Origin of the sequence: Pigmentiphaga sp. YJ18, from assembly GCF_038066655.1 — a bacterium.
Taxonomy (GTDB): Bacteria; Pseudomonadota; Gammaproteobacteria; order Burkholderiales; family Burkholderiaceae_B; genus Pigmentiphaga.
Genome location: NZ_JBBUKU010000001.1, coordinates 2,602,886 through 2,715,959 on the forward strand (window position 1 = coordinate 2,602,886; position 113,074 = coordinate 2,715,959).

99 protein-coding genes and 1 tRNA gene (1 of these 100 only partly in view) are annotated in these 113,074 nt (G+C 67.4%); 54 read left to right on the plus strand and 46 right to left on the minus strand.

The features are described 5' to 3' along the window. Positions 1-177: 177 nt before the first annotated feature. From WKR98_RS12490 to WKR98_RS12520, 7 genes are read left to right on the plus strand one after another with little or no spacing between them, the layout of a single operon-like run. On the plus strand, positions 178-1,209 hold the full coding sequence (locus tag WKR98_RS12490) for a hypothetical protein (RefSeq protein WP_341433362.1): 1,032 nt from the start codon (positions 178-180) through the stop codon (positions 1,207-1,209). After that, positions 1,196-1,708, plus strand: coding sequence for a hypothetical protein (locus tag WKR98_RS12495; RefSeq protein WP_341433364.1), 513 nt, complete (start codon positions 1,196-1,198; stop codon positions 1,706-1,708). Before WKR98_RS12490 ends, WKR98_RS12495 begins: the two co-directional genes overlap by 14 nt. Further along, complete coding sequence (locus WKR98_RS12500; RefSeq protein WP_341433366.1) at positions 1,705-3,603, plus strand: GspE/PulE family protein; 1,899 nt, start codon at positions 1,705-1,707, stop codon at positions 3,601-3,603. Before WKR98_RS12495 ends, WKR98_RS12500 begins: the two co-directional genes overlap by 4 nt. Then, positions 3,600-4,703: a hypothetical protein gene (locus tag WKR98_RS12505; RefSeq protein WP_341433368.1), complete on the plus strand. Its 1,104-nt coding sequence runs from the start codon at positions 3,600-3,602 to the stop codon at positions 4,701-4,703. Before WKR98_RS12500 ends, WKR98_RS12505 begins: the two co-directional genes overlap by 4 nt. Positions 4,704-4,713: 10 nt before the next feature. Next, on the plus strand, positions 4,714-5,298 hold the full coding sequence (locus WKR98_RS12510; RefSeq protein WP_341433369.1) for a prepilin-type N-terminal cleavage/methylation domain-containing protein: 585 nt from the start codon (positions 4,714-4,716) through the stop codon (positions 5,296-5,298). A gap of 8 nt (positions 5,299-5,306) precedes the next feature. After that, positions 5,307-6,875 carry a type II secretion system protein gene (locus WKR98_RS12515; protein WP_341433371.1) on the plus strand — a complete coding sequence of 523 codons (1,569 nt, stop codon included), beginning with the start codon at positions 5,307-5,309 and terminating at the stop codon, positions 6,873-6,875. A gap of 9 nt (positions 6,876-6,884) precedes the next feature. Beyond that, positions 6,885-7,544 carry a hypothetical protein gene (locus WKR98_RS12520; protein ID WP_341433373.1) on the plus strand — a complete coding sequence of 220 codons (660 nt, stop codon included), beginning with the start codon at positions 6,885-6,887 and terminating at the stop codon, positions 7,542-7,544. Between the two features lie 30 nt (positions 7,545-7,574). On the opposite strand, the gene WKR98_RS12525 is transcribed toward WKR98_RS12520, so the two are convergent. After that, positions 7,575-8,435, minus strand: a complete 861-nt coding sequence (locus WKR98_RS12525) for a CAP domain-containing protein (RefSeq protein ID WP_341433375.1) — start codon at positions 8,433-8,435, stop codon at positions 7,575-7,577. A 341-nt stretch (positions 8,436-8,776) separates the two neighbouring features. On the opposite strand from WKR98_RS12525, the gene WKR98_RS12530 reads away from it, so the two are divergent. From WKR98_RS12530 to WKR98_RS12545, 4 genes are all read left to right on the plus strand, one after another. Next, positions 8,777-8,968 carry a YqaE/Pmp3 family membrane protein gene (locus WKR98_RS12530; RefSeq protein WP_124688403.1) on the plus strand — a complete coding sequence of 64 codons (192 nt, stop codon included), beginning with the start codon at positions 8,777-8,779 and terminating at the stop codon, positions 8,966-8,968. Positions 8,969-9,133: 165 nt separating this feature from the next. Next, a complete protein-coding gene (gene alaS, locus WKR98_RS12535; RefSeq protein WP_124688404.1) occupies positions 9,134-11,749 on the plus strand; it encodes an alanine--tRNA ligase in 2,616 nt (871 codons plus the stop codon). 23 nt (positions 11,750-11,772) lie between these two features. Then, complete coding sequence (locus WKR98_RS12540; protein ID WP_370282847.1) at positions 11,773-12,015, plus strand: sulfurtransferase TusA family protein; 243 nt, start codon at positions 11,773-11,775, stop codon at positions 12,013-12,015. Between the two features lie 109 nt (positions 12,016-12,124). Beyond that, the gene (locus tag WKR98_RS12545) at positions 12,125-13,249 is read left to right on the plus strand and encodes an SGNH/GDSL hydrolase family protein (protein WP_124688405.1); all 1,125 of its coding nucleotides are present in this window, start codon (positions 12,125-12,127) and stop codon (positions 13,247-13,249) included. Between the two features lie 49 nt (positions 13,250-13,298). Here WKR98_RS12545 and WKR98_RS12550 read toward each other — a convergent pair whose 3' ends face one another. From WKR98_RS12550 to WKR98_RS12575, 6 genes are all read right to left on the minus strand, one after another. Then, positions 13,299-13,568, minus strand: coding sequence for a BrnA antitoxin family protein (locus WKR98_RS12550; RefSeq protein ID WP_124688406.1), 270 nt, complete (start codon positions 13,566-13,568; stop codon positions 13,299-13,301). Next, positions 13,519-13,800, minus strand: coding sequence for a BrnT family toxin (locus tag WKR98_RS12555; protein WP_341433380.1), 282 nt, complete (start codon positions 13,798-13,800; stop codon positions 13,519-13,521). The genes WKR98_RS12550 and WKR98_RS12555 overlap by 50 nt, the downstream gene beginning before the upstream one ends. Before the next feature lie 191 nt (positions 13,801-13,991). After that, positions 13,992-16,841 (minus strand): valine--tRNA ligase, encoded by a 2,850-nt coding sequence (locus tag WKR98_RS12560; protein WP_341433381.1) that lies wholly within the window; start codon positions 16,839-16,841, stop codon positions 13,992-13,994. Between the two features lie 105 nt (positions 16,842-16,946). Continuing rightward, positions 16,947-17,342: a hypothetical protein gene (locus WKR98_RS12565; protein ID WP_341433383.1), complete on the minus strand. Its 396-nt coding sequence runs from the start codon at positions 17,340-17,342 to the stop codon at positions 16,947-16,949. A gap of 6 nt (positions 17,343-17,348) precedes the next feature. Beyond that, complete coding sequence (locus tag WKR98_RS12570) at positions 17,349-17,780, minus strand: DNA polymerase III subunit chi (protein WP_124688410.1); 432 nt, start codon at positions 17,778-17,780, stop codon at positions 17,349-17,351. Positions 17,781-17,793: 13 nt separating this feature from the next. Further along, on the minus strand, positions 17,794-19,302 hold the full coding sequence (locus tag WKR98_RS12575) for a leucyl aminopeptidase (protein ID WP_124688411.1): 1,509 nt from the start codon (positions 19,300-19,302) through the stop codon (positions 17,794-17,796). A 76-nt stretch (positions 19,303-19,378) separates the two neighbouring features. On the opposite strand from WKR98_RS12575, the gene lptF reads away from it, so the two are divergent. From lptF to WKR98_RS12590, 3 genes are all read left to right on the plus strand, one after another. Then, positions 19,379-20,458 carry an LPS export ABC transporter permease LptF gene (gene lptF / locus WKR98_RS12580; protein ID WP_124688412.1) on the plus strand — a complete coding sequence of 360 codons (1,080 nt, stop codon included), beginning with the start codon at positions 19,379-19,381 and terminating at the stop codon, positions 20,456-20,458. 160 nt (positions 20,459-20,618) lie between these two features. Then, entirely contained in the window at positions 20,619-21,566 is a 948-nt protein-coding gene (locus WKR98_RS12585) for a CysB family HTH-type transcriptional regulator (RefSeq protein ID WP_124688413.1), read from the plus strand. A 127-nt stretch (positions 21,567-21,693) separates the two neighbouring features. Next, positions 21,694-22,080 (plus strand): DUF2325 domain-containing protein, encoded by a 387-nt coding sequence (locus WKR98_RS12590; protein ID WP_370282850.1) that lies wholly within the window; start codon positions 21,694-21,696, stop codon positions 22,078-22,080. On the opposite strand, the gene WKR98_RS12595 is transcribed toward WKR98_RS12590, so the two are convergent. Next, positions 22,034-22,762, minus strand: coding sequence for a C40 family peptidase (locus tag WKR98_RS12595; RefSeq protein WP_445936082.1), 729 nt, complete (start codon positions 22,760-22,762; stop codon positions 22,034-22,036). The genes WKR98_RS12590 and WKR98_RS12595 overlap by 47 nt on opposite strands. A 157-nt stretch (positions 22,763-22,919) precedes the next feature. Between WKR98_RS12595 and WKR98_RS12600 the strand changes: the two genes are divergently transcribed. Both WKR98_RS12600 and WKR98_RS12605 read left to right on the plus strand, forming a co-directional pair. After that, the gene (locus WKR98_RS12600; protein ID WP_124688415.1) at positions 22,920-23,327 is read left to right on the plus strand and encodes a GlcG/HbpS family heme-binding protein; all 408 of its coding nucleotides are present in this window, start codon (positions 22,920-22,922) and stop codon (positions 23,325-23,327) included. 38 nt (positions 23,328-23,365) lie between these two features. After that, positions 23,366-24,676, plus strand: a complete 1,311-nt coding sequence (locus WKR98_RS12605; RefSeq protein WP_341433388.1) for an MFS transporter — start codon at positions 23,366-23,368, stop codon at positions 24,674-24,676. On the opposite strand, the gene WKR98_RS12610 is transcribed toward WKR98_RS12605, so the two are convergent. The 3 genes from WKR98_RS12610 to WKR98_RS12620 form a co-directional block, all read right to left on the minus strand. Next, entirely contained in the window at positions 24,657-24,914 is a 258-nt protein-coding gene (locus tag WKR98_RS12610; protein WP_124688416.1) for a hypothetical protein, read from the minus strand. The two genes, WKR98_RS12605 and WKR98_RS12610, sit on opposite strands and share 20 nt — an antisense overlap. A 353-nt stretch (positions 24,915-25,267) precedes the next feature. After that, complete coding sequence (locus WKR98_RS12615) at positions 25,268-26,779, minus strand: fumarate hydratase (protein WP_341433390.1); 1,512 nt, start codon at positions 26,777-26,779, stop codon at positions 25,268-25,270. A 67-nt stretch (positions 26,780-26,846) separates the two neighbouring features. Next, on the minus strand, positions 26,847-27,485 hold the full coding sequence (locus tag WKR98_RS12620; RefSeq protein WP_238160320.1) for a YqhA family protein: 639 nt from the start codon (positions 27,483-27,485) through the stop codon (positions 26,847-26,849). A gap of 317 nt (positions 27,486-27,802) precedes the next feature. On the opposite strand from WKR98_RS12620, the gene acs reads away from it, so the two are divergent. Both acs and WKR98_RS12630 read left to right on the plus strand, forming a co-directional pair. Next, entirely contained in the window at positions 27,803-29,782 is a 1,980-nt protein-coding gene (gene acs, locus WKR98_RS12625; RefSeq protein ID WP_124688418.1) for an acetate--CoA ligase, read from the plus strand. A gap of 425 nt (positions 29,783-30,207) precedes the next feature. Continuing rightward, positions 30,208-30,297: transfer RNA gene (locus tag WKR98_RS12630), tRNA-Ser, on the plus strand. A 79-nt stretch (positions 30,298-30,376) separates the two neighbouring features. Here the strand turns inward: WKR98_RS12630 and arsB are convergent. The 3 genes from arsB to WKR98_RS12645 are packed head-to-tail and all read right to left on the minus strand — an operon-like array spanning position 30,377 to position 32,304. Further along, positions 30,377-31,444, minus strand: coding sequence for an ACR3 family arsenite efflux transporter (arsB, locus tag WKR98_RS12635; protein WP_341433394.1), 1,068 nt, complete (start codon positions 31,442-31,444; stop codon positions 30,377-30,379). A 10-nt stretch (positions 31,445-31,454) separates the two neighbouring features. After that, a complete protein-coding gene (locus WKR98_RS12640) occupies positions 31,455-31,946 on the minus strand; it encodes an arsenate reductase ArsC (protein ID WP_341433396.1) in 492 nt (163 codons plus the stop codon). Between the two features lie 31 nt (positions 31,947-31,977). Beyond that, positions 31,978-32,304, minus strand: coding sequence for an ArsR/SmtB family transcription factor (locus WKR98_RS12645; RefSeq protein WP_341433398.1), 327 nt, complete (start codon positions 32,302-32,304; stop codon positions 31,978-31,980). A 174-nt stretch (positions 32,305-32,478) separates the two neighbouring features. Here WKR98_RS12645 and chrA point away from each other — a divergent pair, with 174 nt between their 5' ends. Beyond that, the gene (gene chrA, locus WKR98_RS12650) at positions 32,479-33,840 is read left to right on the plus strand and encodes a chromate efflux transporter (RefSeq protein ID WP_445936083.1); all 1,362 of its coding nucleotides are present in this window, start codon (positions 32,479-32,481) and stop codon (positions 33,838-33,840) included. Between the two features lie 29 nt (positions 33,841-33,869). Here chrA and WKR98_RS12655 read toward each other — a convergent pair whose 3' ends face one another. Together WKR98_RS12655 and WKR98_RS12665 are read right to left on the minus strand one after the other, a co-directional pair. Continuing rightward, entirely contained in the window at positions 33,870-34,433 is a 564-nt protein-coding gene (locus tag WKR98_RS12655; protein WP_341433400.1) for a MarR family winged helix-turn-helix transcriptional regulator, read from the minus strand. Between the two features lie 459 nt (positions 34,434-34,892). Next, entirely contained in the window at positions 34,893-35,849 is a 957-nt protein-coding gene (locus tag WKR98_RS12665; RefSeq protein WP_341433402.1) for a LysR family transcriptional regulator, read from the minus strand. Positions 35,850-36,022: 173 nt separating this feature from the next. Here WKR98_RS12665 and WKR98_RS12670 point away from each other — a divergent pair, with 173 nt between their 5' ends. Together WKR98_RS12670 and WKR98_RS12675 are read left to right on the plus strand one after the other, a co-directional pair. Next, a complete protein-coding gene (locus WKR98_RS12670) occupies positions 36,023-36,946 on the plus strand; it encodes a Bug family tripartite tricarboxylate transporter substrate binding protein (RefSeq protein ID WP_341433404.1) in 924 nt (307 codons plus the stop codon). A gap of 50 nt (positions 36,947-36,996) precedes the next feature. Beyond that, a complete protein-coding gene (locus WKR98_RS12675) occupies positions 36,997-37,818 on the plus strand; it encodes an alpha/beta fold hydrolase (protein ID WP_341433406.1) in 822 nt (273 codons plus the stop codon). A gap of 47 nt (positions 37,819-37,865) precedes the next feature. Here the strand turns inward: WKR98_RS12675 and WKR98_RS12680 are convergent, their stop codons facing one another. After that, positions 37,866-38,477 (minus strand): TetR/AcrR family transcriptional regulator, encoded by a 612-nt coding sequence (locus tag WKR98_RS12680; protein ID WP_341433408.1) that lies wholly within the window; start codon positions 38,475-38,477, stop codon positions 37,866-37,868. Between the two features lie 172 nt (positions 38,478-38,649). On the opposite strand from WKR98_RS12680, the gene soxC reads away from it, so the two are divergent. Together soxC and WKR98_RS12690 are read left to right on the plus strand one after the other, a co-directional pair. Continuing rightward, complete coding sequence (gene soxC, locus WKR98_RS12685) at positions 38,650-39,972, plus strand: sulfite dehydrogenase (protein WP_341433409.1); 1,323 nt, start codon at positions 38,650-38,652, stop codon at positions 39,970-39,972. Next, positions 39,959-40,534: a c-type cytochrome gene (locus WKR98_RS12690; RefSeq protein ID WP_341433411.1), complete on the plus strand. Its 576-nt coding sequence runs from the start codon at positions 39,959-39,961 to the stop codon at positions 40,532-40,534. The genes soxC and WKR98_RS12690 overlap by 14 nt, the downstream gene beginning before the upstream one ends. Before the next feature lie 28 nt (positions 40,535-40,562). On the opposite strand, the gene WKR98_RS12695 is transcribed toward WKR98_RS12690, so the two are convergent. From WKR98_RS12695 to WKR98_RS12715, 5 genes are all read right to left on the minus strand, one after another. Continuing rightward, complete coding sequence (locus WKR98_RS12695) at positions 40,563-41,723, minus strand: PepSY-associated TM helix domain-containing protein (protein ID WP_124688423.1); 1,161 nt, start codon at positions 41,721-41,723, stop codon at positions 40,563-40,565. 4 nt (positions 41,724-41,727) lie between these two features. Further along, complete coding sequence (locus WKR98_RS12700) at positions 41,728-44,208, minus strand: TonB-dependent siderophore receptor (protein WP_370282855.1); 2,481 nt, start codon at positions 44,206-44,208, stop codon at positions 41,728-41,730. An 85-nt stretch (positions 44,209-44,293) separates the two neighbouring features. Continuing rightward, on the minus strand, positions 44,294-45,247 hold the full coding sequence (locus WKR98_RS12705; RefSeq protein WP_124688424.1) for a FecR domain-containing protein: 954 nt from the start codon (positions 45,245-45,247) through the stop codon (positions 44,294-44,296). Continuing rightward, on the minus strand, positions 45,244-45,774 hold the full coding sequence (locus WKR98_RS12710; RefSeq protein WP_124688425.1) for a sigma-70 family RNA polymerase sigma factor: 531 nt from the start codon (positions 45,772-45,774) through the stop codon (positions 45,244-45,246). Before WKR98_RS12710 ends, WKR98_RS12705 begins: the two co-directional genes overlap by 4 nt. Before the next feature lie 61 nt (positions 45,775-45,835). Then, entirely contained in the window at positions 45,836-46,546 is a 711-nt protein-coding gene (locus WKR98_RS12715) for a GntR family transcriptional regulator (RefSeq protein WP_124688426.1), read from the minus strand. Positions 46,547-46,713: 167 nt separating this feature from the next. On the opposite strand from WKR98_RS12715, the gene WKR98_RS12720 reads away from it, so the two are divergent. The 3 genes from WKR98_RS12720 to WKR98_RS12730 are packed head-to-tail and all read left to right on the plus strand — an operon-like array spanning position 46,714 to position 49,287. After that, positions 46,714-47,805, plus strand: a complete 1,092-nt coding sequence (locus tag WKR98_RS12720; RefSeq protein ID WP_124688427.1) for an NAD(P)-dependent oxidoreductase — start codon at positions 46,714-46,716, stop codon at positions 47,803-47,805. Continuing rightward, complete coding sequence (locus WKR98_RS12725; protein WP_161567728.1) at positions 47,805-48,767, plus strand: Bug family tripartite tricarboxylate transporter substrate binding protein; 963 nt, start codon at positions 47,805-47,807, stop codon at positions 48,765-48,767. Before WKR98_RS12720 ends, WKR98_RS12725 begins: the two co-directional genes overlap by 1 nt. A 10-nt stretch (positions 48,768-48,777) precedes the next feature. After that, positions 48,778-49,287 (plus strand): cupin domain-containing protein, encoded by a 510-nt coding sequence (locus WKR98_RS12730; RefSeq protein WP_238160321.1) that lies wholly within the window; start codon positions 48,778-48,780, stop codon positions 49,285-49,287. Here the strand turns inward: WKR98_RS12730 and WKR98_RS12735 are convergent. Continuing rightward, entirely contained in the window at positions 49,284-49,967 is a 684-nt protein-coding gene (locus WKR98_RS12735; protein ID WP_124688429.1) for a GntR family transcriptional regulator, read from the minus strand. The genes WKR98_RS12730 and WKR98_RS12735 overlap by 4 nt on opposite strands. Before the next feature lie 30 nt (positions 49,968-49,997). Continuing rightward, the gene (locus WKR98_RS12740) at positions 49,998-50,960 is read right to left on the minus strand and encodes a VOC family protein (protein WP_341433414.1); all 963 of its coding nucleotides are present in this window, start codon (positions 50,958-50,960) and stop codon (positions 49,998-50,000) included. A gap of 202 nt (positions 50,961-51,162) precedes the next feature. Between WKR98_RS12740 and WKR98_RS12745 the strand changes: the two genes are divergently transcribed. From WKR98_RS12745 to WKR98_RS12775, 7 genes are all read left to right on the plus strand, one after another. After that, entirely contained in the window at positions 51,163-52,059 is an 897-nt protein-coding gene (locus WKR98_RS12745; RefSeq protein ID WP_341433416.1) for an alpha/beta fold hydrolase, read from the plus strand. Continuing rightward, entirely contained in the window at positions 52,056-53,018 is a 963-nt protein-coding gene (locus tag WKR98_RS12750; RefSeq protein WP_341433418.1) for a tripartite tricarboxylate transporter substrate binding protein, read from the plus strand. The genes WKR98_RS12745 and WKR98_RS12750 overlap by 4 nt, the downstream gene beginning before the upstream one ends. 32 nt (positions 53,019-53,050) lie before the next feature. After that, positions 53,051-54,400, plus strand: a complete 1,350-nt coding sequence (locus WKR98_RS12755; protein ID WP_341433420.1) for an aromatic ring-hydroxylating oxygenase subunit alpha — start codon at positions 53,051-53,053, stop codon at positions 54,398-54,400. A 2-nt stretch (positions 54,401-54,402) separates the two neighbouring features. After that, positions 54,403-54,927, plus strand: coding sequence for an aromatic-ring-hydroxylating dioxygenase subunit beta (locus tag WKR98_RS12760; protein ID WP_341433422.1), 525 nt, complete (start codon positions 54,403-54,405; stop codon positions 54,925-54,927). 176 nt (positions 54,928-55,103) lie between these two features. Next, positions 55,104-55,565, plus strand: coding sequence for a nuclear transport factor 2 family protein (locus WKR98_RS12765; protein WP_124692260.1), 462 nt, complete (start codon positions 55,104-55,106; stop codon positions 55,563-55,565). Between the two features lie 146 nt (positions 55,566-55,711). Next, positions 55,712-56,245 (plus strand): class I SAM-dependent methyltransferase, encoded by a 534-nt coding sequence (locus WKR98_RS12770; RefSeq protein ID WP_341433424.1) that lies wholly within the window; start codon positions 55,712-55,714, stop codon positions 56,243-56,245. A 130-nt stretch (positions 56,246-56,375) separates the two neighbouring features. Beyond that, positions 56,376-56,861 (plus strand): hypothetical protein, encoded by a 486-nt coding sequence (locus WKR98_RS12775; protein WP_124688436.1) that lies wholly within the window; start codon positions 56,376-56,378, stop codon positions 56,859-56,861. 48 nt (positions 56,862-56,909) lie between these two features. Here WKR98_RS12775 and WKR98_RS12780 read toward each other — a convergent pair whose 3' ends face one another. The 5 genes from WKR98_RS12780 to WKR98_RS12800 form a co-directional block, all read right to left on the minus strand. Beyond that, positions 56,910-57,263 (minus strand): hypothetical protein, encoded by a 354-nt coding sequence (locus WKR98_RS12780; RefSeq protein ID WP_341433427.1) that lies wholly within the window; start codon positions 57,261-57,263, stop codon positions 56,910-56,912. Positions 57,264-57,274: 11 nt separating this feature from the next. Next, entirely contained in the window at positions 57,275-58,666 is a 1,392-nt protein-coding gene (locus WKR98_RS12785; RefSeq protein ID WP_341433429.1) for a dihydroorotase, read from the minus strand. A 41-nt stretch (positions 58,667-58,707) separates the two neighbouring features. After that, positions 58,708-59,460: an IclR family transcriptional regulator gene (locus WKR98_RS12790; RefSeq protein ID WP_124688439.1), complete on the minus strand. Its 753-nt coding sequence runs from the start codon at positions 59,458-59,460 to the stop codon at positions 58,708-58,710. A gap of 65 nt (positions 59,461-59,525) precedes the next feature. Next, entirely contained in the window at positions 59,526-60,503 is a 978-nt protein-coding gene (locus WKR98_RS12795) for a tripartite tricarboxylate transporter substrate binding protein (protein ID WP_341433431.1), read from the minus strand. A gap of 149 nt (positions 60,504-60,652) precedes the next feature. Continuing rightward, on the minus strand, positions 60,653-62,776 hold the full coding sequence (locus tag WKR98_RS12800; protein ID WP_341433433.1) for a putative bifunctional diguanylate cyclase/phosphodiesterase: 2,124 nt from the start codon (positions 62,774-62,776) through the stop codon (positions 60,653-60,655). 254 nt (positions 62,777-63,030) lie between these two features. Here WKR98_RS12800 and WKR98_RS12805 point away from each other — a divergent pair, with 254 nt between their 5' ends. Further along, a complete protein-coding gene (locus tag WKR98_RS12805) occupies positions 63,031-63,774 on the plus strand; it encodes a sulfite exporter TauE/SafE family protein (protein WP_124688442.1) in 744 nt (247 codons plus the stop codon). A 9-nt stretch (positions 63,775-63,783) separates the two neighbouring features. Here WKR98_RS12805 and WKR98_RS12810 read toward each other — a convergent pair whose 3' ends face one another. The 4 genes from WKR98_RS12810 to WKR98_RS12825 form a co-directional block, all read right to left on the minus strand. Beyond that, positions 63,784-65,727, minus strand: coding sequence for an FAD-binding monooxygenase (locus tag WKR98_RS12810; RefSeq protein WP_341433437.1), 1,944 nt, complete (start codon positions 65,725-65,727; stop codon positions 63,784-63,786). Positions 65,728-65,750: 23 nt separating this feature from the next. Next, positions 65,751-66,230, minus strand: coding sequence for a bacteriohemerythrin (locus WKR98_RS12815; RefSeq protein WP_124688444.1), 480 nt, complete (start codon positions 66,228-66,230; stop codon positions 65,751-65,753). A 96-nt stretch (positions 66,231-66,326) separates the two neighbouring features. Next, positions 66,327-66,803 carry a hemerythrin domain-containing protein gene (locus WKR98_RS12820; RefSeq protein WP_341433441.1) on the minus strand — a complete coding sequence of 159 codons (477 nt, stop codon included), beginning with the start codon at positions 66,801-66,803 and terminating at the stop codon, positions 66,327-66,329. A 62-nt stretch (positions 66,804-66,865) separates the two neighbouring features. Next, positions 66,866-67,759: a LysR family transcriptional regulator gene (locus tag WKR98_RS12825; RefSeq protein ID WP_341433443.1), complete on the minus strand. Its 894-nt coding sequence runs from the start codon at positions 67,757-67,759 to the stop codon at positions 66,866-66,868. A gap of 121 nt (positions 67,760-67,880) precedes the next feature. Between WKR98_RS12825 and WKR98_RS12830 the strand changes: the two genes are divergently transcribed. Genes WKR98_RS12830 through gtdA form a run of 3 tightly spaced genes read left to right on the plus strand, consistent with a single transcriptional unit; the run spans position 67,881 to position 70,971 of the window. Then, on the plus strand, positions 67,881-68,756 hold the full coding sequence (locus WKR98_RS12830) for a fumarylacetoacetate hydrolase family protein (RefSeq protein ID WP_341433445.1): 876 nt from the start codon (positions 67,881-67,883) through the stop codon (positions 68,754-68,756). After that, positions 68,753-69,943 carry a 3-hydroxybenzoate 6-monooxygenase gene (locus tag WKR98_RS12835; RefSeq protein WP_341433446.1) on the plus strand — a complete coding sequence of 397 codons (1,191 nt, stop codon included), beginning with the start codon at positions 68,753-68,755 and terminating at the stop codon, positions 69,941-69,943. The genes WKR98_RS12830 and WKR98_RS12835 overlap by 4 nt, the downstream gene beginning before the upstream one ends. Further along, entirely contained in the window at positions 69,940-70,971 is a 1,032-nt protein-coding gene (gene gtdA, locus WKR98_RS12840; RefSeq protein WP_341433448.1) for a gentisate 1,2-dioxygenase, read from the plus strand. Before WKR98_RS12835 ends, gtdA begins: the two co-directional genes overlap by 4 nt. 9 nt (positions 70,972-70,980) lie before the next feature. On the opposite strand, the gene WKR98_RS12845 is transcribed toward gtdA, so the two are convergent. Continuing rightward, on the minus strand, positions 70,981-71,874 hold the full coding sequence (locus WKR98_RS12845; protein ID WP_124688450.1) for a LysR substrate-binding domain-containing protein: 894 nt from the start codon (positions 71,872-71,874) through the stop codon (positions 70,981-70,983). Between the two features lie 110 nt (positions 71,875-71,984). On the opposite strand from WKR98_RS12845, the gene WKR98_RS12850 reads away from it, so the two are divergent. The 4 genes from WKR98_RS12850 (at position 71,985) to WKR98_RS12865 (ending at position 77,128) form a co-directional block, all read left to right on the plus strand. Beyond that, complete coding sequence (locus WKR98_RS12850) at positions 71,985-72,968, plus strand: Bug family tripartite tricarboxylate transporter substrate binding protein (RefSeq protein WP_124688451.1); 984 nt, start codon at positions 71,985-71,987, stop codon at positions 72,966-72,968. 22 nt (positions 72,969-72,990) lie between these two features. Continuing rightward, a complete protein-coding gene (locus tag WKR98_RS12855; protein ID WP_341433450.1) occupies positions 72,991-74,682 on the plus strand; it encodes an FAD-dependent monooxygenase in 1,692 nt (563 codons plus the stop codon). Positions 74,683-74,763: 81 nt separating this feature from the next. Further along, the gene (locus tag WKR98_RS12860) at positions 74,764-75,759 is read left to right on the plus strand and encodes a Bug family tripartite tricarboxylate transporter substrate binding protein (protein ID WP_341433452.1); all 996 of its coding nucleotides are present in this window, start codon (positions 74,764-74,766) and stop codon (positions 75,757-75,759) included. A 25-nt stretch (positions 75,760-75,784) separates the two neighbouring features. Beyond that, on the plus strand, positions 75,785-77,128 hold the full coding sequence (locus WKR98_RS12865; protein ID WP_341433454.1) for an MmgE/PrpD family protein: 1,344 nt from the start codon (positions 75,785-75,787) through the stop codon (positions 77,126-77,128). Here the strand turns inward: WKR98_RS12865 and WKR98_RS12870 are convergent. Continuing rightward, positions 77,097-78,008: a LysR substrate-binding domain-containing protein gene (locus WKR98_RS12870; protein ID WP_341433455.1), complete on the minus strand. Its 912-nt coding sequence runs from the start codon at positions 78,006-78,008 to the stop codon at positions 77,097-77,099. The genes WKR98_RS12865 and WKR98_RS12870 overlap by 32 nt on opposite strands. 88 nt (positions 78,009-78,096) lie before the next feature. Between WKR98_RS12870 and WKR98_RS12875 the strand changes: the two genes are divergently transcribed. Further along, on the plus strand, positions 78,097-78,984 hold the full coding sequence (locus tag WKR98_RS12875) for an alpha/beta fold hydrolase (protein ID WP_341433456.1): 888 nt from the start codon (positions 78,097-78,099) through the stop codon (positions 78,982-78,984). Positions 78,985-78,999: 15 nt separating this feature from the next. Here WKR98_RS12875 and WKR98_RS12880 read toward each other — a convergent pair whose 3' ends face one another. Next, positions 79,000-79,782: an IclR family transcriptional regulator gene (locus tag WKR98_RS12880; protein ID WP_341433458.1), complete on the minus strand. Its 783-nt coding sequence runs from the start codon at positions 79,780-79,782 to the stop codon at positions 79,000-79,002. Positions 79,783-79,955: 173 nt separating this feature from the next. Here WKR98_RS12880 and WKR98_RS12885 point away from each other — a divergent pair, with 173 nt between their 5' ends. Genes WKR98_RS12885 through WKR98_RS12895 form a run of 3 tightly spaced genes read left to right on the plus strand, consistent with a single transcriptional unit; the run spans position 79,956 to position 83,861 of the window. After that, positions 79,956-80,939 carry a tripartite tricarboxylate transporter substrate binding protein gene (locus tag WKR98_RS12885; protein WP_370282864.1) on the plus strand — a complete coding sequence of 328 codons (984 nt, stop codon included), beginning with the start codon at positions 79,956-79,958 and terminating at the stop codon, positions 80,937-80,939. A 37-nt stretch (positions 80,940-80,976) separates the two neighbouring features. Further along, entirely contained in the window at positions 80,977-81,780 is an 804-nt protein-coding gene (locus tag WKR98_RS12890) for an enoyl-CoA hydratase/isomerase family protein (RefSeq protein WP_341433459.1), read from the plus strand. Further along, positions 81,780-83,861, plus strand: a complete 2,082-nt coding sequence (locus WKR98_RS12895) for an acetate--CoA ligase family protein (RefSeq protein WP_341433461.1) — start codon at positions 81,780-81,782, stop codon at positions 83,859-83,861. The genes WKR98_RS12890 and WKR98_RS12895 overlap by 1 nt, the downstream gene beginning before the upstream one ends. Positions 83,862-83,904: 43 nt before the next feature. Here the strand turns inward: WKR98_RS12895 and WKR98_RS12900 are convergent, their stop codons facing one another. The 5 genes from WKR98_RS12900 to WKR98_RS12920 form a co-directional block, all read right to left on the minus strand. After that, positions 83,905-84,846, minus strand: a complete 942-nt coding sequence (locus WKR98_RS12900) for a VOC family protein (RefSeq protein ID WP_341433463.1) — start codon at positions 84,844-84,846, stop codon at positions 83,905-83,907. 34 nt (positions 84,847-84,880) lie between these two features. Continuing rightward, complete coding sequence (locus WKR98_RS12905; RefSeq protein WP_124688456.1) at positions 84,881-85,717, minus strand: fumarylacetoacetate hydrolase family protein; 837 nt, start codon at positions 85,715-85,717, stop codon at positions 84,881-84,883. A 208-nt stretch (positions 85,718-85,925) separates the two neighbouring features. Next, entirely contained in the window at positions 85,926-86,258 is a 333-nt protein-coding gene (locus tag WKR98_RS12910; RefSeq protein WP_124688457.1) for a helix-turn-helix domain-containing protein, read from the minus strand. Between the two features lie 328 nt (positions 86,259-86,586). Further along, positions 86,587-87,609, minus strand: coding sequence for an amidohydrolase family protein (locus tag WKR98_RS12915; protein WP_341433466.1), 1,023 nt, complete (start codon positions 87,607-87,609; stop codon positions 86,587-86,589). A 189-nt stretch (positions 87,610-87,798) separates the two neighbouring features. Beyond that, positions 87,799-92,136, minus strand: a complete 4,338-nt coding sequence (locus WKR98_RS12920; protein WP_341433467.1) for a DEAD/DEAH box helicase — start codon at positions 92,134-92,136, stop codon at positions 87,799-87,801. Between the two features lie 204 nt (positions 92,137-92,340). Here WKR98_RS12920 and WKR98_RS12925 point away from each other — a divergent pair, with 204 nt between their 5' ends. Further along, entirely contained in the window at positions 92,341-93,330 is a 990-nt protein-coding gene (locus WKR98_RS12925; protein ID WP_341433469.1) for a tripartite tricarboxylate transporter substrate binding protein, read from the plus strand. Between the two features lie 4 nt (positions 93,331-93,334). Here the strand turns inward: WKR98_RS12925 and WKR98_RS12930 are convergent, their stop codons facing one another. Then, positions 93,335-93,979: a TetR/AcrR family transcriptional regulator gene (locus WKR98_RS12930; protein WP_238160325.1), complete on the minus strand. Its 645-nt coding sequence runs from the start codon at positions 93,977-93,979 to the stop codon at positions 93,335-93,337. 150 nt (positions 93,980-94,129) lie between these two features. Between WKR98_RS12930 and WKR98_RS12935 the strand changes: the two genes are divergently transcribed. The 8 genes from WKR98_RS12935 (at position 94,130) to WKR98_RS12970 (ending at position 110,130) form a co-directional block, all read left to right on the plus strand. Further along, positions 94,130-95,146, plus strand: a complete 1,017-nt coding sequence (locus tag WKR98_RS12935; protein ID WP_341433472.1) for an HlyD family efflux transporter periplasmic adaptor subunit — start codon at positions 94,130-94,132, stop codon at positions 95,144-95,146. After that, a complete protein-coding gene (locus WKR98_RS12940; RefSeq protein ID WP_341433474.1) occupies positions 95,143-96,906 on the plus strand; it encodes an ATP-binding cassette domain-containing protein in 1,764 nt (587 codons plus the stop codon). The genes WKR98_RS12935 and WKR98_RS12940 overlap by 4 nt, the downstream gene beginning before the upstream one ends. Then, entirely contained in the window at positions 96,903-98,042 is a 1,140-nt protein-coding gene (locus WKR98_RS12945) for an ABC transporter permease (protein ID WP_341433476.1), read from the plus strand. The genes WKR98_RS12940 and WKR98_RS12945 overlap by 4 nt, the downstream gene beginning before the upstream one ends. A gap of 1 nt (position 98,043) precedes the next feature. Beyond that, positions 98,044-99,159: an ABC transporter permease gene (locus WKR98_RS12950; protein WP_341433477.1), complete on the plus strand. Its 1,116-nt coding sequence runs from the start codon at positions 98,044-98,046 to the stop codon at positions 99,157-99,159. Positions 99,160-99,171: 12 nt separating this feature from the next. After that, positions 99,172-100,653: an efflux transporter outer membrane subunit gene (locus tag WKR98_RS12955; protein ID WP_341433478.1), complete on the plus strand. Its 1,482-nt coding sequence runs from the start codon at positions 99,172-99,174 to the stop codon at positions 100,651-100,653. A gap of 175 nt (positions 100,654-100,828) precedes the next feature. Continuing rightward, entirely contained in the window at positions 100,829-101,233 is a 405-nt protein-coding gene (locus WKR98_RS12960; protein ID WP_124688466.1) for an Hsp20/alpha crystallin family protein, read from the plus strand. A 44-nt stretch (positions 101,234-101,277) separates the two neighbouring features. Beyond that, positions 101,278-103,707: an endopeptidase La gene (lon, locus tag WKR98_RS12965; protein ID WP_341433479.1), complete on the plus strand. Its 2,430-nt coding sequence runs from the start codon at positions 101,278-101,280 to the stop codon at positions 103,705-103,707. Between the two features lie 147 nt (positions 103,708-103,854). Next, complete coding sequence (locus tag WKR98_RS12970) at positions 103,855-110,130, plus strand: autotransporter outer membrane beta-barrel domain-containing protein (RefSeq protein ID WP_341433480.1); 6,276 nt, start codon at positions 103,855-103,857, stop codon at positions 110,128-110,130. Here WKR98_RS12970 and WKR98_RS12975 read toward each other — a convergent pair. The 4 genes in view from WKR98_RS12975 to WKR98_RS12990 are tightly spaced (at most 25 nt apart) and all read right to left on the minus strand, a layout consistent with a single transcriptional unit that may run on beyond the window. Then, entirely contained in the window at positions 110,127-110,900 is a 774-nt protein-coding gene (locus WKR98_RS12975; RefSeq protein ID WP_341433481.1) for an SDR family NAD(P)-dependent oxidoreductase, read from the minus strand. The genes WKR98_RS12970 and WKR98_RS12975 overlap by 4 nt on opposite strands. Positions 110,901-110,909: 9 nt before the next feature. Then, a complete protein-coding gene (locus WKR98_RS12980) occupies positions 110,910-111,878 on the minus strand; it encodes a Bug family tripartite tricarboxylate transporter substrate binding protein (RefSeq protein WP_124688469.1) in 969 nt (322 codons plus the stop codon). Between the two features lie 25 nt (positions 111,879-111,903). Continuing rightward, the gene (locus WKR98_RS12985; RefSeq protein WP_124688470.1) at positions 111,904-112,380 is read right to left on the minus strand and encodes a RidA family protein; all 477 of its coding nucleotides are present in this window, start codon (positions 112,378-112,380) and stop codon (positions 111,904-111,906) included. A 16-nt stretch (positions 112,381-112,396) separates the two neighbouring features. Next, positions 112,397-113,074, minus strand: the 3' portion of a protein-coding gene (locus tag WKR98_RS12990) for a Bug family tripartite tricarboxylate transporter substrate binding protein (RefSeq protein ID WP_341433485.1). 315 nt of this gene lie beyond the right edge of the window; only the last 678 of its 993 coding nucleotides appear in the window; its start codon lies beyond the right edge, outside the window — the gene reads right to left on this strand; the stop codon is at positions 112,397-112,399.

Below are 113,074 nucleotides of genomic sequence, written 5' to 3' on the forward strand. Positions count from 1 at the left end.
AAAAGGCCAGGGAGGTGAAAGCGTCGCACCATGCCCATGCGCCGGGTTCGGAGGCCGTTGGCGTGATCCGGCTGAACCGGGCTGACCGCGGCCTGGCGGAACTGCTTCATAGCGGGGCGCTGGCTTTCGCGTCGGACCACCGGCAGGGAGTCGTCGCCTTGCGGGCGGAACTGCCCGATGGGCGGTATCTGGGTGGTGGCCGCCCAGGGCGGCAAGGTTCTCACGCACTCCGACCGGGTCTACGACAGCGCCGCCGATGCCCAGGTCGCCCTGGACGGCCTGACGGCGCATCACGGCGACGAACTCGTCATCCTGGACGCCGCTGCCGGCCACTCTGGGGAGGCCGCCTTGCCGGCCTTGCTGGGCGACGTGGCGACCGCGTACCGGCTCCAACCCTGCGGCTGGAGCATGCCGACGATTCCCCGGCCGCTGGTCGTCGCGGCACTGGGATGCGCCGCGGCATTCCTGCTGCGCAGCGGCTGGGACTGGTATCGCCATCTGGATGGCGCCAGGGCGCCCGCGCCGGTCAGCATCGATCCCGAGGCGGCCTGGGCCCAGGTGTACGAAACCTTGCGCCAACGGATACGCCTGCATGCCGAGAACGACGGGCTGGCCGTGCTGGACGCGTTGGCCGAACTGCCCGCCGAGCTTGGCGGGTGGGGGCTGTCTTCCGCGCAGTGCACGCGCGGTACGGAGCCGGGGTGGGCCTGCCGGGCTCGATATGACCGGGTCCATCGGTTGGCTACCAATGCCAGCTTTCTCGCGGCGCGCCCTTCGGGCTGGAGCGAGACATGGCAGCCCTTGGATACCGTGGTGGCCCGGTTCGCCGTCGCCGGCGGCGGGCAAGCGCTGGAGCCATCGCGGCTCCGGAGCCGGTCCGAGCACGATGACAAGACCATCACCGCGCTGCAACAGGTCCTGCCGTTGATGTCGGGCGCGACGCTGGGGGAAACGGTGCCCGTGCGGCTGGAGCCTCCACGCGACGAGTACGGCGTCGCCCTGGCTGCGCCACCGTCGATGCCGGCCATCTCCGAGCGGCCGCTGGCCCTGGAAGGACCGCTGCGGTCGATGTTCCTGATACCGGGGCTGCTGGCGAACCAGATCGAATGGCGCGCGGTATCGCTCAACGTCGATGCCGCGGCCGAACTTTCCTTGAACCGGAGCCGGCTCATGGCCGGCATGTCTGGAGTCCTCTATGCGCGCGACTGAGCGAAACGGGCGGTTCGCCATGGCCATGGCGGCCGTCCTGTCCCTGTTCTGTGTCCCGGTGAACGCCGCAGAAGGCGAGCTGGACAAGGTGCGCGAGATGCTGCGCATCGATACGGCGCGCGCCCTGGCCGCGGAACGTGCCCGGCAGGCACCCGTTACCAAGGCCGCCCCCGCCCAGGCCCGCCGTGGCGACCGCGTGGTGCTGACGTCCCTGTACGGGCTGAAGGGCGCCTTGCACGCGATCGTGCAGGTCAATGGCGAACCCCGGCTCTATCGCCAGGGCGACGAGCTGCCTCGCGGTGCCACCGATGCGGCCCGGGAGTATCGGCTGCAGCGCATCGACGATGGCTGCGTCTACCTGCGCAAGGGGACCGCGGTACGGTCGGCCTGCATCCTGCCGTCCGCGCCGGGGAGCAGGATGGCGGCGGAGCCGCCCCGTGCCGCCCCCATGCCAGCGATGCCGCCGATGTTCGTGCCTCCCTTGGGAGGACGACCATGAGCCCGCTCATCTGGGGACGGTCGGTCGTGACGTCGCTGGCAGGCAACCGTCTGAGCGCGTCGGGCGCGGCCGCGGCGTCCCGCCAGGAAGCAGGGGACGAAGTGGATGGGGCGGAAGGCGAGGCGTTTGCTGCGTTGGTCGCGCGTATGGACGGCCGCGATCAGCTCGCCCGGATGACGCCCGCCTTCAAGCGTGTGCTTCGTTCCGGATTCGACGTCGGCAGCCTGCTGGACAAGCTCTGCCCCGTCGAGCTGGAGGATGGCCGGGTAGCCTTGTTCACCGTCGACGACTATGCGCGCAGCGAGCAGATCGAGGAGTTCGAGCGCATGGTCCGGGCGCGGGGCCGGACCCTGGCCAGACCCGCGCGCGTCGTGGTACCGGCGACGCTGCTGCTGTCCATCGTACGCGGACAGATCACGGGGGACACTTTACGTTCGCGTCGCCGGGTGCTGCTCGATCCGGTCAAGAGCGCCATGGCGTCGGCGTTCCATGACATCGTCGCCTGGGGCGCGCGCCATGGCGCCAGCGACATCCACGTCAACCTGCGGGCGGCCCACCCCGAATCCGAGATCCGCTACACCCTGGGCGGCCGCTACGTGATGCCGGAACGATTCCGAGGCATGCAGACCAGCACGCTGCGAGAGGTGCTGGCCGTCGCCTACATGGACATACAGGGCGGAAACGGCGCCGTCTTCGATCCCATGATCGAACAGCAGGGCAGCATCCTGCACGATGTCGAAGGCGTGTCCTTCATGCTGCGCTGGGCATCGCTGGCCACCGACGCGGGCGCCTCGGTCACCATGCGGCTGCTAAGGATGGACATGCGCCAGCAGCCGCCGGATTTCGCCCGGCTCGGGTATCTGCCTTCGCAGATCCGGGTCCTGGAGCGCGCGCTGGTCGCCGAGGGCGGGGCGATCGTGCTCGCGGGGGTAGTCGGGTCCGGCAAATCGACCACCATCGCTTCGATGATGTCCCGCATCCCGCCTACCCGCAAGGTCATCACGCTCGAAGACCCGGTCGAATATCTCATCCCCAACGCGCTTCAGAACAGCGTCAGCAGATCGCTCGACGGCATGGTGTCCAACGAATTCGACGCCAAGCTCAAGACCATCAAGCGGTCCGCCATGAACGACCTGCTCATCGGCGAGATACGCGACCGCTCCACGGGCAGGGCCTTCATGGACCTCGCCAGTTCAGGCAGCAACCTGTACACCACGACGCACGCGGGCGGCGCCGCGCTGATCCCGGACCGCCTGGCCTCGGATTTCATCGGCGTCTCCCGCAGGCTGCTGGCGACGCCCGGGATCCTGAAGCTTCTCGTCTACCAGACTCTGCTGCCGGTGCTGTGCCGGCACTGTGCCTTGCCGCTGACCGCGTTGTTCGAGCGCGATGGCGCGGCCGCGGGCTCCGACCCGGGAAACGCCCACTGGCGACGCTACGCCGATCGGCTGCATGCCCTGTATGCGCTGGACATCCCGGCGCTGAGGGTGCGCAACCCCGATGGTTGCCCCGCTTGCCGGCAGAGCAACCTGGTGGAACTGTACGGCTATGCAGGTCGCACCGTCGCCGCCGAGATGATCGACCCTTCCGTCGACGACGGCTTCCTGCGGCTGGTGCGCGATGCGGATACGCTGGCGCTGCGCGATTACTTCCGCTTTCAGCGCCGCAGTGCGTTCGACCATGCCGACATGACGGGCAAGACGGCCATGGAGTGCGCGGTCTACAAGTCATCGCAAGGCTTGGTCGATCCGCGCGACATCGAGCCCCGGTTCGTCAGTTTCGAGACGGTTGAACTGCGCAGCAGCCGGACCTCGCGGGTGGCGCCTGGACGCCGGCGGCCGCGCAGGCTGGCATCCGGCCGCGTCCCGGCGCCCATCGGACGCCGCTACGCATGACCACGCATCGCGAACGCGCGCGCGTCGCCTGGTGCGCGGCGCGGTTCAGGCCCGGGCGCGCCGACTACTACGACTATCTGGCCGATGTCATGGAGGCCAGCAGCGGCCGCAAGACGCTGCGCGACATCTTCCTGGACGATGCCCGGCGCTACGCGGGCCATGCGCGGGGCGTGCTGTCGGCCTATTGGGCAACGCGCTACCAGAACGTTGGCGGAGATCTGCACGAGACCCTGCGCTCGACGCTGCCGGACGACGACCTGGGCCTGCTCCGGATGGCCCAGCGGGGAGGGGCTGGCGCGCTCGAACAGACCTTGCGCGATGTGGCGGCGGTGACGCGGCTGGCGGATGAAGCCCGGCGCACGCTGTCCGCCACCCTGTCGGCAGCGCTTGCCGCCGTGCTCGTCTCGTTCGGGATGGTCGTCGCCGTGCCGCTGTTCACGGTGCCGCGCCTGAAGCGTGCGTTCGGCGCCGTTCCCGATGAATTCCTGGGCAGCCTGACCCGGCGGCTCTATGCCTTTGCCGAGTTCATCCACGGCAACCTGTTCGTATCGGCGTTGGCATTGGGCCTGGTCGTCTATTTCGTGGGCTGGTCCCTGCCCAATCTCACCGGCCGCGTTCGCCGGGTGCTGGACCGGCATTTCATCTGGCGCCTTTATCGGGACCTGCAGGGCATACGCTTCCTGGCGTCGCTGGCGACCATGGTCAAGCGCCGGGGCAACGTCAGCACGGCGCTACGCGAGGCGCTGGAGTTGCAGGTGGAGGGCGCCAATCCATGGCGGCGCTGGCACCTGGAAAAGATGATCGCCAACATCGACGATGGCCGCGTGGGCAGCGCCACGTTCGACACCGGCATCGTCGAGCCCGAAACCCTGTGGTTCCTGGCCGACCTGATCGCGGCGCGCGGCATGGACAGCGCCTTGCAGCAGACGCGCGTGCGCCTGGAAGAGCGCTCGCTGCGGCAGGTGGCCAGGAGGGCGATGGCGGCCCGCTGGGTGCTGCTGCTGGCTGCCGTCGGCGTCGCATTGTCGCTGGTCTTCTGGCATGTCGGCGTCGTCAACGAAATGCGTTCCGCTTTGACCAACTACTACTCCAGCCGATGAGGTATTACGCATGTCTCACTTTCTCCACGCTCGTCCCGCCCGCCAGCAGGGCTTCACCCTGGTCGAGGTCGCCATCGTCGCCGCCATCGTCCTGATCGCGGCCATCATCGGCATCCCTGCCATCAACGGCTACATCATCGAGAACAAGGTCCCGGCGGTGGGGCAGGAACTGCACCGCTTCATCGCGCGAGCCAAGGTCTCCAGCCAGGGGTTGGGCAATACGCCCTATACGGGCATGGGCATCGCCCAACTCGCCAATTCACTGCGCAGCAGCAGCGTCATCACCGTCGCGGGAACGGGCTCCACGGCCACGGTCCGCCACGGCCTGGGGGCGACGGACGGCCGGATCGTGCTCGCCGCCGATACCATCACCTCGTCCGGAGACGCCTTCGGGCTGACGCTGGACAAGGTCAACGAAGCGGCCTGCCCCGGGCTGGCGGCCGTCATGCAGCGGGTGTCCGAGCGCATCGTCATCAATAGCGTCACGGTCAAGCAGCCGGGCACGGGCGGTGCGGCGGGAACCTACAACGCCGTGGGCGCGGATGCCGCCTGCACCAGCGGCGACACGAACTCATTTTCCTTTACGGCCCGCTAGGACACGCCATGGCACATATGCCCGTCCGGGCCCACCCGCCGGCTGGCATCGCGGCACGCCAGCGTGGATGGACCCTGATCGAACTGGCCATCGTCGCCAGTATCGCGATGGTTCTCGTCGTCCTGGCGGGCGGCCGCCTGATCCGGGAGGTGGACGACGCGGCCGCACAGGCCACGGGCACGTATCTGCTAGCCATCAAGGGCGCCATGGACGGTTATCTGGTGCGGCACTACGACACGTTGGCCGAGGGTGGATCCGTCGCCGGCGTGGTGTCTGCGCTCGCGCCCACCCTGGATGAGCTGCGGAGTGCCGGCTTGCTTCAAGGCGGGTTTCCCGAGCGCACGCCGTTCAACCAGTCCGTCGCCATCCGCATCGAACGCAGCGCCGCCTGTCCGGGAAACGGGTGCAGGGTGGATGCCCTGATCCACACCTCCACGCCGCTGCGCCCGCCCGGAACGCCGGAGCCGGATCCCGGCGTCCTGGCCCAGGTCGTCATGGCCAGCGGCGGGTACGGCGCCGCGGCTTACCCGGACCAGCCTGCCGTGATGCGTGGCGCGACCTATGCCGTTCCCAATCCGCTGGGCGCGACGGCAGGCGTCGTGGGCGTCGTGGCCAGCCTGGACACCACCATGTTCCAGCAGTTCGTGCGCATGCGCGACAGCCGCAACCCCGACCTGCAAGGCGGGCTGGACGTGAAAGGCGTGGTACGGCTGCACGACTCCCTGGCGCTGCGCGGTCCGGCCGGCGATTGCCTGACGGCAACGAATACCGGCGTCTTGACAGTGCAGTGCGCCGGCGTGCTGCAGGCCAGGACAGGCCTGTTCCGGGCCGACAACGGCAGCGTCGTCCGCATCGACCCCGCCTCGGGCATCGTCGCCAGCCAGCGCATCCACGCCGCCGCCGGGCTGTCCACCGACCGGGGGTCGATCTTCGATGCCGCCGACGCGCAACCCACCTTGCGTGTGGCAGCGGGCCAGATGATCGTCGCAACGGGGGCCGGCCTCGCGCTTTCCGTGGTGGGCCGCGACCTGGTCGGACATGCGGGCGTCTCCGTCGACCGGCTGGGCGTCAGGGAAGTCGCCGCGGCCAACACCGCATGCACGGCCCGGATTTCCTCCCAGGCAGGGGCCAACGCGGAGTTCGCCCGCACGTCCGCGGGCGGGCTGCTGGTGTGCGCCGACGGGACCTGGCGCGAACTCGCGGCACTGGCCTCGACGGGCGGCGCCTGCAACCCCAACGGCGCCTTCGCCACCGACTCCGGCTCGGGCACCGGACTCGTCTGCCGCCTTGGCGTCTGGATGCGCGCCGACGATCTCCTGTCCAGCTACGTCATGACCGGCAGCCAGATCGTCGCGTCCGGCGACAGCGTCCTGAAACCCGCCTGCGGCCGGCTCGGCACCGCCGCCGGAACACCGCTTATCTACCTGCTGCCGCAGATCGAGTCCTCCAAGGCTTCGTCGTTCACTCGCAAGGCCGTGGATGCCGGGGCCGGGTGGCAGGTGCAGTTGCTGGACCACGACGGAACGATTCTTGGCGGCCCGGCCAGGGCCATCGCACAGGTTTATTGCAAATATTGAGGAGAGAGCATGAAGCGAGTCATGGTCTTGGGCGCGGGCTGCGTCCTGGTTGCACTGAACGCCGGCGCGCAACCCGCGGCGCCGCAGATGCGGACGCCGTGGGTGGATTCCACGCATATAACGGGACTGGCGAAGAGGGTGATGCCGGAGAGTGTGGTGCCGTCGCCCCCAAATGAGACGGATCCAGAACCAAGGGCCCCAGCAACCATTCAAGAGTTGCTTGACCGCATGGCTGGCGCAGAACTGTACTTCCGCGAGTTGTGGGATGGTCGAAGTGGTTGGAACGAGCTGCCCGCCGTCCTGCGTGTTGTGGTGAAGGGAAGCGGCGCGGAAGTCCAGTCGCATGGGCAGTGGACCAATCAGTGGTCTCGGGTGTGCGTTCTAACACCACTGGATACCAGGTGTACGGTCACTCCTGGCTCCATGGGCGTGAATCTCGTGATGGAGATCAGCAGTTCAGCCATCACCGTTGCCGGGGCATCGTGTCTTCCCTGGTACATGGGCGGCGCCAGTGCTTGGGCCACATACACGTGGGACCATTACAGCAGCGGATATGGCAAGTTTTCTAACCAGAACCGCCATCAGCAGCCTGCTGGCAACGGCTACTCCGGATATTTTCTCCAGAATGGGAGCTTTCACTCCTCTTGCTACTACGAGATGCCAGGTTAGAGCTTGGAAGAGGGAGCCCCCTCTTCCAAGTTAGTGGACATTCCTCGTTGTGAATGTCCAGGTTTTTCCAGTGCTGTTTCCCGCCTGGGTTGCTTCGATTTCCACCCTGTAGGGTTTGCCTGGTTCGAGTTCGGCGATGGGCAGAAGAAATATGCAACTGCGATGTGTAGCTGTCAAATTGTCGTCGTTGACAATCTGGGCATCGACGGCTTTGTCGACGCTTACGGAAGGGTGCCGAAGGAGTCGGATCTTGATTGGAGTTGCGCTCTTCTCTTCTTTCACTGCGGCTCGCAAGACTTCGAGAGGGGCGTAGTTGCCTTCCGATGAGCAGAACATGATCGGTGTGCCGCTAACGGGTAGATCAGGGGCAGGGTTCGGCAATTCGCTCGAAGGAAGGAAGCGAGGGTTGACGCCCATTTGCAGGTCAGTCGGCCAGTGCCAAATTGATCGAGCGGGAAGGAGGTTTGCGGTCGTTGTACCTAACGTGATGCTGGTGCTGTTAAGAAGCGCAGGTGTTGTCGTCGAGTCCACTCCCAAACCCACTTGATTGGCGCGTGGTTCCAGCAATCCGTGCAGGTGGTAAACCGAATGCAAGAGAGATTCAATCGCTTCGATTCCTGGAGTGGCATAAGTGATGACCTCTGCGAGCGTCCTTCCCGAGTATCCCTGAGCGGTAGCTCTTGCTGCATGGTTCGTCCCCGTGAACCACGGTTTATTCGGATCCTCTCCATGCCCCACCACATAATTCCTGACCTGATACGTCGCATGCGCCTGCGCGGCCGCATCCAACTGAGCATTCTGTTTCACGGCGCTGACCCCCGCCGCCAGGCGGGCTTCGTTCAGTCGCGTGAACGCGGCCAGCTTGTCGCCCGTATGGCTGGACGTGGGCATGTCGGTGATCGGCCTGCTGGTTTCCTGGCCGGGAGGCGGTGCAGGCGGGGCAGGGGGGGAGGATCCTCCGCCGTCGCCTCCGCCGCCGCAGGCGGCCAGCATGACAGTCAGGGGAAGCGCGCAAATGAGGCCGGGGAGGGCCCCTGGCCCGATGGGTCGTGCGGGATGTTTCATGGCAAGCCTTGATGCGATGCCGCCTGGAATTCCCGAGGCGGCGGATGAACCCCTAGCCGGGGGATATCCGGTCTAACGGGTCCCTGGCCCGGCGCAAGATGCGGGGCTCCACGTACGTGCTTGCCGTAGCGATAGAATGTCCGCGTTACTGTTTCCTGTCTGTCACCATGCGTCTGCTTCTCGCGCTTCTCCTGCCCTGGCTCCAGTTCTTCACCATCGGCCGCCCCTTCGCCGGCATCTTCTGCCTGATCCTGCAATTGACGCTGATCGGCTGGATCCCGGCCGCGATCTGGTCGGTCTACGCGCTCAGCCAGTACAAGACCGACCAAAAGATCAAGAAGGCCATGGTCGGCCGGTAGCCGTCCCCCCGGTGTCCGCCGGTTCCGCGGTCCGCCCCCGTTTTCCTGGCTCCTGCCCGGAGGCGCACCCTCGCGCCGCCGTCCCTCTATAATTGACGATTCGATAGTTATCCGGGGATGCAAACGGGTGCAGTTGGCGATTCATCCCCCTACCTGCGTGCAGCGATGAAATCCGCCGAGATCCGTCAGAAATTCCTTCAGTTCTTCGAGTCCAAGGGCCACACCGTGGTGCCGTCCTCGTCGTTGGTGCCGGCCAATGACCCGACCCTGCTCTTCACCAATTCGGGCATGGTCCAGTTCAAGGACGTGTTCCTGGGCAACGAAGTGCGCCCCTACAAGCGCGCGACCTCGTCGCAGCGCAGCGTGCGCGCCGGCGGCAAGCACAATGATCTGGAAAACGTGGGCTACACGGCCCGGCACCATACGTTTTTCGAGATGCTGGGCAATTTCAGCTTCGGCGACTATTTCAAGCGCGACGCCATCCACTACGCCTGGGAGCTGCTGACCACGGTCTACAAGCTGCCCAAGGAAAAGCTGTGGGTCACGGTCTACCAGGAAGACGACGAGGCCTACGGCATCTGGCAGAACGAGATCGGCGTGCCGGTCGAGCGCATCGTCCGCATCGGCGACAACAAGGGTGCGCGCTACGCCTCCGATAATTTCTGGCAGATGGCGGACACGGGCCCCTGCGGTCCGTGCTCGGAAATCTTCTACGACCACGGCCCCGGGATCTGGGGCGGCCCCCCGGGATCGCCCGAGGAAGACGGCGACCGCTACATCGAGATCTGGAACCTGGTGTTCATGCAGTTCGACCGCGACGCGTCGGGCACCATGAACCCGCTGCCCAAGCCCTGCGTGGACACGGGCATGGGCCTGGAGCGGATCGCCGCGGTGCTGCAGCACGTGCATTCGAACTATGAAATCGACCTGTTCCAGAACCTGATCAAGGCCGCGGCGCGCGAAACCGGCTGTGCCGACCTGGCGAACAATTCGCTGAAGGTGATCGCCGACCATATCCGCGCCTGCTCGTTCCTGATCGTGGACGGCGTGATCCCGGGCAACGAAGGCCGCGGCTACGTGCTGCGCCGTATCATCCGCCGCGCGCTGCGCCATGGCTACAAGCTGGGCCAGACCAAGCCGTTCTTCCACCGCATCGTCAAGGATCTGGTGGCCGAGATGGGCGAGGCTTATCCCGAGCTGGCCAAGGCCGAGGCACGGGTGGAGCAGGTGCTGCGCCAGGAGGAAGAGCGTTTCGGGGAAACGCTGGAACACGGCATGAAGATCCTGGACGGCGCGCTGGCCGCGCTGAAGCCGGGCGCCGCGCTGGACGGCGAGACGCTGTTCAACCTGTACGACACCTACGGCTTCCCCGTGGACCTGACGGCCGATATCTGCCGCGAGCGCAACGTGGACGTGGACATGGCCGGTTTCGAGGCCGCGATGACCCGCCAGCGCGAGCAGGCCCGCGCCGCCGGCAAGTTCAAGATGGCCGCCGGCCTGTCGTACGACGGCGCCAAGACGGTGTTCGAGGGCTACACGCACCTGGCCGCGCAAGGCAAGGTCACGGCCCTGTATGTGGATGGCGCCTCGGTGCCGCGCATCGAGGCCGGCCAGGCCGCGGTGGTGGTGCTGGACCGCACGCCGTTCTACGCCGAGTCGGGCGGGCAGGTGGGCGATGCCGGCGTGCTGGTGCAGGGCGCGGTGCGTTTCGACGTGGAAGACACCCAGAAGATCCAGTCCGACGTGTTCGGCCATCATGGCAAGCTGGTGTCGGGTTCGCTGGCGGTGGGTGACACGGTCGATGCCCAGGTGGATGAAGTCCGCCGCGCGCGCACGATGCGCAACCACTCGGCCACCCATCTGATGCACAAGGCGCTGCGCCAGGTGCTGGGCGAGCACGTGCAGCAGAAGGGCTCGCTGGTCGATCCGGACAAGACCCGCTTCGATTTCGCGCACGACGCGCCCATGAACGCGGACCAGATCGCTCAGGTGGAAGCCATCGTCAACCGCGAGGTGCTGGGCAATACGCCGGTGCAGGCGCAGTTGATGGCCTACGACGATGCCGTCAAGGGCGGTGCGATGGCGCTGTTCGGCGAAAAATACGGCGACGAAGTGCGCGTGCTGGACATCGGCTTCTCGCGCGAACTGTGCGGCGGCACGCACGTGGGCCGCACGGGCGACATCGGCCTGTTCAAGATCGTGAGCGAAGGCGGCGTGGCCGCCGGCGTGCGCCGGGTCGAGGCCATTACCGGCGACAACAGCCTGTCCTATCTGCAGAACCTGAACGCCACGCTGGCCTCGGCCGCGGGCGCCCTGAAGGTGCAGCCGGGCGACCTGCCGGCGCGCATCGGCCAGGTGCAGGACCAGTTGAAGAGCCTGGAAAAGGAAATCGCCCAGCTCAAGAGCAAGCTGGCCAGCAGCGCCGGCAATGACCTGGCGGCCTCGGCGGTCGAGGTCAAGGGCGTGAAGGTGCTGGCCGCCAAGCTGGACGGTGTCGATCCCAAGTCGCTGCGCGAGACCGTGGACCAGCTCAAGAACAAGCTGAAGTCCGCCGCCATCGTGCTTGCCGCCGTCGACGGCGGCAAGGTCAGCCTGGTGGCCGGTGCCACGGCCGACGTGTCGGGCAAGGTCAAGGCGGGCGATCTGGTCAATTTCGTGGCCCAGCAGGTGGGCGGAAAGGGCGGCGGCCGGCCGGACATGGCGATGGCCGGCGGCACGGATCCCTCGGGTCTGCCGCAGGCGCTCGCCAGCGTGCAGGGCTGGGTCGAGGGCCGCCTGTGAGCGGCGTGGCGGGAGAAGGCGTGATGAATACCGAACCGGTGGCGTTCGACCTCGAGGTGGATGCCAAGGGACTCAAATGTCCCTTGCCCATCCTGCGCGCCAAGAAGGCGCTGGCGACGCTCGAGAGCGGTCAGGTGCTGAAGGTCGTGGCCACCGACAAGGGGTCGGTGCGCGATTTCCAGGCCTTTTCCAAACAGACCGGCAACGAGCTGCTGGCGCAGGAAGACGACGGCGAAGTATTCGTCCACTACATGAAACGTCGCTGACAGATCGCGCGAGGTTTTGCCCGCCGGGCGGCACTGAACCTGCCGCCCGGCGGCGAGTCATACCGCAGCCGGCGTCCGCTGGCGCAACCGTTCCCCCAAGGTGATCCCCATGCGGCTACCGTCCTTGCGTTGGCTTCTGGTCCTGGCGCTGCTCGTCGTGGGCGGCTTGGCGGCGCTGGCCGTACGCGACCGCGCCGCGCGTCCGGTCGTGACCGGGCCGATCAGCGCCATCGTGTCCTTCGGCGACAGCCTGAGCGATGTCGGCACCTACAATCCCGGAGCGGCTTATCCCGACCCGGCCACGCGCAGCGCGACGGGACAGCGTTTCACGACCAAGCCCGGGGAGGTCTGGGTGGAGGTGGTGGCCGACGCGCTGGGCCTGCCGGTCAAGCCCAATCAGCAGGTCGATTTCGGCCCGCTCGGGCAGGGCGGCCGCATCGTGGACCTGGGCGGCAACGGCTATGCGCAGGGCGGCGCCCATATCGAGACCGACGCCGAGACGGCGCCGGCCCCGGACGGCATCCCGGCCGATGGCGGGCTCCAGGGCGAGACCGCCATTTCCATCAAGACCCAGATCGACCGCTACCTGGCCGAGCACAAAGGTTTCGACGGGACGGAACTGGTGCTGGTGCAGGGCGGGGGCAACGATTTCCTCGATGCCTTCCAGGCTCTGGGGGAAACCGAGCCCGAACCCGCTTCCGATGCCGACGACCAACTGGAGGCACTGGTACGGGCCAAGGCGGCCGCCATGGTGACTCAGCTCAAGCGGCTGGCCGCGGCCGGCGCCAAGCGGATCGTATACGTCAACCTTCCCGACCTGGGCATGCTGCCTTTTATCCGCAATACCGAGTTGGAGGACATGGCTACCGACGTGTCCGAAGGCTACAACGAACTCGTGGCCGGGGAGCTGTCGGGAACGGGCGTGCAGGTGTTCGACCTGGCCGGCCTGATCGACGCTGCCGTCGACGATCCCGCCGCGGTGGGCCTGACCGTGACCGACAAGCCCGCCTGCACCAACTACGATGCGTCGCAGGGTGAGGTGGACGCGTTGCTGTGTACCCCCGCCACGCTGGTGGAGCCGGATGCCGACCAGCATTATCTGTTCGCGGACTCCATGCATCCGACCACGGCCGGGCACCGGCTATGGGGCGAGAAAGTGGCGGCGTTCATCCATGATCGCTTTGGCGCGGTGGTCAAGCCGATACGCGTGGCCAGGGAGACGACGGCTCGCTGAGCCTGCCTGGGACCCCTGGCGGCAGAGGAGGGCGCAGGGGCCAAGGACATCATATTCTCTGGGCTTTCGGCGCATGCTGGCGCAGCGACGCCACCATGCGAGTCTGCCACCCTGGACCCGTGCGTTTCCATTGATCCAGCACGTCAGGGGGAAGCCTCAGGCTGATGGCCACTGTGGCAGCGGCCGATTTCGGGCGCCCCCGCCTGAGCACCTTGTTGCCATCGCGCAGTTCCGCCCGTTCGAACCATTCGTCCGGAAGTTCAGGGGCATCATCGGGGTCGACCCACTTGCTCCCAGTATCTTTTCTGTTCCCGTTCATTGGCTTTCCTGAAACTGATGATGCGTCGGCTGTTGCCGCGCAGTGTCCAGACGGCGACTACGAGGCGTTCGTCCAGGAGGCCGAGCGTGATGTACCGGCATTCGCGATAGTCGCGGCGCTTGTCGGGTAGAGTGAGATGGAACCCGATGAAGATTTTTCCCGCATGCCGCATGTCCAGTCCACGTTCGATCAAGGTCGTGGTACGTTTCGCTGCATCGTAGGTGATCCGCATTTATTGTATATACGTTAATTCGAAAAAAGCAAGAGGCTGCTCCAGTATCTACAGGGCGATGCGGGAAGATAATTTGAGGAAATGCGGACGGACAGATTGGTCCGCCGCTGAACCCAGAGCTTTTTGTTTCGAGCGCAATGAAAAAAACGACCCAGTGGGTCGCTTTTTTCATGCTCGGCGCTGAGACCGGTCTACCCCAGTTTCACCCGCTGCTCCCGCACCTTGTCCAGCGTGTCGCTGAATTGGGCCAGCCGGGCGCGTTCCTGCTCCACCACCGCGGGCGGAGCGCGATCGACGAAGCTGGCATTGCCGAGCTTGCCGTTGGCCTTGGCGATCTCGCCTTCCAGGCGGGCGATTTCCTTGTCCAGCCGGACCTTCTCGGCGGCCACGTCGACCTCGATGTGCAGCATCAGGTGGGCGTCGCCCACTACCTGCACGGGGGCGCCGACGACGTCGGGCAGTTGGTCGACCACCTTGACCTCGGTCAGCCGGGCCAGGGCGGCCAGGTAGGGCGCATTGCGTTCCAGTGCGGCGCGGTTGCCGGTGGCGTTCAGCGGCGCCTTCTGCGAGGGCGGCACGTTCATTTCGCCGCGCAGCGCGCGCACGGCGTCGACCTGGGCCTTGAGCTCGGCCATCGCGGCTTCGGCGGCCTCGTCGATTTTCCCGGCCTGCGCGGCGGGATAGGGTTGCACGCCCACGCTGGTGGATTCGTCGGCACGGCGCTTGCCGGCCGCCACAGAGACCTTCTGCCAGAGTTCTTCCGTGATGAACGGGATGACGGGGTGGGCCAGCCGAAGCACGGTTTCCAGCACGCGGATCAGGGTCTGGCGGGTGCCGCGCTGTTCGGCCTCGTTGCCGTTCTGCAGCTGGACCTTGGCCAGTTCCAGGTACCAGTCGCAGTATTCGTCCCAGACGAAGCGATACAGCGCGGTGGAGATGTTGTCGAAGCGGTAGTCGTCGAAGCCCTTGGCGACCTCGGCTTCGGTGCGCTGCAGCTGGCTGATGATCCACTTGTCGAATACCGACAGTTCCACCGTGGCGCCGGCCTGCACGCCGCAGTCCTTGCCTTCGACGTTCATCAGCACGAAGCGGGTGGCGTTCCACAGCTTGTTGCAGAAGTTGCGGTAGCCTTCGCAGCGCTTCAGGTCGAAGTTGATGTTGCGGCCCAGCGTGGCGTAGGCGGCCATGGTGAAGCGCAGTGCGTCGGCGCCGAAGGCCGGAATCCCCTCGGGAAATTCCTTGCGGGTCTTCTTGGCGATGCTTTCGGCCTGTTTGGGGTTCATCAGGCCGGTGGTGCGCTTGGCCAGGAGGCCGTCCAGGCCGATGCCGTCGATCAGGTCGACCGGATCCAGGGTATTGCCCTTGGATTTGCTCATCTTCTGGCCTTCGGCGTCGCGGATCAGGCCATGCATGTAGACGTGCCTGAACGGGACCTGGCCGGTGAAATGGGTGGTCATCATGACCATCCGGGCGACCCAGAAGAAGATGATGTCGAAGCCGGTGACCAGCACGGACGAGGGCAGGTAGCGCGCCAGGTCGGGCGTCTGTTCGGGCCAGCCCAGCGTGGTGAACGGCACCAGCGCCGACGAGAACCAGGTGTCCAGCACGTCCGGATCGCGGGTAAGCGCGCCGGTGTAGCCGGCGGCCGCGGCCTTGTCGCGCGCTTCCTGTTCGCTCCTGGCCACGAAGATGCGGCCGTCGTCGGCGTACCAGGCGGGAATCTGGTGGCCCCACCAGAGTTGGCGCGAGATGCACCAGTCCTGGATGTTGTTGAGCCACTGGTTGTAGGTGGTGGTCCAGTTCTCGGGGTAGAACTTGACGCGGCCGTCGGCCACCACGTCCAGCGCCACCTGGGTGATCGACTTGCCGGGATGGTGGGTGCCCTCGGGCGCCGGCTTGCTCATGGCGACGAACCACTGGTCGGTCAGCATGGGTTCGATGATGGCGTTGGTGCGGTCGCCGCGCGGCACCATCAGCTTGTGCTTCTTGACCTCGGCCAGCAGGCCCTGGGCGTCGAGGTCGGCGACGATGCGGGTGCGGGCCTCGAAACGGTCCAGCCCGCGGTAGGTCTCGGGCGCCTCGTCGTTGATGCGGCCATCCAGCGTCAGGACGGAAATCATGGGCAGGCCGTGGCGCTGGCCCACCGCATAGTCATTGAAATCGTGCGCGGGTGTGACCTTGACCGCGCCGGTGCCGAATTCGCGGTCGACGTAGTCGTCGGCGATGACGGGAATCAGGCGGCCGGTCAGCGGCAGGCGGACCTGCTTGCCGATCAGGGCCTGGTAGCGTTCATCGTCCGGATGCACCATGACGGCGACGTCGCCCAGCATGGTTTCGGGACGGGTCGTGGCCACGACGATGGCGGCATCGCTGCCGTCCACCGGGTAGCGGATGTGCCACAGGTGGCCGTCTTCTTCCTCGCTGACCACTTCCAGGTCGCTGACGGCGGTCAGCAGCTTGGGGTCCCAGTTGACCAGCCGCTTGCCCCGATAGATCAGGCCCTGCTCGTACAGCCGCGTGAACACCTCGGCCACGCCGCGCGACATGTCCTCGTTCATGGTGAAGTATTCGCGCGTCCAGTCGGGCGAGGTGCCCAGCCGGCGCATCTGGCCGGTGATGGTGCCGCCGGAGTGCTGCTTCCACTCCCAGACCTTCTCGACGAACTTGTCGCGGCCCAGGTCGTGGCGGCTGATCTTCTGCGCGTCGAGCTGGCGCTCGACCACGATCTGCGTGGCGATGCCGGCGTGGTCGGTGCCCGGCACCCACAGCGTGTCGAACCCGCGCATGCGGTGGTAGCGCGTCAGGCCATCCATGATGGTCTGGTTGAAGGCGTGGCCCATGTGCAGCGTGCCCGTCACGTTGGGCGGCGGCAGTTGGACGGTGAAGGCCTGGCCGTTGTCGGGGCCCTGGACGTGTACCCCGGCCTTGAAGTCCCCCCGTTGTTCCCACAGCGGATACCAGCGCGCCTCGATGGCGGCCGGCTCGAAGCTCTTGGGCAGTTCGTCGGTCTCGGTCTGAGATTGGGGAGAGGCTGAGGTCATCGGTGTTCCGGAAATACGTCGGTCGGGCGCGCGGCGGTGCGCCGCAGGCGCCAAACCCATGATTTTAGTGGATTCTGCGGCGGCTGGCGGCTGCCCGCCGGGGCGTCAGCGCGGGGGAAGGGGCTTGCTCTGGACGGCCGCGCGCCGGATCAGTTCTTTCTGGACGGCCTCGTCCACCAGCCGGCCGAGTTCCTCGCGCAGGTTGTAGGCGATGTCTTCCAGGGCGCGGGCGGCCGCCACTTCCAGCGAGGCCCGCATGCGCGTCTTCAGCAAGGGCTCCACCCGGTCGAGCAGGTCCTGCAGGATGGCGGCGCGCAGCGTCTCGATGCCGTCCTCGTCATGCGGCCTTGGCGCGGGGGTGGCCGGCGCCGCCGGGGCGGGCCAGGAGGGGGAAGGCTGCGGGGGCGCCGCTTCGGCCTTCCGGACCGGCTGCGGCAGGTCCAGGACTTCGGTCAGGAGCGGGATGCCCGCATCGTCGCGCGGAGGGAAAGGGGCTTGCATATCGGCTCAGGGCATCTGGTGGCGCGACACGTCGTGCCGCACGATGTTGTGGCCGCATTCCTGGTAGAAGCGCCAGCGCGCCCGCGCCGCCTCGCGGTCGGCGGGATCGTTGGTGACGACCTCGATGACGCGCTGGAAGCGGGTGTAGATGGGCGGCCAGGTGTCGTCCAGGTTCAGCAGCCAGTCGTGGTGGGGCGTGGGCGCGTCCGAGGCGGTCAGCACGACGGGGGTGTCGGCCGCCAGCGGATCGTTGACGCGGACGTGGGGGATGAAGGAGATGTCGTCCAGCGCCCAGAGCATCTGATCGAAGGCGTTCAGGCGCCCCGTGTCGCGGCAGTACACCACCAGCCGGTGGCCCGCCTGGTGGCGGCGGGTGGCGATCTGGCAGGCGGTGCGCAGCCGGTCCGGAGCGCTGAAGGCGAAGTCGATTTCGGTCATGGGCGGGACGGCGTCAGACCAGGGACAGCAGGTATTGCGTCAGCAGCGGAACGGGGCGGCCGGTGGCGCCCTTGTCCTTGCCGCTGCGCCAGGCCGTGCCGGCGATGTCCAGGTGCGCCCAGCGGTAGCCCTTGGCGTAGCGCGACAGGAAGCACGCGGCGGTGACGGCGCCGGCCGGCGGGCCGCCGATGTTGGCCATGTCGGCGAAGTTGGACTTGAGCTGTTCCTGGTAGTCGTCGTCCAGCGGGAGGCGCCACACCGGGTCCAGCGCCTGGCGCGACAGGCTGGTCAGGGTGTCGGCCAGCGCGTCGTCGTGGGTGAAGAGGCCGGTGTTGATGTGGCCCAGCGCCGTGACGCAGGCGCCGGTCAGCGTGGCGATGTCGATGACGGTGGAGGGCTTGAAGCGTTCCACGTAGGTCAGGGCGTCGCACAGGATCAGCCGGCCCTCGGCGTCGGTGTTCAGGATCTCGACCGTCTGGCCGGACATGGTGGTGACCACGTCGCCCGGCTTGTTGGCGCGGCCGCTGGGCAGGTTCTCGCATGCGGGCACGACGCCGATCACGTCCAGCGGCAGGCCCAGCTCGGCCACGGTGCGCAGCGTGCCGAACACGCTGGCAGCGCCGCACATGTCGTATTTCATTTCATCCATGCCGGCGGCCGGCTTGAGCGAGATGCCGCCCGCATCGAACGTAATGCCCTTGCCGACCAGCACGACCGGGCCGTTGGCGCCCGCCTTGCCGCGCCCCGCGGGTTTCTGCCTGGCGCCTTCGTAGCGCAGCACGATGAACTTCGGCGGTTCGTAGGATCCGCGCGCCACCGACAGGAAGGAGCCCATCTTCAGCGCCTCGATCTGCTTGCGGTCCAGCACCTCGATCTTGAGCTTGTGCGACTTGCCCAGCTTCTTGGCGGTCTCGCCCAGGTAGGTGGGGGTGCAGACGTTGCCGGGCAGGTTGCCCAGGTCGCGCGCGAGCGACATGCCGTTGGCGATGGCGCTGCCTTCGCGCAGGCCGGCCTCGGCCTCCTTGGCCTCGGACCGCTCGACCGCGAGGACCAGGCGCGCCAGCTTGGGGCGGCTGACGGCGTCGCGCTTGCCGAAGGTGGCGTCGAAGCGGTAGGTGACGTCGCCCGCCGCGATCGCGGCCAGCCGCGCGCGGGTGCGGACGTCGGCCGACTGCATGGGAACGGCGGCCAGCGCCGACACGGTCTCGGTCACGCCCAGCGCCGCGACGGCGGCGAGCGCGGCGCGATGGGCGGCGGCCAGCGCCTTGGGCGACAAGGCCTCCTGCGAGCCCAGTCCGGCCAGCACGACCCGCTGGGCCGCCACGCCGGGCAGGGACCTCAGCACCAGCGTTTCGCCCGTCTTGCCCTTGAAGTCGGCCTTGACGGCGGCGCGCACCGCGCCCTTGGCCGCCCGATCGACGGCATCGGCCGCCTGCGTCAGCACGCCGTCGGCATGCACGCCGACCACCAGCGCGGCGGTCTTGATTTTCTCGGGGGCGGAGGTCTGTGTGCTAAAGTCCATGCGCGATTCTTCCTGTATGTAGTCGCGAGATTGTCAATTATCCCGCAGATGCGGGCCCCTCGCACAGGCCAGTACCGTGTCCCTGTTCCAGCGCTCCGTCAAAGACGAACTGACCAGCCATGCCAGCGTCGTATTTTCCACGCTCGTGGTCGTGTGGATCAGCGTGCTGCTGGTGCGCCTGCTGGGCGAAGCGGCGGCCGGCCGCATCGGCGCCGACGTGGTCACGGGCATCGCCGCGTTCTCGTCCATCAACGCCCTGCCCACCATCATCGCGGTCTCGGTGTTCATCGCCGTGTTGACCACGGTCACCCGCAATTACCGCGAATCCGAGATGGTGGTCTGGTTCTCCAGCGGCCTGAGCCTGGCCGATTGGTTCAAGCCGATTCTCCGCTTCGCCATCCCGTCGGCGGTGCTGATCGCGACGCTGACCCTGGCGGCCTCGCCCTGGGCCCAGAAACAGATCGCCGAGTACCGCCAGCGCTACGAACAGCGTTCCGACGTCTCCAAGGTCGCGCCGGGCCAGTTCCTCGAGTCCAGCGGAATCGACCGCGTGTTCTACGTGGAGTCCGCCAACGACGCCGTGGACCGGGTCAACAATGTGTTCGCGCGGTGGATAGAGAACGGCCGGCTGAACGTGCTGGTGTCGGGCGGGGGCATGCTTGAGGACCAGCCCAACGGCGACCGCTTCATGGTCCTGGAGTCCGGCCATCGCTACGAGTTCGTGCCGGGCACCCCGCAGTTCCGGCTGATGAGCTTCGAGAAATACGGCGTGCGTATGGAAAGCAAGGGGCCGCCTTCCTCGGACGACCTGTCCACCAAGGCGCGCTCGACCATGCAGTTGCTGCGCGAGGGCGGGCAGGGCGCCGCCGGCGAATTGCTGTGGCGCGTCAGCATGCCGCTGCTGGCCATCAACCTGGCGCTGCTGGCCATTCCGCTGGGCGCGGTGAACCCGCGGCTGGGCCGCTCGGGCGACGTCGTGATCGCGCTGCTGGTGGCCCTGTTCTACCTGAACATGGTCAACCTGGCCAAGGCCTGGGTGAACAACGGCAGGGTGGATTTCTTCGTCGCCCTGGTGGGCCTGCACGGCGCCGTTGCCGCGCTGACGGCGCTCCTGATGTATTTCCGTCTCAGGGTGAGGGCGCCGAAACGGTCCTAGAGCAGGGCCCGGCATGGCGGCAGTGCGGCCGCCATGCTGCGAAATCCGACTATGCTAATTACTAAATATAATAAATAGCTTGTCGTATATTACATTATGATCTATGGGTTGCCACGACCCTACGTCCGGGTTGGATGGCAGATCCATAGTGAACCGCACCATGAACCTGCAGCAATTCAAATTCGTCCGGGAAACCGTGCGCCGCGACTTCAACCTGACCGAAGCCGCGAGAATGCTCTACACGTCCCAGCCGGGGGTGTCCAAGGCCATCATCGAACTGGAAGACGAACTCGGCGTGAAGATCTTCGAGCGCCACGGCAAGCGCATCAAGGGCCTGACCAAGCCCGGCCTGGCCGTTTCGCAGATCGTCGACCGCATCATGCGCGAGGTCGACAACCTCAAGAAGGTCAGCGATGAATACGCCCGGCGAGACGAGGGCGGCCTGACCATCGCCTGCACGCACACCCAGGCCCGCTACGCCCTGCCGCAGGTCATTCCCGCCTTCCGCAAGCTGTTTCCCAAGGTCCACCTGTCGCTGATCCAGGGCAGCCCGGGCCAGTTGGCCGACATGGTGCTGAACGAGCAGGCCGACCTGGCGGTCGCGACCGAGGCGCTGGCGCTGACGCCCGGCATGGTCACGCTGCCCTGCTATACCTGGGAGCACGTGGTGGTGGTCACCCCTGACCACCCCCTGGCCCAGCTGACGTCGTCCCAGGCCAAGAAACTGACGCTGGAGCAGCTCGCGCAGTATCCCGTCATCACCTATGACCGCGCTTTCGCCGGCCGCAGCGCGATCGACCAGGCCTTCGGTTCGCAGGACGTCCATCCGGACTTCGTGCTCGAGGCCATCGACGCCGACGTCATCAAGACCTACGTGGAACTGGGGCTGGGGATAGGGATCATCGCCGGAGTCGCCTACGACCCCAGGCGCGATACCGGACTGGTGGGGCTTCCCGTGGGGCGGCTGTTCGGCATGCATACCAGCCGCATAGGCGTGAAGTCCGGCACCTTCCTGCGGGACTACGTCTACACCTTCGTCGAATTGCTGGCGCCCAGCCTGACGCGCGAGGTGGTCCAGAATGCGATCAAGCCCTCGGACCAGGCCTGACAGAGTTTTCCTATCTCCGACGCGATGTCGATCAGCTTAATCAAATGAGAATTCATATCATTCTTGTTGACTCTATAACGAGAATGATTATCATTTGTCGAAAGCAATCGACATCACGGAGATCGTCATGGCAGTCAGCGCAGTCGTGGTCGGGGCCGACCGGCTAGGCAACATCCCGGACCTGCTCAAGGGCCACAACATCGCCATCACCCACCACATCAGCGGGCGTGATCCGGCGCACCAGAAGAAGACGCTGCAACTGCCGTCGGGCACGGAGTTGCTGATCCTGTTGACGGATTTCCTGGGCCACAACGTGATGAAGGCCTTCCGCCAGGCCGCCCAGCGCTCGGGCATACAGGTGGTGGCCTGCCGCCGATCGGTGTGTTCGATGCAGCAGGCGCTCGAGAACTGTGGGTTGTGCGGCGCGGAGGCGGGCGCGCCGTGCGCGCGCATCGCGCAGGAAGAGGTCAGCGTGAAGCTGATTCCGAGGAGGCCAGCCGGCGGGCGCCGTTGAAGCGCTTCTTCCAGTAGGCCATGTCCATGCTTTCGACGCGCACGACCCCTCCCGACGAGGGGGAGTGCACGAAGCGGCCGTCGCCCAGGTAGATGCCCACGTGCGAGAACTTGCGGCGCAGGGTGTTGTAGAACACCAGGTCGCCGGGTTGCAGGTCGCCGATGTCGATGGGGTCGCCGACCCGGCTGATTTCCTCGGCGCGGCGCGGCAGTTGCAGGCCCAGGACTTCGCGGCTGACGTAGGTCACCAGCCCGCTGCAATCGAAACCGGCCTCGGGCGACGAGCCGCCCAGGCGGTAGCGTACGCCCAGGTAGTTCAAGGCGTAGGCCGCCAGTTCGGCTTGGCCGCCCACGCCGGCGTCTGCCTTGTCGTCCTGCCATTGGCCCGACAGGATCTTTTCCGGATCCGGGGACTCACGGGACGGCAGGGAGGAAATGCTGTCTTTCCAGGACGGGATTGGATGGCTGGGAAGGCTGTAGCGCGCCACGCGCTTGGCGGGCGTGTCGACAGCGGCCGAGGAACCGTTCTGGGAGGGGGAGGGCGATTGCGTGGCGCACCCGGCCAGCACCGCGGATCCCACCAGCATGGCCAGCTTCCCGCCCGCTTTCCGGACCTTCGCCCCGCCGGCCGGGAATTGCGGCCGGGATGCAGGGAGGCGGAAGTGAAAGCGAGCCTTTTTCATTCGTATAGGGGGATGCTGGGCACAAGATGATACAAAAGTGGCGCTAAGATACCTCTTTGACGGCGCCCAGGTCAATGCACTTGTGCGTGCAAAGCTATAAATCCAGCATGGGGACGCCCTACAATCCCCGTTTTTCCCCCAACGAGGATTCCGCTCCATGAAGACCAAGCACGTCCTGACCGCCGACGACGTCAAGAAGATCCTGGCCGCCGCCGAAGCCGAGGCGCTCGCCAACAAATGGGCCGTTTCCATCGCCGTGGTCGACGACGGCGGCCACCTGCTGGGCCTGCTGCGCCTGGACGGCGCGCCCGCCATCTCGGCCCACATCGCCCCTTCCAAGGCCCATACCGCCGCGCTGGGCCGCCGCGAATCCAAGGTCTACGAAGACGTCGTCAACAACGGCCGCACCTCGTTCCTGTCCGTGCCCACCATCCATGGCATGCTGGAAGGCGGCGTGCCGGTCGTGGTCGAGGGCGAGACCATCGCCGCGGTTGGCGTATCCGGCGTGAAATCCAACGAAGACGCGCAAATCGCCCGCGCGGGCATCGCGGCGCTCGGCGTTTAAGCGCGCCGGCCGGGTTGGCAGCCGTGTCCGGGCCGTCCATGCGCGGCGCCCTGAATCCGGGCGTACGCCGGCGCGAAGTCTTCGCCTGGGCGTTTTATGACTTCGCCAACTCCGGCTATACGACGGTCGTCCTGACGGCCGTCTTCAACGCCTATTTCGTCGGCGTGGTGGCGGGCAATGCCCACTGGGCCACGCTGGCGTGGACGGCGACCCTGTCGCTGTCCTACCTGATCGTGATGCTGGCCATGCCGGGCCTGGGCGCCTGGGCCGATGCCCAGGCCGCCAAGAAACGGCTGCTGGCGGCCAGCACCGTGGGCTGCGTGGCGGCCACGGCGGCGCTGGCGCTTGCCGGGCCGGGCGGCTTCTGGATCGCGGTACCCGCGATCATCATCTCCAACGTCTGCTACAGCGTGGGCGAATCGGTCATTGCCGCCTTCCTGCCCGAACTCGCCCGGCCTCAGTACCTGGGCCGCGTATCCGGCTGGGGGTGGAGCTTCGGCTACGTGGGCGGCATGCTGACCCTGGGGTTATCGCTGGCGGTCGTGATCGCGGCGCAGGCCGCGGGCCGGCCCGCCACCGACTTCGTGCCCTGGACCATGCTGGTCACCGCCGCGGTCTTCGCCGCCGCCGCCGTGCCGGTCTTCCTGTTCCTGCGCGAGCGCGCCCAGCCCGCCCGCGCACATGGCGAGCGGCCCGGCTTCACGCAGGTCATGCGCCAGCTCGCGGCCTCGTGGCGCGACTCGCGGGCCTTTCCCGATTTTCGCCGGCTGCTGATCTGCGGTGTCTTCTACCAGGCCGGCATCGCCGTCGTCATCACGCTGGCCGCCGTCTACGCCGAGCAGGTCATGCAATTCGGCCAGACCCAGATCATGACGCTGGTGTTCCTGGTCAACATCGCGGCCGCGGCCGGCGCCTTCGTCTTTGGTTTCGTCGAGGACCGCATCGGCCACCAGCGGGCCTTGGCCGCCACGCTGCTGGGCTGGATCGCGATGGTGCTGATTGCCTTTTTCGCCACCAGCCAGGGCGGCTTCTGGGTGGCCGCGACCATCGCGGGCCTGTGCATGGGGTCGAGCCAGAGCGCGGGGCGGGCGATGACCGGCGCCCTGGCCCCGGCCTCCCGCCTGGCCGAGTTCTTCGCGCTCTGGACCTTCGCCACCCGGCTCGCGTCCATCATCGGCCCGTTGACCTACGGCCTCGTGACCTGGGCCACTCAGGGCAACCACCGCCTGGGCATCCTGTCCACCGGACTGTTCTTCGTGATCGGGTTGGCGGTGCTGCGGCACGTCGACATGGCCCGCGGCGTGAGGCGGGGCCACGAGGCCGAAGGGCTCACGCCTTCAGGTAGTTGAGCAGGCCGAGCACCAGTGCGGTCGCCGGCACCGCCGAGGCGGCATACCACTTGACGTAACCGATTTCGCGCCCGACCGAATCGATCTTGGTGTCGAGCCGGCTTTCCATGGCGCGCATTTCGCCGCGCAGGGTTTCTAGGTTTGCTTCCACTTTGCGGTCGAGAGCATGTATGTCCCGCTGCAGGCTCTCGATATCCCGCCGCATACCTTCCTGCCCATAGTCGATTTTCGCATCCATAGCGGAGTCCATCGCGAGCACGACGGCCTTGGCGCGATCTTCAGATACGCCCACGGCTGTCGGGGAATTCCACCCCCTACCCGCTTACGCGGGCCCCCTCAAGGGGGCGAAACCAGCGGACTGGCAAAGCCAGATCCGCGGTTTCCTGGGGGAGGGGGCGACATTTGTGAAATGCTACACCGTTGCTACCGCTGGCAGCCAGTGAAGCCCCGTTGCCGCAACCCAAGACAACGCTACCAGACCCAGGATGCGGTGGATCCGGCTTTGCCGGTCCACCCGCATCGCCCCCTTGAGGGGGCGCCCGAAGGGCGTAGGGGGTGGGCTTCCCTTGCGCGCGTAAGCGCGTAGGGGGGTCAAGCCATTTCAGCGATCTTGACCTTCCAGGTCTTCGGTCCGGTTTCATGCACCGACGTGCCGTTGGAATCCACGGCCACGGTCACGGGCATGTCCTGCACGTCGAACTCATAGATGGCTTCCATGCCCAGGTCCTCGAAGCCCACGACCTTGGCGCCGCGGATGGCCTTGGACACCAGGTAGGCCGAACCGCCCACGGCCATCAGGTAGGCCGACTTGTGCTTGCGGATGGACTCGATGGCGACGGGGCCACGCTCGGCCTTGCCGATCATCGAGATCAGGCCGGTCTGCTCCAGCATCATGTCGGTGAACTTGTCCATGCGCGTGGCGGTGGTGGGGCCGGCCGGACCGACGACTTCGTCGCGCACCGGGTCGACCGGACCGACGTAGTAGATGACGCGGTTGGTGAAGTCCACCGGCAGCTTCTCGCCGCGCGACAGCATGTCCTGGATGCGCTTGTGCGCGGCGTCGCGGCCGGTCAGCATCTTGCCCGACAGCAGCAGGGTCTGGCCCGGCTGCCACGAGGCGACTTCTTCCTTGGTCAGCGTGTCCAGGTTGACGCGCGTGGACTTGTTGTAGTCGGGGGCCCAGTGAACGTCGGGCCATTCGTCCAGCGACGGCGGCGTCAGGATGGCCACGCCCGAGCCATCCAGCACGAAATGCGCGTGGCGCGTGGCGGCGCAGTTGGGGATCATGGCCACGGGCTTGGAGGCGGCATGGGTCGGGAACATGCTGATCTTGACGTCCAGCACGGTCGTCAGGCCGCCCAGGCCCTGGGCGCCGATGCCCAGCGCGTTGACCTTCTCGTACAGCTCGATGCGCAGCTCTTCCAGCTTGTTGCTGGGGCCGCGCTGGAGCAGTTCGTACATGTCGATGTCTTCCATCAGCGACTGCTTGGCCATCAGCATGGCCTTCTCGGCCGTGCCGCCGATGCCGATGCCCAGCATGCCCGGCGGGCACCAGCCGGCGCCCATCAGGGGCACGGTCTTGAGCACCCAGTCCACCAGCGAATCGCTGGGGTTGAGCATGACGAACTTGGTCTTGTTCTCGGAGCCGCCGCCCTTGGCCGCGACCTGCACGTCCACGGTGTTGCCGGGAACCAGTTCCACGCTCAGCACACAGGGCGTGTTGTCGCGGGTGTTCTTGCGCTCGAACTGCGGATCGGCCAGCACCGAGGCGCGCAGCTTGTTGTCCGGGTTCAGGTAGCCGCGGCGCACGCCCTCGTCGCACAGCTCCTGCAGGGTGCGCCGGGTGTCGAAGCGCACGTCCATGCCGATCTTCATGAACACGTTGACGATGCCCGTGTCCTGGCAGATGGGGCGCTTGCCCTCGGCGCACATGCGCGAGTTGGTCAGGATCTGGGCGATCGCGTCCTTGGCCGCCGGATTCTGTTCGCGCTCGTAGGCGCGGGCCAGGTGGCGGATGTAGTCGACCGGGTGGTAGTAGCTGATGAACTGGATCGAGTCGGCGATCGACTGGATCAGGTCTTCTTCCTTGATGACGGTAGTCATGGGCGCTCCGAAAAGAGAAGGGTGGGGCGCTGGCATGCCGCCGCGCCAGGAGGTTGTGGCCGTGCTGTCAGTGTCCGTGGGCGTCCTGCTTGAGCATCGGCGCCATGAGGCGATCGCAATAGGCGATCGCCATCGCGGACAGCAGGAAGGCCAGGTGAATGCCGGTCTGCGCCAGGATGGTCTTGGCGTCGTAGTGCGCGGCGTTGATGAAGGTCTTCAGCAGATGTATGGACGAGATGCCGATGATGGCGGTGCCCAGCTTCACCTTCAGGACCGAGGCGTTGACGTGGGACAGCCATTCCGGCTGGTCGGGATGGCCCTCCAGGTGCAGCCGGGAGACGAAGGTCTCGTAGCCGCCCACGATCACCATGATGAGCAGATTGGAGATCATCACCACGTCGATCAGCCCCAGCACCACCAGCATGATGGTGGTCTCGGTCAGCTTGGTGGGCGGTGCGGCAGGCGCGGCGCCGGGCACGACCGGCATCACGGCCTCGGCCAGCATGGCAATGGCTTCCTTGTTGCCGAACGCCGCTTCGATCAGGTGCACCAGCTCGACCCAGAAATGGTAGACGTACACCCCCTGGGCGACGATCAGGCCAAGGTAGAGCGGCAACTGGAGCCACCGGCTCATGAAGATGAGCTTGGGCAGCGGACGCAGGGGTTCCGTCCGGGAAAGCCCCGGTGGCATAAGAGGGGAAGACATGTTTTCCAGGTAGGCTGGGGCGCGCAGAATGACGGTTTGGCGGGAATTGTATGCCAAGAGGGAGGCCCACCCCCTACGCGCTTCGCGCGCCCTGCACGGGTGAGCCCCCAGCCGCTACGCGGCAGCCCCCCAAGGGGGCCGGGGCCCGCCTTGGGGCGGCCCGGCGCCGGGCCCGTAGCGGGCGGCACTGGCGGACCGGCGGAGCCGGATCCGCTGTGCCCTGGGTGGGTTTGTTGCAGTGCAGCGCGTACGGACCACCGGCTTTCGGTAACCTATGGGTATCCGCCCCTATCACTTCCATCAAAGGACGCAAGGCGATGTCTACCATCGATTCAGTGCTGACCGAGACGCGTGTTTTCCAACCCTCAGCGGAGTTCGTCAAGCAGGCGAACGTTCCCGGCATGGCCGCCTACCAGGCCCTGTGCGACGAGGCCGAGCGCGACTTCGAGGGGTTCTGGGCGCGGCTGGCGCGTGAAACCCTGCAGTGGAGCAAGCCGTTCACGCGGACGCTGGACGAGAGCAATGCCCCTTTCTATAAGTGGTTCGACGACGGCGAGCTGAACGTCTCGTACAACTGCCTGGACGTCAACCTGGCCAACGGCAACGCCGACAAGGTCGCCATCATCTTCGAGAGCGACGACGGCACCGTCACCCAGGTCACCTATCGCGAACTGCACGCCCGCGTGGGCCGCTTCGCCAATGGCATCAAGGCCTTGGGCTACAAGAAGGGCGACCGTTCCATCATCTACATGCCCATGTCCATCGAGGCCGTGGTCGCCATGCAGGCGTGCGCCCGCCTGGGCATTACCCACTCCGTGGTGTTCGGCGGCTTCTCGGCCAAGAGCCTGCAGGAGCGCATCGTCGACGTGGGAGCGACGCTGGTCATCACCGCCGACGAGCAGGTGCGCGGCGGCAAGACCATCCCGCTCAAGCCCGCGGTGGAAGAAGCCTTCGCCATGGGCGGCTGCGAGGCCGTCAAGAACGTCGTGGTCTACCGCCGCACCGGCGGCAAGGTGGCCTGGACCGAAGGCCGCGACCTGTGGATGCACGACGTGGAGAAGGGCCAGTCCGACCAGTGCGAGCCGGTCCAGGTCGAGGCCGAGCATCCGCTGTTCGTGCTCTACACCTCGGGCTCCACCGGCAAGCCCAAGGGCGTCCAGCATGCTTCGGCGGGCTACCTGCTGTGGGCCGCGCTGACCATGAAGTGGACCTTCGACCTCAAGCCGTCCGACGTCTACTGGTGCACGGCCGACGTGGGCTGGGTGACCGGCCATACCTATATCGCCTACGGCCCGCTGGCCGTGGGCGCGACCCAGATCGTGTTCGAGGGCGTGCCCACCTATCCGAACGCCGGCCGTTTCTGGGAAACCATCCAGAAGCACGGCTGCACCATCTTCTATACGGCGCCCACCGCCATCCGCTCGCTGATCAAGGCGGCCGAGGCCAGCCCCGACCATCATCCGAAGAAATACGACCTGTCCAGCCTGCGCGTCATCGGATCGGTGGGCGAGCCCATCAATCCGGAAGCCTGGATGTGGTACTACAACAATGTCGGCGGCGAACGGTGCCCGGTGGTCGACACCTGGTGGCAGACCGAGACCGGCGGGCACATGATCACCCCGCTGCCGGGGGCCACCGGCCTGAAGCCTGGCTCGTGCACGCTGCCGCTGCCGGGCATCATGGCCGCCATCGTGGACGAGACCGGCGAAGACGTCGAACTCGGCAAGGGTGGCTTCCTGGTGGTCAAGCGTCCATGGCCGGCCATGATTCGTACCATCTGGGGCGACCCCGAGCGCTTCAAGAAAAGCTACTACCCCGAGGAGCTGGGCGGCACCTGCTACCTGGCCGGCGACGGCGCCAATCGGGATACCGACGGCTACTTCTGGATCATGGGCCGCATCGACGACGTCCTGAACGTCTCGGGACACCGCCTGGGAACCATGGAAGTGGAATCGGCGCTGGTGGCCCACCCCATGGTGGCCGAGGCCGCCGTGGTGGGGCGCCCGGACGACCTGACCGGCGAGGCCGTGGTCGCCTTCGTGGTGCTCAAGCGGGCCCGGCCCGACGACGCCGAGGCTGCCGAGATCGCCAAGGAGCTGCGCAACTGGGTCGCCAAGGAAATCGGTCCCATCGCCAAACCCAAGGAAATCCGCTTCGGCGACAACCTGCCCAAGACCCGCTCCGGCAAAATCATGCGCCGCCTGCTGCGTGTGGTCGCCAAGGGCGAATCGGTCACGCAGGACGTCTCCACGCTGGAGAACCCGGCCATCCTGGAGCAATTGGGCAAGGCGCTCTGATTGCCGTAGAATGCACGGTTTTGGTGCATTTGTATCCAAAACCGTGGTGCGCACCGCACCATAATAGGGGTCAATCCCTAGTGTCACAGTCCAATTGCGGGCGCAGAATATCGTTATGCAGTGGAGGAGACAAAACCCCTGCAGTCTTTAGAAAAGCAAAACGCCCGCGCGGCCGACGACCTAGAGCGTCGGCCGCCGTGGCTATAAATGCAAGGCGCAGCGGTCTCCTCCATTCTCGCCAAATCGCTCGGTTTGGTGCCTGATCGATTCCCCTTACTGGTTCCTGTTTCTGTGCGTCGCACGGTCTTGTGCATTGCAATGTGCCATCATGGACGCCATTGCTCGACCTTGTGATGGGGGCTTGGCTGCATGGCCTACAGTCTGGTATTATTGCGGGCTCTTCTGCCCAGACTTCTGGGCAGCAAGGACAGGTGGCCGAGCGGTTGAAGGCGCACGCCTGGAACGCGTGTATATGTGAAAACGTATCGTGGGTTCGAATCCCACCCTGTCCGCCAAGGACACCGCAACGGATTGCCGCCGTTGCCCAGAAAGCCGCTTTCCCCTGGGAAAGCGGCTTTTTATTTGGTCCTGGGGTCAGGCACGCTCGTACCAGCCACGGGACCGGTTGACGACGCGCACCACCAGCAGCATGACCGGAACTTCGATCAGCACGCCTACCACGGTCGCCAGGGCAGCGCCGGACTGGAAGCCGAACAGGGCGATCGCGGCGGCCACGGCCAGCTCGAAGAAGTTCGATGCCCCAATGAGAGCGGAAGGGCAGGCGATGTCGTGTTTCTCGCCGACACGCCGGTTGAGCCAATAGGCCAGGCTGGCGTTGAAGAAGACCTGGATCAGGATGGGGACGGCCAGCATGGCGATGACCAGCGGTTGCTGGATGATGGCTTGGCCCTGGAACGCGAACAGCAGGACCAGCGTCAGCAGCAGGGCCGCGATGGACAGCGGGCCGATGCGGGCCATCGCGCGTTCGAAGGCGGCCTGCCCCCGCTTGAGCAGCCAGCGCCGCCAGAGCTGCGACAGGATGACGGGAATGGCGATGTAGAGCACGACCGAGGCCAGCAAGGTATCCCACGGTACGGTGATGGACGAGATTCCCAGCAGCAGGCCGACGATGGGCGCGAAGGCAAACACCATGATGGCGTCGTTCAACGCGACTTGTGAAAGCGTGAATGCGGGATCGCCGCCGGTGAGCCGGCTCCAGACGAACACCATCGCGGTGCAGGGCGCGGCGGCCAGCAGGATCAAGCCGGCGATGTAGCTGTCGAGCTGGTCCTGCGGCAGCCAGGGGGCGAATACCTGGCGCACGAACAGCCAGCCCAGGAGCGCCATGGAAAAGGGCTTGACCGCCCAGTTGACGAACAGGGTGACGCCGATGCCGCGCCAGTGCCGGCGGACCTGGCCCAACGCGGCGAAATCCACCTTGACCAACATCGGGATCACCATGATCCAGATGAGCAGGCCCACGGGCAGGTTGACCTGTGCGACTTCCATGCGGCCGATCACTTGGAAGATGTCGGGGGCGATCTGGCCGGCCGCGATGCCGACGGCGATGCACAGCAGCACCCAGACGGTCAGGTAACGCTCGAAAATGCTCATGGAAGGGGCCGGCGTGGCACACCCCAGCGCCGGATTCTGCGCAGACATGCTGGTTCCTTTATTGCTTGCCAATGCTCCGCAGCTCGTGCTGCAAAGACATGCCGTCCAGCTTCTGGATCGGCAACGCCAGGAACAGTTCGATACGGCGTTTGAGCGCGATGGCTGCATCGTGGAAGGCCTTGCGCTGTTCGTCATCGCCCTCTACCGCGGCGGGGTCGGGCACGCCCCAGTGCGCCGATACCGGCTTGCCCGGCCAGATCGGGCAGGCTTCTCCCGCGGCGTTGTCGCAGACGGTGAAGATGAAATCGAGCGGCGGCGCATCGGCATGCGCAAACTCGTCCCAGTTCTTGCTGCGGTATCCCGTGGTCGGCAAAGCCAATCGCTCCAGGGTGGTCAGGGCCCGCGGGTGCACTTCGCCTTTGGGATGGCTGCCGGCCGAGTAGGCGCGGAAGCGTCCCTGGCCCAACCCGTTGAGCAAGCCTTCGGCCAGGATGGATCGAGCCGAGTTGCCGGTGCAGACGAACAGGACGTTGTAGACCTTGTTTTCCATGGGTGTCTCGTGGGTGGAGTTCATCGGGAAATCAACATGCGGCGCTTGCGCCGGTGCCGGAGATTTCACAGGCGGCGCCTTGGCAGCAGTGTTCGGTCAAATAGCCAAGAAGCCCGTTCATGCGGGGAAAGTCGGCGCGATAAATCAGGTTGCGCCCCTGTTGCTCCACCGTGACCAAGCCGGCATGTGCCAACTCCTTGAGGTGGAAGGACAGGGTGTTGCGGGCAACCTGGAGCTGGTCGGCCAAAGTGCTCGGCGTCAATCCTTCTGGCCCGGCGACGACCAGGGCACGGAAGGCCCGCAGCCGTTGGGCATGGGCCAAGGCGGCGAGCGCGTTGATGGCTTGGGTTTCGTTCATTATTCTACAATACAACATTTATTGAATAATTATGTGAACAGTGCGTTGCAGGTGGATGAATTTCGAAGTCCACCGCCTCGTGCTACGATGATTTCACTCGGGATTTCAGCCTCCCGCTCTTCCAAGATAGACGGTGTCCCGTCCAAGCGCTGGTACTCTCAGCCGGAGTTATCCGTGGACACCGCTACATCAGCATCCTTCCCTTCAGATATTGCCCCCCGCCGGCTTTTGCTGGGCGCGGCTTTGCGTTTTTGGCTGAAGCTGGGGTTTATCAGCTTCGGCGGTCCGGCGGGGCAAATCGCCATCATGCATACCGAACTCGTCGAGCGCCGACGGTGGATAAGCGAAGGGCGATTTCTTCACGCGTTGAACTACTGCATGCTGCTGCCAGGCCCGGAGGCCCAGCAACTGGCGACCTATATCGGCTGGCTGCTGCACCGCACATGGGGTGGCGTGGCCGCCGGGGTTCTTTTCGTTCTTCCTTCCTTGTTCCTCCTGATCGTGCTGTCATGGGTCTATGCCGCATATGGCAACCTGCCCGTGGTTGCGGGTCTGTTCTACGGCATCAAACCTGCCGTCACGGCCATCGTGCTGCACGCCGCACATCGCATTGGCTCCCGAGCCCTGAAGAACCACGCGCATTGGCTCATAGCCGGAGTGGCGCTCCTCGCCATCTTCGCGCTTGGCGCCCCATTTCCGCTTATTGTGGCCATCGCGGCACTGACGGGGTACCTGGGTGGAAGGTGGCGACCGGAGCTGTTTCGAACGGCCGGGGGGCATCACGCAGCGACGCAGGAAGGCGGGCAGGCAGCGCTTATCGACGATGACACGCCGGCACCCGAACATGCGCGTTTTCGCTGGTCGCGGCTGTGCATTCTGCTTATTGCCGGCCTTGCCTTGTGGAGCGTGCCGATGGCCGTGCTGGCAGTGGTATTCGGGTGGCATGGAGCCTATACGCAGATGGGTTGGTTCTTCACCAAAGCCGCGCTGCTTACCTTTGGGGGCGCCTATGCTGTGCTGCCCTATATTTTTCAGGGGGCCGTGGAGCACTACGCCTGGCTGACCCCTACCCAGATGATTGACGGCCTGGCCCTGGGAGAGACCACGCCAGGCCCGCTGATCATGGTCGTGGCCTTCGTGGGTTTCGTGGCCGCCTATTCCCATGAACTGCTTGGTTCGATGTCCCCGTTCATTGCTGGCGCCCTGGGTGCAACGCTGGTGACGTGGTTCACCTTCCTGCCGTCATTCGTTTTTATTCTTGCGGGGGGACCCGTGGTCGAGGCAACAAAAGAGGATCTGAATTTCACGGCGCCGCTGGTTGCCATAACGGCCGCGGTGGTCGGCGTCATCATCAATCTGGCACTGTTTTTTGGCTATCACGTGTTATGGCCTGCCGGGCTGGCTGGGCGATTCGATGGGGTGTCGGCGATCATCGTTGTGGCGGCGGCAGTGGCGCTGTTCCGCTACAAGCGCGGGGTCATCCAAGTGATCGCCGGGAGCGCGATAGCAGGTCTGGCCGTTTCCTTCATGGGCTAGAGATCGAACGCCATGCCGCCAGTCGGCTGCTACAGCTTTGCGCCGACGTAGAACATCAGGATCGACAGAGCGCCTTCACGCTCCTCGACAGAGAGTTGGCTGATGAAGTAGTCAACGTGGAATTTCACGCTCTCGTCGATTGCGTCCATGACCTCTCGCCCCGACTCGCTCATGGCGACATAAGTCACTCGCTGATCGTTGTCGTCGCAGCGGCGGACAACAAGATTTTTCTCCACCAGCATCCTGACCATGCTGGAGGCGAACGACGGGGTAATGTCCAGCCGGGCCGCCACCTGATTGACTTGCAGCTCCATGTTCGCACTGCCGTAGATCTGGATGAGGGCCTGGTGAGCCAATGGATCAAGTCCGAACTTCTTGGCCTGCTCTTCGACGATCCTGAAGACCTTGCGGATAACGTACCGGGCTTCGGCAACGCCTACGAAATAGGCGTGCTTGTCCTCCGTCTCCCTGGCTTTCTCCGCGTTAAGCCCTTTTCGCCGAAGTCTGTCCAGGTTGAGGACCTCTGCCGTGGACGGCACAAATTCGCTGGGTTCGGCCGCTTTGGCTGTAGATCGTTTGGTTTTGACAGTCATCTTCTTCCGCTCTGCTGTGTCTTGCCTTGACCGATCTTTCCTGCTGCTCCTGCGAGATTTGATTGGCCTTCAGGTTGGGCAGCCGTGCGCCACGCAACCCTGTCGATGTATCCAGAAGGAGTGGCCAGAGCCCGGAATAACTTCAGGTCGTTGTTGGCACCAGACATGGATTTCGCAGGTATCGGTCGGGCCGCGGGCGCGTATGGGGAGAAATTGACCGACCCCGGTGAAGTTTCCGCATCCATAGGGCGTTGCCTTGCCGCTGTGCGGGCTGGGACGAGTGCAGTACTTCATGTTCGGATGGCTCCGATTTAGTCCGGCAGGGCGGGGCGTGAGCCCGCGGCGTCATGGCGCACGATGACCTGACTGCCGGACGCCTGGTCCGGCTGTTTCAGGAAATCCTGTTTCCTTCGGTTCTGGCGTATTACGTCGACTAGCACTCCTGGTCGCTGGTAGAGATCAGTCGAAGCCCAACCCCCGCACCTCGAAGTCCACCAGGCGGGCGCCCGGCCATCGATTCTGCCGCACCACCGCCTTGATCTTCTTGACCAGTACGTCGGTGACATGTGACACGGCCAACGGCGCATTCACCGAGGTTCCCCGGACCACGGCCACCCGCCGCTGCAGCGGCGGAGATCCCATCGGCACGGCAGCGAACCGGTTGGCAAGGATGTCTTCCGCGATGGCGATGCCGGCCAGGACCGAATACCCCACCCCCGCGGTAAGCAAGGCTTTCGTCAGGGGAATGTCGTCCGCTTCGGCCACGACATTCAAGGGGATCCTGGCCACGCTGCAGGCTCGCTGAAGAATGTCCCGTACGCTGTGCTCGCCCGAGGGAAGAATCAAGGGAAGCCCCGCCAGCGTCTCCAGCGGTTCGTAGTCGCCCCATTCAGCCTCCAGGCCGCGCGGGCCGACCAGGAACAAGGGCTCGTCCAGCAGCGGAATGACCTCGGTGGCTGGGTGTTCTCTCGGGTTGTAGAGCAGCGCGATATCGATCTCGCCGGCGGCGACCCAGGCCTGCAACTGTCCGGCGATGCCGGTGCGCAGCCGCAGCGGCACCCGCGGGAAGCTCGATCTGACGGCATTCACCAGATCGCCGGCGACCAGGTCGCAGGTGCTGGGCAGCAGGCCCACCGTTACCGTGCCCGCCACGTCGGTCTGGCGCGGCTTGATTTCCTCCACGGTCTGGTCGAGCGCGAACAGCGCCCGCTTGGCTGCCTGGACCAGGATGAGTCCTTCGTCGGTCAGGCGCATGCCCGAGTGGGTTCTTTCGAAGATCTGGCGCCCCAGTTCCTGCTCCAGGAGGCGAACCTGCCTGGAAAGCGCGGGCTGGACGAGGTGCAGTTGCTCGGCTGCCTTGGTCACGCTGCCGGTTTCGGAAATCGCGATGACGGCTCGAAGTTGACGTAGTTCCATGTCGGTCGGATCACAAAGGTTGGCGAAGCGGGGTATGCCGAATATTGATGGCCAGGCAGCGCAACGTTCTATTGGCAAGCGGGGCGGCACCCGCCTGACAATCCAGCTTTCGCTCCACGAGGTGCTCGATGCGCAATATTCTAAAAATTGGCACTGCTTGCTGCATAAGCCTGTTGGGTGGACAGCCTGTCCATGCCGCCGACCAGGATTATCCATCCCGTCCGGTCCGGATCGTCGTCCCTTACGGTCCGGGGGGCATAGGAGACTTCACGGCCCGGGCCCTGGCGAAGGAACTGACCGACTCGCTCAAGGCCACGATCGTCGTCGAGAACAAGCCGGGCGCCTCGGGCCTGGTTGCCATGAATGCCGTCAAGGCCGCCGCGCCGGACGGCTACACCCTGGTGATGACCTCGAACACGACGCTTCCCGCCGCCAGGCACCTGTTCAAGGCCCTGGCCTACGACCCGATGAAGGACTTCGTCCATGTGGGCATGGTCGGCGTGTTCGGCTCGGTAGCCCTGGTTCCGAAAAATTCGCCGTTCAAGACGATTCCGGAACTGGTCGAGTTCGCCAGGAAGAATCCGAACAAGGCATTTTATGGCTACACCAATGCCTCGTCGCAAGTGCCGTCGGAAATGCTGAATGCGCGCGCAGGAATCAGGATGCAGGGGGTCGGCTACAAGGAAGCCGGCCAGGCCTCGACGGATCTGCTGAGCGGCCAGATACCGTTCATGTTCCTGGATACCGTGGCGGCCGCGCCCATATTGCAGAGCGGACGAGTCATCCCGCTGGCGGTCACCCAGACGCAGCAGCTGGAAAAGCTGCCGGAAGTCGCGACGATGACGGACTTCTACCCGGGCTTCGAATTCAGCGGCTTCATTTCGGTGTCGGCTCCGGCGCGTACGCCGCCGGCCCTCGTCGAGAAACTCAACGCGGCGGTGCGCGCCGCATCGGCTTCGGCGTCCTTCCGAACCGCCATCGAGTCCAACGGCATGGTGCCGAAAGCCTTCAGCGTCGCAGAACTGGACGAATTCCTCCAGTCCGAGAACCGCAAGTGGGAGACCTACGCCGCCACCGCCAAATTGGTTCCCCAGTAAGCCGTCTTGCCATTTCGCCCACATTCCTTCAACAGATCGATCACATCAAGATGCCCCACATTCAAGTTTCGACCGACGCCCATATCTACTACGAGGACTTCGGCCAGGGAATCCCTCTCGTCTTCACCCACGCGGGAAGCACCACGCATTCGATGTGGGAACACCAGGTGGACGCCTTGTCGAACGAGTTCCGCACCATTACCTGGGACTGGCGGGGAGTGGGCCAGTCGTCCAAGCCCAATGGGCCGTACACCATCGATACCCTGGTCCATGATCTCGCCACGTTGACCACGACGCTGGGGCTCGAGAATTTCGTGCTGGTCGGACACGGCTTCGGATCGCACGTCGCCATCATGGCCGCGGAAAAGCTGGGCAGGTCCGTGGCCGGATTGGTCCTGACCAGCACGGCGCCATGGTGCTCGGGAAGCCGCGACGGTGTCGAAGGAGGGTTCTCCGACGAGTACCTGGCATGGATGAAGGCCCGGATGGGAAGCGTGGGCGTCAGCAGCGCGGCAGCCTATGCGGCCTTGTTCCGGGAATGGCTGTTCAAGCTGCCGGCCCAGGACGTCGACGTCCACGCCGCCGTGGCCTGCGCCACGCAGACGCCGCTGTTTGTCATGAACAGCTATCGCCGCAGCATCGCGCAGGTGGATCACCGCGAACGTGCCCGGAAGATCGAGGTTCCCACGCTTATCATCCAGGGGCGCCACGACCGCAAGCAACGTTATGGCGGCGCGGTGCACTTCCAGACCCTGATCCCCGGCGCGCGGCTCGAGACCTTCGAGGACAGCGCACATATGCCCCAGGTCGAGGAGATGGGGCACTACAACGAGGTGCTTGCTTCGTTCGCGAAGGGGACGCGCGCGGGGTGACGCGTCCTTCCTGCACCCGCGGAGTCAGCGGCTGATGTGATCGGCCGTTACCGGGCCCCCACGGGCGCATCGGGCCGTGCCGCGCTGACGCTCGACAGAATGGACTCGAAGGTCTCGTGCGTCTGGTGCATCGCCGACGGCGAGGCCGGATCGATCCACAGATAGCTGTAGTAGTACATGCCCAGCAGCGCCTTGAGCCGGAAGCGAGAATACGGCGCGAAGACGCCGGCCTGTTCACCTTCGATCAGGGTTTCCTTCCAGATCCGCTCGTAGCTGGCGTGCAGCGCCAGCACCGTCTGGCGCCGGTCGTCGCTCAGGGACAGGGTTTCCCGGAAGCAGACGGCCAGTTCATCGCGATGGAGGCCGATGACGTCGATGAGTTCGGCGCCCAGGCGCCGCAGCCGCGGCTCCGGGTCGGCGACCTCGGCCTTGGCCAGCTTCGCCTGCTGGAGCAGCTTGGCCATGTAGCGCCGGCATATTTCCTCCAGCAAGTCTTCCTTGCTGGGGAAGTAGTGGTAGAACGCCCCGCGGCTGAGGCTTAGCGCCGCGCACAGTTCGCTCATGCCCACGGCATGGAACCCACGATGGGCGAAAAGCGCCGCCGCGCCGGCCAGGATCCGGTCGCGGTTGGCGGCGAGCTCTTCCGTTTTCCTGTTCACCACGATCTTTGCTGGCGCCTTGCCTCGTCGATGTCAGCGGGAATTGTAATGGGAGCCGGGGTGGGCGCTGCGCGCCGGGTCATGTACACTCCGCATGGCAGACCGACCGATCGGTCGGTCTGCGGGGTGGGAAGCTGGGATCAACGGGATCCGGACGAGACAAGGAGGGAGCATGAATAGTCGAGACAAAGCAGGCAGCGCGCTGGCGGAGCCGGTCGAGGCGGCTGCCGGCGGCAGGCGGCAGTTCCTGGCGCGCAGCACCGCGGTGGCCACTTCGCTGGCAACCATGGCGCTGTCGGAGTCGGCCGTTGCCCAATCGGGCGCGGCCGCGGTTGCCCCGGACGTGGCGAAGAAGAATCTGCCGCCGAATGTGCCGGCATGGACGAAATCCCTGGGCGCGCCCACGGCCTCGCCCTATGGGGTGCCGTCCAAGTTCGAGACCGAAGCGACAAGAAAGCTGTACCCGGGCCTCAAGGAGCCGATGTCCGCCTACAGCACGACGCCGCTGCAGGAACTGGACGGCACCATCACCCCCAATGGCCTGTTCTACGAACGGCACCATGCGGGGGTTCCGGAAATCGACCCGCGGCAGCACCGCCTGATGATCCACGGGTTGGTGAAGAATCCGATGATCTTCGAGGTGCAGGAGCTGCGGCAGTTTCCCAGCGAAAGCCATGTCTATTTCCTGGAGTGTTCGGGCAACCCGTCGTTCCTGCCGCCTTATGGGAAAACCGCGGCCGAGGTGGCCGGCCTGGTCAGTTGCGCGGAGTGGACGGGGGTGCCGCTCAAGACCCTGTTGAACCGCGCGGGCCTGGATCCGAAGGCGAAATGGATCGTCGCCGAAGGCGCCGACGGTGCCGGCATGACGCGCAGCATCCCGATCGAGAAATGCCTGGACGACGTGCTCGTGGCCTACAGCCAGAACGGCGAGCGCCTGCGTCCGGAGCAGGGTTATCCCATCCGGCTTTTCGTTCCGGGCTTCGAAGGAAACATGAGCATCAAGTGGCTGCGGCGCCTGCACGTGACGGACCAGCCGGGCTATACGCGCGAGGAAACGGCCAAGTACACGGACTTGATGGCCGACGGCCGCGCACGCAAGTTCTCGTTCGTCATGGAGTGCAAATCGATCATCACGTCTCCCTCGGGCACGCATCGCCTGACCCGGAAGGGAACGCACGAGATGCGGGGGATCGCCTGGAGCGGCCATGGAAAGATCAAGGCTGTCGATGTGTCCGTCGACGGCGGCAATACCTGGTATCCCGCCGCCCTGCAGGAGCCGGTGCGCTCGAAGGCGTTGACGGCGTTCCGCGCGCCGTTCGAGTGGAGCGGCAAGGAGCTGATGATCATGAGCCGGGCGGTGGACGAAACCGGCTACGTGCAGCCCACGCTGGAGCAGCTCATCTCGGTGCGGGGCAAGGTGTCCTTCTACCATAACAACTCGGTTCAACCATGGCGGATCGCCGCCAACGGGGAGGTCACCAATGGACGCGCGTAACGCTCTTATCGCCGCAGCCATCGGGTTCTGCGCAACGCTGGTTCCGGCCGCGAGCCAGGCCGGCTATGAAAACCTCGGCCGGCACTTGAGCAAGGAAGAGCTTGCCGGCTGGGACATCGACGTATCGATAGACGGCAAGGGGCTTCCGCGCGGAAAGGGAACCGTGGTCCAGGGGGAAAAGGTCTACCAGGCCATGTGCGTGGCCTGCCATGGCGTGAAGCTGGAGGGCGGGCTCGGGCCCGCGCTGGCCGGCGGCGTGGGCAGCCTGACCACCGACAAGCCGCTCAAGACCATCGGCAGCTATTGGCCCTACGCCACCACGTTGTTCGATTACATCCGCCGGGCGATGCCGTTCCAGGCTCCCCAGTCGATGTCCAACGACGACGTCTACAGCGTGACGGCCTACCTGCTGCACAAGAACGGCATCCTTCCGGCGAACGCCACGGTGGACGCGAGCAACCTGGCCAAGGTCAAGATGCCCAATCGCGACAATTTCTATGTCGACGATCGTCCCGACGTGAAGGCGGGCCGTTGCATGAAGGACTGCCTTTCGAAGAAATAGGCGTGCCCTTGCCGGTCATGGGCGGACGCTAGGCGGCATCCGAGGACGCGCGGGGCGCCGCCGTCCTCATTCCATATCTCATCACGCCCACGACGCACAGCAGGACGATCAGCACCCCGCCCAGCGCGACCAGCGCCCGGCCCAGGGGGCCCAGCACCTTGCCCGAGTGGACCGGATACTGCCAGACCAGGAACCGGTCCACCGGCGTGCCGCTGGCGTAGCCGAAGCGTCCTGCCAGCTCCCCGGTCCTGTCGTCGATGAAGACCTGTTCGTAGCGCACGCGCAAGGCGGACTCGCGCAGGTTCTTTTCCTTGAACGCGACCCGGTACATGCCACGCGAGGCCAGGTGCCCGAAGTACCAGGGCTCGTAGTCCCGGGTGCCTTCCGGCAGCAGTGCCCGCGCCAGGACGACGCTCTGCCGGGCGCTGATCAGGGGCGAGGAGGGCATCGCCGCCTGCGCCCGCCTCGCGATCGGATGCGGGCTGATCGGACCGAACAGGCTGGCCAGCGGCTTGAACACGTCATTGCCCAGACTCAGATAGACACCCGTGAAGGCAATGGGCAGGGCCACCAGCAGCGTCCACAGGCCGACGGTCCGGTGCAGGTCGTTCACCAGCTTCAATCCGCGCGCGTCCAGGCTCATGCGCCAGGCGGATCGCCAAGGCCGCCCGGGGCGGGTGGGAAAGGTCAGGTACAGGCCGGCCAGCGAGATGAGCAGCCAGGCGACGCAGACCCACCCGAGCAGGCGGCTGCCCCATTGCCCGGGCAGCGCGAGGTTGCGATGGAAGCGGTTGAGCCAGGGCATCAGGTGGGCGCGATCCCAGCTCCAGGCGCCCCACTTGCGCGTGCCCAGGATGCGGCCGGACGCGGGGTCGACGAACATGCGGTCGAAGTCGACGGCAGTGGCGCCGGGCCGGGCTTCGACCTGGATCTCGCTGGCCTGGCCCGGCGGCGTGTCCAGCGGCAGTTGCGTGACGCGGATGCGGCCGTCCTGGGATTCGATGCGCGCCAGCAGCGTGTCGAAGGGCAGGGCGGGGCGCGTGTCGCCGGTCTGGAACAGCGCGGGATTCAGCCACGCATCCAGTTCGTGTTCGAAGGCGATCAGGCTGCCCGTCAGGGCGGTGACCGCGATGAACAGGGCGATGGCCAGGCCGCACCAGCGGTGCAGCCCTCGAAGGAACGCTTTCACCGCGCTACCAGGTGTGGGCGTAGCTGATTCTCAGGACCGTACCGGCCGCGGGCAGGTGGCTGGTGTTGTTGTTGCTGCGCAGGAGCTGGCTGTAGAGCGGGTAGTAGTGCCGGTTGAACAGGTTCTCGATGCCCAGCGAGACCCGGTTCTTCGCGTCGATGCGCCAGTGGCTGACCAGGTCCACCGTGGTGTAGCCCTTGGCATCGTAGCGTCCGAAGCTGGTCTGGCCGTTCAGGCGGTAGTCCCTGGATGCATACGAGGTCACCTGGACGCGGTGGCTCCAGCTGCCGTTGGGTCGGTACTCGGCGTAAGCGGTCAGTTTCAGCGGCGGGATCCGGAAGCCGGTCATGTCCTGATAGGCGCTGGCGTTCTGGGGAAGTTCGCGGCCCTTCATCCAGGTGAAGCTGCCGCCCGCGCTCCAGCGGTCATCGTCGCTGAAGTAGTCGAGGCTGGCTTCCACGCCGTGGATTTTTTCCTTGGTCCTGAGCAGGGTCAGCCCGTTGTTGAAGCTCTGGACCGCCCCCAGGTCGGACCGCGACTGGAAGACGCTCAGGCTGGTTCGAAGGTTCTCGAAGCGGCCGCGCCAGCCCAGCTCGTAGGTGTCGGTCTTGATGGGCTTCAGGTTGGAGTTGCCGATGTTGAAGCTGGGCGAGGCATTGCGCAGGACGACGCCGATGTCGGGCAGCTCGAAGCCCTGGCTGTACGAAGCATAGAGCTCCTGGCCCTTGACCGGGGTGAAGACCGTGCCCAGGTTGAAGGTCCAGGCGCCGTAGTTCACCGCGCCTCCGGCCACCGATTGGGGGTTGGCCACGCGCGACTGCGACAGGGGCGTGAAGTCGTTGAAGCTGGCCCGTGAGCGTTCGTAGCGGGCGCCGCCTTCGACGGACCAGCGGTCGTTGAATTTGTGCTGCGCCTGGGCGAAGGCGCCCAGGCTGCGCGTGGTGAGCGGCGGCATGTACATCAGGCGGCCGGTCTTGTTGAAGACCAGGCCGCCGCTGGCGTCATAGGCGGCGGGGTCGAAGATGTCGAGCGGCATGTCGGTCCGCTCGTGGTTGAAGTCCGCGCCCCAGACCAGCAGGGTGTTCCGGTCCTGGCCCAGGGGAGTCTTGACGGTCAGCCGTCCGCCGAAGACCTTCGAGTTCTGCATGGCCTGGTCGACGTTGCCGCCGCGGACGGGGACGGCACGCGCGTCGAAGGGGGAGAAGCGCGTGAAGAAATCGCGGTAGTAGAGCTGCGCGGCCAGCGTGCTGCCCGCCACGTTCCTGTTCTCGTAGTCCAGCCCCAGTATGGTGTTCTGGATCTGGTTCTGCTTGTCGAGCTGGAGTCCCTTGATGGACCTGGCCGGGACGGATCCGGGGGGCAGCTTGGCCACCGACGGGTCCGAGGCGTACTTCGTGTCCTGCCTGGCGTCGTAGCGGCTGGCCGACAGTTGCAGCCGCTGGTCCTCGGCCAGCTTGAATCCCACCTTGGCCGAGGCGTTGTAGATATTGGAATCGAACATGTCGCCCTGGCTGGGCTCCGGGGCGATGCGGTGTCCGTCCCCGTCGTAGGAACCGCCCACGTGCCGCGCGCCCAGGCTGACGGAGTAGTCGACCACGTCGCCGCCGCCCGACAGGTAGTGCTGCACCTCGCCGCCCAGTCCCGCGCTGCCCAGCCTGGACAGCGGCGTCACGCCGCTGACGATGGTTTCGGCCTTGGTTTCGCCCGAGGGGCGCTTGGTGCGGATGGAGACGATGCCGCCGGCGGCCCCGCTTCCATAGATGGCGCTGCTGCCCCGAAGCACCTCGATCTGTTCGATGTCGGCGGGATTGATGTTGGCGAGGTTCCGGGACGAATCGCGATTGGTGTTGAGCGGAATGCCATCGACCAGCACCAGCATGTTCCGGCCGCGCAGGGTCTGGCCGTAGTCCGTGATGGTATGGCTGGCGTCCGCCATGCCGGGGACGGCCTTGCTCAGCATCGTCGCCAGGCTGTCGGAACCCTGCCGCAACTGCTGGATTTCCTCGCCTTCCAGCAGCGTGACCTGCCTGGCGGGGGCCGTGAGATTGTTCTGCGTGCGCGCGCTGACGGTGACCGTGGCGAGTTCCGTCGTTTCCGTGGCGGTGGCCGCGGCCTGCGCCGCCCGCACGCCGGGCGCGGGCTCCAGAGCGTAGTTGCCTTCCCCCATCCGCCGCAGCCGCAGGCCGCTCTGTTCCAGCAGCCGCGCGAAACCGTCCTCGACGGAGAACGAGCCGGACAGGCCCGGGGTGGCCATCCCGCGCAATCGGGCCGAATCGACGCTGAGGTTGACGCCGGCCTGGGCCGCGAACTGCATCAGGGCGGGCGCCAGCGGCCCGGCGGGAATGCGATAGGCCTTCTGGACCTGGCCGGCGGCGGGCGTGGCCGCCAGCGCGGACTGTCCATGGAAGGCCAGGACGCTCATGCCGAGGACGGCGGCAAGGCGGCGCGGGGAAGGCCGCGGGTGGCGGGCGCGGTGTTGGGGCATGTCGTGAATCCTCGTGACTGTCGTGGGCCGTTGTAGGGAGGCTTGGTGGATATGACAGGCGAGATTCAAAAACCGGACAGGGGGCCTAGCGGCGGGTCACCCTGACCCAGTAGCGGGTCCGTTCTTCGGTCCGCACGGGCAGCGTCCGGGTCAGGAGGTCCAGGATGCGGGAGGTGTCATTCAATTGGAAGCTGCCGGAGACCCGCAGGTCCGCGGCATCCGGGGCGCACTGCAGGATGCCGGGCCGGTAGCGGGCCAGTTCGGCCAGGAAGTCCTCCAGCCGCATGTCCTGCGCATAAAGTACGCCCTGGGTCCAGGCATCCGCTTCGGGCGCAAGCGCCGTCACGGCGCGGACCGCCTGGCTGTCGAATTCGGCGCGTTCCCCGGCCTGGACGATGGTGCTGTGCGTCGACCGGGCGGGACGGATCCTGACCGCGCCGTCCAGCACCGCGAGCGCGGTGCCCTGCTCGTGCGTGCGGACGAGGAAGCGGGTGCCCAGGGCCTGCATGTCGCCGTCTTCGGTCTGGACGATGAAGGGCTGGCCGGCGTACCGGGCCGGATGCGCCGTTTCCACCAGGATCTCCCCCGCGTGCTGGCGCACCCGCCGGGCGGTGCCATCGAAGTTCGCGCTGATGGCCGAAGCCGTGTTCAGCAGGATCCGGCTGCCATCGGCCAGCGTGATCGACCGGCGCTCCCCGGTGGCCGTCCTGAAGTCGGCATTCCAGGTTTGCCAGGGAAGCCGGCGATACGCCAGCCAGCCCAGCGCCGGCGCGCCGATCGCCAGCGCGGCCGTCTTGAGGAATTGCCTGCGGCTGGCCGTGCGGCGGGGCCGATTCAGCACGGCCATGCCCATGGGGACGGGCAGGGCGTTCATCCGTTCCTTCAGGCGCTCGGCCTGTTGCCAGACGTGTTCGTGGACGGCGCTCTGGCCGCGCCAGCGTTGCAGTTCCGCGTGTTCCGATTCGCTGAAGTCGGACGCGTGCCGGCGCGCGAGCCAGTGGGCGGCTTCATCGAGGATGCGCGCGTCGACGGCGTTCATGCGCCGGGGGCCAGCATGACGCGCAGGCATTGCCTGAAGCCCTGTGCCATGTAGCGGGTGACCGTGCGCACGCTGACCTGCATGTGCGCGGCGATTTCCTCGTAGGACAGGCCTTCCAGCTGGGAAAGCAGGAAGGCGGTGCGGGCCTTGGCCGGCAACTCGTCCAGCAGCGCGTCCAGTTCCTCCAGCGTTTCCAGCAGGATCGCCCGGGCTTCCACCGACGGCACGGTATGCTCGGGCAAGCGGTGCAGGGATGCCAGATAGGCCTGTTGCAGCGACTGGCGTTCGAGGTGGTTGACGACCAGGCGCTTGGCCACCGTCGTCAGGTAGGCCCGGGGTTCGCGGATGTCCTGGATGGCGTGTGTCCGGGCGCCCGCCCAGATACGGGTGAACGTGTCCTGGGCGATGTCCGCGGCGTCGGAGCGGTTTCCCAGCTTTCTTTGCAGCCAGGCAACCAGCCACTGGCTGTGCTGGCTATAGAGGCTGCCGAGCGCATGACTGGCGGCACTGTCGGCAGGTCGGGACACGCGTTTCCCTACAGGGTCAAGGACATGCTCCTATTTTTGCATAAAATGATAGCGATTCGCATTATTGTTCTTGCAGGGCGGCCAGCAAGGCCGCCGCTTCGTCTTTCTCTTCCTTGGCCGCCTGGCGCCAGCCATCCAGAATCGCATCGCGCTGCCAGCTGATGTGCCGGCGCAAGGCCTGGGTCAGACCGCCGCGGTCGCGCGCCTTGTAGAGCTGCACCAGTTGGCGGTGCTCTTCCTGGGCATTGCCCTGGCCGGGGTCGTACGTGAAATACAGGCTGCGCAGCCAGGTCACGTATTTCGACCAGTCGTTGGCCACGCGCTGCAGCTGCTGGTTGCGGCAATCCGCGCGCAGGGCCTCGTGGAAGGCGTGCAGGACGGGGGACTCCGGCGCGGGGGATTGTTCGAGGCGGTGCAGCAGGATCTCGATGCCGCGGATCGCGTCGGCGTCGCTGCGCAGGCTCGATTCGTACAGCCGCTCGCTTTCCAGCAGCACCCAGACGTCGAAGCAGTCGACGATGAAGGCCTCGGTCGGGACGCTGACGCGGCGGTCCCGCATCGTGCCCCGCTCGGCAAGTCCCACGCGTTCGAGTTCGCTGATGGCTTCGCGCACGGGCGACCGGCTGACACCGAAGCGGGCGGAAAGCACGTCCTCGGCCAGCCGGGTACCGGGCTGCAGGCGGCCCTGGATGATGGCGGTTTCCAGGGCTTCGTAGATCTCTCTGGAGAGATTCTTGCGCGGGGGGAGGCTGCCTATATCGAGCTTGAGCATGGGCCGGCTGAATTCAAAATACTTGGGAAAGTATAGCCACTGACTCCCTGGCAGTCGGCGATGATGCTTTTGTTTTGGTGGAAACCCCTAGAAAATTGGCGTTTCGAGTTTTGTATTTTGAATGCAAAATTCAAACTATCATCAGCTATTCCACCCGAGAGCGTCACATGGCCGCCCCCCTTTCCACCGTGTTCCTGGCGCACGACTACATGCTGTCGGAAGTGCTGGACCAGATCGCCGCGGGGCTGGCCGAGCGGCGGGTGCGGGTGGTGCGCGGCCCGGTCACGGCGCCCGGTCCCAAGCTCGTCTATGACGTGCCGGGCATGCGGGCGCAATTGCGGGACGTGGAGGTGGCGGTATTCAGTTCGCGTTCGGTCTGCGGGCCGGAACTCATGGATGCCATGCCCAGGCTGCGCGGCATCGTGAATCCCACGGTGGGCCTGGAAACGGTGGACGTCGCGGCCGCGACGCAGCGGGGAATCCTGGTCGGCCACGCCGCCACGCTCCAGAACCGTACGGCGCTGTCCGAGGCCACCGTCATGCTGATCCTGATGCAGCTCTACCAGCCGGATCGGGCGCGCGAGGTCATGGACGGCCGGCGGCCGCGGCCCCGGGCCCTGCTGGCGGAGCGCTGGGCTCGCATCCTGTCCGGCCGGACGGTTGGACTGGTCGGATTCGGCCGTATCGGCAGGGAGGTCGCCCGCCGCCTGGCGGGGTTCAGCGTGCGGGTCCTGGCCTGCGGCCGCCCGGGCGCGCCGCGTCCGGACGACCTGCCGGATCACGTGGCCTTCGTGGCGCTGGACGAGTTGCTGGCCGGCAGCGACATCGTGAGCCTGCACGTCACGCCCGCGCCCGGCGCGAGGCCGGTGATGGGCGCGCGGGAGTTCGCGCTGATGAAGCCCGGCGCCCGGCTGATCAATACGGCGCGCGGGCAGGCCGTGGACGAGCGGGCCCTGTGCGAGGCGCTGGCATCGGGCCGGCTGGGGGGCGCCGCGCTGGACACGTTCGAGGTCGAGCCGCTGCCCGCGGACAGCCCGCTCTGGACGCTGGACAACGTCTATCTGACCCCGCATCTGGTTGCCCAGACCTATGACGGGCTGAGCGTGCTGCCCGGCACCGCGCTCGAGAACATCGACCGCCTGCTGCGCGGCGAGCTGCCGCTGTATTGCAAGAACCCCGAGGCGGAGCCCGCATGGCGGCGCCGCCTGCATGCCATGGAAGGTCCGGCGATGGCCGGGCCGAGCGTCGAGGAGCGATGATGAAAAGGGTGTTCGGATGGATGGCGGTATTGGCGGGCATGGCGTGGGGCGGCAATGCGCACGCCGACGCCACGGTTTACCCGGGCAAGCCCATACGCCTGATTTTCCCGTGGGCGCCGGGGTCGGTCATCGACGCGCTGACGCGTTCGATGGCCGAGGGGATGGCGGCGCGGCTGGGGCAGCCGGTCGTGGTCGAGACGCGCGCGGGAGCCAACGGCATGATCGCCGCCCAGCAGCTCATCGCGGCGGCGCCCGACGGCTACACGCTGATGATGGGCAACGAAGGTTCGTTCGGCATCAACACGGTCCGGCCGAACGCCACCTACGATGCGCGCCGGGACTTCGCGCCCGTCGCGCATGTGGCGACCACGCCCCTTTTCATCGTCGTCCATCCCGCGTCGCCATATCGTTCGCTGGCGGACCTGATCGCTGCCGCGCGCAAGCCCGACGCGCGCATCAGCTACGGCAGCATAGGCGTGGGCTCCAGCTCGCATCTGGCGATAGAGAAGATCTCGCTGGCTTCCGGCGTGCCCTTCATCCACGTCCCCTACAAGGGCAGCGCCGAGGTCATCACCAGCATCCAGGGCGGACATGTGACCTTCGCCTACAACGGCGGACTGATGAACGTGCACGAGGGGCGCGTCCGGGCGCTCGCGGTCGGGTCGGCGCAGCGTTACGCGGGCGCTCCGAACGTGCCCACCGTCAGGGAGACCATAGGTGGCGACTACGATGAAATGGCCTGGTTCGGCCTGGTGGCGCCGCGCGGGACGCCCGCGCCTATCGTCGAGCGCTTGAACGCCGTGGTCGTGGAGACCCTGTCGCAGCCGGCTTTCAAGGAGAAGTTCAGCGCACTGGGCTTCGATCCCGCGCCGGGATCCGCGGCGATGCTGGCCGGGAAGATCGAGCGGTCGGTGTCGGGAACCGCGCAGATCATCCGCAAGGCCAACATCCAACTCGACTAGGGGAATCCGCATGAGCCAGCAGGGGAACGCCGCCGTACCCGCCTTCAGCCAGAGCAACGCCGATCTCGTCCGCATGCTGTCCGAGCTCGAGAAGCCCGGCGTGCCGTCCTTCTTCAAGCTGAGCGGCCAGTTGCCGGCGCAGGGAAGGACCGACACGCCCATGGCCGCCAGCGATCGCATGGCCGTCGTGTTGAAGGCCTACGCGGCGACGGGCGAGAACGAACTGCACGCCCATCCCAACGAAGATCATGTGTTCGTCGTGCTGCAAGGGCAGGCCACCTTTCATGGGCCTCATGGAGAAATGCGCACGATCGGCCCGCGCGAGGGCGTCATGCTGCCCCACGGAACCTTCTATTGGTTCAAGGCCACCAGCGAGGAACAACTCGTCATGATCCGCGTGGGCTGCGCGGTGGGCGACGCGCCCCGGCAGGGGCGCATAGGGATCGACGGCCTGCCCATGGATGGCCATTCGGCAGCCAACAAGGAAGTGCCGGTGATCCTGTCGGGGCGGTGCTTCTAGCGTTTCTGGCGCAGGCCGCTCAAGAGCCGCCGCGCCGTCTCTTCGACGTGGCTGCGGCTGAGCATGGCCAGCCCATGGGCATCGCCCGCCTTGAAGGCTTCGAAGATTTCCCGGTGTTCGCGCAGTGCCTGGCTGACGTCGCCGGTCAGGCGCATTTCCATGCGGACATAGGCTTCCACGGTATCGCGCAGGGTGTCGGCGATGTTGGCGAGGCGCTTGCGGCGGCTTGCGTGCACCAGCCGCGAGTGGAAGTCGCGGTTGAGGCTGGCCCACTGGTTGTCGTAGTTGGCTGAGCGGGCGGCCAGTGCCTCCATCTGCAGGAGCAGATGTTCGACGGCGTCGATGTCGTCCTGGGTGCGGGCGCGCGCCGCGATGGTCGCGGCGTGTTCTTCGATGACCATGCGCAGTTCGAAGATCTCGACGATCTCGTCCTGCTGAAGTTCCGTGACCGCATAGCCGCGCCGCGGGCGCAGCACGATCAGGCCGTCGGTTTCGAGCCGTCCCATCGCTTCGCGGACGGGAACCCGGCTGACGTTGAAGAGCTTGGCGATTTCCTCCTGGCGCAGGACGGCGCCGGGCTTGAGCGTCCCGTCCAGGATGTTGACGCGCAACTGCTTGTAGATGATTTCCGGCAGCGGCAGGCGTGAGTCGCCGGAGGCGAGCAGCGGGAGGGAGTCCATGGACGGATTGTATTCAAAAACGATCCGCTGCTAACTGGCATGCGCCAGCGCCAGGGGTTCCAGGAAGGCGTCGTCGCGCGATGCGTAGAGTTCGACCAGGAAGCCGTCGGGGTCGGCCAGGACCACGGCCTCGCGGTCGTCGTGCACGATGCGCCGGGCCGTGGCCGGCGCCGGTGCTTCGGCCAGGTGCCGGGAAAAACCGGCGGGGTCGACCATGAGCGAGAACATGCGAAAGCCCGTTTGTTGCCCGGTCCCGACCTCGGTCAGGCGCAGGTCCGGGCGGCCGGTGGTGCCGCCGAAGACGGCGGACCGGGCGGGGGATGCGGTCTCGGCCAACAACCGGAAGCCCGCGACTTCCTGCATGAAACGCACCATCTCGTCGTAGCGGCGGGTGGCCAGCGAAGCGCCCGTCACGTGGCGGGTCGGCATTTCGGACGGAGCGGGCCGGCGCAGGCTGGGGGTCGGGTTGTAGTTGGAGGTGGTCGAGCGTTCGCTGGACAGCGGGTCCCAACGGCTGGTGACCAGGTCGTCATGGTCCAGGTTGAACACGCTTTCCCAATTCTTCATGGAGTCGGCGTAGAACTCGTGCACGTTGCCGTCCGGGTCGGAAACGTAGACGGCATGCGAAATGATGTGGTCGTACAGCGCGTGGGGCGCCATGCCGGCCGCGCGCATGCGTTCGTACGCCGCCACCAGCGCAGCCTGGTTCTCCATCTCCCAGCCCAGGTGGTTCAGGCCCGGATGCCGGCCGCGGGTGGACTGGATCTGCACGTGGCCGTCGCGGCCATGCCGATCCTGGCCGCGCGAGATTTCGATTAACCCGAGGTCGTGATGCGTGTTGCCGTTCGACAGGAAGCCGGCGCCGATGGCGGTTTCCATCCTGACCCGCGCCAGGCCGCAATGCCGTTCGTAGAAGGAGAGGGAGGCCTCGAGATCGGAGACGTACAGGTTGACGTGGCCGAGCCGACGCGGTCCGAAGGCGACTTTTTCCATGCTGGAGTCCTTGTCTCGATTGAATTCGAAGCACTGTCTTTTTCGATTGTGTTCTGAATACAATATTTTTGTCAATGGCGCAAAAGAAATGAGGTGACGAAGTATTCTTGCCAAGGGTTTCGCCGGATTTAAGGGAAAACGAGAGCGTTGACGGTAAAGTATTTTGTATTCAAAATCTCGAAAAAATCATGAAGAGGTAGGCATGAAAGCGGTGTTCCTCGACGTGGGCGGCCTGCGGACCCGTTATCTGATCGCCGGCGACGGTCCCTTGCTGATGCTCATCCATCCGGTCGGCTACCCGGCCGAGATCTTTGCCCGGAACATCGACGAGCTGGCGCGGGACTACACGGTGGTCGCGCCCGACCTGCCCGGGCAGGGGCACAGTGCGGCGCCAGCCGGGTGGACCGGCGCACCGCAGGCCTTGATGGCGGATCAGGTGCTGGCGCTGGCCTCGCATCTGGGATTCGACCGGCTTGCCGTCATGGGCAGCTCGCTGGGAGGCCTGGTGGCCGCCCGCACCGCGCTGCAGGCGCCGCAGCGCGTCACGGCGCTGGTGCTGACCGGCACGGGATCGGTCTTCAACGATCCCGTCGGCCAGCCGGAAGTCCTCAAGGCGGTCTACGCGAACGGTTCGCGCGCCTATGCCGAGCCGTCCCTGCAAGCGCTGCGCGCCCGGATCGCGAACACCTGCTTTCGGCCGCCGGACGCCGACGACATCCTGGTGGCGCACATGACGGCCTACGCGCTGCCTGGCGCGGCCGAGGCCTACCGGGACATCATGGACAGGCTCGCCCGCTCGATGGACGAGGGCGAAGCGCTGGCCTTTCCCTATCTGGAAGACATCGTGGCACGCACGCTGGTGATCATCGGGCGCGACGACACGCGCACGTCCCTGGCCGCCCACCGAGACGGGGCCGCCAGGATGCGCGACGCCGGGTTGCTGTGCCTGAACGAGTGCGGCCACTTGCCGTTCCTCGAGCATCCGCAACGGTTCAACGAAGCCGTGTCGCGTTTCCTGGCCGGAGCAGCGGCCGGTGAACGCGCACGGTCGATGGGCGGCGCCCTGTCGCCGGCAACCACAGTGAAGAGGCTGGGATGAAAACGAGATGGCTCGCTTGTCTGGCCGCCTGCGTGGCGGTCGTGCCGTACCCCGGATCGGCCGCGGCGGCGTATCCCGAGCGCATGGTGACCCTGGTGGTGGGGGCCGCGCCCGGGTCGTCCGGCGACATGCTGGCGCGCCTGGTGGCGCAGCGGCTGACCGAAAAATGGAAACAGAGCGTCGTCGTCGAGAACCGCACCGGCGCCAGCGGGCTGCTGGCGGCCAATCAGGTGCTCGGCGCGCCCGCCAACGGGTATACGCTGTACATGTCCAATGACAGCACGGCCATCAATCCGACCATGATGAAGACGCCGCCGCCCGATCCCCGCGTGGTCTTCGCCCCGATCAGCCTGCTGGCCCTGATCGATTTCAAGCTGGTCGTCAACGCCGCGACGCCGGTCCAGACCGTGCCGGAACTGATCGCCTACCTGAAGGCCGCGCCGGGCAAGTACTCGTATGCCTCGTCCGGGCCCAAGACGCCTCATCACCTGATGGCGGAACTGTTCAGGCATCAGGCGCAGGTGGACGTCCTGCACGTTCCCTATCGCGGCACCGCGCCGGCGATCACCTCCGTCCTGTCGAACAGCTCGCTGTATGCGTTCTCCGGCTTTCCCGCCGTGGACGGCCAGATCAAGGCCGGCCAGTTGCGGGCCCTGGCGACCACCGGCGACAAGCGCAATCCCGGCACGCCCGACCTGCCCACGGTGGGCGAGACGCTGAAGGGGTTCTCGGCCGCGTCCTGGTGGGCGATGTTCGTGCGGGCCGAGGTGCCGGCCGACATCCAGGCGCGCCTGGCGGCCGACGTGGGAAGCATCGTCGCCGACCCCCAGGTCAGCCAGCGCATGCGCAATTCGGGGCTGGAGCCGGTGGGGGGCGACCCCGCCCACCTGAAGCGCTTCCTGGATGCGGAGATCGGCAAGTGGGCGCGCCTGCCCGAGGGCCTGATCGACAAGGATTGAAGCATCAACGACGGTTCAATAAGGAGGAAACCATGCAGACGCTCGCGCCGCTGCGTCCGGTACCCGCCGCGGAGGTCGATCCGACGGATGTGGGGCAACTGGTGCGCGAAGACCGGGTCCATGCCCGGGTGTATACCGATCCGGCCATCTTCGACATGGAGATGGAACGGATCTTCGAGCGGGCCTGGATCTTCATGGCCCATGAAAGCCAGATCCCGAACGCCGGCGATTTCCTGACCTCGCGCATAGGCAGGCATCCGGTCATCGTGGTGCGCGACGGCAAGCGGCAGGTCCACGTGCTGTACAACCGCTGTCCCCATCGCGGCGCGATCCTGTGCCGCGAGGCCGAGGGCAACGTCCACCATTTCGCCTGCCCCTACCACGGCTGGAGTTTCCGGACCAACGGCGACATCACCGGCATTCCGTTCCGTTCGGCCTATCCCGAATCCTTTCTGAAGGACGAGAACCTGTCCATGGCCCACGTGGCACGGGTCGAGAACTACCGCGGGTTCATCTTCGCCAGCGTGGCGGAGCAGGGGCCGTCCCTGGTGGAATTCATCGGGCCGCTCAAGGACGGCCTGGACAATCTGCTGGACCGCTCGCCCACCGGCGAGATCGATGTCTCGGCGGGGGTCCACCAGTACGCCTACAAGGGAAATTGGAAGATGCAGATGGAGAACGGCCTGGACGAATACCATCCGCCGTTCTCGCATGCCTCGACCGTCAAGCCTGACGGCCAGCAGGTCCAGCGCTCGTACGGCGCCAAGGGCGGATTCAAGGTCCTGACCGGCAGCGATCCCAACCAGGAGAACGCGCGTTCGCACTACGACCACGGCGAGGTGCACGGCGCGCGGCATGGGCAGGCCTACCTGACCATCCCCGATGCCACGCGGCGCAGCGAACTCGACGACCCGGAGTACCGGCGCCTGCTGGTCGAGCGTCATGGCCAGGAGAAGGCGCTGGCCTTGATCGAGAGCAGCAACATGAGCAACGCGGTGTTCTATCCCAGCGTGATCATGCGCGTGACCGGCAACATGCACATCCGCGTCGTGCGGCCGGTTTCGGTGGGGCTGACCGAGGTGCTGGTCTGGCCCATCCAGATCAAGGGCGTGGCCGACGGCATCAACCAGGGCATTGTCCGTTACGCCAACGTCCATGTCTCGGTCAGCTCGTTCGTGCAGACCGACGATCTGGAGATATTCGAGCGCGTGTACGAAGGCTTGCAGGCCGGCAAGCCCGACTGGGTCATGCTGGCGCGGGGGATGGGGCAGGATTGGGACGGACCCTATCCGGACGAGAAGGTGGGACTGGCGACCTGGGAAACGGGCATGCGCGCGCAGTTCCGCTACTGGAAGGAACAGATGACGGAGGACCGGCGATGACCATGGCAACTTCCCCTGTGGCGCCGCGCGCCGCGTCCGGCGGGCCGGTCCGCCTGTCCGCGGCGCCAGCCGATGCCGCCGCGCTGATCATGCACGAGGCCGACCTGCTGGACGAGCGGGCACTGGAAGCCTGGCTGGCGCTGTTCACCCGGGATGCGCTGTACTGGGTGCCGGCCGACCATGGCGACAGCGACCCCCTGCGCCGGATTTCGCTGTTCTACGACGATCGCTCGATCATGGAGGACCGGGTGTGGCGGCTCGGGCACCCGAAGATGTTCTCGCAGAATCCCCCGGCCCGGCAGGTGCGCGTGTTGTCCGCGCCCATGGTCGAGGCGTCCGGCGCCGATACGATGTCGGTGCGAACCAAGTTCGTGATGTTCGAGCATCGGCTGCGCGAGCAGCGCACCTTTGGAGGCGTCTACCTGCACGAACTGGTCCGGCAGCAGCAGGAATGGATGATACGGCGCAAGGTCGTGCATCTGGTGAATCGCGATACGGTGCTGTGGAACATAGGCGTTCCGATATGAGGATGACGGCGCTGCCGCGGGAAGATTAACCGATGCTAACTATTGGTGCCTGATCGCTTGCCGCGTCGCGGGGTTGGTCCGATGATTCGCCCTTCGCCCAGCCGCCCCCCGGGGGAAGCTGGGCAGAAGCCGACTCAATCGAAGGAGATGTCGTGGCTAGCCCCTGCCCCTTGTTCATGCGTTTCATCGCTCCCGCCGGCGTCTTGCTCGCTCTGGTTCTCGCCAGTCCCGTCCACGCACAGGAAAAGGCTCGCAATCTCCAGCAGGAGGAAGCCAACCGCCAGCTCGTCGTCGAGTTCTACGACCGGGTCTTCAACCGGCATGAAGTCGCGGAAGGCTCCCGCGTGGTGGCGGACGACTACAAGCAGCACAATCCCGCGGTGCCCGATGGCAAGGCGCCGTTCGTTTCCTTCTTCGCCAACAAGTTCAAGACCAATACGCAGGCCAAGGTTCGCATCGTCCGCAGCGCGGCCAACGACGACCTCGTCTGGCTGCACGTCCATTCCACCGAGAACGCCAGCGACCGCGGCCGCGCCGTCGTCGACATCTTCCGCGTCAAGGACGGGAAGATCGTCGAGCACTGGGACGTGATCCAGTCCGTGCCGGAAAAAACGGCCAACAACAATACGATGTTCTAGCCGGCGCGCGGGCGGGGGGCGCCTGGATTGCGGGCGATGCTCGTACGTCTCCTCCTTCGCCGGCCGCATGTGCCCGCCAAGCCCGTTACACCCCAGGGCCAGCGAGCAGTTGCTCGCGGCCACACGCCGAGGTAGAGGCGATGCAGATGCACGAGCAAGACACTGTCCCACCCGCCCGGCTGTTCGTCACGCCGGATGCGCTCGCGGACACCATCGTGGACCATGCGTACATCCGTGCCGGCCACAGGCTGTGCGAGCCGAGCGCGGGAACCGGTGCGCTGCTTCGGGCCGTTCGGCGCCGCTTCGGACAGACGATCGACTGCGTCGCGGTGGAGATCAATGGCTCCATGGCGCGGGGCCTGGTCGATCAGGGCCTGAACGCCTCGATCATCCATGGCGATTTCCTGTCCCTGACCCGGGGGGAAATCGGGGAGTTCGACCGGATCGTCATGAGTCCGCCATTCGAGAACGGCCGCGACGTCGATCACATCCGCAAGGCCTTGACCCTGCTTCGCCCGGGCGGCCGCCTGGTCGCGCTGTGCATCGATGGCCCGAGGCAGAATCGCTATCTGCGTCCCATCGTCGAGGAACGCCGGGGGATCTGGAAAGAACTGCCCAGGCGTTTTTTCAGGGATCAAGGGGCCATGGCCAACGTGGCGCTGCTGATCTTGAGCTGGTGACGCGGCCGGCTTCCCATGCTGTCATCCGATCATCCACATTATGACCAACACCAACAGAGTTTCGTACGTGGCGTTTCCATCCCGACGGTCCCCACGGCCGGATCCCGCGCGCGAATCGCCGGAAGCCTCGATGGCGCAGACCGAGGAAGCCTGTTCGGCAGAACGGCTGCGCGCGCTGGAGTCGATGTATGAACGCATCTGCGACGAGGCCGCGGAACTGGATGCCAGAAAGGTGGCGGCACAGCAGTCTTCACGCTACTGGCGCCAGCAGGCCGAGTTTGCCGCCGCGGGCGGGCGGGAAGACCTGGCGGAATCGGCAGCGGCGCGGGCACAGACCGCCGAGAATTTCGCGCAGCTCCTGCGGCATTCCCAGGATTCGACCGGCTGGGAAATGGCGCCGATCCTGGAGCAACTGAACGAGGCGACCTTGCTGGCGCGGGAAGCGGGATTCAAGCGGCCCTCCGGGCCCGCGGCCGAGAGTGATTCCATTCAGCGGCAGATCGACGCATTATGGCGGGCCCTGGAGGCCAGCCAGGCCACGCCGCCCGGCGCCGGGCCCTGCTGCCTGACGGGGCAGGGGTGCCTGCTCGCCAGCAATCGTGACCGGTGGGGCTGATGGCCTCGGCATGTCGGACCCCTGGCCACGATCGCATCCGGGGGCCCGTCAGGCTTGGGGGGCCGCTTGCAGGATGGGAGGGCGCTGTTGGCCAGCTTCTTCCATTTCCAGCAGGCCGGCCAGGTGGACTTCCTGCACGCAGTCGCACTGGCCGGTGGCGACCCGGGCCCGCGCGTACCACATCTTGACGTCCTGCCCCATCGCTTCCATCAGCTTGCGCCGGACGTCGCGTTCAGACCAGTCCGAGATCAGCCAGGCCAGCATGGCTTCGTCCAGCAGCAGGCCGCCCAGATCCTCGGACGTGATGCCCAGTTCCAGGCAGCGCCGGCGGGCGTCCGAGAGTATCTGCACCGCGCGGGCCGTGTCGGGAACGGGGCCGCGTCCAGGCATCGAATCTTCCATCGTTTTCTCCTTCAGGCGGCGTTCGCCGCCACGTTGCGCAGGAAGCGGCCCGAGCCCGGTTCGCCCGAGACGACGCCATCCTGCATCACGATACGCCCGCCGCTGATCGTCATCACGACACGGCCCGTGTACGCGCGGCCCGAATAGGGAGACCACTTGACCTTGGTGTAGCACTCGTCGTCGGTCAGGACGCCGGTCCGGGCCATGTCGATGACCGCGATGTCCGCGTCGGCCCCGGGTTGCAGGACGCCTTTGCGCGGATGCAGGCCCAGCAGCTTCGCCGGGTTGGTCGACATGGTATGGACCAGTGTCTCCAGCGTCAGGCGCCCCTGGCTGACCAGGGTGAGCATGACGGCGCTGACGTGGTCGAGCTGCGGGTTGCCGAAGGGAATGCTCCAGGCATCCTTCCAGCCGGGCTCGAGTTCTTCGCGGGTATGCGGCGCATGGTCCGTGGCCAGCACGGTGACCAGCCCGCGGCCCAGGCAGTCCAGCAGCGCGTCGCGATGCGCCAGCGGCAGGCCGTAGGGCGTGGACAGCGGCCCCATCCGGGCCATGTCTTCCTCGCCCAGCAGCATGTACTTGGGATTCACCTCGGACGAGACCGGAACGCCTTCGCCGGCCGCTTCCTGGATCATGCGCAGGCTGCGCTCGGTGCGCACGTGCAGGATGTGCGTACGCGCCGAAGCGGCCCGGCTCATCTCGATCAGTGTCGAGATCGCGGTGTGGTCGCCCACGAAGTTCTCGCCGAAGTAGGCTTCCAGGAAGTCCCGCGGGCCGGTCGTGCCCGCGGCCCAGCGCTTGCGGGATTCGTGGGTGAACAGTTGCTGGTTCTGCGGGTGCACGGCGCAATACACGCCCAGATCGCGTGCCAGGCGCAGCGTGTCGTAGAGTTCTCCGGCATCGCCGGTGAACAACTCGGGATCGTGAGGGTAGTGGGATTTCGGATCCGCCACCATGAAGATCTTCACGCCGATGGCGCCTTCCTCGACCATGCCCGGGATTTCGGCCAGATTGGTCGCGCCGGCGTAAAGCGCATAGTCGACCAGGGCGCGTTCGCCGACCGAGTCGCGCTTGGTGCGGAAGCGGTCGCGCGTCAGCAGGGCGGGTTTGTTGTTCGGCATGTCGACCACCGTGGTGACGCCGCCCGCGGCCGCCGCCTGGGTGCCCGTCCAGAAATCTTCCTTGTAGGTCAGCCCCGGGTCGCGGAAATGGACATGGGTGTCGATGAAGCCGGGCACGAGGATCTTGCCCCGCATGTCCACGGTGCGGCGTGCGGCGGGCGCCCAGCCCTCCGCGGACAGGAACGCGATTCTGCCGTCCTCGATGCCCACCGACGCTTCAACCAGGTTGCCGTTCGAATAGACCGATCCGCCGACAAGTAGCAGGTCCACCACTTTGCTCATCCACTTCTCTCCAACTCAAGCGCGGGACATCGCCGTGCCCGCTATGTCACACCGGCGTTTACGCAGCCCAGGTCGCCGGATATCCTGGCTGCCGCGGCAGCGACACACTTGCCCAGACGGGCCGTGGCTTCGCCGCTCATGCGCGTTTCGGCGCCCCAGACGCATATCGCGCCGGTCACCTTGTTCTGGGCGTTGTGGATGGGTGCCGCAATTCCCCAGATGTCGGGCCGCCATTCACCGCGGTTGACCGCATAGCCGTGTTCCCGCGCATAGGCCATCTCGCTTTCCATCGCCGCCTGGCTGGTGATGGTGGCCGAGGTGTAGGCCTCCAGCGGATACGCCAGCGTCGCGGCGACTTCCGGTGAGAACGCCAGCACGGCCTTGCCTCCGGACACCGCGTGGATGGGCACGCGGCTGCCGACCACCGTCGTCGCGCGCAGGGGTTGTGCGCTGTCCGCCTTGTCGACGCAGACGACGGTGAGCTTTTCCGGGACCAGCAACTGCACCGACTCGTTGACCTGCGCGCACAACTGACGCACGACGGGCTTGGCCACGTCGATCAGGTCCAGGTTCGCCACTCTGCGCGACCCCAGTTCCCACATCTTGAGCGACAGCTGATACGCGGACGATTCGTTCTGGCTGACATAGCCCAGTGCCAGCAGCGTCCGGAGCAGGCGATGGACGTTGGCCTTGGTCATGTCCACCTCCGCGGCCAGCTCCGTCACGCCGCGCGCGCGATCCGAATTCGACAGCGCCTCGAGTACCGACAGTGCCTTGACGACGGTCTTATCCATGTTTCTCTATATCAAATGTTGATACGAGGAGCCATGTTATTGGAATGAAAACTACCCGGCAAACCTCATTCCAGCTTAAGTTTGATGGCGCGCGCGACGGCTCCGAAACTCTTCACTTCGCGATCGATGGTCTGTTTGACGATTTCCGGCGTATTCGCGTCCGCCGGGGCCTGGCCGCCCAGTTCCTGCAGGCGCTTGGCGATGTCCGGCTCGGCCAGGATCTCGTTCACCAGCGTGTTCAGGCTGTGCACCGTCGCCGGGGGCGTGGCCGCCGGCGCGAACAGGCCGAACCAGAGGTCCAGGTCCACGCCATGTATTCCCGATTCTTCCAGTGTGGGGACGTCCGGCAGTCGGGCGGACCGCTCCTTGCTCAGCACCGCCAGCGGCCGCAGCTTGCCGGCGGCGAGAAAACTCCGGGCGTCGGCGGCGCTTTGCAGGCCCCACTGGACATCGCCGCGGACCATCGCGTAGAGCGTGTCCTGGGAGCCCTTGTAGGGGACGTGGTTGAAGTGGGTTCCCGCCTGCTGGTTGATCAGTTCCGAGACCAGGTGCGAGAGCGCGCCTATGCCCGACGAGCCGTAGGACGGGGCCGGCTGCTTGTTGCGCCCGTCGGCCAGCAACTGGCTCAGGGTCTGGTACGGCGAATCCGTGCCGACCATGACCATGAATGGCGAGCGGTAGGCGATCGCCACCGGGGCGAGATCGCTGGTCTTGTAGCCGACGTTGGGGTTCACGTTCGGGATGATGGTGACCGGACCGGTGACCGTCAGCAGCAGGGTATAGCCATCGGCGGGCGCCTTGGCCACCAGCGCGGCACCGATCGCGCCCCCCGCGCCCACGCGGGTCTCGACCACCACGGGCTGGCCCGTGCGTTCGGTGATGCGCTTGGAGAGCAGGCGGGCGACTGAATCGGTGCCGCCGCCGGGAGCGAAGGGCACGACGAGACGGATCGGCTTGCTGGGAAAAGCCTCCGCGTGGGCGGCGGCCAGCGGTGCCGCCAGTCCCCAGGACAGCACTGCCAGCTTCACGAGATGCTTGGTCACTTGCTTATTCTCCTTGGCCTTGTTCGTATCAATATTCAATACAATGTATAGAATATTGATACGAAATCGTAGAGCACAAAAACGGCCGCGGTCAAGCGATCCGTTGGCGGGCAGGGGTGAAGAAGGCGTGGCCGGAATGGCCCGGCAAGTCAACCGACGTGGCTTGTTGTCGGCCGGGGAAGGCGGGAGGGGGCGAGAACGGGATGCCACGCTTGGGCGACGTCGGGAAACTCCGAGGCGGGCACAGGCTTGCCCAGCAGGAAGCCTTGCACGGAGTTGCAGCCGAGTTCGGTCAGGAGTCGTTGCTGACCGGCTGTCTCCACGCCTTCCGCGACGATCCTGAGGTTCAGGCGCTGGCCCAGCGCGATGATGGCCGAGACGATGGCGGCATCTTCCTGGCTGTGTTCGAGCTGGTCGATGAAGCTGCGATCTATCTTCAGTTCGTTGGCGGGCAGTTGCTTCAGATAGAGCAGGTTGGAGTAGCCGGTGCCGAAATCGTCGATGGAAATCGATACGCCCAGCGCGGTCAGCTTGCGCAGCACTTCGATGCTGGCCACGGCATCCCGCATGGCCGTGGTTTCGGTGATCTCGATGGTCAGGCAACTGGGCGGCACCAGGTGACGCGCGAGCGCGCCCTGTATCGTTTCCAGCAGGCCCGGGTGGGCGAATTGCATGGCCGACAGATTCACGGACACGTTCCAGTTCGTGTGCCCGAGGTCGCGCCATATCCGTAACTGCCGACAGGCCTCGTTCAGTACCCAGTCGCCGATGGGAAATATCAGTCCCGTGCGTTCCGCCAGCGGGATGAAGTCGCCCGGCGGAATGACGCCGTGCCTGGGATGATTCCAGCGCAGCAGCGCTTCGGCGCCGACCGCCGGGCCGGTCGGCGGCAGGAACTTGGGCTGGTAGTGCAGCAGCAGTTCGCCGCGTTCTCGCGCCTGGCGCAGGTCCTGCACCAGTTGCAGTTGCCTGCGCGCGTCTTCATTCATGGTCGATTCGAAATAGCTGAAGCGGCGGGCGCCGCCCTGGCGCTTGGCGTGGTACATGGCGGCATCGGCATGGGTTAGCAGCGTGTGTCCATCCTTGCCGTCCTCCGGATGGATGGCGATGCCCACGCTGGCCGTGACGCACAGCGTGTGTCCGTCGACGTGGGTGTCGCGCGAGAGCGCGGCGATGAGTTTCTGGGCGATCAGGGCGGAGTCGGCGGGGGCCGCCACGTCGGCCACGAGGACGAACTCGTCGCCGCCCAGGCGCGCGACGGTATCCCCGGGCCGGGCGACTTCATCCTTGATGCGGTGGGCCAGTTCACGCAACAGGCCGTCGCCGCAGCGATGGCCGTAGGCGTCGTTGACCGCCTTGAATCCATCCAGGTCGATGAACAGCACCGCGAAACGGCTGTGCCGCGTATCGGCCCGGCTGATGGCCTGGCGCAGGCGGTCGTCGAGCTGGGCGCGGTTGGGGAGCTTGGTGAGCGTGTCGTGCAGCGCCAGGTGCATGAGTTCCTGGTTGGCCTGGGCCAGCGAGGCCGCCAGGGCCGAGGTGCGTGTCTCCAGGCGGGTGTCCAGAACGGCCACGGCCAGCGCGATGCTCAGCACGCTCAAGGTAATGCCGGTGACTCCGGTGGCCAGCCAGCCCGGGCTGATGCCGCTCAGCACGGCCAGGCATTCGGCGCCGTCGGCGATGCGGGCCGCGGTCATGCCGGTATAGTGCATGCCCACGATGGCCAGGCCCATGACCAGGGAACCGCGGAGCCGGCGGGCCGCGGTGTTCGAACGGTTGCGGCGTTGCTTGTGCGCGATCGACAGCGCGGTGCCCGAGGCGACCACGGCGATGACGATGGAAAGGGCGAATAGCCAGGGTGAGTATTCGATGGCCGGGGACATGCGCATCGCGGCCATGCCGACGTAGTGCATGGCGGCAATGCCGGCCCCCATCTGCAGCGCCGCGCAAGCCATGCGCCACCGAGGCAGTGCCGCGCGGTGCGCCATCCAGAGCGCGCAGGCCGAGCAGGCGATGGCGATCAGGAGGGACAGGATCGTGAGCCCCAGGTCGTATCCGAGCGGGATGGGGAGCCGGAAAGCCAGCATGCCGACGAAGTGCATGGACCAGATGCCCAGGCCCAAGGCGCATCCGCCACCCAGCAGCCAGGCGAGCGAAACCTTGCCGCGTGTCGCATTGGCACGGCTGACCAGTCCCAGCGCGGTATAGGAGGCCAGTATGGCGACCGCGAGAGAAACCAGCACCAGGTTGGGATCGTAGCTTCCGACGAGCATCAAAAGGCCTTCACATATCGAAGGCCTCCAGGGGGCGGCCTATTCAACCGTGGCGAGGACAAAGTGAAACAGTTTTGCGTCACGCGCAAATCTCGAGATACGAGCAGGGGAGCGTATCCGATTTCCCTTCGTGCCAGAGGAGGGGGTGGGCCGATGTTAAGTATCGTGCGGCCCAAACTAGGGCCGTGGGCCGGAGCTATACTCCCCGGCGAAAAAAGAACCGTAATACAACGGTTCCCAATGGGGGAGCGGCCATGACGGCTGGAATTTTCGCCATTGTCAGCCTGTTGACCGTGTTCGCCTCGTTCTTGTCGGGCGTGTTCGGCATGGCGGGCGGCATGGTGCTGATGGGCGCATTGCTATTGCTGATGCCGGTCTCGGCAGCCATGGTCGTGCAAAGCGTGGCTTTGCTGGCGTCGAACGTCTGGCGCGCCGTCCTGTGGCGAGCTCATACCGATTGGCGGATCGTCGGGCGGTTCGCCATGGGCGCAGCGGTCGCGTTCGCGCTCATGTTCAGCGTCCGGTTCGTTCCCAGCCGCAGCATGGCGCTGATCGTCCTGGGGCTGAGTCCCTTCATCGCGCTGGCCGTGCCGGCCCGCCTGGCGCCTCGAGCCGAGCGGCGCATGGCCGCCGAAATATGCGGCTTCGTGTGCCAGGTCATGCATCTGCTGAGCGGGGTCACGGGACCGCTGCTGGATATCTTCTTCGTGCGGTCGACCGCCATGGACCGCCGCACCGTGGTGGCGACGAAGGCGACGTGCCAGGTGCTGGGACATACCTCCAAGCTGGTGTATTTTGGCGGCGCGCTGGGCGCGGCCGAACTGTCGGCGCAATGGTGGCACTGGGTGGTGCTTATCGGGTGCGCCGTCGCCGGCACGTCATTGAGCCGGGCCGTACTCGAGCGCATCACCGACGCGCAGTTCCGCCGCTGGACCCGGACGATCGTGCTGGGAATCGGGACCGTCTATCTGATCCAGGGCGTGGCGTCCATGATGTAGCGGGCGGCGCTAGCCCGCCTCCACCATGAACCCGTCGAAGAACCCCGCCAGTTCCGCGTGGGCATCCAGCGGCAGCACGTGCGCCACGTATTGGTCGGGCCGCACGATCACCACGCAGCCGCGCCGGCGGTCGATGCCGCGCAGGTCGAAGATGTCCTGGCCGCCTTTCAGGTCGGGGCAGAACATCTTCTCGTAGTCGATCAGCCCGTAGCGTCCCTTGCGCGGCTGCAGGAAGGCCGGCATGGCCTCGAGCGCCAGCGCGCGATGGCCTTGCTGGAAGACGGCGCGCACGTCGATCACGGCGTCGACGTCGGCCCCCGCGGGCGTGTATTTCCGGATCGGCGACTGGCTTGATTCGGCCAGGAAGCGGCACAGTTCCCCGATGGCCGCGGACGGCGCGGCGGGGTCCGCGGCATCGGCGAAGGCGAACACGCGCCAGCGGCCGTCGGCCTTGACCGCGTGGCCCAGGTGCATGGGCTTGGCGTCGGCCAGGCGGATGACCGGCGCGGAGTGGAAGCGCATGCCGATGACGAGGCCGCGCGCCAGTTCCTGGTGGGTCGGCTCCGCGCTGATGACGGACGGGTAGTAGCGGGTCTCGGTGCCGGCGGTGAAGCGGCCCTGCTTGACGAAGTAGCGCTGGAACTCGGCCGGGTCGATGCCTTCGCTGTCGTCCCGGGACGGATCCTTGGGGGCGGCGCTGAACATCTTGGCGAATTCGCGATCGAAGTCGATCAGTTCCTTGGCGACGGTCTGGCGTTCCTTGGAGTAGGTGTGCAGGATCTGGGGCGTGCTCTGGCCGCGCAGCACGGCGGCCAGCTTCCAGCCCAGGTTGAAGCCGTCCTGCATGGAGACGTTCATGCCCTGGCCCGCCTTGGGGCTGTGGGTGTGGCAGGCGTCGCCGGCAATGAAGACGCGCGGCAGGCGGGCATGTTCCTCCTGTTCGGGCACGTCGTCGAACTTGTCGCACAGGCGCTGGCCGATCTCGTACACGGACCACCACGCGACTTCCTTCACGTCCAGGGTGTAGGGGCGCAGGATGCGCTGGGCGGCGGCGATCAGGCGGTCGGAGGTGATTTGCCGGCTGGCGACGCGCTCGTTCTCGTTCAGTTTGTCGAGTTCGATGTACAGGCGCACCAGATAGCCGCCCTCGCGCGGGATGATCAGCACGCTGCCTTCGCTGGCAGAGTGGATGGCCGACTTGATGCGGATGTCGGGGAAGTCGGTGACGGCCAGCACGTCCATCACGCCCCAGGCCTGGTTGGCCGACTCGCCGTGCAGCGCGCGGCCGAGCGACTTGCGCACCGCGCTGTGGGCGCCGTCGCAGCCGACCGCGAAGCGGGCGCGCACCGTCTCGACCTGGCCCTCGTGTCCGGGGTCGGTGCGCTCGAAGCGCGCCGTGACCGGATGGGTGGGCGCGCCGCCGGCGGGGGATTCCGCCACGGCCAGATCCAGCAGGCGGCGCGAGTAGTGGGGTTCGAGCCGTGACGGCGCGTTGCGCATGACGTCCAGGTAGAAGTCGTGGACGCGGGCCTGATTCAGGATGACGTGGGGAAACTCGGAAAGACCGTCCTCGGTGTCCTGGATGCGGCCGCTGCGCACGATCTGGTCGCGCTGCGCATCGTCAGGTTTCCAGAACGAGGTCTCGTTGACCCAATACGCTTCCTTCAGCACGCGCTGGCTGAAATCGAAGGCCTCGAACATCTCGACCGTGCGGCAGGCGATGCCGTCGGCCTGGCCCAGCCGCAGCGGTCCCGGTTTTTGTTCGACGATACAGGTCCTGAGGTCGGGAAAGGCCGCCAGCTGCGTGGCCAGGGTCAGGCCGGTGGGGCCGCTGCCCACGATCAGGATGTCGACCTCGCCGGGCAGCGCGTCGGCTCGCGGGGCTGCGCCTTGTCCAGCGGGTTCGGAGATGTCGGGGTCGCCGGGTTTGAACCCGTTCAGGTGGAATTGCATGGCTAGTCGGATCCGGCCGGATGTTACATCTTGCGCCGCAGCACGATGGGCTTGCCGCCGTAGGCGCGCTTGCTCATCCAGGCGGCCAGCGCCGCGTCCAGGTAGTCGGCATGGCCCGGGAACCATTGGAACAGGTGCAGGGCGAAGTCGTGCACCAGCGCCACGTCGGCCTGTCCGCTCAGGAACAGCTCGCGCACCTCGCGGGTGGATTTCATCACGGCTTCGTGTTCCTGCACGTGGCAGTCGGACGGCGGGAACTCGGTGGTGCGCATCCACTCTTCTTCCTGGCCGAAGTGCGATTTGACGTGTTCCTCGAACGCGTCCAGCGCCGCCGGCGCCGAGTCCTGGGTACAGGTCAGCAGGCGGAAGGCGACGTCGTAGAACTCCTTGTGCGACTCGTCCATGGGATGGAATCCGAGCAGCCGGGCATCGGACCAAAGGAAGCTGGTGTCGCTTTCCGGGCGAGGAGCGCTGTCGTCGCGCAAAGTCGGTTCTTGCTTCATGGGGCTTCTGGGTAGTATCGACAAGCAGGTGGACATGGTACCCCGCTTTTGGGGGCAGCCGGGCCGGCGAAGCCTTCGGCCCCGGCTGTCCGGCCGTCAGGCCGGGACGGTCCCCATCAGCTCTTCCTTGCGCGCCGCCATCATGTCCGCCGCTTCCCGCAAGTCGATCTTCTTGCCGACGATCTTGGGAAACAGTTCCTCTTCTTCTTCCTTGACGTGATGGTTGATGTATTCGCCCAGGACGGTGACTCTGGCGTCGTACATCTCGTCGGTGGCGTGCATGGCCTGGATCTGCGCGATCAGGTCCTTGGCGCTGGCGTGCTCGACGATGGCCTCGTCCAGCAGGTCGGCGAAGGGCTGGCCGCCTTCGCGCCGGACCAGCGGGTAGAAGATTTCTTCTTCCAGCATGGTGTGGATGGTCAATTCCTTACAGACCGTCTGGGCGATTTCTTCCTTCTCCGCATCGGATCCGGCTTCCTTGAATTGCTTGAACAGCTTCTTGGCATTGCGATGGTCGTCCAGCAGCAGGCTCAGGGCGGCCTTTTGCGGGGTCGGGATGGTCGATTTGTTCATGAGGATTGCTCCAGAGTGCCCCTCTCACTGAGGTGGGGATCCTTAGCAAACGCCGTGCCCGGCTACTCCTGGAACACGCTGGCCGCGACCGCCCGCAGCCATTTGCAGCCGGGATCGCGGTGGTAGCGTTCGTGCCAGTACTGGCGCACGAGGTAGGACGGCAGGTCGAACGGCACCGCCAGGTAGCGGATCGTTCCATGGGCGGCCAGGATGCGCGCCAGGTGGATGGGGGCCAGCGCCAGCAGGTCGGTCCTGGCGACGATTTCCTCCAGCCCCAGGAACGAGGGCACCCACAGGGCCGTCTTGCGGGCGATGCCGGCGTCGTCGATCGCCTTGTCCAGCAGCCAGTGGGCCGTGCCGGTGGTCATGACGGCCACGTGGGACTCGGACAGGAACTGCGCCTTCGTCAGCTTGGCCTTGACGCGCGGGTGGCCGGCGCGGACCAGGCAGACGTAGTGTTCGCCGAACAGCGTCTGCTGGTGGAAGCCCGCCTGCATGCTGGTCGTGTAGCCCATGGCCAGGTCGGCATCGCCGGTTTCCAGGCGGCGCGGCGTGTCCGGATCCAGATCCCGCACTTCCAGACGCACGTGGGGCGCGACGTCGGCCAGGCGATTGAGCAGGCGGGCCAGGACCACCATCTGGCCGGTATTGGTCATGCAGATGCGGAACACCCGGTCGGACGTGGCGGGGTCGAAATCCGGTTCGCGGCCTTCGCGGCCGTCGAACAGGGCCAGCGCGCCTTGCACCGCCGGTGTCAGCGAGGCGGCCCGGGGCGTGGGGACCATGCCGGCGGACGTGCGCACGAACAGCGGATCCTTGAAGTGCCGGCGCAGCTTGCCCAGACGAATGCTGACCGAAGGCTGGCTCAGGCCCAGTTCGTCGGCCGTGGCCGAGACCGTGCCGGTCCGGGCCAGGGATTGCAAAAGGCGCAGGTCGGTCAGGTCGAGTTTGCTCATGGGCGCCGTCGGGCCGGGATGGATATTGTATTTTTAAATATGATGAATAAATTCTAGTCGATTGACGCAATAATGACGCATCCCTAGTCTTCTTGCCTGACATTCCTGCAAGGAGACATGCATGCTGCTTTGCCGCTTCGATGCGGACCGGCTGGGACTGGTGGAAGGGGACCGGGTCCGCGACGTCACGCCCGCTCTCGCCATCCTGCCCGCCCATACCTATCCGCTGCCGCCTTTCGATCCGCTGATCGCCAACCTGGACGCGGTCAAGCGATGCATCCGCGACCTGTTGCCCGGCGCGCCCAGCGTGCCGCTCAAGGACGTGTCCTTGTTGAGCCCCGTGGCCAGTCCGGGGAAGATCGTCGCGGCGCCGGTCAACTACCTGAAGCATCTGGACGAAGCCCGGGGCGATGCGCAAATCCATCATCGCAACCAGGTCGGCGAAATCCAGCGCGTGGGCCTGTTCCTGAAGGCCACCAGTTCCCTGGTCGGCCCGGCCGCGGGGGTCGCGCTGAAGCATCCGGATCGCCGCAACGACCACGAAGCCGAGGTGGTGGTCGTGATCGGCCGGCGTGGCCGCGACATTCCCGCCGCGCGGGCGCATGAATACATAGCGGGTTATTGCGTGGGGCTGGACATGACCACCCGCGGGCCGGAGGAGCGCAGCCTGCGCAAGTCCATCGATACCTATTCGGTACTGGGACCGTGGATGGCGACGCCCGACGAAGTGCCGGATCCGGCCAGCCTGGATTTCTGGCTGACCGTGAACGGCCAGCCGCGCCAGCGGGCCAGCACCCGGGACCTCGTGCTGGGCATTCCCGAGCTGATCGAGCTGGCGTCGTCGTTCTATACGCTGCATCCCGGCGACCTGCTGTTCACGGGTACGCCGGAGGGCGTCGGGCCGGTCGAGGCGGGCGACGTCATCGACGTCGAAGTGGCGGGCGTGGGCCGGATGACGGTGGCCGTGCGCCAGGCGCAGGCGGGAGACCCGGCATGAAAGCAGACGATGCATCCCGGGTGCTGGTGGCGGGGGGCGGCATAGGCGGACTGGCGGCGGCGCTGGCGCTGGCGCGCACGGGGCGTTCGACGACGGTATTCGAGCAGGCCGAGACCTTCAAGGAAATCGGCGCCGGCATCCAGCTGGGCCCCAACGCCTTCCATACTTTCGACGCGCTGGGCATCACCGACAAGGTGAACCGGCTGGCTTCGTTTCCCGACGACATCGTCGCGATGGACGCGCTGTCGGGCGAACGGCTGGTGCAGTTGCCTGTCGCCCGCCTGTTTCCGCAGCGCTTCGGCCGGCCCTACGGATTGATCCACCGCGCGGACCTGCACGCGGTCCTGCTGGAAGCCTGCCGCGAAAGCGGGCGCGTCACGCTGCATGCCTCCACCAAGGTCCAGGACCACGAGGACACGCCGGATGGCGTCGTGATCCGCACCCAGCAAGGGCAGACGTTCGCCGGCGCGGCGCTGATCGGCGCCGACGGGCTCTGGTCCACCATTCGCGCGGGTATCGTGGGCGACGGCAAGCCCCGCGTCTCGGGCCACATCGCCTACCGCGCGGTGCTGCGCGCCGACGAGGTGCCCGACAGTAACCGGCTGAACGCCATGGTGGTCTGGATGGGGCCCAAGTATCACCTGGTCCACTACCCCCTGCGCGGCAACGAACTGTTCAACCTGGTGGCGGTCTTTCACAGCGATCGCTACGAGGACGGCTGGGACACCTACGGCGACCCGGAGGAACTGCACCTGCGCTTCCAGGGCGCGCATCCCCTGGTCCTGGGCATGCTCGAGAAGATCGAGTCCTGGCGCATGTGGGTGCTGTGCGACCGCGAACCCGTGGCCAACTGGAGCAAGGGGCGGGTCACGCTGCTGGGCGATGCCGCGCACCCGATGCTGCAATACCTGGCGCAGGGCGCGTGCATGGCGATGGAGGATGCGGTGTGCCTGGCCGGCAAGGTGAGTGCCCATCGGGACGACATGGCCGCCGCGTTCCTGGACTACCAGCAGGCGCGCTACCTGCGCACCGCCCGCACGCAGCTGACGGCGCGGCTCTATGGCCATGCCTACCACGCCGCCGGTGCCACGCGCGACCTGCGCAATGCGTTCCTGGGCGTCAGGACGGCGGAGCAGACCATGGAAAGCATGGCCTGGATGTACGATCCGAAGGAGATTCCTCGATGACGGACGACATGTGCGCGCGGCGCGAGGCGTTCTACGGCCGGATCGACGCCAGCCATTGCACGCCGCTGTGGGAGGTGCTGCACGGCCTGATCACGCCCACGCCGTCCACGCCCTGCCAGCCTTGCCATTGGCCCTGGGAAACCATGTGGCCCTACCTGCGGGACGCGGGCAGCCTGATCAGCGCCGAAGAGGCCGAGCGCCGGGTCCTGGTGCTGGAGAATCCGGGGCTGCGCGGCCGCTCCCGCATTACGCACAGCCTGTATGCGGGCCTGCAGCTCATCCTGCCCGGCGAAGTGGCGCCGCCGCATCGCCACTCGCAATCGGCCATGCGTTTCGTCCTGCAGGGCAGGGGCGCCTATACGGCGGTGGACGGACGCCGGATCGCGATGGAGGAGGGGGACTTCGTCATCACCCCGTCGTGGGCCTTCCACGACCACGGCAATCCTTCCGACGAGCCCATGGTCTGGCTGGATGGGCTGGACGTGCCCATCGTGGAACTGTTCGACGCGCAATTCATGGAGAAGGGCGACGCCGCGCCGGCGGGGCAGGGCGGCGACGGCGGGGACAATCTGGCGGCTTTCGGCGCGACGATGAAGCCGGTCGGCTTCGAACCGGCCAGCCGGACCTCGCCGCTGTGCTGGTATCCGTACGCGCGCAGCCGTGAAGCCCTGCTGGCCTTCGCGCGGTCGCAGGCGCCGAATCCGTGCTGGGGCCACAAGCTGCAATACGTCAATCCCGTCACCGGCGGGTGGCCCATGCCGACCATGGGCACGTTCCTGCAATACCTGCCTGCGGGCTTCGACGGCGCGGCTTACCGTTCGACCGACGCCACCGTCTACGCCGTGCGGGAAGGAAGCGGGACATGCCGCATAGGCGGACGGGAACTGCGCTTTGGCCAGCGCGACGTGTTCGTCTGCCCGTCATGGGTGCCGTACACGCTGCATGCGGATGCCGATACCGTCCTGTTCAGTTTCTCGGATCGGCCGGCGCAGCAGAGCCTGGACATCTGGCGCGAACTGGCGGGCTGAGAGCCGCGGTTACATCGCGACCGCGGCGCGTTCGAACAAGGTGGACAGATAGGCAGCCGCCGGCGTCAGGGGCACGCCGGCGCGCGAGATCTGCACGATGTCGGGGCCCTCGATGTGCTCGCGTATGGAGATGGCCTCGATCACCCCTTCGAACAGGCTGGCCTGCAGCCACTGACGCGGCAGCATGGCCAGCGCGTCGGTCGAGCTGAGCAGCGCGGCCACGCCCACCATGGATTCGGCCTGGGTCTTGGGTACGGGCGGGGGCAGGCCCTGGCTGGCGAAGGCATCCTCGAATTCCGCTTCCACCCGTTCGCGCACGCCCGTCAGGATCCAGTCCTGGTCGACCAGTTCCGCCAGGCTGGTGGCATGGCGCCGGGGGTGGTCCTTGCGGCCCACGACCACCCGGTCGTTGTGGAACAGCAGGTCGACCTTGTAGCCGTCGCCGATGGGGCGCGCGGGCCGGGGGCCGATGAAGAAATCCAGGGTACCGTCCTGCAGGCGGCCTTCCAGCATGGAGAAGAAGCCTTCCATCATGCGCAGCCGCATGCCGGGATATTTCTTGCGAAAGCCTTGGTGCGCCTGGGCCGCCATGACCAGCCAGACCGCGCTGGACAGGCCCACGGTGACGGTGCCCGACGGGGTGCCCAGCAACTGCGCCACTTCCTCGCGTCCGCGCTGGAGTTCGGCCATGGCGGCGTGCGCGCGGCCATAGAAGGCCTGGCCGATGGGCGTCAGCACCACGCCGCGCGCGTGCCGCTCAAGCAGGGGCGTGCCCAGTTCGCCTTCCAGTTCGCGCAGGCTGCGGGTCAGGGCGGGCTGGGCCAGGCCCAGGGCCCGCGCGGCACCGCGCACGCTGTGCGCGTCGGCGATGGCGACGAAATCTCGCAGGTGATGCAGTTTCATGTCGATAACGTCCAGGTATCGATGGGAGGATTTTGCCATCTTTCTGTAAGCAGTGACCTTACCTAGACTCGTCTCCCACAACAAGTACCCACCCACCACGGAGACCAACGATGACCCTACCCCGATTCGCGGCGGCCCTGTTCTGCGTCATGGCCTTACAGCCGATGGCCGCCGGCGCGGCGCAGCCGGATGCCTTTCCCTCGCGGCCGGTGCGGATGCTGAGCCCGTTTCCGGCGGGGAGCGGACCCGATGCCGTGGCCCGCATGGTGGGCGAGCAATTGTCCAAGGACTGGGGCCAGCCCGTCGTGGTGGAGCCCCGGCCCGGCGGCAACGGCTTCATCTCGATGGAAGCGGTGCGCCGCGCGGCCGCCACCGGCTACGACCTGGGCGTCGTCGACGTCGGCCACATGGCCATCAATCCCAGCCTGTTCCGCAAGCTGCCCTACGATCCGGTCAAGGACTACGTCCCGGTCGGCGGGTTGTACCGGACCTCGTTCTTCGTGGTGGTTTCCGGCGGCAGCCCGATCAAGTCGGTGCGCGAACTGATCGCCGCGGCGCAGGCTTCGCCGGGCAAGGTGACGTACGGGTCGTGGGCGGTCGGCAGCCCCGGCCACCTGGGCGCCGCGCAGGTGGAGGCGGCCACGGGCACGCAGATGCTGCACGTGCCGTTCAAGGACACCGCGCAACTGTACGCGGCCGTGGCCAACGGCGAAGTGACCTGGGCGCTGGGGTCGTACGCCACCGCAGGCGGATTGATCCAGGCCGGCAAGCTGCGCGTGCTGGCGGTGGCCGACGGCGCGCGGTCGTCGGCGCTGCCCGACGTGCCCACGCTGGAAGAGGCGGGCGGCCCCCGGGGCGTGGATGCGTCCACCTGGGTGGCCCTGGTGGCGCCGGCAGGCACGCCGGCCGAGCGGGTGGACGCGGTCTCGCGCGCGGTGCGCGCGGCGCTGGACGTGCCCGAGGTCAAGACCAAGATGGCCACGTTCGGATTCGTGCCCGCCGCCGTTCCCGGCGCGACGGTGTCCGAGTGGATGCGCAAGGACACGCCCCGCTATGCCGAGATGGTACGGCGCACGGGGGCGACGACGGACTGAAGGACGCTTCATCGTGAATACCATGCAGACAGAAGTCGCCATCGTCGGCGGCGGTCCGGCCGGCCTGATGCTGGCGATCGAACTCGGGTGCAGGGACATTCCCTGCGTCCTGCTGGAGGAAGATGCCGATCCGCCGGCCTTTCCCAAGGCCAACGCGACCTCGGCCCGGACCATGGAGCACTATCGCCGGCGCGGCTTTTCCGACGAAATCCGCGCTCTGGGCCTGCCGCCGGACTACCCCCAGGACGTGGTCTATTGCACGCAGCTGGCGGAGTATGAACTGGCGCGCTTCAGGATTCCGAGCCGGGGCGACGCGGCGCGGCGCAGCGAGGCCGGCGGTCATGCCTCGGGCAATGCCGGCGACTACGGCAGCGATGCATGGCCCACGCCCGAACTGCCGCACCGCGTGCAGCAGATGCTGATCGAGCCCGTGCTGCGCAGGCGCGCTGCTACCTATCCGAGCGTGCGGTTGTGCCTGGGCCAGCGCGCGGTTGCCGTCGAACAGGACGACCAGGGCGTTACCGCCGTGGTCGAGCCCGAAGGCGGCGGCCAGGCGTGGCGGCTGGAAGCGCGCTATCTGGTCGGGTGCGACGGTCCCCGCAGCCTGGTGCGCAAGTCGCTGGGCGTGGCCTATTCCGGGCAGGGTAGCGAGCAGCGCGATTTCTTCGGCGGCCAGATGCTGTCCATCTACTTCCGGTCCAGGCGGCTTTACGACGCGATCGGCAAGCAGCCCGCCTGGCAGTACTGGGCCGTGAACGCGCGCCAGCGCGGCCTGCTGATCGCCGTCGACGGTATCGAGACCTTCCTGCTGGCCGTCCAGCTGGCGCCGGGACAGGAGCCCGCCGACATCGACGCGATCGCCACCGCGCATGCCGTGGTGGGCCGGGAGTTCGACTTCGAACTGATCGACCGCCTGCCATGGGTGGCCGGCTATACGCTGGTGGCGGACAGGATGGGCGTGGGCCGCGTGTTTCTGGCGGGCGATGCCGCCCACCTTTTCACGCCCGCCGGAGGGATGGGCTACAACACCTCGATCGACGACGTGGTGAACCTGGGCTGGAAGCTGGCCGCGGTGATTCGCGGCGAGGCGCCGCCCGCGCTGCTGGACAGCTACGAGCGCGAGCGCCGGCCCATGGCGCTGCGCAACACGGCCTTCGCGCGCCGCATGGCGGACAGCATCGGCAATCTGCGGGCAGGCGTGGACATCGAGGCGGCCGGCGAAGCCGGCGTCCAGGCTCGCGCCGAACTCGGCCGCCGCGTGGCCGCGCACGTGGCCAGCGAATTCAATATTCCCGGCCTGCAACTGGGCGTGCGCTACCTGGACAGCCCCATCGTCGCCGCCGAACCCGGCCCCGCGCCGCAGGACGATCCGAATCGCTACGTGCCCCTGGCCCTGCCGGGGTCGCGCGCGCCGCATGCCGTCGTGCGCGGCAAGGTGTTGTTCGACCTGTTCGGGCGCGACTTCACGCTGCTTGCCTTCGGCGTGCTGCCGGCCGCCGAGCGCGAGGCGTGGCGCGAGGCGGCGAACGAGTACGGCATGGGGCTGGAAGTGCTGGAGATCGACGATGCCGCCGCGCGGGCCCTTTATGGCGCCGAGCGTGTGTTGATCCGGCCCGATCACCACATCGCCTGGCGGGGCCGGGCGGGGGACGATGCGAGATCGCCCTTGGCCCGGGCGACCGGCAGGGGAGCGGGGCAGGCCGGTTTCCTATAACTGTTCGTCGAATACGGTATTAGACGGTCGTTGCCGTGCTCATTAGAGTGTCCGCCAGCAGAAGACACTGACGGAGACGCAATGATGACGATGAGACACCGCAATCTGCGCCGGATGGCACTCGGCGCGGCGCTGGGCCTGGCGGCCGCACTGGCCGGCCAGGCCTGCATGGCGCAGGCCTATCCTTCCAAGCCCATCAAGATGGTGATCCCCTACACCCCGGGCGGATCGATCGACACCGTGGGGCGGCTGGTGGCCGAGCAACTGCAGAAGCAACTGGGCCAGCCCATCGTGATCGAGAATCACGCGGGCGCCTCGGGCCTGATCGGCTCGGCGGCGGTCCAGCGTTCCAAGGCGGACGGCTATACGCTGCTGTTCAATGCTTCCAGCCAGGTCTACATGCCGCTGGTGGTGTCCAAGCCTACCTATGACGCGGAGAAGGACTTCACGCCGGTGGCGCAGATCGGCTATGTCCCGCTGGTCGTGGCGGTGAACAACGACGTGCCCGCCAAGACGCTGGGCGAGCTTGCGCAACTGGCGAAGACATCGCCGGGAAAATACACCTGGGCAACCTCGGGCCTGGGCACGACCAGCCATCTCAGCGAGGAAATGATCAATCGCGCGCTGAAACTGGACATGGAGATCGTTGCCTACAAGGGCGCGGTCCCGCAATTGACCGACGTGGTGGGCGGGCACGTCTCGGCGGCGATATCGCCCATGCCGGGTGTTCATCCCTTCGTCGCCGGCGGTCGCCTGCGCGCCATTGCGGTGACGAGCAAGAAGCGCGTGGCCCAGATGCCCGATGTGCCGACGGTGGCCGAAAGCGGCGTTCCCGATTTCGAAGTGCTGTCCTGGTACGGGATCTGGGGACCGGCCGGCATGCCCGCGGACGTGGTCGCAACGCTGAACCGCGAAGTTGCGCGGGCGGTCGGGACGGCCGGGTTGAAGGCGCGCTTCAACGATCTGTCCTTCGTCCCCACGCAATCCTCGCCCGAGGAGTTTCGCGCCATGATTCGCCAGGACATCGTGTCCATCGGCAAAGCGGTGAAAGAAGCCAATATCAAGATTTCCTTCTGACCGGCACGTCTTGCAAGATACCGTCATGATTACTCGAACCGTTGCATCGTGGGTGGCCGGCCTGGGGCCCTCGAGGGTGCCCGAGGACGTCTGCGCGACCTTGCGGCTGCTGGGGCTGGATACATTCGGCGCGGCCCTGGCCGGCGTGGACCTGGCCTGGACGCGTGCGATCCGGGAGTGGGCCGCTGCCGGTGGCGCAGTCGGGGGTGGGGCGACTGTATGGGGAACGCGCGCACGCCTGCGCGCCGCCGATGCCGCGCTGGCCAATGGCGCCGCGGCTCACGCCTATGAGCTCGACGATTTCCACAACGCCAAGCTGCACCTGGGTGCCGTCATGCTGCCCACCGTGTTCGCACTGGGGGAAGCGCGAGGGGCCAGCATGCAGCGGATGGAAGTCGCGCTGGCCGCCGGCTACGAGGTTGCCATCCGGTCCTCGCTGGCGCTGGTCCCGGCGCATGCCCGCCTTCGTGGATGGCACCTGACTGCGGTGTGCGGCCCCCTGGGCGCGGCCGCGGCGGCGTCCGTGATCCTGGGCCTGGACGCCGAGCGCACGGCCTGGGCGCTGGGGCTGGCCGGCACGCAGTCGGGCGGGCTGTATGCCTTCTCGGTCGACGGAAGCGATAGCAAGCGGTTTCATCCGGGGCGGGCGGCCCATGCGGGCATCATGTCCGCCGAGATGGCCGAGCTTGGCCTGACGGGCCCCGCTTCGTTGTATGAAGCCGAGGACGGCGGGTGGCTGCGCGCATTCAGCGACCGTCCGGATCCGGCCCGGTTGACGCAGGCGCTGGGAGATCACTGGCACGCGCGGGAGACCAACTTCAAGCCCTATGGCTGCTGTGGCAGCGTCCATCCCCATGTCGACGCCGCGCTGGCGCTGCGGTCGCGATGGCGGCAGGGAGGCCGCGTCCGCGCAGGCATGGCGTCGGTCGTGGATGTGCAATGCGGATACCGCTACGTTCCCGGCACCGCCTTGAACGCGCAGATGAGCGCCCGCTACGCGCTGGCCGTCGCGCTGCTGGATGGCGCGGTGTTGCCGGACCAGTTCTCGTCCGGGCGCCTGAACGATCCCCTGGTCGTCGACCTGGCGAACCGCATCGAAATCGTCAGAGACCCGGCGCTGGATGCGCGCTATCCCCGAGAGTTCTGCGGCTGGGTCGAGGTGGACACCCGGACGGGACCGGTGCGCGTTGACGTGGACAATCCGTCCGGCGGGGCGGACAACCCCGGCAGGGCCGATGGCATAAGAAGCAAGTTCGATGCGCTGATGCATCCGCGCCTGGGACCGGAGCGGGCGGCGCTCATCACGCGGGGTTTCATCGGGTTTGGCGAAACGCCGATTAACGAGATGCTGGCCGCGGCTGCGGACTGACGCCATCATGTTCGAGTATCTCGGCGACGATCCGGCGAACCAGCGTCGACGCCGTCCGCTCCAGCCAGACCGCGTTGATGGTGACCTGCCTGGACGTGTCGTCCACGTGCACGAACCGCACGCCGGGGAAGTGGGTGCGGGCGAACGAGGCGGGGACCAGGGCGATGCCCAGCCCCATTCCGACCATCTGCAGCATGGTGAAAGGATGCCGCGCGGTGTGGGCGATCTGCGGATTGAACCCGGCCGCCAGGCATGCCGTGACCAGCGAATCCGCCAGGCTGGGCGCGTGGGCGGGGGAGAACGCAATGAGCGGACGTCCGACCAGATCGGCCATCGTGAGCGTGGCGGGCTCCGCCAGAGCGTCGTCCTTGCGCACGACGGCGGCATAGGGTTCGGAGAACAGCGGCGTGCTGCACATTCCCCGCACCAGGGGAGCCGCATGGACGAAGCCGATGTCCAGCCGCTCTTCCGCGATCATGCGTATCTGCTCCTTGGATTCCATGTCGGAGACCAGGATCTCGACCTGGGGAAAGCGGGTGCGTATCCGCTCGATGACGTCGGGCATGACGTTGAAGGCGGCGGAGGTCGCCATGCCGAGCCTCAGCACGCCGGTGTCTCCCCTGGCTGTACGCAAGGTGGTGTTGACCGCGACGTTCAAGTGTTCCAGAACCTTGCGGGCCTCCAGCAGGAAGACCCGGCCCGCGTCGGTGAGTTTGACCTCGCGCCGATTCCTGAACAGCAACTCGATGCCCAGCTCTTCTTCCAGCGCCTTGATGTGCTGGGACAGCGGAGGCTGGGAGATGTGCAGTTTCTCGGCGGCGCGAGTGAAGTTCAATTCTTCGGCCACCGTGACGAAGTAGCGGATCTGTCGTATGTCCATGCGGGGCCTCCTTCGGCCGATCGAGGCAGGTGTGGATATGGCGTCAGAGGCTGCCGATCGTCCGGCTTACTTTTCTTCGTAGAGCGACATGATCACACAAGAGCAGACCCGTATTGAAGAAATCCCTCCGCCGTCCACCGGACCGGCTCGGTGCGAGACCACCCGCCACGTCGTGGCGCGGGACAGGGATATCGCGATAGAAGTACTCGCGCGAGGGCAGGGGCCGCTCGTCGTGCTGTTGCCTTCGCTGGGGCGCGGGGCCGAGGACATGGCCGAGCTGGCCGGGCCGCTGTCGGAGCGTGGCTTGCGTACCCTGTGCCCAGAGCCGAGAGGGAGCGGCGGTAGCACCGGTCCCCTGGAAGGCAAGACCTTGCACGAGTGGGCCGGCGACATCGCCGCGGTGATCGAGCACGAGTCCGCGGGCCCCGCCATCCTGATCGGGCACGCCCATGGCAACTGGATCGCCCGAACCGTGGCCAGCGATTTCCCCCATCTGGTCAAGGGCTTGGTCCTGCTTGCCGGCTCCGCCGGCAAGGTGCCTCGGGGATCCGATGCCGCGCCGATTCCGGCGGACGTTCGGGCATCGATCGAAGGCAGCGCCGATCCGCAACTGTCCGACGAGCAGCGGCTGGAACATCTGCGAAAAGTCTTCTTCGCGCCAGGCAACGACCCCACGCCGTGGCTGACCGGCTTCAACCGGCACCTGATGGCCATGCAGACGCTCGCCCAGCGGCGCACGCCCGTGGACGAGTTCTTCGCGGGCGGCAATGCGCCCATACTGAATGTTCAGGCCGAATTCGACGTGGTGGCACCGCCGATCTATGCAAACGTGCTGCGGGACGAATTGGGCGAGCGGGTAACCAACTTCACCATTCGAGGTGCCGGCCATGCGCTTCTGCCCGAGCAACCCCAGGCGGTACTACAGGCGATTCTGGGGTATCTGAATGAACGCTTCGGCCTGGCGCTTCGAAGCTGATCGCCACCGAGCGCATCAGAGGGCGAACGCATCGCCTTCGATGGCTTCGCGTATCTCCGCGACCAGGGCCAGCAGCGGATCGGCCAGAATGCGGGCGGTACTGGCCAGGGGGTCGCTGGTCGACGTGCTGAGATTGAGCACGTAGATGTCGTGGCCGATCCGCAGCGGGGTTGCCACGGCCACCACCTCGGGCTGCCACGCCGCGGCGCAATAGCCACGGGTGCGCACACTGTTTCCTGCTTCGCCGATTTCCCGCGCCAGGGCCGGCCAGTTCCGGCCGCGCCGCTGCTTGAACGTTTCCAGCAGGGGCTTGAGCTCCGCTTCGGTCAGTGTCGCCAGGTAGGCGCGTCCCAGCGAGGTCAGTTCCATCGGCACGCGCTGTCCCGAGACGACGTGCCGCAAGGCCGCGCGGCGCGCGTAGCGTATCGATTCCAAATAGACCATTTCGTCGCGGTCCGGCGCCGCCAGTCCCACGTTGATCCGCTTCGCTTCGGCCAGGGCCCGCATCCGGGGCGCGGCCAGTTGCAGCACGCGCGATCCGGTGCGCATCGCATGCGCCAGGCTGAGCACGGCGGGGGCGAGCCGGTAGGCCCGGCTGTTGCCGTCGAACTGCAGCAGGCCGCTACGGACCAGTGTCTGCGTGAGCCGGCTGACGGTGGATTTCGACAAGCCGCTGCGTTCGGCCAGCTCCGTGTTCCCCAATGTGGCCGATCCGGGCCGGAATGCCCGCAGGATCTCGACGCCCCGTTCCAGGGAGCGGTTGGTGGGCGATCGTCCTGGTTTGCGAGGGCCTTCCACGTGCAGCCTCCGTTTTCGCGTTTGGCGTGGAGGGGAATTTTGTTCCACTGCTTGGAATTCGGCAACTGCGTTGCAAAAGGATCGCGCCTAATCTTTCGCCTGGCAGGCCCGCCTGCCTACAAGAACGAGCGAACCCCCCCGGTGCGAACGCCGGTGTCCTACAGGAGACGACGATGTCCGATTCAACCCGAAGCATGGCGGCGCGCCGCCATGTGCTGGGAATGCTGGCCGGCATGCTGCTGGCCGCCAATGCCGCATGGGCGGCCTACCCCGAACGCCCCCTCCGCCTGATCGTTCCCTTTTCGCCGGGAGGCGGAACGGATCTGATCGCACGGACGCTGGGCGCGGAAATGGGCAAGGACCTGGGCAAGCCCATCGTCGTGGAGAACAAGCCTGGCGCTGGCACGATGATAGGCACCGATGCCGTGGCCAAGAGCCCGCCCGACGGCTACACCATCCTGATCGCCTCGTTCGCCCATGCGGTCAATCCCAGTCTCCAGCCCAGGCTGCCGTACTCGCACGAAACGGCGTTCGCACCAGTCATCCTGATCGGCGCGGGTCCGAACGTGCTGGTGGTCCGGGCCGAGAGCCCCTACAAGACGATGGCGGATCTGCTCGCGGCCGCCAAGGCCAACCCGGGCAAGCTGACCTACGCGTCGCAGGGCATCGGGACCTCCGCCCACCTGGCCGGCGAGATGTTCAGCAACCTGGCCAAGGTGGAACTGACCCACGTGCCCTACAAGGGGGCGGGTCCGGCGATCACGGATGTGCTGGGCGGGCAGGTGGACATGATGTTCGGCACGGCGGCCGCCACCTCGGGCTATGTGGAGAGCGGACGGTTCCGCGCCCTGGGCGTGACCAGCGCCAAGCCTTCTCCGTCCTTCGAGGGCGTGGCGCCGATCGGGGACACGGTGCCCGGCTACGTGGTCGAAAGCTGGTACGGGCTGTACGTGCCGGCGGGAACGCCGCCCGAGATCGTCGATCGCCTGAACAAGGCGGCCAGGATCGCGGCAAGAAGCGCCGAGTTCCGGGAGAAGGTCGAGAAGGAAGGCCTGGGCATCCGCGCGGGCGATCCGGCTGAACTCGAGGCCTATGTGGCCGCAGAAGAAAAGCGCTGGCGCAAGGTCGTCCGGGAAAACCATCTCAAGCCCAACTGAGCAGCCGCGTGCTGCATGCAAGGATGCGGGAATCACCATGACTTATTCATTGATATCGCTGCGGGTCGAGGACTCGATCGCGACACTGACGCTGAACCGGCCCGAGAAGCGCAATGCCATCAGCGACGACATGCGCGCCGAACTGATCGATGCGCTGGAGCGCGTCGCCGCCGACCGCGGCATTCGCGCGCTGGTGCTGACCGGCGCCGGCAAGGGGTTCTGCGCGGGCGGCGACATCGCCGGCATGGAGCGGCGCATGAACGCCCCCGCGGGCGAGATCGCCTTCAACGGCTGGCACCGCCAGCAGCGCGTGCACCACGCCCAGGCCTTGCTGCACACCATGCCCAAGCCGACCATCGCCGCCGTCAACGGCGCGGCGTCCGGGCTGGGGGCCGATACCGCGCTGGCCTGCGACTTCATCGTCGCCAGTGAATGGGCCAGCTTCTCGTGGTCCTACATCCATCGCGGCATCGTGCCCGATGGCGGCGGCATGTATTTCCTGCCCCGCCGCGTGGGCCTGCCGATGGCCAAGGCGCTGATCTTCAGTGGGCGCAAGGTCGACGTGGACGAGGCTGCGAAGCTCGGCATCGTCGACAGGACGTCCTCGGCCGAGACCCTGGTGGCCGATGCACAGGCCTGGGCAACGGAACTGAGCCGAGGGTCGGCGACGGCGCTGGCGCTGAGCAAGACCATACTCAACCAGGCCTTCGAGCTGCCGGCCGCGCAGGTCTTCGCCCAGGGCAGCCAGGCCCAGGGCATCTGCTATACCAGCAGCGAACACCGCGAGGCCGTCATGGCCTTCCTGGACAAGGCGGCGGGCGCGTCGCGGGGGCAGGCGTGATGGATGCGATTTCCCGCCTGTTCAATCCGCGCAGCGTCGCGGTAGTCGGTGCGTCGGCCGACGCGGGCAAGACCGCCGGCCGTCCCGTTTCCTACCTGCTCAAGCACGGATACCGGGGCCGCATCCTGCCGGTGAACCCCAAGGTCGGCCATATCGGTGAACTGGCCTGCTACGCGGACGTGGCGGCCCTGCCCGAAGTGCCCGACGTGGGGATCGTCCTGCTGGGCGCCGAGCGGGCGCACCTGGCCGTTCGCGATCTGGCGGCTCGCGGCACCGCCGCCGCCATTGTCCTGGCCAGCGGCTACACCGAAACCGGCGGCGAGGGCGCACGCCGGCAGGCACAGTTGCTGGAGGCAGCGGGCGGCATGCGCATCCTCGGCCCGAACACCATCGGGCTGGTCAACCTGACCGATCGCATCGTGCTGTCGGCCACGGGGGCGCTGGAAATGGAGGATTTCGAGGTGGGGCCGGTCGGCGTGGTCTCGCAGAGCGGAGGCATCCTGGGGGCGCTGCTGTCGCGGGCCAATGCGCGAGGCATCGGACTGTCGAAGCTGGTGTCGACCAGCAACGAGGTCGACCTGGACCTGGCCGATTTCGTCGACCATCTTGCCGACGACGACGCGACGCGTGTGATCGCGTTGTATGTGGAAACGATCCGGAACCCGGAAACATTCCGCGCGGCCGCCCTGAAGGCCGCGCGGGCCGGCAAGCCGGTCGTGGCGTTCAAGATCGGCCGTTCCGAGGCGGGCGCGCGGGCCGCCGTTTCGCATACGGGCGCGATGGCGGGGGCCGACCGGATGTACGACGCCTTCTTCAGGCAGGTGGGCGTGATACGGGCCCGGACCTTCGACGAACTGCTGGACATCCCCTCGGCGCTGGCCACGGGGCGGCGGCTGGCCGGCAGGCGGGTGGCCATCCTGACGTCGACGGGTGGCGCGGGCACGCTCGTGTCCGACGAACTGGGCATGGCGGGCTTCTATGCGCCCGCGCCCGACGGCCCGACGGCCGAGGCCCTGCGGGCATTGCAGACGGGCGACCACGCGGTCCTGGACCGCAACCCCATCGACGTCACGCTGGCGGGCTTGAAGCCTGATCTCATGAAGGGCGCGATCCGGGTCTTGCAGGCCAGTCCCAGCTACGATGCACTGGTCGTCATCGCCGGATCGTCCAGCCTGGCCATGCCGGAACTGGTGGCGGGCGTGATCCAGGACTGCCTGCCGGACTCGCCCAAGCCCGTTATCGCCTATGTAAGCCCGCACGCGCCCGACGTGGTACGCGCGCTGACCCGGCATGGCGTGCCCGCGTTCGCCGCGGCGGAAGGCTGTGCCGCGGCGTTTCGCGGCATGCTGGAGGCCGGCGCGCGGGACGATGGGCCCGGCGGCGCCGGCCGGACGCCCGGCGCGATCGATGGCCTGCCGTCCGGATCGCTGGACGAACACGAGGCCAAGCGTCTGTTCGCGCGGTTCGGCGTGCCGTGCGTCCGGGAAGCAGTCGTCGCCGGTCCCGCTGAAGCGGGGCAGGCGGCGCGCGAGCTGGGCGGCCGCGTGGTGCTCAAGATGCTTTCCGCCGCCATCACGCACAAGAGCGACGTCGGCGGCGTCGCGGTCGATCTGGCGCCGGAGGCAGTGGAGGCGTGCCTCGAATCCATGGCGCGGGAAGTCGAGTCTCGCGCCGGGGTCCGGCCCGAGCGCTATCTGGTCCAGGAAATGGTGGGGCCGGGCGTGGAGCTTATCCTGGGCATGCGCCGGGATGCGCTGGGATCCGCCATTCTCCTGGGCATGGGAGGCATCGCCGCCGAGCTTTACAACGACACGAGCCTGCGCATGCTGAGCCCGGGCCGGGGCCTGGCCCGGCAGGAGGCCGCCGCCATGGTGCGGGAGCTGAAAAGCTGGCCGCTGCTGGATGGATACCGGGGCCGGCCGCGGGCCGACGTCGAGGGCCTGGTGGACGCGATCGTGGCGTTCTCGGAGATGGCCGCGCAACTGGGAGACCGGCTGGTCGAGGCCGAGATCAATCCCGTGTTCGTACTGCCGCGCGGGCAGGGCGTGCGCGCCGCCGACGGGGTCGCCGTCCTGGCTTGACGGCGGTTGCGTGCCGATCGCATCGATCGGCGCGCATGCCGCATCAGGCCTCGGTGTTGTGAATGAAATCCGGCGGCACGTCCGGCCCCCACTGATACAGGCTGTCCTCGGGCGGGAAATCCCCCGAGGGCCATTCATTGCCGGCCGAGATGTAGTCGATGTCGGCCGAGAACTCGCAGTACGAGCCCCACGGGTCGCGCACGTAGTGGAAGAAATTCGAGCCCAGCACGTGCCGGCCCGTTCCCCATCCGCGCGTGTAGCCCGCGGCGGCCATTTGCGCCGCTCCTTGGCCGACCTGGTCGATGCTGGCCACGTCCCAGGCCGCGTGATGCCAGCCGCGCGCCGAGCTGCGGGCGAACGCAACCAGATGGTGGTCGCAGCCGTGCGGGGCGTGGGTGAAGGCGATGCCTTCGCCGGACCGGTCGGACAGCCTCAGGCCCAGCGTTGCTTCATAGAAGGCCAGCGCGCGCGAGACGTCGGGCGTGAACAGCAGCACGTGGGACAGGCGGCGCGGGCGGACCTGCGCGACCTGGCTGCGGAAGCGGGCGCCGCGCGCGTCGGCTTGCACGTGGATGTTGTCGAGCGGGCTCTTGGCATCCGGCGTGATCTTGGGGCCAGTCTTGACCTGGATCAGGTTGCCGTCCATGTCGTGGAACCAGATCCCTTCGGCGGTGGTGCGCGGCGCATCGGTGGCCATCGCGACGCCGGCCTGTTCCAGCCGGGCGCGGATGGCGGCCAGGTCGTCGGCATAGCAATTGAAGCTGAGGTAGGCCAGCGCCTTGCGCGGGCCCGCGTGGATGCGCGCCGAGACGTGCCCGTCCCGCGCCCGCAGCGCCAGGCCATCGCCTTCGGCTTCGACCGCGAGGCCGAAGGCTTCGTGGAAATGGCGGGCCACGGCCAGGTCCGGTACCGTCAGCGCGTAATGGTCGATGGAGTGCACCGCGGCTTGCCGGGCACCGGCGCCGTGCTGGGTTTGTGTGGTCATGAGTCTCCTCCGTCGTGCGGCCGTGGCCGCGCGTTCAGGCTTCGTCGGCGATGGGGTTGCGCAGCGTGGCGAAGCCGGTCACCGATATCTCGCAGACATCGCCGGCGCGCATCAGCAACTTGGGCGTGCGGGCCCAGCCTATGCCGGCGGGCGTGCCGGTGACGATGACGTCGCTGGGTTCCAGCGTGATGGCTTCGCTGATGACGCTGATCAGCGTGGGGATGTCGAAGATCATGTCGTCGGTGCTGGCCGACTGGACCACCTCGCCGTTCAATCGGGTTTCCAGGCGCAGGCCGCGCGCCGCGGGCGGCACTTCGCTGGCGGTGACCAGTTCCGGGCCGAAGGCGCCGGTGGCGTCGAAGTTCTTGCCCACCGTCCACTGCGGAGACAGGAACTGGTATTCGCGCACCGAGCCGTCGTTGAACAAGGCATAGCCGGCGATGCAGTCGAGCGCGTCTTCCTTGCGGATGTGCCGGCCGCCGCGCTTGAGCACCACCGCCAGTTCACCCTCGAAGTCCAGGGAATCGGACACGCGGGGGCGGACGATGGGCTGGCCATGGCCGACCAGGCTGGTGTCGTAGCGCGGGAAGATGGTGGGGTAGGCCGGCTGCTCGTACTTGCTTTCCTTGGTGTGGTCGGCGTAGTTGAGCCCGATGCAGAAGATCTTGGCGGGATGCTCGACCACGGGCAGGTAGGAAACGTCGGCCTCGTCAACCAGCTTGCCGCCACCGCGGGTGCCGGCATGGGTTTCGAGGTCGGTGCCGGCGGCCAGCAGGGATTCGATCGATTCCTGGCCCAGGATCCGGATCTTGTCGCCTTCGGGGGTGCCGAGGTAGGAGGTGCCGTCGTGGAGGAAGCGGACGTAGCGCATCGGGGAATCCTGTCTCTGTTGTGGGGCGCGCGGGAAGAATGAGCACGCCCTTGTGCCCGATGCAAGCGTAAAGCGGGGGAGCGATGGGGAAAAGATGGCGGGTTTGCCCCACCGATACCTGTCAGGTATAGGGGGAGCTACGGCAAGACAGAGGCCGAGGCTGTTCGATTTCCAAAGAATTTCACAAACCAAAGACAGGTGCTTGCTATCACCCGATGGCCAAGCGTACGGGTTTACCGACACGGCTAAGCATTTCCACCAGCGTATCGATGGTGAATTTGGTGGTCTTCTTGTTTACCACGTCAGACACACGGGGCCGCGAGACCATCAGGATTCTTGCGGCATCGGCCTGTTTCAGGTGATGTTGGGCGATCCAGTCGGCCAGCTCCGACATGAGTTGCTCCTTGATCCGCTGCGTGTCGTTGATCTGCTGGCGCGAAATCTCCTGCAACCGCGCGGCTTCGTCAGCCGGGAAGCCCAGTTCCTGGAACAGGTTTGCGCCCGGCTTCGTGACATGACGGATTTCGGTGTCGATCTTCATGGCTTGGCCTTTCTCGCGTTGATCACGGCACGGTAGCGCGTCGTGGCAATGTCCTTGGAATTGACTAAGTCGTCGTAAGCGGATCCGATCCAGCGAATCTCCTTTTCGTGCGTCATGCACTGCCTATGTATAAAATTTTATACCAATGCGTGAGGAGAAAGGGAAGGGGCTCTGCCACACCCCGAGCGCGGATCAAGCATCGATGCAGGGAGGGGCGAAATACAGCACGATGCCGCTGCCGTGCTGGAGTCATTGCGAAACAAAAACGGGGCCTGCCGGCGTGTCGATGACGCCGGCAGGCCCCGTCAGGCAAGGGGGAAACCGCGGCTTACAGTCCCCGTGCCTTCAATTGCGCATCCAGGCGCGGATAGACGCGTCGCGCGTTCAGCTCGAACACCTTGCGCTTGTCCTCGGCCGGGATGGCCAGCGCGTCGATGTAGCGCTTGGTGTCGTCGAAATAGTGTCCGGTCTGGGGATCGATGCCGCGCACCGCGCCCACCATTTCCGAGCCGAACAGGATGTTGTCGACGTCGATGACCTCGAACATCAGGTCGATGCCGGGCTGGTGGTAGACGCAGGTGTCGAAGTAGACGTTCTTCATCACGTGCTCGGCCAGCGGCGGGCGCTTGAGCATGTCGGCCAGCCCGCGGTAGCGGCCCCAGTGGTAGGGCACGGCGCCGCCGCCATGGGGAATGATGAAGCGCAGTGTCGGGAAGTCGCGGAACAGGTCGCCTTCGATGAACTGCATGAAGGCGATGGTGTCGGCGGCCAGGTAGTAGGCGCCGGTGGCGTGCATCGCGCAGTTGCACGAGCCCGAGACGTGGATCATGGCCGGCACGTCCAGCTCGACCATCTTCTCGAAGAAGGGATACCACGAGCGGTCGGTCAGCGGCGGGGCGCTGAAGCTGCCGCCCGAGGGATCGGGGTTGAGGTTGCAGCCGACGAAGCCCAGCTCGGTGACGCAGCGCTCGAGCTCGGCGATGGAGCTGGCGATGGACACGCCGGGCGACTGCGGCAGCTGGCAGACGCCGATGAAGGTCTCGGGGTACAGGTCGACGACGCGCTTGATCAGGTCGTTCGAGCGGCGGGCCCAGACCTGGCTGACGTTCTCGTTGCCGACGTGGGGCTCCATGGCGGAGGCGCGGGGCGAGAAGATGGTCATGTCGGCGCCGCGTTCACGCAGGAGGCGCAGCTGGTTCTGCTCGATGGTCTCGCGGATCTGGTCGTCGGAGATATCGGGATAGGCCGGGTCGATGTCGCCGCCGGCCTTGAAGTTGGCCTTCTGCTGGTCGCGCCATTGATTGTGGGCGGCAGGCGAGGTCGTGTAGTGACCGTGGCAATCGATGATCATGCTGCGCAATTCCTGTGTGACGAAGGATGGCGTCGGCCAGGGCCGCGGGGCCATCGATGGGGGAGAATCCGGACGGCTCGGGAGCCGCCTACGCAACGCGCAATTGTAGCCGCTTGCCCTGGCGCGATACCCGCTGTTTTCCGCATTTCTGCTTTTCGTGTTTGCGCGGGAAGGGGCAGGCGGCGGGCGTCAGCGCCGCGCCACCAGCGCCGTGCGCAGCCGCTCGCGTTCGTCGGGCGCGGCCTCGATCAGGTAGCGGATGTCGCCCGCGACGGCGGCGGCCACGGGCAGTCCGTCTCGGTACAGAATGCGATTGCCGGCCAGCGCGGGAATCTTTTCGCCGGGTAGCAGCACGCCCGCCAGGTTCAGCGGATCGGCGGCGCAGACGCAGGCCAGTTCGCCGCCCGGCTCGCGCCGACGGATGCCGCGCAGCAGCGGGATGGCCTCGGGCAGCGCGAACTGTTCGCCGGCCAGGCCGGCCACGAAGCGGCCGCCCCGCACGTCCCCGCGGGCCTCCAGGCGATGGAGCACGGGCAGCAGTTCGCGCCAGGGCGGCAGCCACCGCGCTTCCCGTTCCAGCAGGCGCCAGAACACGACGCCGTAGCGGCGCAAGAGGACCTGGGCGATGTGTTCCAGGACCTGCGGGTCCGTGCGAGGATGCTTGCCCGGTCGGACGGGGTCGGTGGCGGCGGGCCGGCGCAGCAATGCCCAGCGCCCGGCCTGGTCCATCTGGTTCAGGGCCGTACCGTGGCGCGAACGCCGCCGCTGGTGGGCGGTGCGCTGGGACGCGGGGACCAGCAGCGCGCGCAGGCCGGCGTAGCTGTCGGCGTTCGCGGCTCCCGCCGCGACCAGTTCGCCCAGCGCCGTTTCCAGTTCATTGGGCAGCAGGCGGGTATCGCCCAGCAGTTCGTCGAAGAACATCGCGCCATGGCTGGCCAGCGCGTCGCGCACCCGCTGCGCGCGCGGCGACAGCTCGGCCTGGTGGTCCGGCGGCACCAGTGCCTGCCAGGGACCAAGGTGGCGCCGGTGCAGCAGGACCATGGGTGTGGCGCGCACCGGGCCGGCCGCGGACTTGCCCTGGCCCGCCAGGCGCATCCAGACCGCCTTGCCGGCCTGGCTCAGCTCGTCCAGCCAACCGGGGGAATAGGCTTCCAGCCGCGCCGGCAGGAGGTCCGATTCCCAGGCGCCTGCGGCAGCCTCGTAGCCTTCCAGCTGGTCAATGACTTGCGGCAGCGAACCGGGTCCGTGCAGCCGGGCATCCGGCGCGACGTGCTGCCATTCCAGCAGGAAGCGCATGAAGTCCTGCCGTTCGACCGGTTCGATCTCGCGCCGCAGGCGCTTGATGGTGTAGCGGTGGATGCGGGCCAGCAGGTGCCGTTCGCACCATTCTTCCTGCCGCGCCTGCGGATGGAAGCGGCCGCGCATGACATAGCCTTCGGCTTCCAGCCGGGCAAGGGCCACGGCCACGTCGGTCTCGGGCAGCAGGAGGTCCGCGGCGATGCGCGGGAGGGCGAGCGGGCCGAAGCCGGTCAGCCGCGCGCGTACGACCTCGACCAACGCGGCCTCGGCCTCCCACGGCTCGTCGCAGCCGGCGGGCAGGGCGATGTCCGGTTCGGCGCGGGCGCCGGGGTAAAGCGCGCGCACGCAGGCCAGGCGCTCGACCGGCACCCACAGGGCGGCGTCCGGTTGCACGCACAGCCGCGTCGCCCGGCCTTCCCGGGCCAGCGTGTCCAGCCAGCCGCGCCAGCCGTCGTTGGCCGCCGCCTCGGCCTCGGTCACGCAGGCCAGGCTGGCCAGGGCTTCCTGCATTTCGTCGGTGCCGCGCACGTCGGGCCAGGCCTCGGCGGCCACCGCGTCGATGGCGCCGGCGTCCAGGGCGCCCATGTCGTCCGCCGATTCCGGATCGGTCCAGCGGCGCGCCATCACGGCCTGGGTGCGGCGTTCCTCCAGCGGCGCGTCGTCCAGGAAGGCGTAGGGCCGCGCGCTCAGGATCTCCATGGCCAGCGGCGACGGGGTAGGCAGGTCGCGCGCCACCAGTTCGACCTCCTGTTTCTCGATCCGGCGCAGCAGCGCGAGCCAGCCTTCGGCGTCCATCGCCTCGTGCAGGCAGTCGCCGATGGTCTGCGCGACCAGCGGGTGGTCGGGGATCTCGCGTTCCCCGACCACGTTCTCGAGGCAGGCGGCCTGGTCGGGAAAGACCGCGGCCAGCAGGTCGTCGCTTTTCATGCGCTGCAACTGCGGCGCGACCTTGCGGCCGCCGACGTAGCGCGGCAGCGCCAGCGCGGTGGTGGCGTTCCAGCGCCAGCGCACGTTGAACAGCGGTGCGTCCAGCAGCGCCTGCACCAGCAGGTGCTCGGCGGTGTTGGAACGCAGGTAGCGCCAGACTTCGTCCAGCGGGAAGCTGTGGCTGGTGGACAGCGACAGCACGATGGCGTCCTCGGTGGCCGCGGCCTGCAGTTCGAAGTTGAAGCTGCGGCAGAAGCGCTTGCGCAGGGCCAGGCCCCACGCGCGGTTGAGCCGGCTGCCGAAGGGGGAATGCACGACCAGTTGCATGCCGCCCGATTCGTCGAAGAAGCGTTCCATGACCAGGGTGCCGTGGGTGGGCAGCCGGCCCAGCGCCGCCTTCGCGCGCGCCAGGTACTCGACGATCTGGCGCGCCGCCGACGCGTTCAGGCCGATCTCGTCCATCAGTGCCTGGATCGCGCCCTCGACGTCGGGTGCCGCTTGCCCCGGGCGCGCCAGCAGTTGTTCGACCCGGGCGCGCAGGCGCGAGACGCCGGCCGACAGTTCGTCGCTGCGGCCGGGCGCCTCGCCCAGCCAGAACGGAATGCTGGGGGCGGCGCCGTGCGCGTCCTCGACACGGACGCGGCCGGCTTCCACGCGCAGGATGCGGTAGGACGTATTGCCCAGCTGGAAGACGTCGCCGGCCAGGCTTTCGACCGCGAAGTCTTCGTTGACCGTGCCGACCATCAGCCCCTGGGGCTCCAGCAGCACCGTGTAGTCGGCGTTGTCGGGAATGGTGCCGCCCGAGGTGATCGCGGTCAGCTTGCTGCCGCGCCGTCCGCGCAGGGCGCCCGCCACCAGGTCGCGGTGCAGATAGGCCGCGCGCACGCCCTGGCGGCCGGTATAGCCCTCGGCCAGCATGCGCAGCACGGCGTCGAACGCCGGGCGTTCCAGGTCCGCATAGGGCGCCGCGCGCCGTACCAGCGCATACAGCGCTTCCTCGCTCCACTCCTGGCTGGCGACTTCGGCCACCAGTTGCTGGGCCAGCACGTCCAGCGGCGCGACCGGTACGTGCAGGGCGTCCAGTTCGTCGCGTCGCACGCAGTCCAGCAGCGCCGCGCATTCGATCAGCTCGTCGCGCGAGGTGGGGAACAGCCGGCCCTTGGGGATCCCCCCCACGTGGTGGCCCGAGCGGCCCACCCGTTGCAGGAAGGCGGAGATCGTGCGCGGCGAGCCGACCTGGCAGACCAGGTCCACGTCGCCGATGTCTATGCCGAGTTCGAGCGAGGCGGTGGCGATCAGCACCCGCAGGTCTCCGCGCTTGAGCCGCTGCTCGGCATCGAGCCGGTGTTCCTTGGCCAGGCTGCCGTGGTGGGCGGCCACCGCTTCCTCGCCCAGGCGTTCGGCCAAGTGGCGGGCGGCCCGCTCGGCCATGCGGCGGGTGTTGACGAAGACCAGTGTGGTGCGGTGCTGCGACACCAGCTCGGCCATGCGGTCGTACACCCGGTCCCAGACGTCGGTGGCCATGACGGCTTCCAGCGGCACGGGAGGCAGCTCCAGGTCCAGGTCGCGGCGCCGAGAGTGGCCGATGTCGACGATCTCGCAGGCGTCCGCGTGCGCCGGGCCGGCCAGGAAGCGCGCCACGGCCGACAGCGGCTTCTGCGTGGCCGAGAGCCCGATGCGGACGGGCCGGCCGCCGCACAGCGCATCCAGCCGCTCCAGCGTGAGGGCCAGGTGGCTGCCCCGCTTGTTGCCCGCCAGGGCATGGATTTCGTCCACGATCACGCTGCGCACGTCGGCCAGCATGCGGCGCCCGCTATCCGAGCCCAGCAGCACATACAGCGACTCGGGCGTGGTCACCAGGATGTGGGGCGGCTGCTTGCGCATCGCCTGCCTGGCCTGGGCCTCGGTGTCGCCGGTGCGCACGGCGGTGCGGATACCGGGGTCGGGCAGGTCCAGGCGTTCCAGTTCTGCGGCGATGCCTTCGAGCGGCGCCTGCAGATTGATGCGGATGTCGTTGGACAGGGCCTTCAGCGGCGAGACGTAGACCACCATGGTGGCGTCCGGCAGCACGCCGCCGGCGTCCACGCCCATCCGTATCAGATCGTCGATGGCGGCCAGGAAGGCCGTCAGCGTCTTGCCCGAACCGGTGGGGGCGGCCACGAGCGTCGAGCGGCCGGCACGGATGTGCGGCCAGGCGCGGCGCTGGGCCTCGGTTGCCGAGCCGAACGCCTGGCCGAACCAGGCGGCCACGGCCGGATGGAAGCTGTGCAGCGCGTCGACGGGATGGCGGGCGATGGTCATGCCCGACTATATGGGGGCGGCGCCGCGCATCGCAACCATGGGCCATGGCGTGACGCATGGGCATCTTTCGCATCCAGGGTTCTCTAGAAAACCCTAACTGTTCATAAAAACATACTGTATGTGTGTTAGAGTGCGCGCAGGAGTCGTGAGCCGGCATGAACCGGCCGCGGCGGGCGACCCAGAACATCGTCAGGAGACACAAGCATGAAAGGCGTCCTTTTCCCCTCGCGGCTCGCGCTCGCCTTGACGCTGGCGCTGGCGGCCGTGACGGCTCACGGGCAGGCGGGCAAGGCGGAGGGCGACTATCCCTCCCGGCTCGTCAGGATCGTCGTCCCGTATACGCCGGGCACGAGTCCCGACACCCTGTCCCGCCTGCTGTCCGAGAAGCTGGCGGCGCGGCTGGGCCAGAACGTGGTGGTCGAGAACAAGCCCGGGGCGGCCGCGGCCATCGGCACGGCCTATGTGGCCAAGGCCGCGCCCGACGGCTACACGATCATGATGTCCCTGAATACGCACGTCATCACGCCCGCTTCGCGCAAGACGCCCTACGATCCGGTGAAGGATTTCGCGCCCATCGGGCAGATCGCGTCCGGCCAGATGCTGGTGCTGACGAACCCGTCGACACCGGCCAAGACCTTTCCGGAGTTCGTCGCCTACCTGAAGAAGGCGGGCGACAACGCCAGCTACAGCTCGCCCGGCCCGGGCTCGACCACCCATTTGTATTCCCTGGTCCTGCAAGACATGCTGGGAACGAAGATGCGCCACATCCCGGCCAACGGCATGGGCGTGGCGGCCATGGACGTCATGCAGAACAGTTCGACCATGCTGATCAGCACGGTCGAGGCGTCGCGCGCCAACGTGGCGTCGGGCAAGCTCAAGCCCATGGCGCAGACCGGCAAGGTGCGTTCGCAGCTGGTGCCCGACGTGCCCACCGTGGCCGAGTCGGGATACCCCGACTACGACCTGTCGATCTGGGTGGGCATGTACGCGCCGGCGGGTACGCCCAAGGCCATCGTGCAGCGCCTGCACGACGAGGTCGGCGCCATCATGGGGGCGCCGCAGATGCGCAAGGAACTGCTCGAAAAGGGATACGACGTCGTGCTGACTTCGCCCGAGGAATTTGCCGAGCTGAACCGCAAGGAGTTCGCGCGCTGGAAGGAGGTGGTCGCGCGCCACGGACTGCAGGGGGAATAGGGTCCTAGCGCGCCTTGCGCGCGGACCGGCGCGGGGGGCGTGCGGCGACGATGGCGTCCAGCCCCGCCAGCGCGTAGGTCTTCAGGTGCGCGGCCAGGTCCGCGGCCGGCTGCTGGAACAGCGCCTGGATGGGGCTGTTCATGTCGCGGTGGATGATCAGCAGCACCATGCACGGCGCCATGACGCTCAGCACGCAGCGGGTCAGCGCCGGGTCCCCGGCGGGGATGCCGGTGATCTCGGCGATGATGGCGCTGATGAGCCCGAACTTCGGCAGGGCCTCGGCCTCGATGATGCCGTTCAGGTGGGGCGAGGGCGCCAGCACCTCGCGCGCCCACAGGCGGATGTGCCAGCTGTCGGCGTTGAGCAGGCTGGCGGTCAGGCCATCCAGGAATACTTCCAGCTTGTGCCGCGGGGGCTGGGCGCTGTGCGCCAGGCGCGCCAGATAGTCCAGGCTGACCAGATGCCTGTGGACTTCCTTCAATAACGCCAGGTAGAGGCCGTCGCGGCTGCCGAAGTGGTAGTTGACCGCGGCCATGTTGCATTGCGCCCGTTCGCAGATGGCCTTGCTGGTGGTATCCGCGTAGCCTCGCTCGGCGAACAGTTGTCCGGCTGTCTCCAGGATGCGGGCGCGGGTGGCCTCGCCATCCATGCGCGGAGAGCGGACAGGGATAGACGGTCGGGACGTGACGGCCATGCGGGAAGGCGCCGGGGACGCGGAAGTGGGCACGTAAAAATCATACATCAAATTGAAATTTGAGTTATATAATTTGCCGACCGACGGTTTCCAAGGGCGGCGGCGATGAAGAAGGTGCTGGCAGGAGGCGTACTGGTGGCGGTAGTGCTGGCGGGGGCGGCATGGTATGTCCTTCGTCCGGCGCCCGCCCAGGATGGCCTGACGCTATACGGCAACGTCGATATCCGGCAGGTGGCGCTGGCATTCGACGGCAGCGACCGGGTGGCCCGGATGCGGGTCGAGGAAGGCGACCGGGTCAAGGCCGGCGATGTCCTGGCGGAACTGGACGGCCGTTCGCTGCGTTTGCAGCAAGCCCAGGCGCGCGCCCGTATCGCCGTGCAGGAGCAAGCGCTGCTGCGGCTGCGCAACGGTACCCGGCCCGAGGAAGTGGCCCAGGCACAGGCCCAGGTGGCGTCGGCCCAGGCGGAGGCCGAGCTGGCGGAGCAGCAGCTCGCGCGGCTTCGCGGCATCGCCGCGAACACCGGGGGACGCGGGGTCAGTCAGCAGGACCTGGACAATGCCGCGTCGCGCCTGCGGGTGGCGCGGGCGCAATGGGACAACCGCAGCAAGGGGCTGCAACTGGCGCGCGTCGGACCGCGCAAGGAAGACATCGCGCAGGCCGAGGCGCAACTGGAGGTCTCGCGGGCCGAACTGGCGCTGATCGCCTATCGCCTGGAACAGACCGAGCTGAAGGCGCCGACCGACGCCGTCGTGCGCGCCCGGCTGCTCGAGCCAGGCGACATGGCCTCGCCCCAGCGTCCCGCCTACACGTTGGCGATCACCGATCCCAAGTGGGTGCGCGTCTATGTGTCGGAGCCGCAACTGGGGCACGTCAGGCCCGGCATGGCGGCCGAGGTCGTGACCGACAGCCAGCCCGACCAGCCCATTGCCGGCCGCATCGGCTACATCTCGTCGGTGGCCGAATTCACGCCCAGGAACGTGCAGACCGAGGAACTGCGGACCAGCCTGGTCTACGAGATGCGTGTGCTGGTGGACGACCCGCAGGACCGGCTGCGGCTGGGCATGCCGGCCACCGTTCGCATCGCGCAGGATCGGCAGGGCGAGGGAGCGCCCGGGCGATGAACGGGGCCGCCGTCGTCATGGCGCGCGACGTGTGCAAGCGTTTTCCCGCCGCGCGCGGGGGGCGCGAAACCGTGGCGCTGGACGGCATCTCGCTGGACGCGCCCGCCGGCGCGCTGACCGCTCTGGTCGGACCGGACGGCGCGGGCAAGACGACCCTGTTGCGCCTGGTGGCCGGCCTGATGAAACCCGAAGGCTCGCTGCGGGTGCTGGACGTCGATGTCGCCGCGGATCCGCAGGCGGTGCAGAACCGCATCAGCTACATGCCCCAGCGATTCGGCCTGTACGAGGACCTGAGCGTGCAGGAGAACCTGGACCTGTACGCGGACCTGCATGGCGTGTCCCGGGAACAACGGCGCGGGCGCTATGCCCGCCTGCTGGAGATGACCGCTCTCGGCCGTTTCACGGCCCGCCCCGCGGGCAAGCTGTCGGGCGGCATGAAGCAGAAGCTGGGGCTGGCCTGCACGCTGGTCCGGTCGCCGGAACTCCTGCTGCTGGACGAACCCACGGTGGGCGTGGACCCCCTGTCGCGCCGGGAACTGTGGCAGATCGTCCAGCAACTGGTCGACGACGAGCGCCTGTCCGTGATCGTCAGCACCACCTATCTGGACGAGGCCGAGCGCTGCGCGCGCGTGTTCGTGCTGCACGAAGGCAGGCTGCTGGCGCAGGGCCGGCCCGAGGACATCCGCCGCCCCGCGCGCGGGCTGTGCTTCGTCGCGGCACCGCCGCCGGGCGAGCCGGCCAGGCTGCTGCAGGCGCGCCTGCTCGACGACACGGCTCGCATCATCGATGCCGTGCCCCAGGGCGGCGAGGTACGGGTGATCCGCCGCGAGGCGGAGCGGGGCGCGCCCGCGCAGCAGCCGGGAGACGTCCTGGCCTGGCGGCCGGTCGAGGCTCGGCTGGAAGATGGCTTCATGGTGCTGCTGCGGGAACGCCAGCCGGAGGCGGGCACGGCGGCGCCGTTGCCCGCGCCACGCGCGCAGGCCGCAGGCGGCGAAGCCATCATCGAGGTCCGCGACCTGGTGCGCAAGTTCGGCGATTTCGTCGCCGTGGACCGCACCAGCTTCACGGTGAAGAAGGGGGAGATATTCGGCCTGCTCGGCCCCAATGGCGCGGGCAAGACGACGACCTTCCGCATGCTGTGCGGCCTGCTGCCTGCCAGCAGCGGCTTCCTGCGGGTGGCGGGCGTGGACCTGCGGACCGCGCCGGCGCGGGCGCGGCGCAGCGTGGGCTACGTGTCGCAGCGGTTCGCGCTGTACGGCAACCTGAGCGTGATGGAGAACCTGACCTTCTTCGGCAGCGCCTATGGCCTGCATGGCGAACGGCTGCGCGCGCGCATCGGGGCGGTGCTGGCCCAGTTCGGACTGCAGGACCAGTCAGACGCGGCCAGCGGACGCCTGCCCGGCGGCTACAAGCAGCGGCTGGCGATGGCGGTGGCGTTGCTGCACGAACCCGACATCCTGTTCCTGGACGAGCCCACCAGCGGCGCCGACGCGCTGGCGCGGCGCGAGTTCTGGCGCCGGATCACGGCGCTGGCCGCCGACGGCACCACCGTCGTGGTGACGACGCACTTCATGGAAGAGGCGGAGTACTGCGACCGCATCGTCATCCAGGATGCCGGGCGGCTGCTGGCGCTGGGCACGCCACAGCAGGTGCGCAGGCAGGCGGGCGAGACGGACGCTCGCCGCATGAACATGGAAGAGACGTTCATCGGCATCGTCGAGCGCGGCCGCAAGCGCGAGACCGCGGAGGCCGCGGCATGAGCGCATCCCCGTCCGGCGGTTTCTGGCGGCGCCTGGTCTCCTTGACCCGCAAGGAGGTACGCCAACTGCTGCGCGACCGCGCCAACCTGATGATGGGCATCGCGCTGCCCATCGTCCTGATCCTGATCTTCGGCTACGGGTTGTCGCTGGACGTGAAGAATGCGCCCGTGGCGGTGGTGCTGGACGATGCCTCGCCGGTCGCGCGCGACGTGGTGGCCGGATTGTCCACCCCGGGTTACCTGGCGCCCCGCGTGGTCGGGTCGGCGCACGAGGCCTACGCGCTGATGCGCGCGCGGGAGGTGGACGCCGCCGTGCTGGTGCCGGCGGACTTCTCGCGGCGGCTGGCCGCCGGCGACGCGCAGGTGCAGGTCCTGCTGCAAGGCGCGGACGCCAGCCGCGCGACGATGATACGCGGCTACGTCGCCGGCGCGCTGGCGTCGTGGGGCCAGAAGCGGGCCGACCGGGGCGAAGCCGCGCGGCCGGCCACGGGCCAGGTCCAGGTGGTCGACCGCATGTGGTTCAACGCCGCCAACACCAGCACGTGGTATCTCGTGCCCGGGCTGATCGTGCTGATCATGACGCTGGTGGGCGCCTTCCTGACGGCGCTCGTCATGGCGCGCGAGTGGGAACGGGGCACGCTGGAGTCGCTGTTCGTCACGCCGGTGCGTCCGGTGGAGGTGCTGCTGGCCAAGATCATTCCCTATTTCTGCGTGGGGATGATCGGGCTGGCGCTGTGCCTGGCCGCGGCGGCCTTCCTGTTCCACGTGCCCATGTACGGGTCGCTGCTGATCCTGCTGCTGAGCGCCATGCTTTATCTGTTCGTCGCGCTGGGCATCGGCCTGGTGATCTCGTCGGTGACCCGGAACCAGTTCCTGGCCAGCCAGGTAGCCCTGATCGCGAGTTTCCTGCCGGCCCTGATGCTGTCCGGCTTCATGTTCGATCTGCGCAACGTGCCGACGGCCATCCGGATCATCGGGCAAATCCTGCCCGCCACCTATTTCATGGAACTGATCAAGTCGCTGTTCCTGGCCGGCAACAACTGGCCGCTGATCACCAGGAACTGCGCCATCCTGGCGGCCTATGCCGTGGTGCTGCTGGGCGTGGCGCGGCTGGTCACGCGCAAGAGGCTGGACTGACATGGATGACTTCATCGACTTCTGGCGACGCCTGGTCCAGCTGTGCCGCAAGGAACTGCTGGCCATCCTGAAGGACCCCGCCAACCGGGCCATCCTGGTCGTTCCCGCCTTGCTCCAGAGTTTCGTGTTCGGCTATGCCGCGACCTACAACCTGACGAACGTGCCGTACGCGGTGCTGGACCAGAGCCAGGGCGCGGCGTCGGCCCGGCTGCTGGCGCGCCTGGACGGCACCGGGGTCTTCCACCGCGTCGCCACGCTGACGGCGCCCCGGGACATCGCGCGCGTGGTGGATGCCGGCGACGCGCTGCTGGTCCTGCAGTTCGGGCCGGACTTCGAGGCCCGGCTGGCGCAGGGGCAGGACGCCCCCTTGCAGGTCATCCTGGACGGCCGCAACTCGACCACCGCCGGCCAGGCATCCGCCCACGTCGCCCAGATCGTGGCGGCCTACAACGCCGAGCTGCGCGGCGGCGGGATGCCGGTCATCGCCGTGCCGCGCGTCTGGTACAACCCCAACCTCGAGACGCGCTGGAACATCATGCCGGCGCTGATCGCCGCGCTCAGCATGATGCAGACCCTGATGCTGACCGCGCTCTCGGTCGCGCGCGAGCGCGAGCAGGGCACGTTCGACCAGTTGCTCGTGACGCCCTACACACCCATGGAGATCATGCTGGGGAAGGCCGTGCCACCGGTCCTGATCGGCCTCGTGCAGTCGTCCATCATCCTGTGCGTCGCGCTGTTCTGGTTTCGCATTCCCATGGCCGGATCGCTGGCGACGCTTTACGCGGGCCTGGCGATCTTCACCGTGGCCTGCGTGGGAGTCGGGCTGTCCATCTCGGCGGTCTCGGCCAACATGCAGCAGGCCATGCTCTATACCTTCGTGCTGATCATGCCGCTGATGCTGCTGTCGGGCCTGGCCACGCCGGTGCGCAACATGCCCGATCCCCTGCAGGCCGCGACCCTGGCGAATCCGCTGCGCTTCGCCATCGATCTCGTGCAGCGGGTGTATCTGGAAGGCGCCGGCCTGGCGTCGCTGTGGCGCAATCTCGTGCCCATGTTCGTCCTGGGCACGGTCACGCTGCCGCTGGCGGCATGGCTGTTCCGCCATCGTCTGGTTTGACTGGAGGCAAGCATGGCATGCGATCCCATCCGCCGGTCCCGTCCCTTTCTGCAAGCGGCCGTGCTCGCGTTGTTGCTGGGCGGCTGCGCGGCCGTGGGGCCGGACTTCACGGCGCCCACGCCCGCACAGCCGGCGGACTGGAACAGTTGGCGCGGCGGCCCGGAGGACCTGCGCGATCCGGTCTCCACGGCGCCGCCGCCTGAGCGCTGGTGGGAGACCTTCCAGGATGCGCGGCTGGACGCGCTGCTGGTCCGGGCGCGCGAGGCGAGCCCCGACCTGCGCACCGCGGCACTGCGCTTCGCCCAGAGCCGGCTCATGCGGCAGACGGTGGCCGCGCAGCGCGGGCCTGACGTGGGCCTGTCGGCGGGCGTGTCGCGCCAGCGCCAGAGCGAATACGGCGCCGGTACCCGCCTGTTGGACGCCATCGCGCCCAACAACCGCGAGCAGCTCGTGTCGGCGCTGAGCGACCCGTTCACGCTGTACCAGGCGGGGTTCGATGCCTCCTGGGAACTCGATCTGTGGGGCCGGGTCGCGCGCTCGGTCGAGGCCGCCGATGCCGACGTGGCCGCCTCGGCGGCGGCGCTGGCGCAGGCGCGGCTGTCGGTGGCGAGCGAGATCGCCCGCAACTACTTCGAACTGCGCGGCACCCGCTCGCAACTGCGGTGGCTGCAAGAGGACATCGCCGCGGCCCGGGAGTCCCTGGACATCCTGAGGGCGCGGCGCGACGGCGGGCAGATCGACGCGCTGGACGTGTCGCGGCAGCAGGCGCTGCTGGCCGACCTGAACGGGCGGCTGGCACCTTTGCGCGCGCAGGAGGCCGCGGCGGCCAATCGCATCGGCCTCCTGGTCGGCCAGCCTCCCGGCGCGCTGCGGGACGTGTTGAGCGAAACGGGGGACGCGGACACTGCCATGCCTGACCTGGAACTGGGGCTGCCTTCCCAGGTGGCGCTGCGCCGGCCCGACATACGGGCGGCCGAGGCCCGGCTGCACGCCGCCACGGCCGACATCGGCATCGCCACGGCCGACCTGTATCCGCGCATCGTGCTGGGCGCGAGCTTCGGCTACGAGTCGTTCAAGGATGGCAAGTTCGGCGAATGGGGCAGCCGGCGCTGGTCGGTGGGGCCCAGCCTGTCGCTGCCGCTGTTCGACCAGGGGCGCCGCCGCACCACCGTGGCGCTGCGCGAACTGGCGCAGCAGGAGGCGGCGGTGTCCTACCAGCAGACGGTGCTGCGGGCGTGGCAGGAGATCGACGATGCCTTGACCGGCTACGGCGCCGAACGCCGGCGCAATCTGGAATTGCAGCGCAAGCTGCGCGCGAGCGGCGACGCCCTCGACCTGGCCCGGGCGCGCCACGCCGGCGGGATGACGGACTTCCTGCCGGAGCTCGACGCCCGGCGCACGCTGCTGCAGGCCAGGCGCGACCTCGCGCAAAGCGACAGCCAGCTGCGGATCGGGCTGGTCGCGGTCTACAAGGCCATAGGCGGGGGCGGGTAGGTCGCGCCGCGGGCTCCCGGCTCCTGATCGCGACATCTGTTACGAATCCGCGATCCCGCGCCCCGCGTGCCTTCCGGCCCGGCGGCGGGGTGCGGCCTTTCCATCCCCTATTGCCAGATGCGGCGCGGCGCCTTAATTTGGAGCCATCGGGGCGCCCCGAGCAAGGACAAGGACCATGATCTATCGCAAACCGTCCAATGCCATGTGGATCGACGCGGTCAGGCTGCTGGAGCAGGCGGACAACCTGCATCGCCAGTTCTTCCGTCCGGGCCAAGGCGGACCCCAGGGGCCCACCTGGGAACCCCCCATCGACATCTTCGAGACCGGCCGCGCCTTGTCCGTGCTGGTCGCGCTGCCCGGCGTCGCGCCCGACCAGGTCCAGGTGCTGATCGACGGGGCGACGCTGACCGTGGTGGGCGAACGCCCCTTGCCGGCTCCGGCCGAGGCCCACATCCGCCGCATAGAAATTCCCTACGGCCGTTTCGAGCGGCGCATCGCGCTGCCGCCGGGCGCCTTCGAAATCCGGGAGCACAGGATGGTGGACGGCTGCCTCCTGTTGACCCTGCTCAAGCTGGGATAGGCAGGCGGCACGCCGCAACTCGAACCAGGGACAGGTAAGAAGCCATGGCAAACGAATTTCGAGACCAACAATCGGGACAGGAACGGCAGGAGGCGCCGGGTGCGCAGCCCGCGAGCCAGGGGGCCGCGCCGTCGATCGCGCTGCCGTCGGATGCGCTGACGCTGATCCCGGTGCGCAATCTCGTGCTTTTTCCAGGATTGGTGGCGCCCATTTCCATCGGCCGCGAGAGCACCGTGCGCGGCGCGCAGGAAGCCGCGCGGGCCAGCCGCCAGGTGGGCGTGGTGCTGCAACGCGATCCGGAGGCCGAGGAGCTGGGCGACGGCGACCTCCATCCCATGGGGACGGTGGCCAACGTGATGCGCTACGTGACCACGCCCGACGGCACGCATCACGTCATCTGCCAGGGCGTGCAGCGCTTCCGCATCATCGAGCTGCTGCAGGGCTATCCCTTCATGGTGGCGCGGGTCCAGCGCTTCGAGGATCCCGAGATCATGACCTCGGACATCGAGGCGCGCCTGATCCAGCTCAAGGCGCGCGCGCTGGACATCCTGCAACTGCTGCCGCAGGCGCCGGCCGAACTGGCGGGTTCGATCCAGAACATGACCTCGGCGCCGCTGCTGACGGATTTCATTGCCGGGCTGATGGAGATCAAGCCCGAGGAAAAGCAGGACGTGCTCGAGACCGTGGACGTCGTGGCCCGGGCCGACAAGGTGCTGGCCCTGATGATGCATCAGATCGAGGTGCTGCGCATCAGCCGCGACATCGACCAGCAGACCAAGGCGCGCTTCGAGGACCGCCAGCGCGAGGTGATGCTGCGCGAGCAGCTCAAGACCATCCAGCAGGAACTGGGCGAGACCGAGGGCAACGGCGCCGAACTGGCCGAGCTGGGCGAGCGCATCGCCAAGGCGGGGATGCCGGAAGAAGCCGAGAAGCAGGCGCGCAAGGAACTCAAGAGGCTCGAGGGCATACCCGAGGCATCGGGCGAATACTCGATGATCCGTACCTACCTGGACTGGCTGATCGAGCTGCCCTGGTCGGTATCCACCGACGACCGCATCGACATCGCCGAGGCCCGCCGGATCCTGGACGAGGACCACTACGGGCTGGACAAGATCAAGCGCCGCATCCTGGAATACCTGGCCGTGCGCAAGCTCAATCCCGCCGGCAAGAGTCCGGTGCTGTGCTTCTCGGGGCCGCCCGGGGTGGGCAAGACCTCGCTGGGCCAGAGCATCGCCAAGGCCACCGGACGCAAGTTCGTGCGCCTGAGCCTGGGCGGCGTGCACGACGAGGCCGAGATACGCGGCCATCGGCGCACCTATATCGGCGCGCTGCCGGGCAACGTGATCCAGGCCATCCACAAGGCCGGTTCGAACAACTGCGTGATGATGCTGGACGAGGTGGACAAGCTGGGCGCCAGCGCGCAGGGCGATCCCGCCGCCGCGCTGCTGGAGGTGCTCGATCCCGAGCAGCACGACACCTTCCGCGACAACTACCTGGGCGTGCCGTTCGATCTGTCCAAGGTGCTGTTCATTGCGACGGCCAACGTGCTCGACGCCATCCCCGGCCCGCTGCGCGATCGCATGGAGATCATCACGCTGCCGGGCTACACCGAGGAAGAGAAGGCCCAGATCGCGCGCCGCTACCTGGTGCCGCGCCAGCTCGAGGCCAATGGCCTGACGCCCGCGCAGGGCGAGATCACCGACGAGGCCATCCACGAGGTGATCAACGGCTATACCCGCGAAGCCGGCGTGCGCAATCTCGAGCGGGAAATCGGCAGTACCTTCCGCCATGCCGCCATGAGCGTGGCCGAAGGAACCGCGCAGCACGTGCGCATCGACGTGGACGAGGTGCACGCGATCCTGGGCGCGCCGCGCTTCGAAAGCGAGATCGCCATGCGCACCGGCATGCCGGGCGTGGCCACGGGCCTGGCCTGGACGCCGGTCGGAGGCGACATCCTGTTCATCGAGGCCAGCCGCACGCCAGGCAACGGCAGGCTGATCCTGACCGGGCAACTGGGCGAAGTGATGCGCGAAAGCGTGCAGGCGGCCCTGACGCTGCTCAAGGGCCGGGCGGCTTCGATGAACGTCGATCCCGCGCTGTTCGAGCACAACGACATCCACGTCCACGTGCCGGCGGGCGCGATTCCCAAGGACGGTCCCAGCGCCGGGGTGGCGATGTTCGTCGCGCTGACCTCGCTGATGACCGACAAGCCAGTCCCCTCGGACCGGGCGATGACGGGCGAGATCAGCCTGCGCGGATTGGTGCTGCCGGTCGGGGGCATCAAGGAAAAGGTACTGGCTGCGTTGCGGGCCGGCATCAAGACCGTGCTGTTGCCGGCGCGCAACCGCAAGGACGTCGACGACATCCCCGAGGAATCGCGCCAGCAGCTCCAGTTCATTTTCCTGGAGACGGTCGAGGATGCGATCCGCGCGGTGACGCCGGCGGACAGGCAGGGGGAGACGGTGGCCGGCTGATGGCCGGGGGGCCATTCGTCGGCTGGGAATGTCGATTCGGCCGCCGGGGTTGCGGTGTCGGGATCCTGACAAATAAGATCGTTCGCGTACGACAAACGCACGGTTTCGGTCGTTTGCCGAGTTCTCTCGCATGGGATCTTTACGCATATGACGACGTCTCCGTATTTCCCGATCCCGGCCGCCGCTGGCGGCTGCACCCGGCCGTCGTTCCGGCCGAACCTCGTGGCGGCGGCCGTGCTTGCCGCTCTGTCGTCGCTGGCCGGGACCGCGCAGGCCCAGGTCGTTCGCGACTACCGGGGTACCGATGGTACTTGCTGCTATAGCCATAACGGCTCGGACGGCAGCAACGGCACCGATTTCGTCGGCGCTTCCGACTCGTCGCTGAACGTCTCGATCGGCGCCGGCACCGCGGTCTTCGTGGACGTGAGCGGCGGCCATGGCGGCAACGGCGAAGGATCCACCGATCCGGACGATCCGAACTACAACCACTGGGGCGGCAACGGCGGGGACGGCGCGACGCTGGGTTATGACCTGCTGTACAGCACCCTGAGCAGCGGCGGAGTCGGGCTGCGCGCCGCCTCGCATGGCGGCGATGGCGGCAGGTGGGCGATCCAGAGCGGGGGGCGGCGCTACGGCGATGCCGGAGACGGCCACGACGCGGACGTCGTGGTCTCGGGCACGGGAATCACCGCCGGGGTCTACGGCATATGGGTCGATTCCGTGGGCGGCGTGGGGCGGGAACCCTCGATCCGGGACGTCCTGCCGTCTGGCGATTCCGGACGCGGGGGCAATGCGGGCGCGGCCAGCGTGAGCCTGAGCTACGGATCGTCCGTGACGGTGTCCGGCAGCACGGGGCAGTCGGAGACCGCCGGCATCCTGGTCCAGTCCGTGGGGGGCGAGGGCGGGGACGGCTTTCACGGCGGCGTCGGCGGCGGGCACAGCACGGCGGGGCAGGGCGGCGACACCGGCGATGTCAGCGTCAGCATCGACGACAGCAGTTCCGTCACCACCAACGGCACGGGAACGGCGGGCGTGATCGCGCGTACCCAGGGCGGCCAGGGCGGAGGCGCGGAAGGCGGCGAGGAGGGCGAACCCGCGCAGGACGTGCGCGCCAATCGCGGCGGAAACGCCGGGCACGTCACCGTCTCGAACGCGGGCGCCATCACGACGCGCGGCAGGTCGTCCGCGGCCATCCTGGCCGGCAGCCAGGGCGGTCGGGGCGGCGATGGCGGGGCCGGATCCTGGTCTTATGGGCACGATGGTGGCGACGGCGGCTCGGCCAGCGGCGTCTCCATCACCAATTCGGGCCGGATCGCCACCTACGGCGATTACTCCAACGGCATCCAGGTCCGGGTCGCCGGCGGCGACGGCGGCAAGGGCGGAGAGGGCGGCCTGTCGGGCCACAGCGGCAGCGGCGGTGCCGGCGGCGGCGTGGGCGCGCTGGCCTATGACATCACCAACAGCGGTTCGATCGAGATCGCCGGCGCGGGCGCCGGAGACGACAGCGGGACCACGGGCACGGGATCCTTCGGCATCGTCGCCCAGGCCTCGGGCGGCCAGGGCGGCGACGGCGCCGAGGCGGCGGGGTGGTTCGTCGTGGGCGGCAACGGCGGCGGGGGAGGCAATGGCGGCGCCGGCCGCGTGACCAACACCGGCAGCATTTCCACCACGCGCGACCAGAGCGGCGCCGTGATCATGCAGAGCGCCGGCGGTGGCAGCGGCGTGGGCGGCGATGCCGACAGCGCGGGCCTGATCGTGTCGATGGCGGTGGGCGGCCGCGGGGGCGTCGCGGGCGACGGCGGCGATCTGTCGCTGATGTCGTCCGGCCGGATTTCCACGCAGGGCGCCGGCTCCACCGGCGTGCTGCTGCAAAGCATAGGCGGGGGCGGCGGGCACGGCGGATCGGCCCAGGCGGCCTCGGTGGGCGTGCTGGTCGGGGTCGCGCTTGCCACCGGCGGCGACGGCGGCGCGGGCGGCGCGGGCGGGCATGTCTCCATCGAACTCGATCCGGTCGGCTCGGTCACGACCGCCGGCGCCGTCAGCAGCGCGGTGGTCGGCCGGTCGGTCGGGGGTGGAGGCGGCAACGGCGCTTTCGCGGAATCCGTTCAGGCGACCATCGCGCCGGAACTGGGACCGGACATTCCATCGGGTACGGGCAGCATCCAGGTCACGGTGGGCGGCCGCGGCGGCTCGGCGGGCAATGCCGGAGAGGTCGACGTCTCCAATGCCGGCACCGTGGCCACCTTGGGACACGAGAGTCATGGCATCTTCGCGCAGAGCAGTGGCGGCGGGGGCGGCAACGGCGGCGTGGCGGCCGCGCCGCTGCGGCCGACGACGATAGGCGCGTCCAGCTTCACCATCAGCTATGGCGTCACGACCGGCGGCGAAGGCGGCAGCGGGGGGCATGGCGGGATGATCTCGGTGCGCAACCAGAGCGGCGGCGCGATCACCACTGCCGGCGACCATGCCGTGGCCGTGCTGGCACAGAGCGTGGGCGGCGGAGGCGGCAACGGCGGCCTCGTCCAGCAGGAGACCGAGCGTTCGTTCGAACCCGTGGTCAGCTCGCCCACGGCATTCCTGGAGACGCTGACCAAGGTTTCCGAGTGGCTGGAGGAGGCGCCGAACTCGATCTCGTTCGGAGGGCTGAGCTACGCGATCGACGCCCGGGTCGGCGGCAACGGCGGGAGCGGCGGCAACGGCGGCGACGTCACGGTCGCCAACGACGGCGCCATCGCGACGCAGGGCCTGGCGTCGGCGGGCATCCTCGCGCAAAGCATCGCCGGCAGCGGCGGGCGGTCCGGGGCCATCGGCTCGGCGGGGGCGTCCAGCCTGCTGTCCGCGATAGATTCCCTGCTGAAGGCCGCGAATGAAGGCGTCAGCAACGTGGTCTCGCTGGCGCCTTCGATAGGCACCAACCTGTCGGTGGGCGGGAATGCCGGCGACGGCGGGCAGGGGGGCACGGTGCGGGTGACCAACACCGGCACGGTCTCGACCGCCGGCAAGGCCGCGCCCGCCATCCTGGCGCAGAGCGTGGGCGGCGGCGGGGGCGTGGGTACGGTATCCGAGCAGGATCTGGCCGAGCTGGTGAAGGAGCACGGCGCGGACCAGGCCGCCGAGATCCTGGAGAAGATCAACAAGATCGCCGAACTGCTCGCGTCCAAGGGCCTGTCCCTGACCCGCAACATCAACGTGACCGTGGGCGGCGGCGGAGGGGGCGGCGGCAATGGCGGCCTGGCCACCGTCGATGCCAGCGCGGCGGGCAGCGTCGTGACGACGATGGGCGATCATGCGCCGGGCATCGTGGCGCAAAGCGTGGGGGGAGGCGGCGGCAAGGCCGAGGTGTCGAGCTTCCTGGTCGGGGCCGGCGGGCTGGCCACGCCGGCCGGGCACACGGACGCGCCGCTGACGATCACGATGGGAGGCAGCCGGATCCTGTCGGGCTTCGTGTCGGAGTCGGCGGTGATGAGCGGCGGCGGCGCCTCGGTCACGACCGGACAGGTCCGCACCCAGGGCGACGATGCGCCGGCGGTGATCGCGCAGAGCGTGAGCGGCGGCGGTGGACTGGCCTCGATCAGCATCGACGGCCTGGACGCGGCGGGGCTGGGGGCCGGCCACGCGGCACAGGCGCCGGTCATTTCGCTGGGTGGGAAGATCAGCGTGGTGGACGGATTCTCGATCCCTCCCATCGATGCCGGCGACGCGACGGTCACCACGACCGGCGGCAACATCGTCACGTCCGGCGCGTTGTCCCACGGCTTGATGGCCCAGAGCATAGGCGGCGGGGGCGGCGCGGCGACGCTGGCCAGCAGCGCGGCGGCGGCGCCGCTGCTGGCGCCGGCGCAGGTGACGCTGGGGATGGATGTGTCGAACCAGGAGGCCATGCGGACCGACGGCGGACATGTTTCCGTGACCACCGGCAAATATGACGAAGGATCGAGCACGATCGCTCATACGATGGTCCAGACCTCGGGCGACCTGGCCTTCGGCGTGCTGGCGCAAAGCGTGGGTGCGGGCGGCGGATACGTGGCCCTGCTCAATGGCGGGCAGGCGCAGGCCCCGGCCAGCGTCGCGCTGGGGGCGCTGGGCGGCGCGACGGGCGACGGCGGCCAGGTCGATGCGCACGTGGTGGCCAACAGTTCCGTCAACACCCGGGGCAGGAATGCCGTGGGCGTGCTGGCGCAAAGCGTGGGCGGCGGAGGCGGCATCGCCGGCCTGTCTACGGCCGCGGGCAGGACGACGCTGGCCGCGCCGGCGTCGCAGGGCTCGGGCGCGGGCGGCGCGGTCAACGTGAACGTCGAAGGCTCGGTGCTGACCGAGGGCGCCGGCGCCATCGGTGTGCTGGCCCAGAGCGTGGGCGGCGGCGGAGGCCTGGCCGGGGACCTGTCCTCGGTCAGCTACGACGACGGCCTGGTCAAGACCGTCGACGTGACGGGGGGGAGCGGCAACGGCGGCGCGGTCGACGTGCAGGTGGGCGTCATGGTCGCCACGCAGGGCCGGAATGCGCCCGCCATCGCCGCGCTCAGCCTGGGCGGCGGCGCCGTCTTCTCGGAGGCCGGCATTCAGGTTCGCGGCAGCGGCGGCGGAACGGGCAGCGCGGGCGGGACGATCAACATCGGACTGGGAACGGGGTCCCTGGTCACCGCGCAGGGCGGCGGCGCGCCGGCCATCCTGGCGGTAAGCGCCGGCAGCGCGGCGCAGAACAGCGGCGGCCCCGTCACGATAGGCGTGGGGGCGTCGTCGGCCGTGTACGCGGACATCGCCAGCGGTACAGCCATCCGCACGGTTACCGACAACGCCACCTCGGTCGCCAACCAGGGCCTGATCGCCGGCGCGACCGCGATCGAGGCCTCCGGCCGGGTGGCCGTGGACAACTATGGCCTGTTCATCGGCAACGTCACGAGCGGCGACGCGGCCCACAGCTCCTTCGTCAATCACCCGGACGCGGTGCTGGCCAGCGGCCAGCGGCTGGATGCCTCCCTGGTCAACCAGGGCGTGTTCAATCCGGGCGGACCGGTCGACCAGCATGGCGCGTACCAGACGACGTTCATGCAGGGTTTCACGCAAGGCTCGGGAGGGGTCTTCCAGGCCGACGTCGATTTCAGCGCGGGCGGACTGGCCGACGTGATCGGCGTGAGCGGGCCGGCGCAACTGGGCGGCAGCCTGCTCGTGCTGGGCCACAACCTGGCAGGCGGCCAGCCCATGCTGATCGCCCAGTTCGACGTCACGCCGACGGGCTCGTTCAATCTTGCCGGGCAATCGCCGGTGGTCAACTACGACGTGTCGCTGACCGGCGACGGCCAGCTATGGGTCACGCCCAAGGCGAACTTCCGTCCGCAAAGCCTGGGCCTGACCGCCAACCAGGCCAGCATCGCCGGCTACCTGCAGACCCTGTGGGACCGGGGCGACCGTAGCCTGACGACGCTGTTCGATCCCTTCGCGCGGCTGGAAGGCACGGATGCCTACGTGAAGGCGCTGGGCGCGGTGGCCTCCGACGCGGCGCTGAGCCGCGCGAGCAATCGCACCTACGAGCTGCACTCGGCGCTGGACCGGATGATGAGCTGCCCCTACTTCAGCGATCAAGGCATCCAGCTGGCCGAGGGCGAATGCGCGTGGGCGCGCGTGATAGGCGGCCGCTTCGACCGTTCGGCGTCCGCCGACGGCGCGGGCTACGACAACCGTCAGACCACGGTGCAGTTCGGCGTGCAGCGCCAGTTGGCGCCGGACTGGTTCCTGGGGGCCTCGGCCAGCTACAGCCGCACCAACACCTATTCCGCGGACAACACCGTGCGCATCGCCAGCGACAGCTTCCACGCCGGCCTGACGCTGAAGCGGCAGATGGGGGCCTGGCAGTTCGCGGGCGCGCTGATGGGCGGCTACGAGGAATCGGACCAGGCGCGCAACATCGTGTTGCCCGGCATGGCGGCGCGGGCGACCAGCAAGCCCGACTCCTACCAGCTGGCGGCGCGCGCCCGGGCCGCCTATCAGTTCTCGTTCGGCGACTGGTACGCCAAGCCCTATGCGGACCTGGACCTCATCTACGATCGCACGCCGGGCTACAGGGAGTCGGGCGCGGGGCCCTTCGATCTGGTCCACGACGCCAGCGACCGGTGGAGCGCGGTGCTGACGCCCAGCATCGAGTTCGGCGGCAAGGTCAGTATGGGCAAGGCGGTCGCGCGCCCCTATCTCGCGCTGGGCGTGGGGCTGGTGGCGGGGCGCAAGGTCTCGACCGACGTCCGGCTGGCGGTGGCGCCGCAGGATGCGTTCACGTTGTCGACCCGTGTGCCGGGGGTATTCGGCAGCGCGACGGCCGGCATCGAGGTGATGTCGGCCGATGCGTGGTCGCTGCGGGCGGAGTACGGGATCCAGGCGGGCGAGCACCTGGTGGCGCAGACGGCCAGCTTGAGGCTGGGTGTGCGGTTCTAAAGTAACGTCTGCCCGCCGTCGATCACGATGGTCGAGCCGGTCACGAACGCCGAGGCATCGGAGGCCAGCCAGACCACGATCTCCTTCAATTCCTCGGGACGCCCGATCCGGCCCAGCGGCACGTTCCTGACGAAGGCGGCGTGCTTGGCCGGATCGCTCATCTCCGCTTCGGTCAGCGGCGTCAGGAAGCGTCCCGGCGCCAGGGTGTTGACGCGGATGCCTTGCGGCGCCCACTCCATGGCCAGCGCGCGCGAGAAGTTGATCATGGCCGCCTTGGCCGCGCTGTAGGGGGAATTGTTGGGCCGGCCGCGCAGCCCGGCGGCCGAGGCGATGTTGATGATGGAGCCGCGGCCCTGCGCGTGCATGGCCCGTCCCGCCGCGCGGCAGACGTAGAAGGTCGAGTCCAGGTTGGCGCCGATCAGGCGCTTCCATTCGTCGTCGGCAAGCTCCAGCACGGGCTTGCGCTGGCTGCCCCCGGCCGAATGCACCAGGATGTCCAGCGTGCCGAATTCATCGAGCACGGCCGAGACGGCGCGATCGACCTGGGCGGAGTCGGTCGCGTCGGCGGCCAGAGGCAGCGCGCGGGCGCCGGTCGCGCGGATTTCCTCGCAGGCGGCTTCGACGTCGCGCGCCGTGCGCGCCAGCAGCGCCACGTTGGCGCCGGCCTGCGCCAGCCCCATCGCGATGGCCCGGCCCAGGCCCTTGCCGGCGCCCGTGACCAGCGCGGTGCGGCCATCCAGCCCCATGGTGTTCCACAGCGAAGCGTTCATGGGCGGGTCCTAGTTGAAGACGATGTGGGCCTGCTTGATGACGTCCGTCCAGCGCGCCAGGTCGCGTTTCAGGAAGTCCGCGGCCTGTTCGGGCGTGCCTCCGACGATCTCGGCGCCGAGATCCTTCAGGCGCTGGCGGATGTCGGGTTGCTGCAGCCCGGCGTTGACCGCCTCGTTCAGCTTGTCGACGATCTTGCGCGGGGTGCCGGCGGGCGCGAACATCATGTACCAGGCGCCGATCTCGTAGCCTTTCAGTCCCGCCTCGTCCACGGTGGGAACCTGGGGCAGCAGCGCCGAGCGAGCGCGGGACGTGACCGCGAGGGCACGCAACTGGCCGCCGTTGATCAGGGGCAGCAGCGCGGGCATGTTCTCGAAGGCGAGCTGCACGCGGCCGCCCACCAGGTCGACCAGCGCCGGCGCCGTGCCCTTGTACGGCACGTGCGTCATGTCCACGTGGCCCATCAGCTTGAACAGTTCGCCGCCCAGGTGCGACGACGAGCCGTTGCCGACGGACGAGAACGCCAGCTTGCCCGGATTGGCCTTGGCGTAGGCCAGCAGCTCGGGCACGGACTTGACCGGCAGCGACGGATTGACCACGAGCACGTTGGGGACGATGGCCACGAAGGCAATGGGCACCAGGTCCTTGATGGGGTCGTAGCGCAGGTCGGGGAACATGCTGGGCGCCGTGGAGTAAGAAGGCATGCTGCCCAGCGTGATCGTGTAGCCGTCCGGAGGGGACTGGGCGACGTGCGCGGTGCCTATCGTGCCCGACGCGCCGGGGCGGTTCTCGATCACCACCGGCTGGCCGAAGCGCTGCGAGATGACCTGGCCCAGCGCGCGGGCCAGGATGTCGTTGGCGCCGCCGGGCGTCCACGCGCTGATCAGGCGGATGGGCTTGGCCGGGTAGTCCTGGGCGGCGGCGCAGGCCGCGGCCGCCATGAGGCCGGCGGCGGCCGCGATGCGTAGGGGGGATTTCATGAGGGAGTCCTGTCGCGTGGGGCGGTTACGCCGGCGTGATTTCGAAGGTGCACAAGGTCTCGACCGGCGCGGTGTAGATCAGGTCCGGCACGCTCAGGCTGGCGCGGGCCATGGCGGCGCGTTCCGGGCCGAAGACTTCGACGAACAGGTCGGAGGCGCCGTTGGACACATAGGGCGCGCGCTCGAAGCCGGGCGCGCCGTTCACGTAGACCACCAGTTGCACGACCCGCACGATGCGATCGAGATCCTTGAGCACCGCCTTGGCCTGGGCCAGGTGGTTGATCGCGCACAGCCGGGCCGACTGGTAGGCTTCTTCCACCGTGACCTTGTCGCCGACCTTGCCCAGGTAGGGGAAGTCGCCGTTGGTATGGCCCAGGGTGCCCTGGCAGAAGAACAGGCCGCCGGCGGCCACGCCGGGGACCAGGGCCGGGTTGGCCTTGATGACCGGGGCGTCGGGCAGGGTGATACCCAGTTCCTTCAGGCGGGTTTCGATCGCGGACATGGTCGTTGCTTCCTTGTCATTCGAGAGAGATGTTGGCGGCCTTGATGGCGTCGCGCCAATAGGTGAATTCGGACCGCCAGAACCGGTCGAGTTCGGCGGTGTTCATGGGCGCGGGAACGGCGCCCAGCTCCTTGAGCTTGGCCACCGTTTCCGGGTCCCGGGCGGCGGCCAGCACGGCCGACTCCAGGCGGGCGAGCACGGCGGGCGGGACGCCCGCGCGGGTGAAGATGGAGATCCAGCTCGAGTTCTTGAACGCCGGCAGGCCGGATTCGGCGATGGTCGGCACGTCGGGCAGCACGGCGATGCGCTCTTCCGTGGTCACGCCCAGGGCCGTGACCTGTCCCGCCTTGATCAGGCTGATCGGACCGGTCACGTTGTCGAATACGGCGTCGATGTTGCCGGCCAGCAGGTCCTGGATGGCGGGCGCGGCGCCCTTGTAGGGCACGTGCGTCATCTGGATGCCGGCCATCTTGGCCAGCAGTTCGCCCGACAGGTGCTGCACGCCGCCGGCGCCGCCCGTGCCGAAGGTCACCTTGCCGGGGTTGGCCTTGGCCCAGGCGATGAACTCCCGCAGGTTGTGAGCGGGAACGTTCTTGTTCAGGATGATCACGTTGGGCAGCTTGCCCACCATGGCGACCGGCTGCAGGTCCTTGATGGGGTCGTATTGCAGGTTCTTCTGCGTCAGCGGATTGAT

Coding starts and splice junctions, on each gene's coding strand:
- WKR98_RS12875 (WP_341433456.1), top strand. CDS start 78,097: ATGATCACACAAGAGCAGACCCGTATTGAAGAAATCCCTCCGCCGTCC.
- WKR98_RS12530 (WP_124688403.1), top strand. CDS start 8,777: ATGCGTCTGCTTCTCGCGCTTCTCCTGCCCTGGCTCCAGTTCTTCACC.
- WKR98_RS12920 (WP_341433467.1), bottom strand. CDS start 92,136: ATGACCATCGCCCGCCATCCCGTCGACGCGCTGCACAGCTTCCATCCG.
- lon (WP_341433479.1), top strand. CDS start 101,278: ATGGCAAACGAATTTCGAGACCAACAATCGGGACAGGAACGGCAGGAG.
- WKR98_RS12960 (WP_124688466.1), top strand. CDS start 100,829: ATGATCTATCGCAAACCGTCCAATGCCATGTGGATCGACGCGGTCAGG.
- WKR98_RS12790 (WP_124688439.1), bottom strand. CDS start 59,460: ATGGATAAGACCGTCGTCAAGGCACTGTCGGTACTCGAGGCGCTGTCG.
- WKR98_RS12755 (WP_341433420.1), top strand. CDS start 53,051: ATGCAGACGCTCGCGCCGCTGCGTCCGGTACCCGCCGCGGAGGTCGAT.
- WKR98_RS12780 (WP_341433427.1), bottom strand. CDS start 57,263: ATGGAAGATTCGATGCCTGGACGCGGCCCCGTTCCCGACACGGCCCGC.
- WKR98_RS12555 (WP_341433380.1), bottom strand. CDS start 13,800: ATGCGGATCACCTACGATGCAGCGAAACGTACCACGACCTTGATCGAA.
- WKR98_RS12495 (WP_341433364.1), top strand. CDS start 1,196: ATGCGCGCGACTGAGCGAAACGGGCGGTTCGCCATGGCCATGGCGGCC.
- WKR98_RS12505 (WP_341433368.1), top strand. CDS start 3,600: ATGACCACGCATCGCGAACGCGCGCGCGTCGCCTGGTGCGCGGCGCGG.
- WKR98_RS12760 (WP_341433422.1), top strand. CDS start 54,403: ATGGCAACTTCCCCTGTGGCGCCGCGCGCCGCGTCCGGCGGGCCGGTC.
- soxC (WP_341433409.1), top strand. CDS start 38,650: ATGAATAGTCGAGACAAAGCAGGCAGCGCGCTGGCGGAGCCGGTCGAG.
- WKR98_RS12850 (WP_124688451.1), top strand. CDS start 71,985: ATGACCCTACCCCGATTCGCGGCGGCCCTGTTCTGCGTCATGGCCTTA.
- WKR98_RS12800 (WP_341433433.1), bottom strand. CDS start 62,776: ATGCTCGTCGGAAGCTACGATCCCAACCTGGTGCTGGTTTCTCTCGCG.
- WKR98_RS12775 (WP_124688436.1), top strand. CDS start 56,376: ATGGCGCAGACCGAGGAAGCCTGTTCGGCAGAACGGCTGCGCGCGCTG.
- WKR98_RS12515 (WP_341433371.1), top strand. CDS start 5,307: ATGGCACATATGCCCGTCCGGGCCCACCCGCCGGCTGGCATCGCGGCA.
- WKR98_RS12860 (WP_341433452.1), top strand. CDS start 74,764: ATGATGACGATGAGACACCGCAATCTGCGCCGGATGGCACTCGGCGCG.
- alaS (WP_124688404.1), top strand. CDS start 9,134: ATGAAATCCGCCGAGATCCGTCAGAAATTCCTTCAGTTCTTCGAGTCC.
- WKR98_RS12525 (WP_341433375.1), bottom strand. CDS start 8,435: ATGCCCACGTCCAGCCATACGGGCGACAAGCTGGCCGCGTTCACGCGA.
- WKR98_RS12830 (WP_341433445.1), top strand. CDS start 67,881: ATGCTGCTTTGCCGCTTCGATGCGGACCGGCTGGGACTGGTGGAAGGG.
- WKR98_RS12745 (WP_341433416.1), top strand. CDS start 51,163: ATGAAAGCGGTGTTCCTCGACGTGGGCGGCCTGCGGACCCGTTATCTG.
- WKR98_RS12645 (WP_341433398.1), bottom strand. CDS start 32,304: ATGAACGAAACCCAAGCCATCAACGCGCTCGCCGCCTTGGCCCATGCC.
- WKR98_RS12705 (WP_124688424.1), bottom strand. CDS start 45,247: ATGAACGCCGTCGACGCGCGCATCCTCGATGAAGCCGCCCACTGGCTC.
- WKR98_RS12565 (WP_341433383.1), bottom strand. CDS start 17,342: ATGCAAGCCCCTTTCCCTCCGCGCGACGATGCGGGCATCCCGCTCCTG.
- WKR98_RS12750 (WP_341433418.1), top strand. CDS start 52,056: ATGAAAACGAGATGGCTCGCTTGTCTGGCCGCCTGCGTGGCGGTCGTG.
- arsB (WP_341433394.1), bottom strand. CDS start 31,444: ATGTCTGCGCAGAATCCGGCGCTGGGGTGTGCCACGCCGGCCCCTTCC.
- WKR98_RS12615 (WP_341433390.1), bottom strand. CDS start 26,779: ATGACTACCGTCATCAAGGAAGAAGACCTGATCCAGTCGATCGCCGAC.
- WKR98_RS12675 (WP_341433406.1), top strand. CDS start 36,997: ATGCCCCACATTCAAGTTTCGACCGACGCCCATATCTACTACGAGGAC.
- WKR98_RS12825 (WP_341433443.1), bottom strand. CDS start 67,759: ATGAGCAAACTCGACCTGACCGACCTGCGCCTTTTGCAATCCCTGGCC.
- WKR98_RS12575 (WP_124688411.1), bottom strand. CDS start 19,302: ATGGACTTTAGCACACAGACCTCCGCCCCCGAGAAAATCAAGACCGCC.
- WKR98_RS12900 (WP_341433463.1), bottom strand. CDS start 84,846: ATGACCACACAAACCCAGCACGGCGCCGGTGCCCGGCAAGCCGCGGTG.
- WKR98_RS12915 (WP_341433466.1), bottom strand. CDS start 87,609: ATGATCATCGATTGCCACGGTCACTACACGACCTCGCCTGCCGCCCAC.
- WKR98_RS12590 (WP_370282850.1), top strand. CDS start 21,694: ATGGCAGTCAGCGCAGTCGTGGTCGGGGCCGACCGGCTAGGCAACATC.
- WKR98_RS12595 (WP_445936082.1), bottom strand. CDS start 22,762: ATGAAAAAGGCTCGCTTTCACTTCCGCCTCCCTGCATCCCGGCCGCAA.
- WKR98_RS12870 (WP_341433455.1), bottom strand. CDS start 78,008: ATGGACATACGACAGATCCGCTACTTCGTCACGGTGGCCGAAGAATTG.
- WKR98_RS12585 (WP_124688413.1), top strand. CDS start 20,619: ATGAACCTGCAGCAATTCAAATTCGTCCGGGAAACCGTGCGCCGCGAC.
- WKR98_RS12725 (WP_161567728.1), top strand. CDS start 47,805: ATGAAAAGGGTGTTCGGATGGATGGCGGTATTGGCGGGCATGGCGTGG.
- WKR98_RS12925 (WP_341433469.1), top strand. CDS start 92,341: ATGAAAGGCGTCCTTTTCCCCTCGCGGCTCGCGCTCGCCTTGACGCTG.
- WKR98_RS12865 (WP_341433454.1), top strand. CDS start 75,785: ATGATTACTCGAACCGTTGCATCGTGGGTGGCCGGCCTGGGGCCCTCG.
- WKR98_RS12490 (WP_341433362.1), top strand. CDS start 178: ATGGGCGGTATCTGGGTGGTGGCCGCCCAGGGCGGCAAGGTTCTCACG.
- WKR98_RS12715 (WP_124688426.1), bottom strand. CDS start 46,546: ATGCTCAAGCTCGATATAGGCAGCCTCCCCCCGCGCAAGAATCTCTCC.
- WKR98_RS12955 (WP_341433478.1), top strand. CDS start 99,172: ATGGCATGCGATCCCATCCGCCGGTCCCGTCCCTTTCTGCAAGCGGCC.
- WKR98_RS12765 (WP_124692260.1), top strand. CDS start 55,104: ATGCGTTTCATCGCTCCCGCCGGCGTCTTGCTCGCTCTGGTTCTCGCC.
- WKR98_RS12740 (WP_341433414.1), bottom strand. CDS start 50,960: ATGGAAAAAGTCGCCTTCGGACCGCGTCGGCTCGGCCACGTCAACCTG.
- WKR98_RS12500 (WP_341433366.1), top strand. CDS start 1,705: ATGAGCCCGCTCATCTGGGGACGGTCGGTCGTGACGTCGCTGGCAGGC.
- WKR98_RS12720 (WP_124688427.1), top strand. CDS start 46,714: ATGGCCGCCCCCCTTTCCACCGTGTTCCTGGCGCACGACTACATGCTG.
- WKR98_RS12845 (WP_124688450.1), bottom strand. CDS start 71,874: ATGAAACTGCATCACCTGCGAGATTTCGTCGCCATCGCCGACGCGCAC.
- WKR98_RS12545 (WP_124688405.1), top strand. CDS start 12,125: ATGCGGCTACCGTCCTTGCGTTGGCTTCTGGTCCTGGCGCTGCTCGTC.
- WKR98_RS12890 (WP_341433459.1), top strand. CDS start 80,977: ATGACTTATTCATTGATATCGCTGCGGGTCGAGGACTCGATCGCGACA.
- WKR98_RS12605 (WP_341433388.1), top strand. CDS start 23,366: ATGCGCGGCGCCCTGAATCCGGGCGTACGCCGGCGCGAAGTCTTCGCC.
- WKR98_RS12730 (WP_238160321.1), top strand. CDS start 48,778: ATGAGCCAGCAGGGGAACGCCGCCGTACCCGCCTTCAGCCAGAGCAAC.
- WKR98_RS12665 (WP_341433402.1), bottom strand. CDS start 35,849: ATGGAACTACGTCAACTTCGAGCCGTCATCGCGATTTCCGAAACCGGC.
- WKR98_RS12570 (WP_124688410.1), bottom strand. CDS start 17,780: ATGACCGAAATCGACTTCGCCTTCAGCGCTCCGGACCGGCTGCGCACC.
- WKR98_RS12785 (WP_341433429.1), bottom strand. CDS start 58,666: ATGAGCAAAGTGGTGGACCTGCTACTTGTCGGCGGATCGGTCTATTCG.
- WKR98_RS12820 (WP_341433441.1), bottom strand. CDS start 66,803: ATGAACAAATCGACCATCCCGACCCCGCAAAAGGCCGCCCTGAGCCTG.
- WKR98_RS12950 (WP_341433477.1), top strand. CDS start 98,044: ATGGATGACTTCATCGACTTCTGGCGACGCCTGGTCCAGCTGTGCCGC.
- WKR98_RS12895 (WP_341433461.1), top strand. CDS start 81,780: ATGGATGCGATTTCCCGCCTGTTCAATCCGCGCAGCGTCGCGGTAGTC.
- WKR98_RS12655 (WP_341433400.1), bottom strand. CDS start 34,433: ATGACTGTCAAAACCAAACGATCTACAGCCAAAGCGGCCGAACCCAGC.
- WKR98_RS12985 (WP_124688470.1), bottom strand. CDS start 112,380: ATGTCCGCGATCGAAACCCGCCTGAAGGAACTGGGTATCACCCTGCCC.
- WKR98_RS12810 (WP_341433437.1), bottom strand. CDS start 65,727: ATGCAATTCCACCTGAACGGGTTCAAACCCGGCGACCCCGACATCTCC.
- WKR98_RS12520 (WP_341433373.1), top strand. CDS start 6,885: ATGAAGCGAGTCATGGTCTTGGGCGCGGGCTGCGTCCTGGTTGCACTG.
- WKR98_RS12975 (WP_341433481.1), bottom strand. CDS start 110,900: ATGAACGCTTCGCTGTGGAACACCATGGGGCTGGATGGCCGCACCGCG.
- WKR98_RS12620 (WP_238160320.1), bottom strand. CDS start 27,485: ATGTCTTCCCCTCTTATGCCACCGGGGCTTTCCCGGACGGAACCCCTG.
- WKR98_RS12930 (WP_238160325.1), bottom strand. CDS start 93,979: ATGGATGGCGAGGCCACCCGCGCCCGCATCCTGGAGACAGCCGGACAA.
- WKR98_RS12600 (WP_124688415.1), top strand. CDS start 22,920: ATGAAGACCAAGCACGTCCTGACCGCCGACGACGTCAAGAAGATCCTG.
- WKR98_RS12805 (WP_124688442.1), top strand. CDS start 63,031: ATGACGGCTGGAATTTTCGCCATTGTCAGCCTGTTGACCGTGTTCGCC.
- acs (WP_124688418.1), top strand. CDS start 27,803: ATGTCTACCATCGATTCAGTGCTGACCGAGACGCGTGTTTTCCAACCC.
- WKR98_RS12560 (WP_341433381.1), bottom strand. CDS start 16,841: ATGACCTCAGCCTCTCCCCAATCTCAGACCGAGACCGACGAACTGCCC.
- WKR98_RS12855 (WP_341433450.1), top strand. CDS start 72,991: ATGCAGACAGAAGTCGCCATCGTCGGCGGCGGTCCGGCCGGCCTGATG.
- WKR98_RS12610 (WP_124688416.1), bottom strand. CDS start 24,914: ATGGATGCGAAAATCGACTATGGGCAGGAAGGTATGCGGCGGGATATC.
- WKR98_RS12905 (WP_124688456.1), bottom strand. CDS start 85,717: ATGCGCTACGTCCGCTTCCTCCACGACGGCACCTCCTACCTCGGCACC.
- WKR98_RS12640 (WP_341433396.1), bottom strand. CDS start 31,946: ATGGAAAACAAGGTCTACAACGTCCTGTTCGTCTGCACCGGCAACTCG.
- WKR98_RS12885 (WP_370282864.1), top strand. CDS start 79,956: ATGTCCGATTCAACCCGAAGCATGGCGGCGCGCCGCCATGTGCTGGGA.
- WKR98_RS12770 (WP_341433424.1), top strand. CDS start 55,712: ATGCACGAGCAAGACACTGTCCCACCCGCCCGGCTGTTCGTCACGCCG.
- gtdA (WP_341433448.1), top strand. CDS start 69,940: ATGACGGACGACATGTGCGCGCGGCGCGAGGCGTTCTACGGCCGGATC.
- WKR98_RS12540 (WP_370282847.1), top strand. CDS start 11,773: ATGAATACCGAACCGGTGGCGTTCGACCTCGAGGTGGATGCCAAGGGA.
- WKR98_RS12700 (WP_370282855.1), bottom strand. CDS start 44,208: ATGCCCCAACACCGCGCCCGCCACCCGCGGCCTTCCCCGCGCCGCCTT.
- WKR98_RS12835 (WP_341433446.1), top strand. CDS start 68,753: ATGAAAGCAGACGATGCATCCCGGGTGCTGGTGGCGGGGGGCGGCATA.
- WKR98_RS12735 (WP_124688429.1), bottom strand. CDS start 49,967: ATGGACTCCCTCCCGCTGCTCGCCTCCGGCGACTCACGCCTGCCGCTG.
- WKR98_RS12510 (WP_341433369.1), top strand. CDS start 4,714: ATGTCTCACTTTCTCCACGCTCGTCCCGCCCGCCAGCAGGGCTTCACC.
- WKR98_RS12550 (WP_124688406.1), bottom strand. CDS start 13,568: ATGAACGGGAACAGAAAAGATACTGGGAGCAAGTGGGTCGACCCCGAT.
- WKR98_RS12970 (WP_341433480.1), top strand. CDS start 103,855: ATGACGACGTCTCCGTATTTCCCGATCCCGGCCGCCGCTGGCGGCTGC.
- WKR98_RS12945 (WP_341433476.1), top strand. CDS start 96,903: ATGAGCGCATCCCCGTCCGGCGGTTTCTGGCGGCGCCTGGTCTCCTTG.
- WKR98_RS12935 (WP_341433472.1), top strand. CDS start 94,130: ATGAAGAAGGTGCTGGCAGGAGGCGTACTGGTGGCGGTAGTGCTGGCG.
- WKR98_RS12980 (WP_124688469.1), bottom strand. CDS start 111,878: ATGAAATCCCCCCTACGCATCGCGGCCGCCGCCGGCCTCATGGCGGCC.
- WKR98_RS12910 (WP_124688457.1), bottom strand. CDS start 86,258: ATGAAGATCGACACCGAAATCCGTCATGTCACGAAGCCGGGCGCAAAC.
- WKR98_RS12690 (WP_341433411.1), top strand. CDS start 39,959: ATGGACGCGCGTAACGCTCTTATCGCCGCAGCCATCGGGTTCTGCGCA.
- WKR98_RS12940 (WP_341433474.1), top strand. CDS start 95,143: ATGAACGGGGCCGCCGTCGTCATGGCGCGCGACGTGTGCAAGCGTTTT.
- WKR98_RS12815 (WP_124688444.1), bottom strand. CDS start 66,230: ATGAAGCAAGAACCGACTTTGCGCGACGACAGCGCTCCTCGCCCGGAA.